The 115,343-nt window shown below is 66.2% G+C and carries 96 protein-coding genes, 4 pseudogenes and 2 riboswitches (1 of these 102 running past the window's edge); of the genes and pseudogenes, 42 read left to right on the top strand and 58 right to left on the bottom strand.

Annotation, left to right across the window (positions count from 1 at the left end):
• On the top strand, positions 1 to 1,928 hold the 3' portion of the coding sequence (locus WS96_RS01735) for a xanthine dehydrogenase family protein molybdopterin-binding subunit (protein ID WP_059830179.1). Its footprint begins 565 nt before the window's first position; the window shows 1,928 of its 2,493 coding nt (coding positions 566-2,493); the start codon falls outside the window, past its left edge; the stop codon is at positions 1,926 to 1,928.
• A 314-nt stretch (positions 1,929 to 2,242) separates the two neighbouring features.
• Here WS96_RS01735 and WS96_RS01730 read toward each other — a convergent pair whose 3' ends face one another.
• From WS96_RS01730 to WS96_RS01660, 15 genes are all read right to left on the bottom strand, one after another.
• On the bottom strand, positions 2,243 to 3,217 hold the full coding sequence (locus WS96_RS01730) for a type II secretion system F family protein (RefSeq protein ID WP_059830177.1): 975 nt from the start codon (positions 3,215 to 3,217) through the stop codon (positions 2,243 to 2,245).
• A gap of 36 nt (positions 3,218 to 3,253) precedes the next feature.
• Positions 3,254 to 4,231 (bottom strand): type II secretion system F family protein, encoded by a 978-nt coding sequence (locus tag WS96_RS01725; protein WP_034209053.1) that lies wholly within the window; start codon positions 4,229 to 4,231, stop codon positions 3,254 to 3,256.
• A 33-nt stretch (positions 4,232 to 4,264) separates the two neighbouring features.
• A complete protein-coding gene (locus WS96_RS01720; RefSeq protein WP_059830175.1) occupies positions 4,265 to 5,632 on the bottom strand; it encodes a CpaF family protein in 1,368 nt (455 codons plus the stop codon).
• Positions 5,633 to 5,650: 18 nt separating this feature from the next.
• On the bottom strand, positions 5,651 to 6,859 hold the full coding sequence (locus WS96_RS01715) for an AAA family ATPase (RefSeq protein WP_059830174.1): 1,209 nt from the start codon (positions 6,857 to 6,859) through the stop codon (positions 5,651 to 5,653).
• 22 nt (positions 6,860 to 6,881) lie between these two features.
• Entirely contained in the window at positions 6,882 to 7,325 is a 444-nt protein-coding gene (locus WS96_RS01710; RefSeq protein WP_059781675.1) for a TadE/TadG family type IV pilus assembly protein, read from the bottom strand.
• The gene (locus WS96_RS01705) at positions 7,322 to 7,855 is read right to left on the bottom strand and encodes a TadE/TadG family type IV pilus assembly protein (protein WP_034209049.1); all 534 of its coding nucleotides are present in this window, start codon (positions 7,853 to 7,855) and stop codon (positions 7,322 to 7,324) included. Before WS96_RS01705 ends, WS96_RS01710 begins: the two co-directional genes overlap by 4 nt.
• A 13-nt stretch (positions 7,856 to 7,868) precedes the next feature.
• Positions 7,869 to 9,140: a pilus assembly protein TadG-related protein gene (locus WS96_RS01700; protein WP_059830172.1), complete on the bottom strand. Its 1,272-nt coding sequence runs from the start codon at positions 9,138 to 9,140 to the stop codon at positions 7,869 to 7,871.
• Between the two features lie 25 nt (positions 9,141 to 9,165).
• Complete coding sequence (locus WS96_RS01695; RefSeq protein ID WP_059830170.1) at positions 9,166 to 9,462, bottom strand: hypothetical protein; 297 nt, start codon at positions 9,460 to 9,462, stop codon at positions 9,166 to 9,168.
• A gap of 20 nt (positions 9,463 to 9,482) precedes the next feature.
• Positions 9,483 to 11,417, bottom strand: a complete 1,935-nt coding sequence (locus WS96_RS01690; RefSeq protein WP_059830168.1) for a type II and III secretion system protein family protein — start codon at positions 11,415 to 11,417, stop codon at positions 9,483 to 9,485.
• A 103-nt stretch (positions 11,418 to 11,520) separates the two neighbouring features.
• Positions 11,521 to 12,360, bottom strand: a complete 840-nt coding sequence (gene cpaB, locus WS96_RS01685; protein WP_059827443.1) for a Flp pilus assembly protein CpaB — start codon at positions 12,358 to 12,360, stop codon at positions 11,521 to 11,523.
• 35 nt (positions 12,361 to 12,395) lie between these two features.
• The gene (locus WS96_RS01680) at positions 12,396 to 13,796 is read right to left on the bottom strand and encodes a hypothetical protein (protein WP_059830167.1); all 1,401 of its coding nucleotides are present in this window, start codon (positions 13,794 to 13,796) and stop codon (positions 12,396 to 12,398) included.
• A 43-nt stretch (positions 13,797 to 13,839) separates the two neighbouring features.
• Positions 13,840 to 14,379: an A24 family peptidase gene (locus WS96_RS01675; RefSeq protein ID WP_059830166.1), complete on the bottom strand. Its 540-nt coding sequence runs from the start codon at positions 14,377 to 14,379 to the stop codon at positions 13,840 to 13,842.
• Positions 14,380 to 14,407: 28 nt separating this feature from the next.
• The gene (locus WS96_RS01670) at positions 14,408 to 14,626 is read right to left on the bottom strand and encodes a Flp family type IVb pilin (protein ID WP_059827449.1); all 219 of its coding nucleotides are present in this window, start codon (positions 14,624 to 14,626) and stop codon (positions 14,408 to 14,410) included.
• Between the two features lie 82 nt (positions 14,627 to 14,708).
• The gene (locus WS96_RS01665; RefSeq protein WP_059830164.1) at positions 14,709 to 14,900 is read right to left on the bottom strand and encodes a Flp family type IVb pilin; all 192 of its coding nucleotides are present in this window, start codon (positions 14,898 to 14,900) and stop codon (positions 14,709 to 14,711) included.
• A gap of 141 nt (positions 14,901 to 15,041) precedes the next feature.
• Positions 15,042 to 15,233 (bottom strand): Flp family type IVb pilin, encoded by a 192-nt coding sequence (locus WS96_RS01660; protein WP_059781685.1) that lies wholly within the window; start codon positions 15,231 to 15,233, stop codon positions 15,042 to 15,044.
• 1,052 nt (positions 15,234 to 16,285) lie between these two features.
• Between WS96_RS01660 and WS96_RS01655 the strand changes: the two genes are divergently transcribed.
• The 6 genes from WS96_RS01655 (at position 16,286) to WS96_RS01630 (ending at position 21,768) form a co-directional block, all read left to right on the top strand.
• A complete protein-coding gene (locus WS96_RS01655; RefSeq protein WP_059830162.1) occupies positions 16,286 to 17,524 on the top strand; it encodes a glycosyltransferase family 87 protein in 1,239 nt (412 codons plus the stop codon).
• Complete coding sequence (locus WS96_RS01650) at positions 17,521 to 18,900, top strand: glycosyltransferase family 87 protein (RefSeq protein ID WP_059830160.1); 1,380 nt, start codon at positions 17,521 to 17,523, stop codon at positions 18,898 to 18,900. The genes WS96_RS01655 and WS96_RS01650 overlap by 4 nt, the downstream gene beginning before the upstream one ends.
• A 24-nt stretch (positions 18,901 to 18,924) precedes the next feature.
• A complete protein-coding gene (locus tag WS96_RS01645; RefSeq protein ID WP_059500033.1) occupies positions 18,925 to 19,968 on the top strand; it encodes a glycosyltransferase family 2 protein in 1,044 nt (347 codons plus the stop codon).
• A gap of 12 nt (positions 19,969 to 19,980) precedes the next feature.
• The gene (locus WS96_RS01640) at positions 19,981 to 20,364 is read left to right on the top strand and encodes a GtrA family protein (RefSeq protein ID WP_059830158.1); all 384 of its coding nucleotides are present in this window, start codon (positions 19,981 to 19,983) and stop codon (positions 20,362 to 20,364) included.
• Positions 20,365 to 20,658: 294 nt separating this feature from the next.
• Entirely contained in the window at positions 20,659 to 21,162 is a 504-nt protein-coding gene (locus tag WS96_RS01635) for an inclusion body family protein (protein ID WP_034209036.1), read from the top strand.
• Between the two features lie 69 nt (positions 21,163 to 21,231).
• On the top strand, positions 21,232 to 21,768 hold the full coding sequence (locus tag WS96_RS01630) for an AidA/PixA family protein (protein ID WP_059830156.1): 537 nt from the start codon (positions 21,232 to 21,234) through the stop codon (positions 21,766 to 21,768).
• A gap of 118 nt (positions 21,769 to 21,886) precedes the next feature.
• On the opposite strand, the gene WS96_RS01625 is transcribed toward WS96_RS01630, so the two are convergent.
• Entirely contained in the window at positions 21,887 to 22,828 is a 942-nt protein-coding gene (locus WS96_RS01625) for an ABC transporter substrate-binding protein (protein WP_059830155.1), read from the bottom strand.
• A 99-nt stretch (positions 22,829 to 22,927) separates the two neighbouring features.
• The gene (locus WS96_RS01620) at positions 22,928 to 24,049 is read right to left on the bottom strand and encodes a TauD/TfdA family dioxygenase (RefSeq protein WP_059830153.1); all 1,122 of its coding nucleotides are present in this window, start codon (positions 24,047 to 24,049) and stop codon (positions 22,928 to 22,930) included.
• Between the two features lie 413 nt (positions 24,050 to 24,462).
• Between WS96_RS01620 and WS96_RS01615 the strand changes: the two genes are divergently transcribed.
• Positions 24,463 to 25,905: an MFS transporter gene (locus tag WS96_RS01615; protein ID WP_059830151.1), complete on the top strand. Its 1,443-nt coding sequence runs from the start codon at positions 24,463 to 24,465 to the stop codon at positions 25,903 to 25,905.
• A 53-nt stretch (positions 25,906 to 25,958) separates the two neighbouring features.
• A complete protein-coding gene (locus WS96_RS01610) occupies positions 25,959 to 27,227 on the top strand; it encodes an ATP-grasp domain-containing protein (protein WP_059830149.1) in 1,269 nt (422 codons plus the stop codon).
• Between the two features lie 33 nt (positions 27,228 to 27,260).
• On the opposite strand, the gene WS96_RS01605 is transcribed toward WS96_RS01610, so the two are convergent.
• Positions 27,261 to 28,136, bottom strand: coding sequence for a LysR substrate-binding domain-containing protein (locus WS96_RS01605; RefSeq protein WP_059830147.1), 876 nt, complete (start codon positions 28,134 to 28,136; stop codon positions 27,261 to 27,263).
• 150 nt (positions 28,137 to 28,286) lie between these two features.
• Between WS96_RS01605 and WS96_RS01600 the strand changes: the two genes are divergently transcribed.
• From WS96_RS01600 to WS96_RS34295, 3 genes and pseudogenes are all read left to right on the top strand, one after another.
• A complete protein-coding gene (locus tag WS96_RS01600; protein WP_059830145.1) occupies positions 28,287 to 29,231 on the top strand; it encodes a hypothetical protein in 945 nt (314 codons plus the stop codon).
• A 37-nt stretch (positions 29,232 to 29,268) separates the two neighbouring features.
• Positions 29,269 to 30,513 (top strand): ATP-grasp domain-containing protein, encoded by a 1,245-nt coding sequence (locus tag WS96_RS01595; RefSeq protein ID WP_059830143.1) that lies wholly within the window; start codon positions 29,269 to 29,271, stop codon positions 30,511 to 30,513.
• Between the two features lie 106 nt (positions 30,514 to 30,619).
• Positions 30,620 to 30,727 (top strand): annotated as a pseudogene (locus tag WS96_RS34295) (LysR family transcriptional regulator); the annotation flags it as partial.
• A gap of 4 nt (positions 30,728 to 30,731) precedes the next feature.
• On the opposite strand, the gene WS96_RS01590 reads toward WS96_RS34295, so the two are convergent.
• Positions 30,732 to 31,346: an NIPSNAP family protein gene (locus WS96_RS01590; RefSeq protein ID WP_059830141.1), complete on the bottom strand. Its 615-nt coding sequence runs from the start codon at positions 31,344 to 31,346 to the stop codon at positions 30,732 to 30,734.
• A gap of 96 nt (positions 31,347 to 31,442) precedes the next feature.
• Here WS96_RS01590 and WS96_RS01585 point away from each other — a divergent pair, with 96 nt between their 5' ends.
• Both WS96_RS01585 and WS96_RS01580 read left to right on the top strand, forming a co-directional pair.
• A complete protein-coding gene (locus WS96_RS01585) occupies positions 31,443 to 32,348 on the top strand; it encodes a LysR family transcriptional regulator (RefSeq protein WP_059830139.1) in 906 nt (301 codons plus the stop codon).
• Between the two features lie 174 nt (positions 32,349 to 32,522).
• Positions 32,523 to 34,430 carry a DUF3857 domain-containing protein gene (locus WS96_RS01580; protein WP_082720149.1) on the top strand — a complete coding sequence of 636 codons (1,908 nt, stop codon included), beginning with the start codon at positions 32,523 to 32,525 and terminating at the stop codon, positions 34,428 to 34,430.
• 81 nt (positions 34,431 to 34,511) lie between these two features.
• Here the strand turns inward: WS96_RS01580 and WS96_RS01575 are convergent, their stop codons facing one another.
• The gene (locus WS96_RS01575; RefSeq protein ID WP_059830135.1) at positions 34,512 to 35,432 is read right to left on the bottom strand and encodes a LysR family transcriptional regulator; all 921 of its coding nucleotides are present in this window, start codon (positions 35,430 to 35,432) and stop codon (positions 34,512 to 34,514) included.
• 81 nt (positions 35,433 to 35,513) lie between these two features.
• On the opposite strand from WS96_RS01575, the gene WS96_RS01570 reads away from it, so the two are divergent.
• The 5 genes from WS96_RS01570 to aroE are packed head-to-tail and all read left to right on the top strand — an operon-like array spanning position 35,514 to position 39,367.
• A complete protein-coding gene (locus WS96_RS01570) occupies positions 35,514 to 36,464 on the top strand; it encodes a ketopantoate reductase family protein (RefSeq protein WP_059830131.1) in 951 nt (316 codons plus the stop codon).
• Positions 36,461 to 36,853, top strand: coding sequence for a VOC family protein (locus WS96_RS01565; RefSeq protein WP_059830129.1), 393 nt, complete (start codon positions 36,461 to 36,463; stop codon positions 36,851 to 36,853). The genes WS96_RS01570 and WS96_RS01565 overlap by 4 nt, the downstream gene beginning before the upstream one ends.
• 2 nt (positions 36,854 to 36,855) lie before the next feature.
• On the top strand, positions 36,856 to 37,314 hold the full coding sequence (locus tag WS96_RS01560) for a MaoC family dehydratase (protein WP_059830128.1): 459 nt from the start codon (positions 36,856 to 36,858) through the stop codon (positions 37,312 to 37,314).
• Positions 37,314 to 38,537: a CaiB/BaiF CoA transferase family protein gene (locus WS96_RS01555; RefSeq protein WP_059830193.1), complete on the top strand. Its 1,224-nt coding sequence runs from the start codon at positions 37,314 to 37,316 to the stop codon at positions 38,535 to 38,537. Before WS96_RS01560 ends, WS96_RS01555 begins: the two co-directional genes overlap by 1 nt.
• Positions 38,534 to 39,367, top strand: coding sequence for a shikimate dehydrogenase (aroE, locus tag WS96_RS01550; protein WP_059830126.1), 834 nt, complete (start codon positions 38,534 to 38,536; stop codon positions 39,365 to 39,367). Before WS96_RS01555 ends, aroE begins: the two co-directional genes overlap by 4 nt.
• Before the next feature lie 354 nt (positions 39,368 to 39,721).
• Here the strand turns inward: aroE and WS96_RS01545 are convergent, their stop codons facing one another.
• Together WS96_RS01545 and WS96_RS01540 are read right to left on the bottom strand one after the other, a co-directional pair.
• Positions 39,722 to 40,660 (bottom strand): PLP-dependent cysteine synthase family protein, encoded by a 939-nt coding sequence (locus tag WS96_RS01545; protein WP_059830124.1) that lies wholly within the window; start codon positions 40,658 to 40,660, stop codon positions 39,722 to 39,724.
• Between the two features lie 241 nt (positions 40,661 to 40,901).
• Positions 40,902 to 41,768, bottom strand: coding sequence for an NmrA family NAD(P)-binding protein (locus WS96_RS01540; protein ID WP_059830122.1), 867 nt, complete (start codon positions 41,766 to 41,768; stop codon positions 40,902 to 40,904).
• A 210-nt stretch (positions 41,769 to 41,978) separates the two neighbouring features.
• Between WS96_RS01540 and WS96_RS01535 the strand changes: the two genes are divergently transcribed.
• Complete coding sequence (locus tag WS96_RS01535) at positions 41,979 to 42,911, top strand: LysR family transcriptional regulator (protein ID WP_059781721.1); 933 nt, start codon at positions 41,979 to 41,981, stop codon at positions 42,909 to 42,911.
• 133 nt (positions 42,912 to 43,044) lie between these two features.
• On the opposite strand, the gene WS96_RS01530 is transcribed toward WS96_RS01535, so the two are convergent.
• Positions 43,045 to 44,007 carry a helix-turn-helix domain-containing protein gene (locus WS96_RS01530; protein ID WP_059830120.1) on the bottom strand — a complete coding sequence of 321 codons (963 nt, stop codon included), beginning with the start codon at positions 44,005 to 44,007 and terminating at the stop codon, positions 43,045 to 43,047.
• Positions 44,008 to 44,048: 41 nt separating this feature from the next.
• Here WS96_RS01530 and WS96_RS01525 point away from each other — a divergent pair.
• The 5 genes and pseudogenes from WS96_RS01525 to WS96_RS33470 all read left to right on the top strand — a co-directional run.
• Positions 44,049 to 44,279, top strand: a pseudogene (locus WS96_RS01525) (NADP oxidoreductase coenzyme); the annotation flags it as partial.
• Between the two features lie 517 nt (positions 44,280 to 44,796).
• Entirely contained in the window at positions 44,797 to 45,051 is a 255-nt protein-coding gene (locus WS96_RS33960; protein WP_059830118.1) for a RusA family crossover junction endodeoxyribonuclease, read from the top strand.
• Positions 45,048 to 45,695, top strand: coding sequence for a hypothetical protein (locus WS96_RS01515; protein WP_059830116.1), 648 nt, complete (start codon positions 45,048 to 45,050; stop codon positions 45,693 to 45,695). Before WS96_RS33960 ends, WS96_RS01515 begins: the two co-directional genes overlap by 4 nt.
• Before the next feature lie 113 nt (positions 45,696 to 45,808).
• The gene (locus tag WS96_RS01510) at positions 45,809 to 46,756 is read left to right on the top strand and encodes a hypothetical protein (RefSeq protein ID WP_059830114.1); all 948 of its coding nucleotides are present in this window, start codon (positions 45,809 to 45,811) and stop codon (positions 46,754 to 46,756) included.
• Positions 46,757 to 46,894: 138 nt separating this feature from the next.
• Complete coding sequence (locus WS96_RS33470) at positions 46,895 to 47,473, top strand: hypothetical protein (RefSeq protein ID WP_156443543.1); 579 nt, start codon at positions 46,895 to 46,897, stop codon at positions 47,471 to 47,473.
• A 179-nt stretch (positions 47,474 to 47,652) separates the two neighbouring features.
• Here WS96_RS33470 and WS96_RS01505 read toward each other — a convergent pair whose 3' ends face one another.
• The 7 genes from WS96_RS01505 to WS96_RS01475 form a co-directional block, all read right to left on the bottom strand.
• Complete coding sequence (locus tag WS96_RS01505; RefSeq protein ID WP_059830112.1) at positions 47,653 to 48,390, bottom strand: transporter substrate-binding domain-containing protein; 738 nt, start codon at positions 48,388 to 48,390, stop codon at positions 47,653 to 47,655.
• Positions 48,391 to 48,596: 206 nt separating this feature from the next.
• The gene (locus tag WS96_RS01500) at positions 48,597 to 49,508 is read right to left on the bottom strand and encodes an ABC transporter ATP-binding protein (protein ID WP_034209015.1); all 912 of its coding nucleotides are present in this window, start codon (positions 49,506 to 49,508) and stop codon (positions 48,597 to 48,599) included.
• Positions 49,509 to 49,553: 45 nt separating this feature from the next.
• Positions 49,554 to 50,528: an ABC transporter permease gene (locus tag WS96_RS01495; RefSeq protein ID WP_059830110.1), complete on the bottom strand. Its 975-nt coding sequence runs from the start codon at positions 50,526 to 50,528 to the stop codon at positions 49,554 to 49,556.
• Positions 50,529 to 50,592: 64 nt separating this feature from the next.
• The gene (gene atzF, locus WS96_RS01490) at positions 50,593 to 52,470 is read right to left on the bottom strand and encodes an allophanate hydrolase (RefSeq protein WP_059830108.1); all 1,878 of its coding nucleotides are present in this window, start codon (positions 52,468 to 52,470) and stop codon (positions 50,593 to 50,595) included.
• Entirely contained in the window at positions 52,467 to 56,078 is a 3,612-nt protein-coding gene (gene uca / locus WS96_RS01485) for an urea carboxylase (RefSeq protein WP_059830107.1), read from the bottom strand. Before uca ends, atzF begins: the two co-directional genes overlap by 4 nt.
• A gap of 199 nt (positions 56,079 to 56,277) precedes the next feature.
• On the bottom strand, positions 56,278 to 56,934 hold the full coding sequence (locus WS96_RS01480) for an urea amidolyase associated protein UAAP2 (protein WP_059830105.1): 657 nt from the start codon (positions 56,932 to 56,934) through the stop codon (positions 56,278 to 56,280).
• Between the two features lie 11 nt (positions 56,935 to 56,945).
• On the bottom strand, positions 56,946 to 57,701 hold the full coding sequence (locus WS96_RS01475; protein WP_059830103.1) for an urea amidolyase associated protein UAAP1: 756 nt from the start codon (positions 57,699 to 57,701) through the stop codon (positions 56,946 to 56,948).
• 57 nt (positions 57,702 to 57,758) lie between these two features.
• Positions 57,759 to 57,890: riboswitch (guanidine-I (ykkC/yxkD leader) on the bottom strand.
• 432 nt (positions 57,891 to 58,322) lie between these two features.
• Positions 58,323 to 58,444: riboswitch (guanidine-I (ykkC/yxkD leader) on the top strand.
• A gap of 139 nt (positions 58,445 to 58,583) precedes the next feature.
• On the opposite strand from WS96_RS01475, the gene WS96_RS01470 reads away from it, so the two are divergent.
• Together WS96_RS01470 and WS96_RS34290 are read left to right on the top strand one after the other, a co-directional pair.
• Positions 58,584 to 59,606: an ABC transporter substrate-binding protein gene (locus WS96_RS01470; RefSeq protein WP_059830101.1), complete on the top strand. Its 1,023-nt coding sequence runs from the start codon at positions 58,584 to 58,586 to the stop codon at positions 59,604 to 59,606.
• 47 nt (positions 59,607 to 59,653) lie between these two features.
• A pseudogene (locus tag WS96_RS34290) lies at positions 59,654 to 59,863 on the top strand (alpha/beta hydrolase); the annotation flags it as partial.
• A gap of 261 nt (positions 59,864 to 60,124) precedes the next feature.
• On the opposite strand, the gene WS96_RS01465 reads toward WS96_RS34290, so the two are convergent.
• From WS96_RS01465 to WS96_RS01435, 10 genes are all read right to left on the bottom strand, one after another.
• Positions 60,125 to 60,526, bottom strand: a complete 402-nt coding sequence (locus WS96_RS01465; RefSeq protein ID WP_059830099.1) for a hypothetical protein — start codon at positions 60,524 to 60,526, stop codon at positions 60,125 to 60,127.
• Positions 60,527 to 60,859: 333 nt separating this feature from the next.
• Complete coding sequence (locus WS96_RS01460; RefSeq protein WP_257127910.1) at positions 60,860 to 61,816, bottom strand: class I SAM-dependent methyltransferase; 957 nt, start codon at positions 61,814 to 61,816, stop codon at positions 60,860 to 60,862.
• A gap of 1,032 nt (positions 61,817 to 62,848) precedes the next feature.
• The gene (locus tag WS96_RS01455; protein WP_059830095.1) at positions 62,849 to 63,718 is read right to left on the bottom strand and encodes a S66 peptidase family protein; all 870 of its coding nucleotides are present in this window, start codon (positions 63,716 to 63,718) and stop codon (positions 62,849 to 62,851) included.
• 765 nt (positions 63,719 to 64,483) lie between these two features.
• Positions 64,484 to 64,792 carry a hypothetical protein gene (locus tag WS96_RS01450; RefSeq protein ID WP_059830094.1) on the bottom strand — a complete coding sequence of 103 codons (309 nt, stop codon included), beginning with the start codon at positions 64,790 to 64,792 and terminating at the stop codon, positions 64,484 to 64,486.
• Between the two features lie 205 nt (positions 64,793 to 64,997).
• Complete coding sequence (locus tag WS96_RS31625) at positions 64,998 to 65,291, bottom strand: toxin-antitoxin system YwqK family antitoxin (protein ID WP_082720150.1); 294 nt, start codon at positions 65,289 to 65,291, stop codon at positions 64,998 to 65,000.
• Between the two features lie 401 nt (positions 65,292 to 65,692).
• Positions 65,693 to 66,043, bottom strand: a complete 351-nt coding sequence (locus tag WS96_RS31620; RefSeq protein WP_082720146.1) for a hypothetical protein — start codon at positions 66,041 to 66,043, stop codon at positions 65,693 to 65,695.
• A gap of 105 nt (positions 66,044 to 66,148) precedes the next feature.
• Positions 66,149 to 66,511, bottom strand: coding sequence for a hypothetical protein (locus WS96_RS33465; RefSeq protein ID WP_156443542.1), 363 nt, complete (start codon positions 66,509 to 66,511; stop codon positions 66,149 to 66,151).
• Between the two features lie 166 nt (positions 66,512 to 66,677).
• Complete coding sequence (locus WS96_RS01445) at positions 66,678 to 67,028, bottom strand: VOC family protein (RefSeq protein WP_059830092.1); 351 nt, start codon at positions 67,026 to 67,028, stop codon at positions 66,678 to 66,680.
• A gap of 321 nt (positions 67,029 to 67,349) precedes the next feature.
• On the bottom strand, positions 67,350 to 67,961 hold the full coding sequence (locus tag WS96_RS01440; RefSeq protein ID WP_059830090.1) for an ATP phosphoribosyltransferase regulatory subunit: 612 nt from the start codon (positions 67,959 to 67,961) through the stop codon (positions 67,350 to 67,352).
• A 546-nt stretch (positions 67,962 to 68,507) separates the two neighbouring features.
• A complete protein-coding gene (locus WS96_RS01435) occupies positions 68,508 to 69,629 on the bottom strand; it encodes a sensor histidine kinase (RefSeq protein WP_059830088.1) in 1,122 nt (373 codons plus the stop codon).
• Positions 69,630 to 70,042: 413 nt separating this feature from the next.
• Between WS96_RS01435 and WS96_RS01430 the strand changes: the two genes are divergently transcribed.
• Positions 70,043 to 71,149 (top strand): extracellular catalytic domain type 1 short-chain-length polyhydroxyalkanoate depolymerase, encoded by a 1,107-nt coding sequence (locus tag WS96_RS01430; protein ID WP_059830191.1) that lies wholly within the window; start codon positions 70,043 to 70,045, stop codon positions 71,147 to 71,149.
• A 48-nt stretch (positions 71,150 to 71,197) separates the two neighbouring features.
• On the opposite strand, the gene WS96_RS01425 is transcribed toward WS96_RS01430, so the two are convergent.
• From WS96_RS01425 to WS96_RS01400, 6 genes are all read right to left on the bottom strand, one after another.
• Entirely contained in the window at positions 71,198 to 72,967 is a 1,770-nt protein-coding gene (locus tag WS96_RS01425; RefSeq protein WP_059830087.1) for a histidine kinase, read from the bottom strand.
• An 84-nt stretch (positions 72,968 to 73,051) separates the two neighbouring features.
• Positions 73,052 to 74,464 carry an HD domain-containing phosphohydrolase gene (locus tag WS96_RS01420; protein WP_059830085.1) on the bottom strand — a complete coding sequence of 471 codons (1,413 nt, stop codon included), beginning with the start codon at positions 74,462 to 74,464 and terminating at the stop codon, positions 73,052 to 73,054.
• A gap of 121 nt (positions 74,465 to 74,585) precedes the next feature.
• Positions 74,586 to 75,035 (bottom strand): GNAT family N-acetyltransferase, encoded by a 450-nt coding sequence (locus WS96_RS01415; protein ID WP_059830084.1) that lies wholly within the window; start codon positions 75,033 to 75,035, stop codon positions 74,586 to 74,588.
• Between the two features lie 395 nt (positions 75,036 to 75,430).
• On the bottom strand, positions 75,431 to 75,835 hold the full coding sequence (locus tag WS96_RS01410) for a hypothetical protein (protein WP_034208998.1): 405 nt from the start codon (positions 75,833 to 75,835) through the stop codon (positions 75,431 to 75,433).
• A gap of 172 nt (positions 75,836 to 76,007) precedes the next feature.
• A complete protein-coding gene (locus tag WS96_RS01405; RefSeq protein ID WP_082720145.1) occupies positions 76,008 to 77,246 on the bottom strand; it encodes a dicarboxylate/amino acid:cation symporter in 1,239 nt (412 codons plus the stop codon).
• Positions 77,230 to 77,892 carry a GntR family transcriptional regulator gene (locus tag WS96_RS01400; RefSeq protein WP_059830080.1) on the bottom strand — a complete coding sequence of 221 codons (663 nt, stop codon included), beginning with the start codon at positions 77,890 to 77,892 and terminating at the stop codon, positions 77,230 to 77,232. Before WS96_RS01400 ends, WS96_RS01405 begins: the two co-directional genes overlap by 17 nt.
• A 148-nt stretch (positions 77,893 to 78,040) precedes the next feature.
• Between WS96_RS01400 and WS96_RS01395 the strand changes: the two genes are divergently transcribed.
• The 3 genes from WS96_RS01395 to WS96_RS01385 all read left to right on the top strand — a co-directional run bounded on the left by WS96_RS01395 (position 78,041) and on the right by WS96_RS01385 (position 80,673).
• Entirely contained in the window at positions 78,041 to 78,505 is a 465-nt protein-coding gene (locus WS96_RS01395; RefSeq protein ID WP_059830190.1) for a GNAT family N-acetyltransferase, read from the top strand.
• A 616-nt stretch (positions 78,506 to 79,121) separates the two neighbouring features.
• The gene (locus WS96_RS01390) at positions 79,122 to 79,412 is read left to right on the top strand and encodes a hypothetical protein (RefSeq protein WP_059830078.1); all 291 of its coding nucleotides are present in this window, start codon (positions 79,122 to 79,124) and stop codon (positions 79,410 to 79,412) included.
• A 94-nt stretch (positions 79,413 to 79,506) separates the two neighbouring features.
• Positions 79,507 to 80,673 carry a porin gene (locus WS96_RS01385; RefSeq protein WP_059830188.1) on the top strand — a complete coding sequence of 389 codons (1,167 nt, stop codon included), beginning with the start codon at positions 79,507 to 79,509 and terminating at the stop codon, positions 80,671 to 80,673.
• 175 nt (positions 80,674 to 80,848) lie between these two features.
• Here WS96_RS01385 and gcvA read toward each other — a convergent pair whose 3' ends face one another.
• Complete coding sequence (gene gcvA, locus WS96_RS01380; RefSeq protein ID WP_059830076.1) at positions 80,849 to 81,802, bottom strand: transcriptional regulator GcvA; 954 nt, start codon at positions 81,800 to 81,802, stop codon at positions 80,849 to 80,851.
• A gap of 139 nt (positions 81,803 to 81,941) precedes the next feature.
• On the opposite strand from gcvA, the gene WS96_RS01375 reads away from it, so the two are divergent.
• The 5 genes from WS96_RS01375 (at position 81,942) to WS96_RS01355 (ending at position 87,649) form a co-directional block, all read left to right on the top strand.
• Positions 81,942 to 83,153: an MFS transporter gene (locus tag WS96_RS01375; protein WP_059830186.1), complete on the top strand. Its 1,212-nt coding sequence runs from the start codon at positions 81,942 to 81,944 to the stop codon at positions 83,151 to 83,153.
• A 5-nt stretch (positions 83,154 to 83,158) separates the two neighbouring features.
• Complete coding sequence (locus tag WS96_RS01370; protein WP_059830184.1) at positions 83,159 to 84,055, top strand: oxidoreductase; 897 nt, start codon at positions 83,159 to 83,161, stop codon at positions 84,053 to 84,055.
• A 216-nt stretch (positions 84,056 to 84,271) separates the two neighbouring features.
• Complete coding sequence (locus WS96_RS01365; RefSeq protein WP_059830074.1) at positions 84,272 to 85,006, top strand: ABC transporter substrate-binding protein; 735 nt, start codon at positions 84,272 to 84,274, stop codon at positions 85,004 to 85,006.
• A 380-nt stretch (positions 85,007 to 85,386) separates the two neighbouring features.
• A complete protein-coding gene (locus WS96_RS01360; protein WP_059780688.1) occupies positions 85,387 to 86,694 on the top strand; it encodes a dicarboxylate/amino acid:cation symporter in 1,308 nt (435 codons plus the stop codon).
• 13 nt (positions 86,695 to 86,707) lie between these two features.
• Positions 86,708 to 87,649: an amino acid ABC transporter substrate-binding protein gene (locus WS96_RS01355; RefSeq protein WP_059780687.1), complete on the top strand. Its 942-nt coding sequence runs from the start codon at positions 86,708 to 86,710 to the stop codon at positions 87,647 to 87,649.
• A gap of 88 nt (positions 87,650 to 87,737) precedes the next feature.
• On the opposite strand, the gene uvrA is transcribed toward WS96_RS01355, so the two are convergent.
• Together uvrA and WS96_RS01345 are read right to left on the bottom strand one after the other, a co-directional pair.
• Positions 87,738 to 93,632, bottom strand: a complete 5,895-nt coding sequence (gene uvrA / locus WS96_RS01350; RefSeq protein WP_059830072.1) for an excinuclease ABC subunit UvrA — start codon at positions 93,630 to 93,632, stop codon at positions 87,738 to 87,740.
• 252 nt (positions 93,633 to 93,884) lie between these two features.
• Entirely contained in the window at positions 93,885 to 94,100 is a 216-nt protein-coding gene (locus tag WS96_RS01345; RefSeq protein ID WP_059830070.1) for a DUF3820 family protein, read from the bottom strand.
• Positions 94,101 to 94,311: 211 nt separating this feature from the next.
• On the opposite strand from WS96_RS01345, the gene WS96_RS01340 reads away from it, so the two are divergent.
• On the top strand, positions 94,312 to 94,500 hold the full coding sequence (locus WS96_RS01340) for a hypothetical protein (RefSeq protein ID WP_059830182.1): 189 nt from the start codon (positions 94,312 to 94,314) through the stop codon (positions 94,498 to 94,500).
• A gap of 195 nt (positions 94,501 to 94,695) precedes the next feature.
• Here WS96_RS01340 and WS96_RS01335 read toward each other — a convergent pair whose 3' ends face one another.
• A complete protein-coding gene (locus WS96_RS01335) occupies positions 94,696 to 95,358 on the bottom strand; it encodes an OmpA family protein (RefSeq protein WP_059830068.1) in 663 nt (220 codons plus the stop codon).
• 115 nt (positions 95,359 to 95,473) lie between these two features.
• The gene (locus WS96_RS01330; RefSeq protein WP_059830066.1) at positions 95,474 to 100,030 is read right to left on the bottom strand and encodes a YadA-like family protein; all 4,557 of its coding nucleotides are present in this window, start codon (positions 100,028 to 100,030) and stop codon (positions 95,474 to 95,476) included.
• A gap of 1,134 nt (positions 100,031 to 101,164) precedes the next feature.
• Here WS96_RS01330 and WS96_RS01325 point away from each other — a divergent pair.
• The 3 genes from WS96_RS01325 to WS96_RS01315 all read left to right on the top strand — a co-directional run bounded on the left by WS96_RS01325 (position 101,165) and on the right by WS96_RS01315 (position 104,674).
• Positions 101,165 to 101,431, top strand: coding sequence for a hypothetical protein (locus tag WS96_RS01325; protein WP_059830063.1), 267 nt, complete (start codon positions 101,165 to 101,167; stop codon positions 101,429 to 101,431).
• Positions 101,432 to 101,505: 74 nt separating this feature from the next.
• Positions 101,506 to 102,339, top strand: a complete 834-nt coding sequence (locus WS96_RS01320; protein ID WP_034208986.1) for a response regulator transcription factor — start codon at positions 101,506 to 101,508, stop codon at positions 102,337 to 102,339.
• Complete coding sequence (locus tag WS96_RS01315) at positions 102,332 to 104,674, top strand: sensor histidine kinase (RefSeq protein ID WP_059830062.1); 2,343 nt, start codon at positions 102,332 to 102,334, stop codon at positions 104,672 to 104,674. The genes WS96_RS01320 and WS96_RS01315 overlap by 8 nt, the downstream gene beginning before the upstream one ends.
• A 57-nt stretch (positions 104,675 to 104,731) precedes the next feature.
• Here WS96_RS01315 and yjfF read toward each other — a convergent pair whose 3' ends face one another.
• From yjfF to WS96_RS01295, 4 genes are read right to left on the bottom strand one after another with little or no spacing between them, the layout of a single operon-like run.
• Positions 104,732 to 105,814, bottom strand: a complete 1,083-nt coding sequence (gene yjfF / locus WS96_RS01310; RefSeq protein ID WP_059830060.1) for a galactofuranose ABC transporter, permease protein YjfF — start codon at positions 105,812 to 105,814, stop codon at positions 104,732 to 104,734.
• The gene (locus WS96_RS01305) at positions 105,811 to 106,854 is read right to left on the bottom strand and encodes an ABC transporter permease (protein WP_059830058.1); all 1,044 of its coding nucleotides are present in this window, start codon (positions 106,852 to 106,854) and stop codon (positions 105,811 to 105,813) included. Before WS96_RS01305 ends, yjfF begins: the two co-directional genes overlap by 4 nt.
• A complete protein-coding gene (locus WS96_RS01300) occupies positions 106,851 to 108,365 on the bottom strand; it encodes a sugar ABC transporter ATP-binding protein (protein WP_059830056.1) in 1,515 nt (504 codons plus the stop codon). The genes WS96_RS01305 and WS96_RS01300 overlap by 4 nt, the downstream gene beginning before the upstream one ends.
• A 60-nt stretch (positions 108,366 to 108,425) precedes the next feature.
• A complete protein-coding gene (locus tag WS96_RS01295) occupies positions 108,426 to 109,388 on the bottom strand; it encodes an ABC transporter substrate-binding protein (RefSeq protein WP_059830054.1) in 963 nt (320 codons plus the stop codon).
• A gap of 375 nt (positions 109,389 to 109,763) precedes the next feature.
• Here WS96_RS01295 and WS96_RS01290 point away from each other — a divergent pair, with 375 nt between their 5' ends.
• Both WS96_RS01290 and proP read left to right on the top strand, forming a co-directional pair.
• Positions 109,764 to 110,792 (top strand): DNA topoisomerase IB, encoded by a 1,029-nt coding sequence (locus WS96_RS01290; protein WP_059830051.1) that lies wholly within the window; start codon positions 109,764 to 109,766, stop codon positions 110,790 to 110,792.
• 286 nt (positions 110,793 to 111,078) lie between these two features.
• On the top strand, positions 111,079 to 112,548 hold the full coding sequence (gene proP / locus WS96_RS01285) for a glycine betaine/L-proline transporter ProP (protein WP_059830050.1): 1,470 nt from the start codon (positions 111,079 to 111,081) through the stop codon (positions 112,546 to 112,548).
• Positions 112,549 to 112,601: 53 nt separating this feature from the next.
• Here the strand turns inward: proP and WS96_RS01280 are convergent, their stop codons facing one another.
• The 3 genes and pseudogenes from WS96_RS01280 to WS96_RS01270 all read right to left on the bottom strand — a co-directional run.
• Positions 112,602 to 113,426 (bottom strand): alpha/beta fold hydrolase, encoded by an 825-nt coding sequence (locus WS96_RS01280; RefSeq protein WP_059830048.1) that lies wholly within the window; start codon positions 113,424 to 113,426, stop codon positions 112,602 to 112,604.
• 150 nt (positions 113,427 to 113,576) lie between these two features.
• Positions 113,577 to 114,569 carry a LysR substrate-binding domain-containing protein gene (locus WS96_RS01275; protein ID WP_059830046.1) on the bottom strand — a complete coding sequence of 331 codons (993 nt, stop codon included), beginning with the start codon at positions 114,567 to 114,569 and terminating at the stop codon, positions 113,577 to 113,579.
• A 618-nt stretch (positions 114,570 to 115,187) separates the two neighbouring features.
• Positions 115,188 to 115,343, bottom strand: a pseudogene (locus tag WS96_RS01270) (ferritin-like domain-containing protein); the annotation flags it as partial.

The following is a 115,343-nucleotide window of genomic DNA, read 5'->3' as shown; positions in this document are numbered from 1 at the left end:
GCGAGCTCGCGCCGGCCGCGATGGCGATGCCGGTCCCGCAGCGGGTGCCGTTGAAGTCGCCGGATCAGTTCCGCCTCATCGGCAAGCCGACACCGCGCGTCGACGCGCGCGCGATGCTCGACGGCACGCTCAAGTACGGGATGGACTGGCGCCTGCCGGACACGATGGTGGCCGTGGTCGCGCGCCCGCCGCGCTTCGGCGGCAAGGTCGCGAGCTACGACGCGGCGGCGGCCCGGGCCGTCAAGGGCGTGGTCGAGGTCGTCGAGATCCCGACCGATCGCGGCGGCACCGGCGTGGCCGTGATCGCGAACGGCTACTGGCCGGCCAAGCTCGGCCGCGATGCGCTGAAGGTTACGTGGAAGGACGCCGGCTCGACCGTCACGTCCGCCGACCAGATGCAGGCGTACAAGCAGCTCGCCGGCACGGCGGGGACCGTGGTGCGCACGGCCGACGCCGGCAGCGCGCCGCCGGCGGCGACGCGGATCCAGAAGGACTACGAATTTCCGTATCTGGCGCACGCGGCGATGGAACCGCTCAGTTGCACGGTCGACGTCGGGCCGGCGAGCTGCGCGTGCGGGATCAAGATCTGGGGCGGCTCGTCGCTGCAGACCGCCGACCGCGCGGCCGTCGCGAAGGCGCTCGGCGTCGCGCCGGAGAAAGTCCAGATCTTTACGCTGACGACGGGCGGCGACTACGGCCGGCGCTCGACGCCCACGTCGGACTACGTGGTCGAGGCCGCGCGCGTGTCGTCCGCGTATCTCGCGGCCGGCCATCTCGGCCCGGTCAAGACGATCTGGACGCGCGAGGACGATCTGCGCGGCGGCTATTACCGCCCGATGGTGCTGCATCGCGTCGACATCGGCGTCGACGGCAGCGGCGCCGTGCGCGACTGGCAGCACGTCGTCGTCGGCCAGTCGGTGCTGAAGGGCTCGCCGCTCGAGCGCACGGCGATGCTCAGGCGCGGCACCGATCCCAGCCTGACCGACGGCGTCGCGAACAGCCCGTACGGCTTCCCGATGCAGGTATCGGTCCATCAGACCGACGTCGACGTGCCGGTCCAGTCGTGGCGCTCGGGCGGCCATACGCATACGGCGTTCGTGATGGAAACGCTGGTCGACGAGCTCGCGCACGCGGCGCGCCAGGACCCGGTCGCGTACCGGATGGCGCGGCTGACCGGCCCCGAGCACGCGCCGCATCGCCAGGCGCTCGCGCTGGCCGTCGACAAGTCCGGCTACGGCACGCGCACGCTGCCGGCCGGGCACGCGTGGGGCGTCGCGATGCACGAAACGGCCGGCTCGGTCGTCGCGTACGTGACGGAGGTGTCGATCGAGGCGCAGCAGCCGCGCGTGCATCGCGTGACGGCAGGCGTGTATGCGGGCCGCATCGTCAACCCGACCGGTGCGGAAGCGCAGATCCAGGGCGGCGCGCTGTTCGGTCTCGCGACGACGAAGCCGGGCTTCGCGATCGACGTCGACCATGGCGCGGTGCGCAACGCCGGTTTCGCCGACTATCCGCCCGTGCGCATGCAGGAAGCGCCGCCGGTGGACGTCTTCTTCGTGCCGTCGGACGCCCAGCCGACCGGGTTGAGCGACGCCGGCGTGCCGCCGATCGCGCCGGCGGTGGCCAACGGTGCGTTCGTGCTGACCGGCGAACGGATGCGTGCGTTGCCGTTCGCGCCGATGCTGGTCGCATCGGCCGCGCCCGCGATGCCGGCGGCGCCCGCAGCGGCGGCCGACGAGGATCCGTACGGCGACCTGCCGGCCGGCGGTTGCCGGATTCCGCACAAGGTCAAGCGGGCCGCGTTGAAGCCCAGGAGCGACCAAAGTCACGCAGGCGTCGGCCAGGCACCCGCCGTGCCGAAATTCCTGCGGCCGAAACGGCGCGCCGGGATTCCGTGCATCGAGGATCTGAAGAAAGGCACGGTGTGACGTAGACGATCCGGCGCGCGATCGATACCGGCAGTCGTTTTCGGTGATGCGCCGCGCGCCGGCCGTCCCGATACGGGGCGCCGCCGCTTCAAGCGGTTAGCAGTAGGGGGCAGCCGCGAAGGCGGTGGACTACGGCTTGTTCCATGGCCGACCATGGGTCCAGGATGCCTCGACGCCGCTATGGTCGACCTGTCTCGCGGCGCCGCCTGGGGAGGAAGCCTCCATGAAGCCTGTTGCCGTGCCGGCCGCCGGATCGCCCGGGGCCGGCACGCACGATCGCGATCGATGCAGGTAAAGCCGCCGCGCCCCGCCGCTCACTGCGCGATGCCGACGAACGTCGGCAGCAGCACGCGATAGACGTGAATCATCGCCGGGCCGAGCAGCACCATCATCAGCGCGGGGAAGATGCAGAAAATCAGCGGGAACAGCAGCTTCAGCGCGATCTTCGCCGCGCGTTCCTCCGCGCGCATCCGGCGCCGCGTGCGCAGCATGTCCGACAGCACGCGCAGCGATTCGCCGATGCTCGTGCCGAACCGGTCGGCCTGGATCAGCATCGCGCAGAACGATTCGATGTCCTCCACGCCGGTGCGCAGCGCGAGATTGCGCAGCGCCGTCTCCTTCGTGAAGCCGGAGCGCATCTCGAGCAGCAGCAGGTCGAGCTCGCTCGCGACCACCTCGCTGCGAAACCGCAGTTCCTCGCTCACCTTCATCAGTGCCGCGTCGAGCCCGAGCCCCGCCTCGACGCACACCGTCAGCAGGTCGAGCGCATCCGGGAAATCCTCGAAGATCTTCTGCTGGCGCACCTTGACCCGTTGCGACAGCACGACGTTCGGGATGTAGTAGCCGATGCCGGCGAGCGCCACGAGGATCACCGACAGCAGCGCACGCTCGTCGCCGAGCGGCGTCGTGATCAGCGCCAGCAGCGCCGCGCACGGCAGGCCGAGCGCGAGCATCGTCTTCGCGGTGAAATACAGCGCGGCCGCGCTCTGGTTGCGCCAGCCGGCGTTCATCAGCCGGATGCGCAGCGGCGAATTCTCCCAGCCCTCCTTCGGCACCGACAGCTTCGAGATCGGGGTGGACAGCTCGACCAGCTTCGCGACCCAGCGCGACGCCATGTCGTCGCCCTGGCCCGGGCCGGCGACGGCGCCCGCCCCGGCCCCGCCGGCCTGCTGGATCCGCCGCTGGATGCCGCGCGGCGCGAACAGCAGCATCGCGACGAGCACGCCGCCGGCCACGACGATGAACAAGCCGCCCAGCATCACGGCCTGGACCACGCTCAGGTTTTGCATGACAGCCTCGCAACGGTTCGTTATTCGGCTCGCGCGTCAGACGCGAATACGGACGATACGGCGGATCCAGAACAGGCCGAACAGCATCGACACCAGCATCGTGCCGACCATCCGGATCCCGGCCGGATCCTCCCAGAGCACCGACAGGAACTCGCGGTTCAGCAGCGCCATCACCGCCGCGGTGCCGAACGGCAGGAGCCCGAGAATCCACGCCGACAGCCGCCCTTCCGCCGACAGCACGCGCACCTTGTCGAACAGCTTGAAGCGCTCGCGGATCAGCCCGGCGATGCTGTCGAGCAGCTCGGCCAGGTTGCCGCCCGTCTCGCGCTGGATCAGCACCGCGATCACGAAGTAGCGCAGGTCCTGCACCGGTACGCGCGTCGCGAGATTCATCAGCGCGTCGTGCAGCGACACGCCGTAGTTGACCTCGTCGAACGTGACGCGGAATTCGCCGCCCATCGGCTCGGAAAACTCGTCGCCGACCATCCCGAGCGTGCTCGTGAACGAATGCCCGGAGCGCAGCGCGCGCGCGATCATGTCGCAGATCTCCGGCAACTGCCGCTCGAGCTTGCGCAACCGGCGCGCGCGGCAGCGCAGCACGTACATCATCGGCATCCACCCGGCGAACAGCGCGATCGGCACCGCGGCGAGTTGCGGCAACCGCGCGAAGCTCGCCACGAACCACGCGAGCGCCGCGAACGTCGCACCGAGCGTGATCAGCTTCGGCAGCGTCCAGTCGAGGCCCGACTGCTGGATCACGAGATCGAGCGCGTGCACGCGCGGCACGCGCAGCAGCAGCCGGTCGAACGGTTTCGACTCGTCGAGCATCCGCTTCTTCAGGATCGACAGCCGCTCCTGCTGGACGTTGCCGCCGGCCGACATCGCGCGGATGCGCGATTCGATCCGGCGCGCGGCGGCGCCGTGCCGCGCGTTCCACCATTGATAGACGCCTTCGATCGACAGCACGACCGCGACGAAGGTGAGAATCACAAAACCGTAAAAGATCGCATTCATGAGGCCTCCCCGGCAGCGCACGGCGCCCTGGCGTCAGTCCGTCTCGTAACGCACGGACGGGTCGTACAGCGAATCCGGCAAGTCGATGCCGAACGCCTGCAGCCGCTCGACGAACTTCGGCCGCACGCCGGTCGCGCAGAAGTGGCCGCGCACCGACCCGTCGCGGTCCACGCCCGTGCGCTTGAACGTGAAGATCTCCTGCATGTTGATGATGTCGCCTTCCATCCCGGTCAGTTCCTGGATGCTGACGATCTTGCGCTTGCCGTCCGTGAGCCGCGCCGCCTGCACGACCACCGAGATCGCCGATGCGATCTGCTGGCGCATCGTCTTCGGCGGCAGCGTCAGGCCGGACACGCTGACCATGTTCTCGAGCCGCGTCAGCGCATCGCGCGGCGTGTTCGCGTGGATCGTCGCGAGCGAGCCTTCGTGGCCGGTGTTCATCGCGTTGAGCATGTCGAGCGCTTCGGCGCCGCGCACTTCGCCGAGGATGATCCGGTCCGGGCGCATCCGCAGCGCGTTGCGCACCAGCGTGCGCTGCGTGATCTCGCCCTTGCCTTCGATGTTCGGCGGCCGTGTTTCGAGCCGCAGCACGTGCGGCTGCTGCAGTTGCAGCTCGGCGGCGTCCTCGATCGTCACGATCCGCTCGTTGCGCGGAATGAAGCCGGACAGGATGTTGAGCAGCGTCGTCTTGCCGCTGCCGGTGCCGCCCGACACCAGCACGTTCACCTTCGCGCGCGCCAGCGCGTCGAGCAGCTCGGCCATCGGCGGCGTCAGGCTGTGGAAGCGCACCAGGTCGTCCATCTTCAGCGGGTTGACCGCGAAGCGCCGGATCGACATCAGCGGCCCGTCGATCGCGGACGGCGGAATGATCGCGTTCACGCGCGAGCCGTCCGGCAGCCGCGCGTCGACCATCGGGCTCGATTCGTCGATACGGCGGCCGACGCGCGACACGATCTTCTCGATCACCTTCATCAGGTGCGCGTCGTCGTAGAACGTCACGTCGGTCAGTTCGAGCTGCCCGCAGCGCTCGACGTAGACTTGCCGGCAGGTGTTCACGAGGATGTCGGAAATGCCGGGGTCGCGCAGCAGCGCTTCGAGCGGGCCGAAGCCGAACATCTCGTCGTACACGTCGATCGCGAGCTGCCGCCGCTCGATGTCGTTCGCGGGCAGCCGTTCCTCGTCGAGGATGCGCGCGATCAGCGCGCCGATTTCCATGCGGACCTGGTCCTGATGCAGTCGCGACAGGCGCTCGAGCTCCACGCGCTCGAGCACGGCCAGGTGAATTTCGCGGCGCAGCTTCTGGTATGCGTCGCGCACCGACGAATGGACCGGGCCGGCCGGCTCGCCGCCCGCCGCCATCGGCTGGGCCCGGTGCAAGGACATCTGTTCGCGCAATGACATGACGGTTCCCCGAAAGAATTACATCGACTTGAGCTTCGGCGTGGCCTTGCGGCCGAACAGCCGGGACATCAACGGTTCGGTGCGCATCGCGCTGCGTCCCGCGCGCACTTCGCCGTCGACGAGTTGCTTCGCATAGCCCTGCAACGCGCGCACGACCGCCGAGCCGCGCGCGAGCCGCGACACCGGGTGGCCCTGGTTGATCGCTTCGAGCACGGTGTCGGCGTCGTCGGGAATCGTGCAGGCCGCATGCAGGCCGAGCACTTCCTCGAGCGCGGTGCGGGTCCGCTCGCTCGCGCGCGTCGCGCGGTTCACGATCAGCCGCAACTGGTCGGTCGAATAGCCGAGCGACACGAGGATCTCCAGCAGCCGGCGGCCGGCGCGCACGTGCGGCATCGCGGGCTGCAGCACGATCTGGATCTGGTCGCTGCGATCGAGCGCGACCATCGACAGCGGGTCGATGCCGACGCCGACGTCGAAGATCACGAAGTCGTAGCGCGGCGCGGCGACGCCGAGAATCCATTCGAGCGCGTCCTCGCGCACCTCGGCGGCCTTGACCGGGTCGCCGGCGCCGGCCAGCACGTGAAAATTTTCCGTCACGTGCGCGACGCTCGCGTCGAGAAACGCGCTGTCGAGCCGCTCGATCTGCGCGCACAGCTGCGGCAGCGACGACGGCGGGGTTTCGTCGCTGACGAGGAACGCCGCGTCGGCGAACTGCTGGTTCACGTCGATCAGCAGCACGCGGCGCTTGAAGCCCTCGGCGATCTCGAACGCGACGTTGCCGGCCGCGAAGCTCGTGCCGGCCCCGCCCTTGCACGACATGAACGACACGATCCGCGTGTCGTCGGTATCGCGCCGCGTGCTTTGCGCGGCCGCCCGTTCGAGCGCGTTGCCGAGCGCCTGCACATCGAGCGGCCACTGCAGCACGTCGCGCGCGCCGGCGCGCATCGCGTCGAGCAGCACGTGCGGCGATGCGTCGGCCGTCACGAGGATGCAGGTCAGGCTCGCGTGCGCGCGGCAGATGCGCTCGATCGCCGACAGCTCGAACGGCTCGAGCGACGTGCCGTCGATCAGCAAGACGTCGAACGCGTCGAGCCCGTCGGTGCGATGTTCGATCTGCGACGGGCGGCCGGTGGCGCGCGTCGTGCGATAGCGTCCGCTATCGGCCACGAGCCGCGCGATCTGCGAAAGCCGCGCGGTATCGTCGGAAGCGACGAGGATATTGATCATGTCGTGTGCCTCGTGTGTTCGATCAGTTGCAGGCGGAGCCGCCCGTCGCGGAGTTCAGGCTTTCGCGCGGCAGCGTCGTCGTGAACGGCGGCATCGTGACCGTGATGTTCACGAACGGAATCATGGTCTTGACGGTGACGTTCGTGACGCTCACCGTCACGAACGAGCACGTGTTGATGTCGCAACTCGAAGGCGTGTAGTTGACCGACACGTTCGCGTTCGACAGCAGCGGCAGCAGCGATCGCACGCGCTTCACGACGCCCGCGGCGTTCACGTCGCAGACCACCGCCGTGCGTGCGCCGAGGCGCACGGCTTCGCTCGCGGTGTTCCAGTAGAACAGCACGCGGCCGAATTCGAAGATGCCGATCAGCAGCACGATCAGCACCATCGCGATGAGGGCGAATTCGACGATCGCCGCGCCGCGCTGCGCGCGCCGGCGCGACCGCGGAAATTGGCGCGCGTTCATGACACCTGCCTCATCACGGTGACGATGTTGCCGAAGGTGATCGACGGCAGCGCCGGATACGCGGGAATCGGCTGGTACTTGTAGCCGCTGATCTTCACCTCGACGACGTTGATCGCGCCCGTGGCCGTCCCGCTTGCCGTGTTGTTGTCCGCATCGTAGGTCGGCAGGTTCGCGAACTGCGCCGGGTCGGACGCATCGCTGCAGCCGGTCGTGCGCTGGGCGTCGCAGATCGTGACCATCGACGTCGTGAGCCCCGGCACCAGCTCGGTGCCCGACGTGCCGCACGTCGTGCTGCCGTACACGACCAGACACTGCGCCTGCGACACCGGATACGCGCTGTCGGTCGGCAACCAGACCGACAGGTAGCGCGCCGCATCGCGGGTCGCCTTGGTCAGCGTCTCGTACTGGTAGATCGCCCGGCCGAACTCGGCCACGCCGGTCGCCAGCAGGATCATCGGCATCAGCACGAGCGCGAACTCGACGGCGACGGCGCCCCGGGTGCGCGAACGACGAATCGGCAGCTTCTTCATGACCGTCTCTCCGCTATTGAACGAGCATCGGCACCTGGGTGCCCGACGCGCTGCCGCTGCCCGGCAAGCCGTGCGTCGCGCACGGGTTGTTGCCGGAGACCGACGAGCCGAGGTATTCGAGGTGCGCGACGACCGTGCCGCTGCCGGCGCTGAACGGAAGCGGATCGAGCATCAGCACGCAATCCCATTGCGTGACGTGGACCTTGCCGCTGTTGCCCTTCAGCGTCGAACAGTCGCCTTCCGGCGCGAGCGCGAGGCGCCGGTCGCTGCCGTACGTCGTGTAGTTGCTCGCCGTCGCCGTGCCGTTGGTCGCAATGCCGCTGCCCGACGGCGGTGCGCCGTCGCCCTGGTACGACTTGAAGCTCGCGCGGTCGGCCACGAACTGCGTGTACGCGTCACCCTTGATGCCCGCCGTTCCCGGCGGCCCGTAGTTCGGCCCGACATACGCGTAGCCGGTGAAGTCCGGCTGGCCGCTCGAGCCGTTCGCGCCGTTCGTATAGATGCCGAAGCGCGTATTCCACGCACGCTGCGACGCCGACTTCAGGCCGGTGGTGCTCAGGTCCGGCGGGCTCGTGATGTTGCAGGTATTGCCCGACAGCTCGCTCGCGAGCGTCGTCTCGCTCGTCGTCCCGTCGAGCGCCGCCCAGCCGAAATTGCCGGGCCCGTAGGTCGATGACGACCCGGACGGCGACGAGATCCAGTCGCCGACCTTGTAGGCCGGATCGGACGGGCCACGGCACACGAACACGGGAATCGCACAGGTCGTCTGCCCGCCGCCGACGGTCGCGATCGCGCTCGCCGACACTTCCGCCGCATTCGCGAGCTTCGTGCCCGGCAGCACGTTCAGCACTTCGATGAACCAGTGGGCGATGTTGCTCAGCGTCGCGGTGCACTGCACATACTTGATGTTCGACGGCGTCGTGACCGCGTTCTTGGCCTGGAACGGATTGCTCAGCGAATCGCTGAACGTGACGTTCGCGTTCGTCGACATCTGCACCGACTTCTTCTGGAAAAACACGAAATTCAGGTGGCCGGCCGCGATGCCGTCGGCTTCGGCCACCGACAGGCTGATCGCCGAAGTCAGGTCGCGCGCGGCGGACAGCGCACAGGCATCGGCGCTGTTCTGCAGTTCGCTGCGCGTGACGTACAGCTTGCCGAGATCCAGCGCGAGCCCGACGAATCCGATCATCACCGCCAGCGAAAGGCCGACGATGATCGCGACGGCGCCGCGCTGGCGGTGCAGGTTGCGACGCGCGACTTTCGGATAGCGGGCTGCGCTGTTCATGGCGTTCTCCCTGAGCGTGCCGTCGTTACTGGGTGGACTTGCCGATGCCGATCACGAACGCATTGGCGGGCGGCAGGGTCTGCTTGAACGACTTGTCGTAGTTGTCGAGCGCGGCCGCGGCGGCGGCGCCGTCGATCCCCGACGCCGACGCCGGATGTTCGCCGGCATGCGGATCGATGATCTGGGCCTGCATCACGGTGCGGACCGAGTCGCCAAAGCGGCTGTCCCACACCGGGGTCGACGACATGCAGCCGGCAAGCGCGAACGCGAGCGGGACGGCAAGCGCCGCACGGCGCACGCATACGAGGTAGGCGGATTTCATGAGCTTCCCCTTGGATGGCTTCAACGATCGGTGGACTGGGGTTCCGCGGCGGCGCGCGCGATCTGCGCGTTGGGCGCCGCCGCGATGCGGTGCTTCGGTCGCGCCGCCGGCTGGGCCGACGGTTCGGGGGCCGCTGCCGCGAGGCGCGCGGCGGCGGCTTCGATGCGCGCGACACGCGCCGCGGTGGCCGGGTCGGACTGCGGCGCGGCGGCCGCGACCGGCGCCGGCGCCTTCGGCGGCTCGGCCGGTACCGGCGGCTGCACGTCGGCGTCTTGCGGCGTGCGCGGCGCGGGCAGCGCGGCCGGTGCGACCGGTGCTTCCGATTGCGGCGCCGGAGCGGGCGCCGGCGCCTGGGCCGGGGTCTGCGGGGCGGCGGCCGCGCCGTTCGCGGGTTGCTTCGGCTGGGCGCCTGCCTTGCGCACGCCGCCGCGGCCTTCCATGTTGCCGGTCGCATACACGTCGGCTTCGTTCGGCTTCGAGAAGCTGTCGGTCGGCAGCGCGACGTCCGCGGTCTGCAGCGGCTTCACCAGGTGCGGCGTGATCAGGAAGATCAGCTCGGTGCGATCCTGCTGGAACGACGTGCTGCGGAACAGCGCGCCGAGCACCGGCACTTCGCCGACGCCCGGGATCGCCTTCAGCGCGCCGGTCGCGTTGTCCTTGATCAGCCCGCCGATCGCGAACGATTCGCCGTCGCTCATCTGCACCGTCGTCGACGCGCGCCGCGTCGTGATCAGCGGCAGGATCGACGTGCCGCCGATGTTGGACGCGCTCAGCGTGACGCCCGTCTGCGACAGCTCCGACACTTCCGGTGCGACCTTCAGGCTGATCCGGCCGTTGGCCAGCACCGTCGGCGTGAACTTCAGCGCCACGCCGAATTCCTCTTCCTGCAGCGTGATCGACGAGACGCCGTTGCTGCCGCTCTGCGGGATCGGAATGAAGATCCTGCCGCCCGCGAGGAACGTCGCTTCCTGGCCGCTGATCGTCACGAGGTTCGGCTCCGCGAGGATCTTGACGAGGTTGTCGGTGTTCTGCGCGTCGGCCGCGATGCTGAACGGCTTGTTGTTCGCCTTGTTGAACACGGCGCCGCTCGCGACGCCCGCGAGCAGGTTGCTGACCAGCGCGCCGCTCCACGAACCGAACCCGCCCTGGATGTTGAACGCGCTGCCCATCTGGTTGATCAGCGTCTTCGACACCTCGGCCACCTTCACCTCGAGCATGACCTGCTGCGGCGACGTGACGTTCAGCATGTTGAGCACGCCGCCGCCCTGCTTGCCGCCGCCCGCCGCATCGCCCGCGCTGTCGCCGTACGCGTGGGCGATCTGCACGGCCTGCTGCGCGGCCTGCGAGCTCGACACCGTGCCGGCGAGCACGATCGTGCCGGCCGCGGTCGACACATGAATGTCGCGCTCGTTCGGCATCAGTTGCAGCAGCGACGCCTGCAGGCCGCCGGCGTCCGCGCCGACCGCGACGTCGATCACGCGGCATGCGCCGCTCCTGCCCTGCACGATCATGTTGGTCGTGCCGACCGCGAGCCCGAGGATGTACAGCGTCTGCGGCGACACCATCGTCGCCTGCGCGACGGCCGGATTGCCGATCGTCCGGTTGCGGACCGGCTCGGGCATCGGCACCAGCAGCGACTTGCCGAGCGGCACGGCGACGCTGGTCGATTCGCGCACGGCGCCGACGCAGTTCGGCCCGCGCAGCGGCCCCGCCGACGCGGCGGGCGCGGCGGCCGGCATCGGCGCCATGCTGATCGTCATCTGCATCGGCCCCTTGCCGACCGCGGCCGGCGCGCTGGCGCCGCCCTTCGTCAGCACCGCCGATTCGACGCCTTCCTGTGCGAGTGCGCCATACACGGTCAGCCATCCCGAACAAAGGATCGCGGCCATCGTCGTACCCCGTGCGACGCGTGTGCGTAGCGGGCCGGTACCTGTGCGTTGCGGTTTGATCTTCATTTCGTCTGATCCCCCGAGAGACCGGCGCCGTGCCGGTTATCGACTTCCAAGGCCGCCGCGCGTTGCCGGCGGCCGATCTGCTGGTCTGTCTATATGGATGACTTCAGAAACATTCGACGCTGCCTTTCACGCCGGTCAGCACGCCGACGCAATCGCGCCGCGCTTCCGGCGCCGCATGCGACGCGACGTGCACGCGGACCGGCCGCGCGCGAACGGGCGCCGGCTGCGCTTCGGGTGCGGGCGCCTTGCCGAGCAGCGTCAGCTTGGTCGCGCCGTCCGTGTTCAGCGTCTTCTGGTCGACCTGATTGCGCAACACGAGCGACAGCGTGCCGACGCTGCGTGCGACGTCGAGCCGTTCGGCCTGCTCGGGCGTGACTTCCAGCGTCACCGCGTTGACCACCTTCGGCGCCGTGTCGTCGCGACTCACCTGCTGCGCGACGGCGAGCACGAGAATGTGCTCGAGCACGATCTTGGAGATGCTCTGCCCGTCGGTCTTGCCCTGCTGTTCCTGCGTGTTGACGATCACGTCGACGTAGTTGCCCGGCAGCGCGAAGCCGGCGACGCCGACCACGTCGTTCACGCGCACCGTGATCGCGCGGCTGCCGTCGGCGATCACCGCGGACAGCCCGCCCTTCGTGCCGACCGGCGCGAGCTTCGACTCGATCACCGGCTCGCCGCGCGCGAGGCTGGTGCGCACGACGCGCCCTTCGAGCGCCTTCGTATCGGTGAACGCGCCGGTCGGCACGCTGCCCGACGGCCAGCTCACCATGTGGATCTGGTTCGGCCCGAGCGGCTCGCCCAGGTTCAGATCGGTGCTGGCGACCGCAACGGACGTGACCGAGCTCGTGGACGTCTGTACCAGCCAGTGGGACGCGAACACGACCGCGGCAAGGCCCGCGATCATCGCGACGATCAGCATCATGAGCGCTCGACTGTTTTTCATGGCAATGCTCCTCGACGAATCGTGAAAGAAACCGCTCAACCGGTGACGAACGTACGGCCCCCGCGCTCGACGGGCGGCGGATGGCTGCCGTCCCGCTCGGGCGCCGCACCGAAGTAACTCGCCCACGCGTCGTACAGCGCGTCGTGCGTCACCTCGGGCGGATCGCCGCGATAACGCGCGCCGGCGGCCACGAGACGCAGCAGGTCCGCCGGAAAGCACGCGAGAAACGCCTTGCCGGTCGGCAGGTGCAGCCGATGCAGCAGGAAGTCGAACGCATCGCTCGCCGACACGAGCCCGAGCGATGCGCAGGCCGCGTCGTACACCGCGCGGTAGTCGTCGATCGACATCGCGCCGACGTGCAGCTTCGAGCCGAGGCGGCGCATGAACGCGTCGTCGCAGAACTGCTCCGGCGCCAGGTTGCTCGAGAACACCGGCCATACGTCGAACGGCAGCACGAAGCGGTTGCCGGATTCGAGCGTCATGAAATCGACGCCGCGATCGAGCGGACGCAGCCAGCGATTGAGCAGGTCCCGCGGCTCGACGCGCTGGCGGCCGAGATCGTCGACGACGTACATGCCCATGTTCGCCTTCATGTGCGGCGGCGCCTGGTAGAAGCCGGCCGCTTCGTCGCGACGCAGGTCGAGCTCGTCGAGCGTCAGCTCGCCGCCCGACATCACGACCGGCCGCCGGCACAGGCGCCAGCGGCGATCGACCGACTGGCCGCCGCCCGCGGCTTGCGCGTCGACATGCACGAGCGGGTCGTAGACCTGGATCACTTCGCCGGCCGCACAGATCGCGTGCGGCACCGGCACGCGGCCGTGCATCAGCGCGCCGAGCCGCTCGGCGAGAAAGGTCTTGCCGCTGCCGGCCGGGCCGTAGATCAGCAGCGGCCGGCCCGCGTTCAGCGCGGCGGCGGCCGCATCGAGCACCGCCGTGTCGATCACGACGCCTTCGAACGCCGCCCACACGTCGCTCTGCCCGATGTGCAGCTTGCGCACCGAATGCGCGGCCACGCTCGCGAGATACGCGTCGAGCGTCACCGGCGCCGGCCCGCTGTAGCTGCTGCGTTCCCGTTCCTCGAGTGCGAGCACGCGGCCCGCATCGGTCAGGCGGAACGTCACGTCGAGATCGGTCGCGCCGCGATGGGTCAGCTCGACGAGATGCTCGCGCACCAGGAACGCAAAGACGTCGTCGAGCACCGCGAGCGGCAGGCAGTGCCGCTCGACGAGGTCGCCGTACGACGGGCGGCCGAGCACCAGCGTCGACTTCAGCACGAGGCCGGCGACGAACGCCATGCCGAGCCCCGTTTCGGCGAGCGAGCGCGGCGCCGACGGCAATTGCGCGCCCAGCTTCGTATGGGCCTCCCGCGACGGCGGCGGATCGGGCAGGCGTGCCACCTGCGCGTCGCGTCTCGGTTCGGTGTGGTTCGTGTTCATGATCGTTGCGTCCTCGTTGCGTCCTCGTTACGGATCCGCCGCGCTATGCGCACGACGCGAACAGCATGCCCAGCGTGCCGGCCGCGATCGCCACGCCGTACGGCAGCGTGCCGACCGACGCGATCTCGACCGGGCCGTCGTCGGCCTCGGCGTGCGCCGCTTGCGAGCGCCGCACGATCAGCATGCGCACGTTCGCCCACATCCGGCGCGTCCGCCCGCGCAGCAGCGCGTAGGCGACGGCGCCGATCCCGCCGGCCAGGAACGTGGCCAGCACGATGTAAAACGTCATTTCCGCGCCGACCCACGCACCGATCGCGAGCATCAGCTTCACGTCGCCCGCCGCCATCCCGCGCAACAGGTAGAACGGCAGCAGCAGGCCGAAGCCGGTCGCGGCGCCGACGAGCCAGCCGAGCACGCCCGCCGGCACGCCGTGTAACAGACACTGCGCAACCAGCGCGCCGGCCAGGCCGAGCAGAACGAGACGGTTCGGAATGCGCCGGGTCGCGATGTCGGTGCTGGCCGCAGCGATCGCGAGCAGCGTCACGCACAACGGAACCGGGTAAGGCGGTGCAACGGGAAACATGGCGAACCTCGCGGATCGAATCGGTGGATCAGGAAGCCATCGCCAGCGCGGTGGTCACGGCGGTGGTCACGACGGCCGTCACGGCCGCGGCGATCATCTCGTACGCGTCGCCGAGCGAGCCCTTCAGCGTGACGACGCTGCCCAGTACCGCGATGGCGAACATCGACGCGAGCAACGCATATTCGATCGACGTCGCGCCTCGTTCGTCGGCGATCCAGCCACGTGCGGCACGCATGACGGCTTGCATGACGGTCTCCAGTTTCCGGTTGATCGGATCGCCGGGGACGGCTCGAGCGCTGCACCAGCCGAGCCGCCCGCGGCACGCTCCATCAGATGGCTGCGACCGCCGAATCGAGGTCGTCGGCGATCGTGCTGAACACGGTCTTGAGGTCCTTGCCGACCGTCGACAGCGCGGCGATGATGCCGATGGCGATCAGGGCGGCGATCAGGCCGTATTCGATGGCCGTCACGCCGTCTTCGTCGCGTACGAAACGGCTGACTTGCTGAATGAGCTTGGACATGATGATCTCCTTGCGTAGTCACTTTCAAAGCCCTCGCGTGCCGGCAGGATCGAATGATCCGGCATCGATACGTCGAGGCAGGTTGTTGATGCCGTGTGGTGTCGACGAACAATTCGGAGGAGCCGTTCGCCGTACCGTTCGTCAAATGGCTGCCACGATCGAATCCAGATCGTCTGCGACCGTGCTGAAGACGGTTTTCAGATCCGTACCGACCGTCGTCAGCGCGGCGACGATGCCGATCGCGATCAGGGCGGCGATCAGGCCGTATTCGATGGCCGTCACACCGTCCTGATCGTCGACGAACCAGGCGATCTTTTCGATGATTCTCGACATGAGCACTCTCCTTTCGGACTACTATGAAATACCCTTCGTCGGTCAGGACGTCGGGGGCTGGCACCACCGGCACTACTCTGGAAATCGGAAGCCGACGATCAGTCGCGGAAACGGGGCGGACCGCCCCTGTCCGTGCGAACGGGTACCGGCGAGACGGAGCACGAGAGACGCGTGTACGGTTCGACCGGCCGGACGAACCGGGCAGGTCGAGCGACCGGAGCGGCACGACGGCCGTTCGACGCATGGAATTCGATTGAACGAGAGACGAGCTCCCGGCAAAGCAGCAATGTGTCTTTAACGCGGCTTGCGAACCGCGATGCGCTGTGGTCTTTCATTTTTATTCCCCATGTACTGCCATGCCGATTTCTTATTGCCCTGAAGCAACCGGGTCTCTCGGGCCGTTCGACGACGGTTCCCGCGGGTGACCGAACTGGAGCGGCGTGTTCCCCGACGCGCTCCGGCCGGTCTTTTCCGCAGGTGATTCACGAACCGGCTGCGCGGCGTTTCTGCCTGAACCGTCCGGTCGTCACATCGTCGACTGCCGTGCCAACGCTTACGCAAAGAGCGGACCATCCCGGGCGGAATCGAGGCGCGGCAAGGGTTCCAGCGATCCGCACGCCCTCCCGCCAAACGTCCGGCCGCCTAAATGTTTCAACTTTGATATATGCGGTTCGAGCGCATGCGGTCGGCGTGAAACCCCGTCGCCGCGCTGCACAAAGGGCCCAAAAAATTTTCTCGGGATTTTCCCGAACGCGGCGGGCCGTGCGTGCGGATCGGGTCCGGCGGCATGCACGGCCGGCAAAAATCGCGGAATGTTTCAAGCCGGAAACACGAATTCCGGCGGCAGCGTTTTCTCATACCAGAAATGGCGGTTTTCAACCGCATCGCTGAACACATTCAATGTCGGCCGGCCGTGCGCGGTTTGCATCGAGCGATTTTTTCTTCAACAATGAATTCACCGGACAACGCCGTTTCAGAGCGATCGATCCGCAGGGCACGACAACATCAAACGGCCGCGACAGACCACGCGGCCACACGACAGACGGGGCATCATGTACACAGCCAATCGTGGAACGCGCGATCGCGCAATACGCTGTGCTCAATGGCTGACGGCCGACCGGATCATTCCGTACAGCTGCATCATGCTGATGCTCTTCGTGGCGCTGGTGATCGTCTGGGGCGTCGTGACCGACGGCTTCACGTCGAACGCCACCGCGCGCCCCGGCACCGACTTCTCGGTCTTCTGGACCGCATCGCATCTCGTGTTGCAAGGCCATGCCGCATCGGCCTACGACCCTTCGTCGTTCGCGCAGGCCGAGTTCGCGCACTTCGGTGCGTCGCTGCAAAGCCGGCCGCTTCCCTGGCTCTATCCGCCGACGATGCTGCTGTTCGTCGCGCCGGTTGCCCTCGTGCCTTTCCTGCCCGCTTACTTCCTCTTTTTCGCGGGCAGTCTTTTATGCTACGCGTTCGCCGTCTTGCGCTTGTCGGGGCTGCGCGCGCATCTTCCCGTGCCGCGCGCCGCGGCGCTCGTCGTCGCCGCGTATTCGGCGGCGTGCGTGTCCGCGCTGTTCGGCCAGAACAGCATCCTGACCGCCGGCCTCGCCGCGCTCGCGCTGTATCTGCTCGGCAAGCGTCCGGTCGTGGCGGGCGTGCTGATCGGACTGCTCGCGATCAAGCCGCAACTCGCCGTCGTGTTCCCGTTCGTGCTGATCGCGACGCGTGCGTGGCGCACCTTCGCGGCGGCGGCGATCAGCGCGGCGCTGTTCGCCGCGGCCGGCGTCGTGCTGGCCGGCCCCGCCGCGCTGCACGGGGTGAGCCAGGCGATGTCGACGGTACGCGCGCAGCATTTCATGCTCGCGTCGTACTGGCTCGCGTCGCCGACGCCGTTCGCCGCACTGCGGCTCGCGGGCGCATCGGTCGCGGCCGCGCTGGCCGCGCAGGCGGCGGTCGCGCTGCTCGCGATCGCCGCGGCCGCCAGCGTATGGCGTCGCACGCACGACATGCGCCTGCGCGGCGCGGTGCTGGCGGTCGCCACGCTTCTGACGACGCCTTATCTGTGGCATTACGAACTCACCTGGCTCGGCATCGCGCTCTTCTGTCTGATCGCGCACGGTCTCGACGAAGACTGGCTGCCCGGCGACCAGGGCATCCTCGTGATCGCGTGGCTGCTGCCGGTCTTCGAGATGTTCAACCGGTTGATGAAGCTGCCGCAAATCGGGCCGGTCGTGCTGCTCGCGGTGCTGTTGGTCGTCCTGCGTCGCACGGCACTGGCGACACGAGGCAAGCCATGAAAGCGCCCTCGTTCGCCCGCCATGCGCATTCCGCCATCGACGTGCATCCGGAACTGCCGATCGCGGGCCCGCGCCGCCGCCCGCACTGGCTCAATCGCGACCGCGTGCGCTTCTATGCGGCCGCGGTGCTCCTGACGGAGCTGCTGTTCATCGGCATCTACCTGGTCCGCATGATCGTGTCGAACCACGGCGCACCGGCACCGCTGTCGCCGGATTTCTCGCCGATCTGGAGCGCCGCGTGGCTCGCCGCGCACGGGCACGGCGCCGACGCGTGGCACTACGCCACGCTGTTCGCGATCGAGCAGTCGGCGACACCGACGATGACGCTCGCGGGCGGCACGCAACCGTGGCTCTATCCGCCGACGATGCTGCTGCTCGTGCTGCCGCTCGGCTGGTTGCCGTACACGCTGGCGCTCGTACTGTGGCTCGGCGTCACGCTCGCGCTGTTCGCGGCGGCGATCCACGCGACCGTCCAACGCGATGCCGCGTGGCTGTGCACACTGGCGTTCCCGGGCGCGTTCCTCACGGTGATCGTCGGTCAGACGAGCCTATTCACGGCGACGCTCGCCGCCCTCGGCCTGCTCGCGCTGAACCGCCGTCCGGTCGTGGCCGGCATCTGCTTCGGCTTGCTGACGATGAAGCCGCAGCTCGCGGTGCTGTTCCCGCTCGCGCTGCTGTGCGCCGGCCAATGGCGCGCGCTGGCCGCGTGGGCCGCGACGATCGTCGTCGGCGCCCTGCTTGCGACGCTCGCGTTCGGCGTCGGCCCGTGGCTCGCGTTCATGCACGCGATCGCCGACGTCTACACGATCGTCGGCACCGGTCATGCGCAGCTCGCGCGCATGCCGACCGCATTCGCGCTCGCGACGCTGGCCGGCTGGCCCGCGCTCGTCGCGCGCGGCCTGCAGTTGCTGTCGGCCGCGACTGCCGCGATCGCCGTCGTCTACGCGTGGCGCGGCGCCTGTTCGTACGCGCTGCGCGCCGCGACCCTCGCATGCGCATGCCTGCTCGTCAGCCCCTATCTGTACGACTACGACCTGACGTGGTACGGCATCGTGATCGCGTGGTACGCGCGCTATGCATGGACGCACGGCTGGCGGCACTTCGATCGCGAATGGCTGATGCTGCTGTGGCCGATGCCGCTCGCGGGCCTCGCGATCGTGCCGCATCTGTCGTTCCAGTTCATGCCGCTCGTGACGCTCGCGTCGCTCGCGCTGCTCGTCGGCCGGATCGCCCGGGAACGACGCGACGCGCCGTCGATGCCCGATGCGCGCGACAGCTCGACCGAGACCGCATTCGCGCACCCGGTCAGACCGCACCACCGCCCGGCGCACGGCATGCGCCGCACCGGCCGCCCGACGTTCGGCGCCAGCCGGTAAAGCGACATCACAAGGGGAATCATCATGCGGGAATCCATCTACACGCCGCTCGTCTCGCTGGTCGTGCCGTTCTACAACGAAGGCGAAGCCGTCGAGCGCTTCTTCGACGTCGTGATTCCGTTGTTGAGCGCGATCGACGCGATCCGCTTCGAGATCGTCTGCGTGAACGACGGCAGCCGCGACGACACGCTGGAGCGCCTGGTGCGAATCGGCGCCGCCGAGCGGCGCGTGCGCGTCATCGATCTCACCCGCAATTTCGGCAAGGAGGCCGCGCTGACGGCCGGCCTCGACGAAGCCGCCGGCGACGCGGTGATCCCGCTCGACGCCGACCTGCAGGATCCGCCGAGCCTGATTCCGGTGCTGATCGACCACTGGCGCGACGGCGCGGAGGTCGTCGCGGCCAAGCGTAGCAACCGCGCGTGCGATTCGTTCGCGAAGCGCACGGCCGCCGCGATCTACTACCGCGTTCACAACCTGCTGTCGGACGTGAAGCTGCCGGAGAACGTCGGCGATTTCCGGTTGATGGACCGCAAGGTCGTGAACGCGCTGCGCAACCTTCCCGAGCGGCATCGCTTCATGAAAGGGCTGTTCGCGTGGGTCGGCTACAAGACCGTGATAGTCGAGTACCAGCGCGATCCGCGCAGCGCCGGGCACTCGAAGTTTTCCGGCTGGAAGCTGTGGAATTTCGCGCTGGAAGGCATCACCAGCTTCAGCACCGTGCCGCTGCGCAGTTGGACCTACATCGGCGTCGGCATCGCGGCGCTCGCGTTCCTGTACGGCACCTTCATCATCCTGCGCACGCTGCTGTTCGGCAATCCGGTGCTGGGCTACGCATCGCTGATCTCGGTCACGCTGTTCATCGGCGGCATCGAGCTGATCGGAATCGGCGTCGTCGGCGAATACGTCGGGCGAATCTACGACGAATCGAAGCAACGGCCCGTCTACCTGATCCGCCGCCGCTACCAGGCGCACGGCAAGGTGATCGAACTGCCGGTCGCGCGCGACGCCCGCCGCCAGCCGCCCCGCCGGCGCACGCAGCCGGCCAGGGCGCGCATCGGCGCACGCTGACGCGCAAGCGCCATGATCGGCCTGCTCCAGGCCGAGCGCACGCGGCTCGTGCGCTTCGGCGTGTCCGGTCTCTGCTCGACCGCGATCCACACGCTGGTCGCGACGGCGCTGTTCGCGCTGCTCGATGCGACGCCGGTGAGCGCGAATGCGGTCGCGTTCCTCTGCGCGACCGCGTTCTCGTATCTGGCGAATACGCTGTGGAGCTTCTCGTCGACGGTGCACGCCCGCAACGCGCTGCGCTTTCTCGCGGTTACGCTCGCCGGCTTCGTCGAAACGATGCTGCTCGCGCGCGCCGCCGAGGCGCTGGGTGCGTCGCGCGCGATGGGCGTCGTCGCGATCGCGCTGCTGATCCCGCCGACGACGTTCGTGCTGCACCGGCTCTGGACGTACCGGTAAGCGCCCTTTTCCCGTTCCTGCCAATAATCGGACAATCAATTAACAGATTCAATGTCGCTATATTTATGTAACGCATCGATTCGATTGATTCCGATTTCAAAATTAACCCGATAAATCATTTTATCGACCTGTTTACTTTTACAGCTTCCATGTTCAATCAAACGGGATAACCTGCATTCGCCGTCGCTTCTGCATGCGTCGAAACCGGCGAAAACCCTTGCAGCACAACGCGATGGCGGCCGCACGAAGCAATTCTCGCAACGATAAGTTCCATTACTTTAAACGGGAGCTTCTATGTCACGCGTTACCGATGTGCTCGTTTCGTTCGATACCGAAACCATTCTCCAGAAATATCCGAATCCCAGCCGGGATCCGAAAAACCCGACGCTGATCGACTGGAAGCACGTGTACATGGTCACCAACCAGGACAACGTGGTTTCCGGGCAGGCGGGCGGCGAGCTCGACCTGAAAGCGCAGGTGGGCGACCTGATCCGCTGGCGCGAAACGAGCCTGTCGCTCGGTTTCGAAAAACAGGTCATTTTCTACGGCTTCATCGCGAATCAAGGCAAGGACCTGATCTCGCCGCCGACGCCGCGCAAGGCCACCGCGTCGATCCCGATTCCGAATCCGAGCTCGCCGTCGACGCCGACCTGCCAGAAGGTCGACAACTATTACTGGTCGTCGGAAACGCTGTCGGAAGGCCGCGTGACCTACCACTTCTACTTCCAGATCATCGATCGCAACTGTCAGTCGCTGGGCTGCTATCAGTGGGATCCGTTCATTTCGATCCACAACTGATCGTCGATCGCGGCAAGCGGGTGGCCGCACGGCCGCCCGTGTCATTCCCTTGTTGCGGAGGAAGCGCTCATGTCTGGTCTTCGTTGCGATGTTCTCGCGATCGTCGACGCCGTCACGCTGCTGTCGGCCCACCCCGATGCGAGCCGGAACGCCGATACGCCAACCGTCATCGACGGCCGGCACATCTACGTGATAAGCCCCGGCGACAGTCGGCTCGGTCACAACGACAGCAAGTTCTTCGCCGGCCTGCAACCGGGCGACCAGCTTCATCTGCGCGAAACCGCGCTCGCGCTGCGTGCGGAGGTGACCGTGCTGTTCGTCCGGTTCGCGCTGAAGGACGCCGGCATCGTCGCGCCGATCGAAGCGGAAATCCGCGACGCCGCCATGCCGGTGCCGGACGGCGACGACCTGCTGCATCCGTCGTGCCGGCCGATGAAAGACCACTTCTGGCGCAGCGAGGTGCTCGCCGCGGGCGCCACCACGTGCACGGCCGATTTCGCCGTGCTCGATCGCGACGGCGCCGTATCGGGCTATTTCCGCTGGGAAACGGCGATCGAGATCGCCGCCAGCCGGCCCGACACGAAACAGCCCGGCGTCAAGCCATAGCGGATCGCGACGGCTATTTCACGCTGCCGCCGCGTACCGGCTTCAACGCGATCGGGGCGGAGGACGGCGCCGACAACGACTACGACGATGTCGACGTGGGCGGCGTCGCGTGCCGTGCTCAGGTGCGCGGCAACCCCGGCGGATTGGTCTGCGACCGGTCGATCGCCTCGGCGTCCAGCCGCCAGTGATCGAGCGCCTTCCGGTAGCTGCCGTTGGCGATCAGCGCATTGATCGCGAGCGTCAGCGGCTCGGCGAGGCCACTGCCCTTGCGGGTCGTGATCGCGATGTCCGCGGTGCGCGGCCAGCCGCCGCTGACGGTGCCGATCAGCTTCGCATCGCCACGCAGCGACGCCTGGTACGCGAGCATCGAGTTCACGCTGAAGATCGTGTCGACGCGGCCCGACTGCAGCGCGACCCAGCGCTCGGCCGCATCCGCGTAATACTGGATCTCGACGGGTGCGAGGCCGTGCGCGACGTTCTGCCGGTTCCATTCGAGCAGGATCTTTTCCTGGTTCGTGCCCGAATCGGTCACGACACGCAGCCCGGCGACATCCTTCGGCTCGCGGATCGCCGCCAGCTTGCTGCCGGTCTTCACGTAGAAGCCGAGCTGGTCCTTCCGGTAGGTCGAGAAATCGAATTTCTTCTTGCGCTGCTCGGTGACCGTCACGTTCGAGATCACCGCGTCGACCTTGCCGGACTGCAGCGCGAGCGGCCAATCGGCCCACGCGAGCGGCACGATCTTCAGCTTGCGGCCGAGACTGTCCGCGATCAGTTGCGCGAGATCGGGATCGAAGCCGACCACCGTGCGTGCGTCGGTCGCATAGGTGCTGAGCGGCGGCAGATTCGGCGCGATGCCGATCGTCAGCGTGTTCGCTTCGGCAAACCGGAAGCCGGCCGGCAGCGCCTGCTCGACCGCCGGGTTCACGGCGCCGCGCTGCCGGGCCGGCTGCTCGGGACTCAGGTCGAACGACGCCGCCTGCGCGGCGACGGCGCTCCCGGCAATCAGCGCGACGGCCAGCACGCGAGCGATGCGCGCAACGGGAAAAGCGGTTCTTCTCATGTCTTGTGGAATCCTGTATTGATTCGACGATGCCGGAAACGCGTCGCGCGGGCAGCGGGCCGGCAACGTTCGGCGCCGGTCGCTGCCGCGCCGGGTCGCTCACGCAGGCGTCGCTTCGAGTTCGACCGCGGCCGCGCGCGGCGGCGCGGCCTGCACGGCCGGCGACGGCTGCCTCGCCTGCACCGATTCGCCCGCATAGAGCGCTTTCGGGTCGAACACGCGCGCCTGCAGCGGCGTGAACGCGCGGAAATTCCACAGGCTGCGCGCGACGAACACGCGCTGCACCCAGCGGAACGCGCGATCGTTCTCGTCGTACTGCGGATCGAAGCGATCGCGCGAATGCAGCGTGAAGTGGTTGTTGATCAGCACCAGCTTGCCGGGCGACACCTGCACGCCGAACGACACTTCGCGCACCGCGCGATACAGGTTGGCCAGCGCTTCCTGCGCGCGCGCATTGACCGCCAGCACCATGTCCGGATAGAACGCGACCGTCACGCGCGGCGCATCGAGCGGCCCCGACAGCACGGCGCTCAGATCGGTGTTGTCGCGCGGCGTCGGCGTCGCGCCGCGCCACCGGTACGGCACGCGAATGATGTAGTGCTCGCCGTAGAGTTGCGCAATATCGTCCGGCGACAGCAATTGCAGCGCGCGGCGCGCATCGGCGAGCCGCGTGTACGGGCCGCCGCCGGCCTCGCTGCGCACGCCGAGCAGCAGCAGCGCGAATGGCGACGTGTCGCCTTCCGGCATGTGCGCCTGCGCGGCGTTCTCGATATGGAAATCGAGTTCGACCTCGGAGCCGAGGCCCGTATAGTCGCGCGCGGTCGCCTTGTGCGGCGTCAGGTTGTTCACCAGCTCGCGGCCTTCGTGCGCGATCGAGTACGGCTCGCCGGCCAGCGTGCTCAACGCGACCAGCACGTTCTCGCTCAACACGCCGGCCTTGAACGAGCGGCCGGTTTCCTCGAATCGCGGGCTGCCGCTCACGCCGTCGTCGATCGGCAGGTTGTCGATCTCGATCGAGCCGTGTGCGTCCGCGGTCGGCGCCTTCGCCCGATCGAATGCGTCGACGATCCGGTCGGGAAACGCGTTGTAGGCCAGCTTGCGGACCGCGCTGATATAGCCTGCGCCGCCGGCCGGGTCGTAATCCAGCGCGCCGAGCGTCTTGCGGATGTGGGCGGACTCCGCTGCCGTCAAAGCGATGCGTTCATCTGCGAGATAGGTCATAAGTCTCTCGTATAAAGATCTGGTTCGAAGAGCGGCGTGGCATCGCCGCCGCGCTCCGCCGTCCTCGGGGCGAAGCGCTCGACAAGACTAGGAGACCCGCATTGCATTGCGAAATGATATTAATTCGATTGCAAACGAACATTATCGATATAAGTTCAGCAATCCGGCCGGAACCGGTTCACCTCGCTTGCGCCGCCCTTAACACGAATACTTGTTAAAAAATCGCTGCTTATTATTTGTATTCGCTAACGGGTCGATGCTATTTTTCCGTCGGATTCGACGCAGCGGCCGGCGCCCGACGGGCAGCCGGCATCCCTCGTCCGCCTTACGGAAACGTGCCCGATGAATCGATACCGCCAGCCGTCCCACACGCCCTATACGCCCTACACACCCCATACGCGCCGGGAGTCGCGATGAGCGACCGTGCCCCGGCGCTCGACCGCGTCGAGCGCGCGCCGATCGCCGTCGCGGAATCGCCCCGCGCATCGCTGCGCGCCCTCTTCCCGACCGTCGCCGCCGCGAGCCTCGGCTTCGCGATCGTCCAGCTCGACGTGACCGTCGTCAACGTCGCGATCCCGAGCCTCGGCCACGCGTTCGGATCGAGCGTCCACGGGCTGCAGTGGATCGTCGATGCCTATACGCTGTCGTTCGCCGCGCTGCTGCTGACGTCCGGCACGCTGGCCGACCGCTTCGGCAGCCGTCGACTCTTCGCGTACGGCCTTGCGCTGTTCCTGCTCGCATCGCTCGGCTGCGCGCTCGCGCCGTCGCTGGCGGCGCTGGTTGCCGCGCGGATCGCGCAGGGCGTCGGCGCCGCGATGATCCTGCCCACGTCGCTCGCGCTCATCACGCATGCGTGCGCCAGCGATGCCGCCGCGCGCGTGAAAGCCGTCGCATGGTGGAGCGCGACGGGCGGCGCGATCAGCGCGGCCGGACCGACGCTCGGCGGCCTGCTGATCGATTCGCTCGGCTGGCGCGCGATCTTCTTCATCAACCTGCCGATCTGCGCGCTCGGGCTGTGGCTCACGCTGCGCCACGTGCAGGATTCGGCCGCCGCGCGCACGCGGCTGTTCGATCCGGCCGGCCAGATCGTCGCGGTGCTCGTGCTCGGACTGCTGACGGGCGGCATCATCCGGGCCGGCGCGCACGGGATCGGCGATCCGTATGCGGCCGGCGCACTGATCGCGTCGGTCGCGCTCGGCGCGTCGTTCGTCGCGATCGAGCGGCGCGCGAGCGCGCCGATGCTGCCGCTCGCGTTCCTCCGGATCCCGCGCGTGCCGGGCGTGCTCGCGATCGGCGCGGTCACGAATGCGGCGTTCTACGGGCTGATCTTCTCGCTGAGTGTCTATTTCCAGAACGCGCGCGGCTTCACGGCGACCGAATCGGGGCTCGCGCTCGCGCCGCTCACGATCATCATGCTCGCCAACATCGCGAGCGCTCGGCTCGCGGTCCGCTACGGGTTTCGCGCGACCGTCATCGTCGGTCTCGCCGTGTCGCTCGCCGGCTATGTGTGGCTGTGGCGGACGCTCGCCGCGCACGCGCCGTACGCGTTGCTGGCGCCGGGGCTCGCGGCGATGGCGATCGGCGGCGGCATCGCGATTCCCGCGCTGACGTCGACGATGCTCGGCAGTGTCGAGGCCGGCCGCTCGGCCACTGCGTCCGCGATCCTCAATACCGCACGCCAGGTGGGCGCCGCGATCGGCGTCGCGACACTCGGCGCGCTGGTCGCCGGCCAGGGCGCGGCCATCGCGACCGGCGCGGCGCGCGCGTTCGCCGTGGCGGCCGTGCTCGTCGCGGCCTGTGTCGTGCTGGCGGTGCGCTGGCCCGGCGACCCGGCCGATACCGGCACGCGGGCCTGAGCACGCCGGCGCCCCGCCTCCTTCACCCGATCCCCCATCCGAGCGAGGAATCCATGCAGCATCGCTTCATCGATACCGTCCTGATCGTCGACGGCGCGTCGACCGCCGCTTACCTGGCCCCCGCGTTTCGCGCATACGGCATCCGTTGCGCGCATGTGATCAGCGATCCCGATCTGCCGGCAATCTACCGAAACCAGTTCGTGCCGTCCGACTACATCCGGCAGGTCCAGCATCGCGGCGACATCGACGCGACGCTCGCGCAACTGCGCGACCTGCGCATCGGCGCGGTGCTGCACGGCCTCGACGCGGCGCTCGAGCTGGCCGATACGCTGGCCGAGCGGCTCGACGTGCCGTTTCGCAACCCGCTCGCGACCTCCGCCGCGCGACGCGACAAGTTCGCGATGAACGAACGCATTCGTCAGGCCGGGCTGCGCGCGCCCGCGCACTTTCACAGCACGTCGGTCGACGAAGCGCTCGACTGGGCGCGCGCGCACGGCACGTTGCCGCTCGTGGTGAAGCCGGCGCGCAGCGCAGGCGTGGCCGGCGTGAAGATCTGCCGGACGCTCGCGCAGGTCGAGGCCGCCGCGCGCGACGTGCTGGCCACCCGTTCGCTGTACAACCAGCCGAACGACGACATCGTGATCCAGAGTTATTCCGAGGGGCAGGAATACATCGTCGACTCGGTGTCGTTCGAGGGCCGCCATCGCGTGGTCAGCCTGTGGGAGGTGCATCGCGACCGCACGCACGCGCCGCGGCTCGACAAGATGCTGGTGCTGAACCACACCGATCCGCGCTACGCGCCGCTGCTCGACTATGCGGCCGACGTGCTCGACGCGCTGGACGTGCGCTTCGGGCCGACCCATCTGGAGCTGTTCGATACGGCCGACGGCCCGACGATCGTCGAGCTGAACGCGCGGCTGCACGGCAGCCTCGATCCGCGGCTGACGAGCGCGGTCAGCGGCGAGAATCACGTGTCGGCCGCCGTCGAAGCCGTGCTGCATCCGGAGCGGCTGTTCGGCGACGTCGCCGCGCCGACGGATTTCCGCGGGTACTGCGGGCACGTGCTGTTGCTATCGTCGCGCAACGGCGTGCTGCGGCAGGATTTCACGTGGCAGGCGATCCAGGCGCTGCCGTCGTTCGTCGGGCTCAAGCAGTGGGTCAAGGTCGGCGACTCCCTGCGCGTGACCACCGACCTGCAGACGGCGCTCGGCACGGTCGGCCTCTACAGCCCGACCTTCGAGCGGCTACTCGAGGATTGCCGGCGGATTCGCGAAATCGAGGCCGACTTCTTCGCGGACGAAGGCGCGGTCGCGTCGGCCTAGCGTGTGTTCACGCCAGGGCCGCGCATCCTCGTATCAGCGCGCGAGCAGCGCACCGGCCTGCCGGCCGAGCACCGCGCGCAATGCGTCGAGTTCGGGCAGCGCAGGCGCTTCGTCGGGCGTGACGAGGTAGGTCGTCACGCTGCCGAGATCGTCGAACGCATGCGTGCGCAGCTCCTTGCGCGCCACGTGCTCGGCCGTGATCCGCTTCGGCAGGATCGCGACGCCCATCCCGGCCGCGACGCAGCCGAGGATCGCGCCGAACGTGCCGAACGACGACACCGATTCGATCGCGACGCCGCGCGCCTTCAGCCAGTGCTCCGCGACCGCGCGATACGGGCAGCCGTCGTGAAACGCGAGCAAGCGCACCGTGTTGTCGGCCAACAGTTGCCGGCGCGTGACGGTCGCTGCGCTCACCAGCACCATGTCTTCCGCGAACGCGGGCTCGTAACGCAGCCCGGGCCGCACGACCGCGCGCGCGGTGAGCGCCGCGTCGATCCGGCCGCGCAACAGCGCGTCGGCCAGGTCCGGCTCGCTGCCGATCTGCACCGCGAGGCCGAGCGCCGGATCGCGTTCCTTCAGCGCGGCGGCCAGCGCCGGCAGCCGCGTGGCGGCCGTGCTTTCCATCGACCCCAGCCGCAAGCCGCGGGCTACCGGCGTTTCGCGCACCACCTGCGTCGCTTCGTCGACGAGACGCAGGATGCGGTCGCAATACGGAATCAGCCGGCGCCCGGCATCGTTCAGCACCAGCCGCTTGCCGTGTCGATCGAACAGCGGCGCGTCGAGCGACTCTTCGAACTGGCGCAGCCGCGCCGTGACGTTCGATTGCGTGCAGCCGAGCCGTTCGGCCGCGCGCAACGCGCTGCCTTCCTGCACGACGGCCCGGAAAGTTTCGAGGAGAGGGATGTTCATATCACTTTCTCTTGTTACCGATTTAGTTTATATCATTTTACTTCGCTCATCATCCGGATTAGCCTAGGCTGTCCCGTTCCAAGGAATCCGCATGCCGTCCGCCGCCCGCTTCGGCTTCACTCCGGCTCGCCGCCGGCCCGAGGTTCGCCCGTGCGCGCACTGATCGCCGCGCTGGTGCGGCGCGGCCCCACCGTGCTCGCGTGCGGCGTCGGCCTCGGGCTGCTGGTGCCGCCGCTGGCCGATCTCGCGCGGCCGCTGATGCCCGCGACCGTGTTCCTGTTCGTGCTCGGCACGCTGCTGCGCGTCGAGCCGAGCGCCGTGCGCGCGGTGGCGCGGCGTCCCGCCGTGTCGCTGCTGCTGCCCGCCATGACGATGATCGCGTGCCCGGTCGCGCTCGGCATCGCCGCGCGGCTCGCCGGCCTGCCGTACGACTGGGTCGTGGCGCTGGTGATCGCGTACTGCGCGCCGCCGTCGAGCGGCACGTCGACGATCGCGCGCATGCTGTCGCTCGACGCCAGCGTCGCGCTCGTCGCGACCCTCGCGTCGATGGTGTTCGTGCCGCTGACCGCCCCGTTGCTGACGGCCTGGTTCAGCCACGATGCGGCGGTGTCGATCTCGCCGTCGAGCCTCGCGCTGCGGCTCGCGCTGCTGATCGGCAGCGCCGAAGGCGTCGCGTTGCTCGTGCGGCGCTTTGCCGGCGCGCGGCTCGCGCGCCACGCGACGCCGATCGACGCGATCGTCGTCGCCGCGCTGCTGATCTTCGCGCTCGGCACGATGGCCGGCATGCAGCAGTCGATCATCGACGCCCCGCACCGCGCACTGACCGCGATCGCCCTCGCATTCGCCGTCAACGCGGGTTTCCAGATCGTCGCGTACGGGCTCACGCCCGGCGACGTCCGCACGCGCCTGAACGTCGCGCTGATCGTCGCCAATCGCAACGTCGGGCTGATGTGGGCCGCGCTCGGGCTGGCCGCGACGCCGACTATGGCGCTCGTGTTCGCGTGCGCGCAGTTGCCGATCTATACGCTGCCGCGCGTCGTCCAGCATCTGCTGCCGCGCCTCGAAGCGCAGCGGCTGCGCCGGCGCCCCCGCTAGCCGGCTTCCCTCTTCCGCCCTCGATCAAGGATTCGTCATGAAGCGACTCATCGTGATCGGCGCACGCGCCACCGGCAGCAGCGTCGCGCTGGTGCGCGCCGCCCTCGCACGCCAGGCGGCCGTGACTGTCGTCACCGCGCCCGGCCATCGTCTCGACGGCGTGTTTCCCGACGGCGTCGAGACGGTCAATCTCGCGCCCGACGCCAACCAGCTCGCCGGCTGGCTGCGCGCGCGCTTCGCGGACGAACTCGACACGCTGCGCGTGACGACCGCGCACGACACCTATGCACGCACCGCCGCATGGGTCGCCGATGCGCTCGGGCTGCCCGGCCCCGATGCACGCCACGTCGCGCACGCGGTATCGAAGTCGAACCAGAAGGCATTGCTCGCCGCGCACGGGATCCCGGCCGCGCAGTTCGTCGCGGGCACGCTGGCCGCGCCGGCGGCGCTCGCGGCCGCGGCTGCCCCATTGCGCTTTCCGGTCGTCGTCAAACCGTCGGAAGGCTCCGCGAGCGACGGCGTGCGCCGCTGCGAGGACGTGGCCGCCGTGCGCGCGCAGCTCGACGCGCTCGCCGCCATGCACGCCGATGACGCTTCGCTTGCGACCGAACGCGTCGTCATCGAGGAATTCCTGGAGGGCAGCGAATACTGCGTCGAGTATTTCGACGGCCGCTACGTCGGCGCGCTGCGCAAGCTGAAACGGCACGGCGCCGGTTTTCTCGAGCGCGGGTATACATCCGAACTCGATCTCGACGCCGACACGCTGCGCGCGCTGATCGACGTCGGCACGCGTGCGACGGCCGCCGCCGGGCTCACGTGGGGGCCCGTGCATCTCGACTGCATCGTGCACGACGGCGTGCCGCACGTGATCGAACTGAATCCGCGCATCGCGGGCAGCTTCATCTGCGACATCGTGCGCGACGGCTACGGCTTCAACGTGGTCGAAGCGTTGCTCGACAAGCTCGATGGACGGACGGTGACGATTCCCGAGCTGTTCGAGCCGCACGCGTATGCGCGCGCCGAATTCCTGCTCGACAGCGATCCCCGTGCGTGGCGGTTCGCGCAGGCCGGCGAGATCGACGACGGGGCGGTCAGGATCAGCTATGGGCCGCAAGTGCTGCCCGATCGCGAACGGCGCGCGTTTCTTTATGTGCGCGTTGCGTTGCCGGCTGCGCAGGGTTCGCCGGACGACGCGGGTTCGGCGGCCGAGCGCCGAGCCGTCGTGCAGCCGACGCGGGCGGCGACTGCGGCTCCTGACCTGAACCTTCAGCCGGAGAAATAGCGTGACGCGCGCGCCGGACCTTCCACACTGACTGCGTTGCAGCCCGTACGCAGGCGTGTCGCACTTCAAGCGCGGTCACGCTCATGGGTCGCTGGCGGCAGCGTAACGCGGCGTCGCCATCGTGCCCGGCTTCACGTCGACGGCGCAACGCCCGGGGGTCGCTTACGTGCCGCTGGCGACACCGCATGCTCCGGCGTTGGTCTGCGCCGGCAGCGCATTCAATGCAGCGGCGACCACGCCTCCGGCAAGCCGATCGTCGACGTCGCGCTTTCGATCTGCTCCGGACCGCCGGTCGGAGGCCAAAGACCCGCCGCATAGTGCCGCTTTCTCAACGCCATGCGTTCTTCCAGACTCGAGAATCCCCAAATGTGCGTGATGCGCGGCGGTCCATCTAGCGCGTACAGGTTGCAAACGAGATGCGACGTATAGGCGTGGGCCGGACCTATCGCACGCTCCCACGCGGAAATGGTCGGCGCAATACCGCCGGCTTTCAGCCAGTAGCGGCGAATCTCGTAGAAGCCGCCGAATGCCGCCGGTTCGACGTCGGGCAGAAAAGGAAACAGCGCATAGCTTTCCATCGCCAATCGAACGGACGCGCTTTCAATTCCGAAAGGTTGCTCGGCGCGCAATGCCCGATTGCGTTCATGCTGCAATTCATCCATCGTCTCGAAGCCACGCAGCACGACAATCCGCGACAGCTCGCCGATTTCCGTGCGCCATGCGCCCAGCAGGCGCCCTCGCGCGTCGGCATCCGACACCCAGCGATGCGCACGGTCGGACACCCCGTCCTGGTCCGTAAGCGGACACGCCAACGTCGTGAGTTCATACGGCATTTCAGTTCTCCTTTCGTTCGGATATCGCAATCTATTTCCAAACCGGTGGCCGATAAACGCGCGTCGCCTTGAAACAGAATCCAGTAACATTGCGCAATGGATCTCCTCAAGGCGATGACCGTATTCGTCCGTATCGTGGAAACGGGTAGCCTGACCGCAGCGGCGCAAGCGTCCAACCTGTCGCCGACCATGGTCGGCAACTACCTTCAGGCTTTGGAAAATCGGCTGGGTGCGGTCCTCGTGCACCGCACGACCCGTAAGCAGAAAATCAGCGCGTTCGGCCACGCTTACTACGAGCGATGCGTCGAAGTCCTCGGCCTGGTCGACGACACGGAACAGCTTGCGCTCGCTCACCTCCAGCAGCCGCGGGGGCGTTTGCGCGTGACCGCGCCCGTCGTGTTTACGAACGAGTGCCTGGTTCCCGCGCTCGCGGACTATTACCGGCGCTACCCCGAGGTCCAGCTCAATATCGTCGCAACCGACTCGCTCGCCGATCTGTTCGACGACGGTTTCGAGGCAGCCATTCGCATCGGCGCGCTCGCCAACCCGGATGCGGTGGCGCGGCCGCTGGCGCCCTATCGGTTGGTGCTGTGCGCGTCGCCCGCTTACGTTCGCGAACACGGTGCGCCGACTACGCCGCAGGCGCTTGCCGGGCATCAATGCCTGACGTATGCGTATCCGCCCCGATCGGAATGGCACGCGGCGCAACCTCGATGGATGCTGGAGGGTCCGGACGGGCCGGTCGGCATCGCCGTGGACGGCAGGCTGAAAATCGACAGTGCGGACGCGTTGCGCCGGGCGGCATTGAGAGGGCTGGGTATCGCGATGCTTCCGTCCATGTTGATACGCGACGACCTTCGCGACGCGCGCCTCGTCGAGATCATGCCGGACTTCGCCGCGCCGGAACGGTCGATGAATCTGCTTTATCTGCAGGAGCGGCGGAAATCGCCGAAGCTTCGTAGCTTTACTGAATTCGTGGTCGAACGGTTCGGCGCCGAATAGGCGAATCGTTTACGAGAGACCCGGCGATCAGCTGACAAAAACCTGTCGACGCAAGCAGGACTGGCAAATCGATGCCGAATACGCGCCGCGATCCGTAGCGGCATCCTCGTCGTCGTGGTAGTTTCTTGCGTCCTCCTCGCCGGAGGAAAACAACAATTCGAGGGGGCTATCCACATGCTGATTACGCGAGACCGTCGATCCATTTCAATCGGCCGCATGATTCGGGCACACGTCGCCGTGGCGGCAATCGTCACGCATGCAACAGTCGCGTATTCCGCCGATTCCTCCCCCGCCTTCACCGTCCTGTCCGACGACAATGTCTACACCGTGAATCGCGACGGCTCGTCGACCCACGATCAAGCAAGATCGATCCGCATCGAGACGGACCAGGGCGTCAGATCGTATGGTCAGGTTTCCTATCGATATAGCCGCGAGTTGCAGAAATTCGAAGTGCTCGAGGCCTACACCACCACGCGCGACGGCGTGCGGATAGACGTTCCGGCCAATGCAATCTTCACGCGTCAAAGTGCGTCGAGCGTCCATGCCCCCAGCTTCGACGACAACCTCGTCAAGACGATCGTCTTTCCCGGCGTCGAGCCCGGCGCGACCGTGACCATGCGCACGCGCGAGACGCAGGTCACGCCACTGTTTCCCGGGCATTTCTCCGCCGACGACACGTTTCCGAACAACAAGCCGATCCAGAGCGCCAGCATCACGATCAACGCGCCCGCGTCGATCGCGCTGCATGCGGATGTCGTCGACATGCAGGGTGGACGGGAGGCAGCCGACGTCGACGGCCGGCAAATCTGGCGCTGGACGATCAAGGATGCGCGTGTGCAGCCACTCGAAGCGAATGCGCCGAGTATCAACGACCGCAGCCCGCGGCTCGCGGTCACGACGTTTCCGGACTACGCGGCGCTCGGACAGGCATACGCCGCCCGTGCGCAGGCGCAGGCGACCGTTACGCCCGACGTGCAGGCGCTGGCCGATCTCGTCACGAACGGAATCGTCGACCGGCGCGATCAAGCAGATGCCCTCTATCGATGGGTGAGCCGAAACATCCGCTACGTTGCCGTGTTCCTCGGTTTCGGCGGTGTCGTTCCGCACACCGCACAGGACGTCCTGCAGGCACGCTACGGCGACTGCAAGGACCATACGACGCTGCTGCAGGCGCTGCTGGCAGCGAAAGGCATTTCGAGCGGCACGGTACTCGTGAATGCGGACAGTCGCTATTGGCTGCCTTCGGTCGCGAGCCCGCTGGCCGTATTCAATCACGCGATCACTTACGTTCCCGAATTCGACGTCTACCTCGACTCGACCGCCGGTACGGCCCGGTTCGGCACGCTGCCTTTCAACGAGCAAGGAAAGCAGGCGTTGCTGACGGGCATCGGCAATGCAGAGTCTCGCTTGATCGTCCTTCCCGTTGCACACGCCGACGCCGACACGGTGACGGTCACCACGCGCACCACGCTCGACCCGTCCGGTACCGTTCGCGGCAACAGCAAAGTCGACAACCGCGGCGAATACGACTGGATCGCCCGCTCCGTGTTCGCCCGGTTGCCGGCAGGTTCCGAACCGGTGTTCGCGCAGGCATTCCTTACCGCGAGCGGATCGGAGGGCACCGGCCGTTACCGTCACGGCGACATCGGCGATCTCCGAACCGCGTTTACGTTTTCCAGCGTATTCGAACTACCGGACTACACCCCGCTCCCCGGCCCCGGCGCGATGCGTGTCCCCAGAGGACTGAGCGGCTTCGACACGGTCGCCAGTGCCTTTGACTGGACAGGACCGACCAAACGCAACACCCCGCTCCTGTTCAAAGCCGGGCGTTTCAGCGAAATCACGAAACTGGAGTTGCCGACCTCGATGAAGGTGCTGAGCCTTCCGAAGCCCGTCACGGTGACTTCGTCGTTCGGCACTTATACGTCTTCCTATGCAATGGAAGGCAGCACCGTCAGCGTGACCCGGACGCTCGAGCTGAATTCGCCGCGGCCGTATCTGCAGCCGGACGAGTACCCCGAATTCCGACGCATGGCGAGGTCGATCAAGCACGACCTCGCCGCGCAGATCGTCTATCGATGATCGGCTCGCGGGCGCGGTCGAATCGGAAGCGCCCGAAAGCCGCGCCGCCTCCGGCGTCCATCGCGAACGCCGAAGCCACAGTCAATGCGAAGCACCGAACAATCGAATCACGACGCCGCGCAGCCACCGGTTGCCGGCTTCGTGGTGATAGCGCGCGTGCCAATGCTGCCGCACCGCGAACCCGTCGACCGGGATCGGGCATGCATGCACCGCCAGATCGTTGGCCTGGGCCAGCGTCTCGCCGATATGACGCGGTAGCGTCGTGATCAGGTCGGTCGTCTGGACGATCGCGCCCAAGCCCAGAAAGCCCGGCAATTCCAGCACCACGTCCCGCTCGATGCGCGCCTGCCGCAGCGCCTGTTCGAGGAGCTGCGCGCCGGTTCCGGCCGTAATCGCGACATGCCCTTCCGAACGATATTGCTTTACCCCGAGCCGGCCGCGAATCCTCGGGTGATGTCGATTCACCAGACAAATCCAGTCCTGGTCATACAGCTTCTGCTGATAAATGCCGCCGCCGAGCCACGGCACGTAGCCGATCGCGAGATCGGCTTCGCCCGATTCGAGCGCCCGCTCCGTATTGCCGTCGATCCGCGCGGCTTCCAGCCGGACGCCGGGCGCCTGCGCGCGAACATGGGCCAGCAGCCGCGGCAGCAGCGTGACGTGACTCGCATCGGTCATGCAGATGCGAAAGCGTCGCTGAGCGGTCGCGGGATCGAAGGCGATTTCCCACGCGGTGAAGCGCCGCAGCGATTCGAGGATTTCCCGGCATGGCCCGATCAGCGCGTCGGCTTGCGGCGTCGGCGCCATGCCGCCGGGCGTGCGAATGAAGAGCGGATCGTGCAGGTGCTCCCGCAAGTGCCCGAGCCAGATGCTGACGGTCGGCTGGCTCTGGCCGAGCTGCTCGGCGACGCGCGTGACGCTGCGCACGTCGTACAGGAGATCGAATAGCTGAAGCAGTTTCAGGTCCGGCAGATCGGCTGGCATCGGCGCGTTATTGTCCATGGCAATGACGCCATTGTATCCATTGCATTGTCGACATGAGCGCCGGCTTCTATCGTGAGGCCATACGTCAAGGAGACAGCATTGAAAATCGCGATTCTGGGAGCCGGCGCACTGGGTTGCGCGATCGGCGCCACCCTCACCGAAGGCGGTCACGAGACCTGGTTGATCGACCGCTCGCCCGCGCACGTCGACGCGATGCGGCGCGACGGCCTGCGGGTCGACGACGCCGGCGGCTCCCGGCACGTCCGCGTTCACGCGACGACGCAGGCTGCCGAAGTCGGCGCGGCCGACCTGGTGGTGGTGCTGGTCAAGTCGTTCCACACCGACGCGGCCATCCGCGGCGCCCGGTCGCTCGTCGGGCCCGATACCGTCGTGCTGTCGCTGCAGAACGGCCTCGGACACGAGGACATCCTGAGCGACGCCGTCGGCCGCGAGCGCGTACTCGCGGGCAAGACCTACGTCGGTGGCGTGCTTCGCGGGCCGGGCCATATCGAATCCGGCGTCATCGGCAAGGCCACTTACATCGGCGAGCTCGACGGCCGCATCACGCCGCGCGTACGGGCGATCGCCGACGCATTCGATACCGCCGGCCTCGCGACGACGATCAGCGACAACATCGTCGGCACGATGTGGGACAAGCTGCTCGTCAACGTCGCGACCGGCGCGCTGACCGGCGTCACCGGCCTCACCTACGGCCAGCTTTACGACGAGCCGCTGCTGAAGGCGACGTCGCTCGCGGCTGTCGCCGAGGCGATCGCGGCGGCGGAGGCGGCCGGCGTCAAGCTGTCGATGACCGATCCCGAACAGGCGTGGACGCTCGCCGCCGAGGGGCTGCCCGCGGCCTTCAAGACCTCGATGTTGCAAAGCCTGGAGAAAGGCTCGATCACCGAGATCGACTTCATCAACGGTTCGGTCGTGCGCGCCGGGCAGCGCTACGGCGTGCCGACCCCGGTCAACGCCACGCTCGTCGCCTGCATCAAGGGGCTGGAGCGCGCGATGGCCGATCGCCGGCGCGAGGAGGCTGCCGCATGAATGCCACGAAAGCCTATCTCGAACACGTTGCGATCTGGGTGAAGGACATCCGCTGGCACATCCGCTTCTTCGAAGACGTGCTCGGCATGACGCTGCGCGAAGTGGACGGCACGCTCGACGCGCCGCGACAGTACTGGACGCTCGGCGGCCTGCAGTTCATCCACGCGCCGGAACACGACGGCCCCGAAGGCAGGCTCGCGCATCTCGGCGTGATGTGCGAAGACCTGGAGGCCGCGCTGGTCGCGGCGCGGCGGTTCGACGTGACGGAGATGCAGCAGGGACGCAACTGGCTTCGCCTGCCCGACGGGCTCGCCGTCGAACTGATTCAGGCCCGGCCGGCGTCCTGCGTCGCGCAGGCACTGGCGATCGACCCGCGCGCGGAGGCATGACCATGACGATCGTCGAGAAATACTGGGACGACGCCCGCGAGGGCGACACATGCACGAGCCCGAGCTACGTCGTGACCAAGGAACGCATTCTCGCGTATGCCGACCTCACCGGCGACCACACGCCCGTTCACGTGGACGAGGAATACGCGAACGCCAGCCATTTCGGCTGCCTCGTCGCGCACGGGCTGTTCGGCCTGTCCGTCGCCGACGGCCTGAAGACCCAGAGCGACTATCGCTTCCTGCCGGGCATGTCGCTCGGCTGGACCTGGGATTTCCTGCTGCCGATCAAGGTCGGCGACGTGCTGCACGTGACGTTCCGCGTCGGTTCGATGCGGGCGAGCAAGAGCCGCCCGGACTGGGGCATCGTCGTGCTGCCGTCGGAACTGATCAATCAGGACGGGCAGGTCGTTCAACGCGGCGAACATCGTCTGATGGTGCCGCGCCGTCCGGAGGCACGATGATGCAGGCTCGTCCCCTCGAAGGCATGCGCGTCGTCGACTACAGCCACTTCCTCGCTGGCCCGTATGTCGGGCGCTGTCTCGCCGCGCTCGGCGCCGAAGTCATCAAGGTCGAGCGTCCCGGCGCCGGCGACGCCGGGCGCCAGCACGCGACCGTGCTCGACGACCAGCAAAGCGGTTACTTCCTGCAGCTCAACATGGGCAAGCGCGGCGTGAGCGTGAACATGAAGGATGCGCGCGGCAAGGCGTTCATGCAGCGGCTGTGCGACTCCGCCGACGTCTTCATCGAGAACTACCGGCCGGCCGCGCTGGACAAGCTCGGGCTCGGCTATGCCGAACTGTCGGCGCGCAATCCGGGCCTCGTCTATTGCTCGATTTCGGCGTACGGGCACACCGGCCCCGACGCGCACCGCGCGGGCTTCGGACTGATCGCCGAAGCGAAGAGCGGGATCATGCAGATGGTCGGCACGCCCGGCGAGCGGCCGCCGCTGCTGCGCATTTCGCTCGGCGACATGTACACCGGCATTCATGCGGTCGCGGCGATCAACGCCGCGCTGCTCGGGCGCGTAAAGAGCGGCCGCGGGCAACACGTCGACATGGCGCTGTACGACACGCTGGTGTCGATGCACGAATACGCGGTGCAGTGCTACACGCTGCAGGGCGTGCTGCCCGAGCAGACCGGGCACGACATGCCGACCTCGACACTCTACGGCGTGTTCCGTGCCGCGGACGGCGATCTCGTGATCGCCGCGCAGGTCGACGACGCGTGGAAGCGCTTCGCACAACTGATCGCGGCGCACGGCGGCCCGGCGGGTTTCGGCGCCGATCCGCGGTTTCACGACAGCACCGGCCGCAACGCACACCGCGCGGAGATCCTGTCGGTGGTCGAGCCGTGGGTGGCCGCGCGTTCCGTCGCGTCGGTACTGGACCTGCTGGACGGCATCGACGTTCCGTGCGCGAAGGTGCAGCGCATCGACGAGGTGTTGAACGATCCGCAGATCCAGGCCAGGGGCATGGTCGTCGAGCAACAGCATCCGCGCTACGGGACGCTGCGTCTGCCCAACCTGCCGTTCCGGTTTTCCGATTGCGATACGACGATTCGCGACGTCGCGCCCGATCTCGGGCAGCACAACGCGGAAGTCGCGCGTTCCCTCGGGTTCGATTCGGCCGAAATCGACGCGATGCAGGCCGATGGCGTCCTCTATTCGAAAGCGAGCCAACGATGACTGATCGATACGCGGTGATCGGCAATCCGATCGGACACACGAAATCCCCGCTGATTCACGGCCTCTTCGCGCAAGCGACGCGGCAGGACCTCCGCTATACGGCGATCGAAGGCCCGCTCGAGCCGGCAGGCGCTTTTGCTGCAACGGTGCGTGCGTTTTTCGATGGCGGCGGCAAGGGCATCAACGTCACCGCGCCGTTCAAGCTCGACGCGTTCGCGATGTCGGACGAACGCAGCGAGCGTGCGCGGCTCGCGGGCGCGGCCAACGCACTCAAGTTCGACGGCGGCCGCATCCTGGCGGACAACTTCGACGGCATCGGGCTGGTTCGCGATATCGAAGCGAACCTCAATCTGCCGATGGCCGGCAAGCGCGTGCTGGTGCTCGGTGCGGGCGGCGCGGCGCGCGGCGCGCTGTTGCCGTTCCTCGAAGCCGGCCCGGCGGAACTCGTGATCGCGAATCGCGACGTCGACAAGGCGCGTGCACTGGCCGCGCAGGTGGCCGGGCGCGGTCCGCTCGTGGCCGGCAGCTACGCGGACCTCGCGCGGATGGGACGTTTCGACCTCGTCGTCAATGCGACGTCGGCCAGCCTGACCGGCGATCTGCCGCCCGTCCCGCCGAGCGTGTTCAGTCCGACGGGAACCGCCTACGAACTCGCCTATGGCAAACGGCTCACGCCGTTCCTCCGGCTCGCGAAAAACGCCGGCGTGCACGGGATCGCGGACGGCGTCGGCATGCTGGTCGAGCAGGCGGCCGAGGCGTTCGCATGGTGGCGCGGCGTGCGCCCTGCGACCAGTTCGGTGATCGACCGGCTGGCCGTGCCGTTCGACTGAACACGCGATGGGGTGTCGGCATGCAGCCGATCCCGATGCGCGACGGCATCGAACGCGGCAGGGGCGGCAGGCGCGATCGGGTAGATTCGGCGCGTCCATACGAGCGTGAAACCCGTCGGGCGATTGTCGGCCACGATCCCGTCGCCCCACGATGCTCGAGGCAATGTCGGTACCGCATCGTCGCGTCCGGTGCCGCGCAGCGGATCTCGGACAGGCACGGCAATCGCGAACCCAAGCGCCGCGCCGATCGGCCAATCCGGCGCGAACGAAACGCGCTCGGCTATCGGGAAAGCGGGAGGCGCCGCGTCTGTCCTTCATGCGGATCTCGCCGACCCAAGCCCCCAAACCGAACCATCAGCCCATCGTTTGCGCGAACGATTTCAGATACTTCATGCCCGTGTCGCACATGATCGTCACGATCGTGGCGTCCGGGCCGAGCCGTTCGGCGAGTCGCAATGCGCCGGTTACGTTGGCGCCGGTCGACGTGCCGCAGAACAACCCCTCCTCGGCGGCCAGCCGGAACGCCATGGCTCTCGCGTCCTCCGTCGAGACGCGCTCGAGTTCGTCCGCGATGCCGTCGCGCCAAAGCGGCACGACATAGCCCGCGCCGATTCCGTCGATCTTGTGCGCCCCGGTCGGCCCACCCGACAGCACCGCCGATTCGGCCGGCTCGACACCGGCGATCCGGATGCGTGCGTCATGCTCGCGCAAGCGCCGCGAAATCCCGCGCAGCGACGCAGCCGTACCGACGCTCTGGACGAAACCGTCGAGACGGCCGCCGGTCTGCTCCCAGATCTCGTCGGCCATCTTCGTATAGGCGCCGAGCTGATCGGTGTTTTCCATCTGCGCGGTGAGGTATGCGCCCGTCTCGCCGGCAATCCGATGCGCTTCGCGAATCATGTCCTTCGTCAGCTTCTCGGTTTGCTTGCCGTTGTCGCTCGGGACGAGCGTCAGCTTCGCGCCGAGCAGGCGCATGTGATCGAGCTTCTCCTTCGCGAACGCATCCGATGAAACCAGATGCAGCGGATGCCGCTTGACGGCGCACACCAGCGCGAGCGACACGCCCGTGCTGCCGCCGGTGTACTCGACCACCGCGCCGCCGGGCGGCAGACGCCCGTCGCGCTCGGGCGCTTCGATCATCGCCAGCGCGATCCGGTCTTTCATGCTGCCGGTCGGATTCTGGCTTTCGAGCTTGACGAACAGACGCGCGCCGTTCTTCGGGACAACGTATCGTAACGGGACGAGCGGCGTGTTGCCGATCGTGTCGAGGATGCTGCCGGGAGTCGATTTCATGTTGATCTCTGAAGTGAACGAGCCGGTACGAGCAGGCGGATGGCGGTCGAACAGATCCGGGAATGCCGGAAATGCTTCGCAGTCTAGACGCGCGACGAGGCCTTGCGCCATAGTCATAAATGACATTAATGGCGGCATTTACGACATCCATTCGGCATGGAAACCGCTTTCCGCCTGATCGGAAATCCGATGCATGGGCGGGCGCGGCGCAAGCGCGCCACGCGTCGCCCGCCGCATTCGTTCAGACCGTACGCGACACCAGCTCGCCCAGCACCGTATCCAGCGCGACATGGCCGCGCAAGATATCGTCAGGATTACTTTCGAAGTCGATCCAGCCTTCGTTGAAGCCGTCCAGCATGCGCATGCGCGGGAGCGGATGTTTCATGCCCTGCGCGCGAAACAGCGCTTCCCACGTTCGCCTGTCGACGGCTTCCGCGCGCACGTCCCGGCCCAACACGCGAGCGAAGGCCAGCGCGAGATCGTGGGGGCTCACCCGGCGCGGGCCTTCGAGCTCGACGACACGCACCCCGCTCCACGTCTGCTGCAGCAGTTCCGCCGCAACACGGCCCACGTCCGCGGTGGCGACCATCGGCACGGGCTTGTCGAGCGGCTGCAGGTAACTGGCGACGGCACCCTCGTCGCGCGCGAACGCGACATCCCACGCGGCGTTCTCCATGAACCAGCCGGGCCGCAGAAACGTCACCGGCATCGGCATCTCGCGCAGCGCCTGCTCCATCAGCGCGAGTTGCGTGAGCAGATTGGTCTCGTGGGCCTGCGCGCCGATCGTCGACAGGCAGACGACCTTTTCCGGACGCGCCGTCAGAAGCGCGGCCGATACGGCTTCGATCACCTTCCGCGCCTCGGGAAACCCGGGCGCCGGATCGAACACCGGCGGCAGCAGGATGAAAACGCCCGACGCGCCGGCGAACGCGGTGGCAAGCGACGCAGGGTCTTCCATGACCGCGGTCGCCATCTCGCACCCGCGCTCCGCCCATGCCCTTGCCCGCGTCGTGTCGCGTACGACCGCGCGTACCGGCCGCCCCGCGGCCAGCAGTTCGCGGGCCAGTGCGCCGCCGACCTGGCCGGTGATTCCTGTGATGGCATACATTGCTCGTTCTCCATGTGTGAATACGTGGATCGCATTCTGGACAAACGCCGAACGAAACAAAACGACATGGATGGCATCAGATCAGTGACAACGTGTCATCAATTGGGCATGATCGACCCGGGCGCCCGGCGGCACCGCATCGCGCAGCGTTCGCGCGTCGGCCGTCCGTGGGCCGCTCGCCACCCGCTCCCCGTATTCACTCGAACGACGATGAGATCCAGTAGCGAAAAACTGTCCGGCAGCATCAGCGTGTTCGCCGCCGTGGTCGATGCCGGGACGTTCGCGGCTGCCGCCGACGTGATCGGCATGACGCCGCCGGGCGTCAGCCGAGCGATTGCCCGGCTGGAAAGAAGGCTGAACATCCGGCTGTTCAACCGAACGACGCGATCCGTGTCGCTCACCGAAGAGGGCCGCCGCTTTTACGAGCAGGTCATGCCCCATCTCGCCGGGCTGGAGGAAGCCGCCGCGGCGGCCGCAGGCGGCGCCTCCGCCGTGCGCGGAAAGCTGCGAATCAATCTGGATCCGGTCGTCTACCGGGCCATTCTCGGGCCACGGCTCGATGCGTTCATGGACGCGCATCCCGAGCTCGAAATCGAGCTCATCGCGCGAGACAGCCTCGGCGACCTCGTCATGGACGGCTTCGACCTCGCGGTGCGATTCGGCGAACCGCGCGCATCCAGCCTGATCGCGAGAAAGCTGCTCGACACCGGCGTCGTGACAGTCGCGGCGCCCTCGTACATCGCGCGCCGGGGACGGCCGGCAAAACCCCAGGACCTCGAGAACGGACTCCACCGCTGCCTGGAATTTCGCAACCCCGAGACAGGCAAGCCGTTCGCGTGGGAATTCCATCGCAAGCGCAAACGCATCGTGGTCGACACCCGCGGACGCCTCACGGTCAACGATCCGGGCGCGCTGCTCAATGCGTGCCTCGCCGGTTCCGGAATCGCGCAGATGCTGTTGCTCGGCGCCGAGCCGCTGATCGCCGACGGCCGGTTGATCGATCTCTTTCCCGAATGGGCCGACGAGCGGTATCCGTTGTACGCGTACTACCCATCCCGGCATCACGTGCCGGCAAAGACGCGCGCGTTCCTGGATTTCATGATCGAACTGACGGGCGTTCACGCGGACGTCGGCACGCGCTAGTGCGGTTCCGGCGGAGCCCCACGGACCCTTGCCTCGGCATGCGCGGCGTACGACGGCGTCGCCGTCGACGCGGCGACGGCGTTCGAGCCCGCTCGCTCGCGTTGGCGAAGCAATGCCGGCCGTACCGAGGACGCTACCGATTGTCGGCGCGCAATTCCCGCACCCCACGGCCGAGCCGGCGCCGCAGCAAGGCCCGCAACGTCGCCGCATCCGCATAGCCGACCTCGCTTGCGATCGTCTCCAGGTCGTAACCCATCGACACGAGGTTCTGCGCCCGTTCGATCCGGAGATCCTGGAAGAACGCCAGCGGCGACTTCCCGAGTACCGCCTCGGTACGACGCTGCAACGTGCGCGGTCCGACGGCCAATGCCGCTGCGGCTGCCTGAAGCGAGAAACCCAGGGAAAGATTCTCGCGAGCCCAGCGCTCGAATCGCGCGACCAACGGATCGGCGTGCGCAAGGTAATCCGGAATGATGTATTCGGCTTGCGACGCGCGCTTGTCGATCAACATGAAGCGCGCCACGAGCGTGGCCAGTTCGGGACTGGCCTGACGCAGCAACCACAGCGCCAGGTCCAGATGGCCCATGGCCGATCCTGCCGTGATCAGGCGATCCGCGGCGACGACCATGCGCGACTCGTTCAGATCGACCGCCGGATAACGTTGACGGAAAAAAGGCGACAGCGACCACGTAGTCGTCGCCTCGCGATGATCCAGAAGCCCGGCTTCGGCCAGCACGAACGTACCGATGCAGGCGGCGGCCACGCCGATGCCGCCAGCATGCCATGCACGAAGGTGCGCCATCGCATCGCGCACGTCGCGACGCTCCAGCGCCTTGGCCAGGCGCTCCGGCTCCCGGATACCGGGCGCAGGCACGACCACCCAGTCCGGGTGGCGCACGCTGCTTGCCGATTCCACCGCCATCGACAATCCATGCGCGGTGCGAATGCGTTTGCGCACGCCCGCCACCGTCACGTCGAAGGGTGGCGCGGCAAAGCCTTGAGCAGCAGCCAGTTCGTTGGCCATCGCGAAGGTATCCAGCAGCACCGTGAGCCCGGTATCGAACAGACCGTCGAGGGCCAGGATAGTCAATCTCATGTCGTAGACGTCGCTGTGGATATCGTTTACGACTATAGCCCAACCATCTGGTCGCCTCCGTTCTCGGCCAGGACCCGGCCGTCCACGGTGGCAGGAGAGTCGTGTTTCTGGCGAGCGACGACGAGGCCGCGGCGGAGGTCGGTGCGCTTGCGGAACAACTCGGCTTCGCGCCGATCCGGCTCGGCCGGCTTTCGGAAGGCGGATGGCTGGTGCACGCGCGCGGAAAAAGCTGGGGACACCTGATCTTCAAGGACCTGATCAGCTTTGGCTGACGACGCGCGATTCACGCGCATTTCGCCGAATCGAATGGATCGTTGTCGGGCGCCGCCGACGCCCGACCGGCGACGTGCGCGAATGACCGAACGCGTCCGGCTACAGTCGGACGCGTTCGGCTGTTGCCGACCCAATTCAGCCAGTCGTCCGGTCGAACTCTCAATGACTGCAATGGGAGTGGGACCGGTCTACCCAACCGGGTTTTGTCGGCCAAATCCGACGTTGTTGCGGACTTGTGCGAGCCACGTGAGTTCGAACTCACTGCGCTTTTACGCTATTGGGGGTACTATCGACATTTCGCTGCGATGGAATAGGATCGTCCCGCTGTAGACTTTCTTTCAATTTTCCCATGCTTTGCCTATGCCTCATATCGTCGATTTCGTATTGCCCCGGCGACCTGTTTCGCATCAAGCGCGGAACGCGGATCATAAGAATGCTTGGATTGATTACGTCTATGGACGTGCAAGGCAAGCATGGCCGGTTACGCCACTAGTAGGTGTACCATTGAAGTTCACCATGGTTTACCTCAGCGATGAACCGAACCCAGGCGATATCAATAACTTTGTGAAGCCCGTACAGGACGCGTTGTGCGGCTGCGTGTACGGCGATGACTCTATGGTTAAGGACGTTTCGGCTCATATGCGCTATCTAGGCGAACCGAATGGTTTTGTGGGGTTGCCGCAAAAACTAGTGGAGGCGCTGGTCAATGGCGATGTTTGCGTCTATGTGGCAATTCACGATTCAATCGAACTAGCCGAGGTGTTTAAATGAGCGTCACTGACTCGCTACGTGCCGAGAAGCTTGTAGCGAAGCGGTACGAAGATCAGGGTTACACCGTGACCTTCGAGCCGTCGCAATCCGATATCCCTTTTCCGCTCCAAGGCTATAGGCCAGACATACTCGCGACCAAAGGCAGCGAGCGTCTTCTGGTGGAGGTCAAACGGGCCGGGACTCGTTTCGACACGAGCCGGTATGTGAGCATCGGCGAGGAGGCCGCACGGCACGGTTGGAAATTCATGCTCGTGACCGTCACCCCGGAGCAGCTAAACCCTCCCACGGAGGCTCCTGCAGCGCTCCCAGAAGTGGAGGCGATTCGGGAGAGGCTGCAAGAGATAGACCATGTCCACAACGCTATTAGGAACCCAGCTTTAGTATTGCCGGCACTCTGGGTCGCGTACGTCTCCGCTCTGAAGAGCGTTTGTCTAAAGGAAAACATACGCCTCGGCGAGGTTACGGACTTGAGCCTTATCAACAAAGCATACAGTGAAGGCGTTCTCTCTATTGACGAATACGAGAGTGCGCGAACGTTGCTAAAGCTGCGTAATGAGGCTGTTCACTCCGTCACATCAGTGATGTCCGACGCTCAATATGCGCTGCTGCGGGAAATGCTAAGCGGCCTCTTGGCTAAGCTGTAAAAAGGCCCGCCAAAGCGAGCCTCGTGGAGCGGGTTTTCACCCTATAGAACTTCAAGTCGTGTTCAATCCGTATAGGACTGCCGCAGCTTACGTTAATCAGTGAAGAGGTCAATATGGGTTGGAACGATCATCTGGACGACAACGAGCTTGGAAACCTTCCGCCTGAAGCACACGCCAATGAGTTCGATGTCGATGGTCCATTCGACGCGAATGACGACTGGCTTGAAACCGCGCCGCGCGATGAGCAACTCACTGCCATGCGCGAGTGGTTCTACGCGCGGTTTTGCGATCCGGCCCACAACACGCCCTACAACACTCGGGAAGGGGGTTATCAGTTCATCCACGGCGGGCCGCATTCACCGGACGAGGAACTGCATAGCCGCTTTGGCAAGATCGTGTCGGACGATGTAATCAATGAGGCTGTGGCAGATATCGAAACCGAAGGCGGTGACGAATGGGCACCGATTCTCCGCGAACCGGATGACGATGACTGGACGTGGGATCTGCCGGACATCCCCCACGCCGGAACTCCGATCTTCAAGCTGAAGGAGCGGTTGCAACAGGGTGCGGACGTTATGACATTGCGCGGAGACCCGCATGCTCAAAAGCTCGCGATCCAGCTGGTCTACGTCCAAACGATCGGCGCACTCGAAGCATTTCTGTATGAGACTGCGCTTTATTGGGTCGAAGAGGACGACGAACGTGTGAAGAACTGCATCACGAGTCTGCCGGCTTTCAAGGACCAGAAGATACCGCTTCGCGAGATCTTCACGCAATACGACGGCCTAAAGGCTAAGGTAAAGGAGTATCTGTATCACCTCGTATGGCATCGCTGGAGCGATGTTGCGCCGCTCTACGATAAGGGGCTAGGCGTTAAGCTCCCGAGCACTAGGGCGTTCCAGGACGCGCTTCAAAAGCGCCACGATATCGTCCATCGCAGCGGCGTCAACCACGAAGGAAAGCCTGTTTCGGTGGATCACGGAGAAGTCGTGATGCTGTCAGCAAAGGTCGCGGAATTCTGTCAAGTGGTTGCCGACGCGTTCCCGCCAGAGGATTTTTGAAAAAATCCGCTCCGGTTGAATTCGTCTTGTGCAGCCCCGGCCAACTTGTGCCCGACGACCAAGCGCGACAATCGTCTCCGACGGATGTCTCATCCGGGGGAATAGATCGACCGATACTGCGCTTGATATTTTCACACAATGAAAATGAACAGATTATTTCATGTTGATGTGTCTCACCTGCTGCACCCGGGCATGACAATTACGCTGGGTCGCGGACAAATCTCTGAGTTCGGCAAGAAGTGCCTTCGGCAATTCAAACGCATTGGTCTAAATACCATCCCCAAGCTGGAAAACGTGCCGCCAACTGTCAGATTACTCGATGAGTTCGGCTACCGGGAGTTATATCTTGAAATATTCAGGACTGGCCATCCTGAAATCGTTGACCTTGAAACCATATCCCGTCTGAACGCATTCTTCGCCGTTCGATCAATAGACGATGCTGAGAGGTATATCGAACGCAGCAAGTTTATTTCGAATCTTCCTATCTATGAGGTGCACACGAATGGCGATGTGTTCGAGGCCGACTCGACATGGCTGGATCAACAATTTCCTAGGGATTTTACAAAATCTGGATACTACTACGAAAAATACTGGAAAGGTCTTGAGATAAGTAACGATCCTTATCTAGCCAGAACTGAAAAACGCGGCTCCTTAATTGAGGTACTCATTGCATCTGATGTCACAATCGGAGATTTGGTGTCGCGTGATAAGAAGTGAGAACCAAGCGATAACTGCATCAAAGTTCGGCCTAGTGTAAATGACGCATGTTCGGAGCTACGTACAAGATTAGTACCGGCAACGGCCGAGCGCGCATCCGTCAGGTTCTTGAGTATTGCAGTCGTTCCGACGACAGATTTCTGCGCTCGCCGAACGGCCGTTCGTGGCCGCGTGCCGACCTATCCTGTCTGCAACACGGCCGGATCGATTTCGCGCGCGGTCAGCCCGAATTTCGCCATGCGGGCGCGATGGTCCGGCGAGCCGAGATATGAACGAAGTCGTCGGTTAACCGCCGCCAGAAGATCCCGGTTTTCCCGGTTGAACGAAAACGCGCCCAGCGGAGGCGTCCGCTGGTTGCCGTTTACCTCCGGCTCGTGCGCGACGTCCTCGATCATCGAGCGGCCTATCCGGCTCGCAACGATCCGGTTTCCCAAGGCCGTGCTCGCATAGGCGTCGATCACGCCGGAGAGAACGGCCGCGATCGCATCGGCTTGCTGCTCGAAGACGACGATCTGCCGCCGACTCACGCCCGACGCGATCGCGGAATCATGCTGCACCTGCCCTGCAATGATGCCGAGACGCGCATCGGGACGTTCGGCGATCGACGCATAGCTGCGCAGCGCCTTCGGGTTGCCGGGCCGGACCAGAAAGCCGTCGTCGATCCCCCACACCGGCACGCTGAACGCGACGGTATCGGCGCGCTTCGGCGTCACGAAAAGCGGCACGTTCATGTCCCAGCGACCCGCTTCGACGCCCGGCAGCAATTCGCCGAACGTCGTCGGGCAATACTCGATCCGGGTGACGCCTATCTGCCGGAGGATCGTCCCCGCGAGCTCGAGATCGGCGCCGGTGGCGGTGCCGTCCGCTTCGGTCCAGCCGAACGGCGGTTCTTCGATGTACGCAATGGTCAACTTCATCGCTTTGCCTCGCAAGCCGAAGAATCGATCGGGAATTCATCAGCTTACCGTGGGAAGTCGAGGTCCACTAAGGTCGACAAAATTATTCCGGGTGTATGCAGGTTGATGACATTTTCTTGACGCAACCGCCGATGAAGTCATCGATCCGGACATCGACCGCCTGATGCGACAGGTGTGCCGGCGTGGCGGAACGAATTGACTCCACGCTATTCGACGTTATCCGCGACATCCGTCATCCGGATCATGTGCGGCTTGATGCCGTCGTCTTCCGCCGTCGCGGCTTCCTTCGGATGGATCAGCGCCTCGAGCCGCGCCTTCGTCGCGATGAACTCGGGCGTATTGACCTGCGAATAATCGCGCGGCCGCGGCACCGGCACCTCGATCAGCTCCTGTACCCCGCCCGGATTCGCCTTCAGCACCAGGATCCGGTCGGCCAGAAAGATCGCCTCGTCGAGGTCGTGCGTGATGAACAGGATCGTCACGTCGATGTTGCGCCAGATGTCGAGCAGGTGCGTCTGCATCCTTGCGCGCGTCTGCGCGTCCAGCGCGCCGAACGGCTCGTCCATCAGCAGGATGCGCGGACGATTCGCGAGCGCGCGGGCAATCGCCACGCGCTGCTTCATGCCGCCCGACAACTGGTGCGGATACACGTCGGCAAAACGCGTCAGCCCGACGAGATCGAGCCACTGCAATGCCTCGCGCTCGGCCTCGCCGCTGCCGCTGCCGTTCATGCGCAGGCCGAACATCACGTTCTTCTTCACCGTGAGCCACGGAAACAGCGTATAGCCCTGGAATACCATCCCGCGATCGGCGCCCGGCCCGTCCACCGGCTTGCCGTCGAGCAGCACCTCGCCGCTCGTCTGCGCGTCGAGCCCGGCGAGGATCCGGATCAACGTCGACTTGCCGCAGCCGGACGGGCCGATCACGCACACGAACTCGCGCCGGTGCGTGCGGAAGCTGATGTCGTCGAGCGCGACGCACTCGCCCTGCGGCGTCGCGAAACGCTTGCCGACGTGCCGCACGTCGAGGATCACGTCGCGGGCCTTCAGGCGTGCGAAGCGCTCGCGCACCGCGTCGGATTGAATCAGGTAATCGGGAACGGCTTGCGGGTTCTGCATGATGCCCTCTGCGGAAATCGGTCGATGGTTACGTGCGGGCGGCGCTCACGCTTTCAGCGTGCGGTCCCACGGAAAGAGCCGGCGGCCGAGCAGCCCGAGCACGATGTCGGTGCCGAGGCCGATGATCCCGATCATCAGGATTGCCGCATAGACGTTGTCGAAATGCTGGTAGCGCGCCTGCTGGCTGATGTACCAGGTGATGCCCGAACTCGTGCCGACCAGCTCGGCGACGATCAGGTAAGTCCACGCCCAGCCGAGCAGGATTCGCTGATCGCGATACAGGTCCGGCAGCACGCCCGGAATCACCACGTGCGTGAGCAGTTTCAGCTTCTTCGTGCCGAGCGTCATCGCGGCCTCGAACAGCCCGTATTCGAGCTTGCGCGTGGTGTTCGCGACGATCAGCACCTGCTGGAACAGCGTGCCGATCACGATGATCGCGATCTTCGGCGCGTCGTAGATGCCGAGAATCGCGACCATCAGCGCGCCGAACGCGGGCGCCGGCAGGTAGCGGAAGAACTCCAGGAACGGCTCCTGCAGCCGCGCGAGCGCGCTGAACGTGCCGCAGACGATGCCGAGCGGCACGCCGATCGCCGACGAAATCGCGAAGCCCCAGAAGATGATGCGGATGCTGTGCCACAGGCTTTCGTGCAGCCACACGCCGTCGCGCGATGCGGGCGGCGTCGTGAACGCCGTGTAGAACGCGCGCAACACCTGGTGCGGCGCCGGCAAGTAGACCGGATTCGCGCGCACGCCCTCCGGTACCGCCGCGTGCGTCGCACGCGCATGCGCGAGCTCGTCGTCGAACACGTCGCGATCGATCTGCATGCCGGTCTGGAAATAGTCGACGCTTCCCGGGTTCGTGATGCGCATTTGCGGATGCCAGACGAACGGTACGTAGCTGATCAGGCACCAGACGGCGAACGGCAGCAGGAACGACGCCAGCCCGAGCGTCCATTTGCCGCGCGTCGTCAGCTCGCGGCGTACGGCGAGCCATCCGGTCGTGTTGCGGGTCGTTGTCATCGGAATCTCCGTATCGTTTCGGGTGCCGGTCGCGCGGATACCGCGGCATCGCGCGACCGTGCGTTCATTGCAGTGCGCCGCCGGCGGCTTGCGCGCGATAAGCCCGCCAGCCGCCGAAGCGCGTGATGTCCTGCGCATCGTCGAGCGCCACGCTTTCGCACAGGAAGCCCTGCACGCGCGAACCGTCGGCCAGTGTCAGCGTGCCGATGCCGAGCGGCGCCGCGATACCGGCGACGAAGCTGCCGTACGCTTCGACCGGCATCTCCCAGACCTCGACCGCGATCGGCGCGCCGCCTTCCGGCACGCGCACGAGGCCCGGTTTGGCGACGCCGCCGCTTGCGTCGGCGGACAGCGCATAGAGGCGGTAGGCCGGCGCGGTCGTGGTCGCGGCGACGAAGCGCGCGCCACGCTGCGTGAGCTGCCCGTTCAACGGCTCGCCGCGCAGATGCGCGCCGACGACGGCTACCCGCACGACACCCGCGGCTTCGGCACGCGCCGACGTTGCGGCCGCAGGCGGCCGACCGTCGTCGTCGTCGACGGCGGCCGCGCCGTCGCCCCACGCATGCGCGAGATCGAGCAGCCGCGCATCGTCGTGCGCACGGCCGACGAACGTGATCCCGAACGGCAAGCCCGCATGCGGCCCGGTTGCACACGTGCCCGCCGGCACCGCGATCGCCGACAGGTCGAGCAGGTTCACGAAGTTCGTGTAGTAGCCGAAGCGCGAATTGATCGCGATCGGATCGGCTTCGAGCGCATCGACGGTCGCGGTCGTGGCCGAGGTCGGCATCACGATCGCGTCGAGGCCGTCCCACGCGCGGGCCGCGTCGACGCGCAGTGCGGCAAGCCGGTCGAATGCGGCGAACGCATCGGCGGCGCTGAAGCGCGACGCACCGCCGACGATCTCGCGAATCACCGGATGCAGCGCATCGGGTTCCCGCGCGGCGAATGCGCCGATCGCGGCCAGCCGCTCGGCGACCCACGGGCCGTCGTACAGCAGCCGCGCAGCGGCCAGGAACGGGCCGAAGTCGATCTCGACGACCCGCGAGCCGGTCGCGCGCAGCCGCTCCAGCGCCGCGCCCCACGCCGCACGGTACGAGTCGTCGCCGAAGAATTCGAGCTGGTCGGCTCGCGGCGTACCGAAACGCAATTGCGCAAACGGGCGTGCCGGCCGCGCGCGCAAACCGTCCGCACCCAACAGCGGCTGCCACGCGCGCCCGTACGGATCGCCTTCCGTCACGCCGTGCGCGACGGCGAACACGGTGCGCGCGTCGTCCGCCGAACGCGCGAACACCGACACGCAATCGAGCGACCGGCAGGCCGGCACCACGCCGAGCGTGCTCAGCACGCCGCGTGTCGGCTTGAGCCCGACGAGCCCGTGAAACGCGGCCGGCACGCGCCCGGAGCCGGCCGTGTCGGTGCCGAGCGAAAACGTCGCGACGCCGAGCGCGACCGCCACGGCCGACCCCGAACTCGAGCCGCCCGACGCATAGCGCGGATCGAGCGCGTTGCGGCACGCGCCATAAGGCGAGCGCTGCCCGGAGAGCCCGGTCGCGAACTGGTCGAGATTGGTCTTGCCGACGGGAATCGCGCCGGCCGCGATCAGTCGCTCGACGACGGGCGCGCTGCGCGCCGGCGTGTACGCGTAAGCGGGGCAGCCTGCCGTCGTCGGTATGCCGGCGAGATCGATGTTGTCCTTGATCGCGAACGATACGCCGTAAAGCGGCAACGACGCGACGTCGCGCCCAGCGAGCGCGTCGGCATACGGCATCATCTCGTCGCGCGTCAGCGGCCGGATCCACGCATGGTGCGGGTCGCCCGCGTCGAAATGCGCGGCGATCGCGTCGACGAGCGCAGGCGGCGTCAGGCCGCCTGCCGCGTAGCGCGCGCGCAGCGCGGCAATCGAGTGCAGCCCCGGCAGGATCGAGCGTTGCGTCGTGCTCATGCGACCTCCTCGGCGGCGCCCGCCTTCATCACCATCAACCGCTGGCCGGCCACCACCGCCGTGCCCGGCGCGCAATCGATCGTCTCGATCGTGCCGTCTTCCGTTGCCGTCACCGCCACCTCCATCTTCATCGACTCGACGATCGCGACGACCTGCCCTTCGGTCACGCGCTCGCCGGTTTCCACCAGCACCTTCCACACGCTGCCCGATACGTCCGCGGCGATCGCTCGCTGCGTATCGTCGAGCGTGCCCGCTACCCGGTCCGCCTGCGCGTCGCCCTGCTCCGCGTCGCCGACGTATTCCGCGTGGCCGGCCGCGCGCCAGCGCTCGCGCTCCGCATCGAACGCGGCCTGCTGCGTCGCCTTGAACGCGGCGATCGAATCCGCTTCATCGCGCAGGAAGCGGTTGTATTCGCGCAGATCGAACACGGATTCCTCGATCTTCAGCGTCGCGCGGCCCGCGATGAAATCCGCGCGCAACGCACTCAGCTCGGCCTCGCTGACTTCGTAGAACCGGATCTCGTCGAAGAAACGCAGCAGCCACGGCTTGCCGGCCTCGAATTCGCGCGTGGTGCGATGGCGATTCCACATCTGCACGGTTCGGCCAACGAATTGATAGCCACCCGGCCCTTCCATCCCGTACACGCACAGATACGCGCCGCCGATGCCGACCGCGTTCTCCGGCGTCCAGGTGCGCGCGGGGTTGTACTTCGTCGTCACGAGCCGGTGCCGCGGATCGATCGGCGTCGCGACGGGCGCACCGAGATAGACGTCGCCGAGCCCCATCACCAGATAGCGCGCGTCGAACACGATGCGCTTCACGTCGTCGATGCTCGGCAGGCCGTTGATGCGCCGGATGAACTCGATATTGCTCGGACACCACGGCGCATCGGGCCGCACCGACTGCATGTAGCGCTCGATCGCGACGCGCGTCGACGGGTCGTCCCACGACAGCGGCAGATGGACGATGCGGTTTGGCACGCGCATGTCGGCCACGTCGGGCAGCTCGCGCTCGGCGGCCTGCAGATGCGCGAGCAGGGTGGCCAGCGGCAGCGTCCGCGCGTCGAACTGCACCTGGAGCGAGCGGATGCCCGGCGTCAGGTCGAGCATGCCGGGCAGCCGGTGCGCGTCGAGCCAGCACATCAGGGCGTGCACGCGAAAGCGCAGGTTCAGGTCGAGCACGAGCGGCCCGTATTCGACCAGCACGTTGCGATCGCCCGAGCGCCGGTAGACGACGCCGATGCCGCCGCCCGCGGACGGGTCGCGATGCAGCACGCAATCGCCGGATGCGGCAACGGCAACGTCGCTCGCCGACTGCACGACCGCGGCGGCCGATTTCCCGTCCGGCATCCCGGTCGACACGCCCGCGCGCACGAACCGCACGGTGTCGCCTGGCCGCAACTGCCCGAGCTTCCACAGCTCGTCGCGCACGACCGTGACCGGACACACGAAGCCGCCGAGGCTCGGCCCGTCCGGGCCGAGAATCACCGGCATGTCCCCGGTGAAATCGACGGCGCCGATCGCGTACGCGTTGTCGTGGATGTTCGACGGATGCAGCCCCGCCTCGCCGCCGTCCGCTCGCGCCCATTGCGGCTTCGGGCCGATCAGCCGCACGCCCGTGCGGCTGGAGTTGTAATGGACGGTCCACTGCGTGCCGTACAGCATCGCGATATCGTCCGGCGTGAAGAAATCCGGCGCGCCATGCGGACCGTCGAGCACGCCGAGCGTCCACGCATGCGTCAGCACGGGCACATCGGCCGCGGCCAGCGTCGCGCCGGCGTCGCCGCGCCCGGCGTCCGCGTGCAGATGCAGCACGTCGCCCTTGCGCAGCGCACGGCCGGCATGGCCGCCGAACTGGCCGAGCGTAAAGGTCGCCTTGCTGCCGAGATAGTCGGGCACCTGCAGCCCGCCCTTGACCGCGAGACACGCGCGCACGCCCGCGCCCGTCACGCCGCCCAGTTTCAATACCGCGCCCGCTCGTGCGCGCACGACCTGCCAGAACCGCACGGGTTCGCCGTCGAGCGTGGCCGCGAGCGGCGCGCCGCCGAGCACGAACAGCGTCGCGGTATTGAAGCGCAGCGTCGCGCCGACCATCGTGAATTCCAGCCCGGCCGCGTCGCGCGCGTTGCCGAGCAGCGCGTTCGCGAGGTCGAACGCGCGATCGTCCATCGGGCCCGATGGCGGCACGCCGACGCTCCAGTAACCGACGCGCCCGGGCGCCTGCTGCACGGTGGTCTGCACGCCGCCGTCGAGCACGTCGATCGTGTGCGGCGCGAACGCGAAACGCGACAGGAAGGCGGTCGTCGGCGCACCGCGCGCGAACGTGTCCGACCCGACGACCGCACGCAGGTAGTCGAGGTTGGTCTCGATTCCGTACAGCTCGGTATGGTCGAGCGCGGCACGCAGCGCGGCCAGCGCATCGCGCCGCGTGTCGCCGCGCACGATCAGCTTCGCGAGCAGCGGATCGTAATGTGCGCTGATCTCCGTGCCGGCCTCGATCCAGCCGTCGACCCGCACGTTTTCGGGAAACGCGACGTGCGTGAGCAGCCCGGCGCTCGGCTGGAATTGCTTGTGCGGATCCTCCGCATAGAGCCGCACCTGGATGCTCGCGCCGCGCGGTGCGACGGCAAGCGTGTCGAGCGGCGGCAGGTCGCCTTCGGCCTGCAGGATCATCCATTCCACGAGATCGACGCCCGTCACTGCCTCGGTCACGCAATGCTCGACCTGCAGCCGCGTGTTCACCTCGAGGAAATAGAACCGCCGCGCGGTCGCGTCGAACACGAATTCGACCGTGCCGGCCGACGCGTAGCCCACCGCGCGCGCGAGCCGCACCGCACTTGCGTGCAGCGCGTCGCGCTCGGCGTCGGTCAGCTCGGGCGCGGGCGTTTCCTCGATCACCTTCTGGTTGCGCCGCTGCACGGAGCAATCGCGTTCGCCGAGCGCGATCGCGCCGCCGCGGCCGTCGCCGAAGATCTGCACTTCGATGTGCCGCGCGCGTTCGACGAACTTCTCGAGATAGACGCCCGCATGCGCGAAGTTCGCGGTGCCGAGCCGCACGACGGATTCGAAAGCCGCCGCGAGTTGCGCGGCATCGCGGCACAGCGACATGCCGATGCCGCCGCCGCCCGCGGTGCTCTTCAGCATCACCGGATAGCCGATCGCGTCGGCTTCGGCGAGCGCCGTTGCCACGTCGTCGAGCAGCCCGGTGCCGGGCAGCAGCGCGACGCCGTGCGCGGCGGCGAGTTCGCGCGCGGTGTGCTTGAGGCCGAACGCGCGCATGTGATCGCCGCGCGGCCCGATGAACCGCAGGCCCGCCGCTTCGCATGCGTCGGCAAAGCCGGCGTGCTCGGACAGGAAGCCGTAGCCGGGGTGCACGGCCTGCGCGCCGGTCTCGCGCGCGGCGGCGAGGATGGCCGCGACGTTCAGATAGCTATCGGCCGCCGGTGCGGGGCCGACGCGCACGGCTTCGTCGGCGAGCGCCACGTGGCGCGCGTCGCGATCGGCATCCGAATAGATCGCGACCGACGCGATGCCGAGCCGCTTGAGCGTGCGGATCACGCGGCACGCAATTTCGCCGCGATTGGCGACGAGGACTTTGGCAAATCTCATGTTGCCTCCCTCAGGGCCGCGCCAAGGGGCGTAGCGGGGAATTCGCGGAGCATCGCTCCGCGCCCGCGCAGCCGGCCGGCTTTGCAAAGCCGGCCGTGGATGGCACCGGCCCCTTCTGCGCGCAGCGAACGTGTCGATCCGGCGAAGCGCTGCGGCGCGTGCTCCGGTCCCATGCAAAGCCGGTGAGCGTGACGATCATTCATTCGGCCTCCCAAATCATGAGGCGCACGGGCGTCGGGTTGTAGCCGTTGCATGGGTTGTTGAGTTGCGGGCAGTTCGAGATCAGCACCGTGACGTCCATCTCCGCACGCATCTCGACGTACTTGCCGGGCGCGGAGATGCCGTCCTCGAACGTGAGACCGCCGAGCGACGTGACGGGCACGTTCATGAAGAAATTCACGTTGCCGACCAGGTCGCGCTTGGTGAGCCGCGCGCCGGCACCGCACGTGCAGTGCGCGATCGCGTTGAGGAAGCTGTCGCGGCAGTTGTGCATGTAACGCTTGTCGAGCGCATAGCGCACCGTGTTGCTCTCGGCCGCGCACGCGCCGCCGAGCGTGTCGTGGCGGCCGCACGTGTCGGCGACGATCGTCGCCATCGGGTTGCCGCGGTTCGACACGAGCACGCTTCCCGCGCTCAGGTACAGGTTGCGCTGCGCGCGGATCGTGTCCTGCGCGCTATAGCGCTCTTCCGTATCGTCGGTGCGGTAGAACAGCGTGTCGACGGCCTGGTTGCCTTCCAGGTCGAGAATGCGTAAGGTCTGCCCGCGCTTCAGGTCGTGCAGCCACGGGTCGCCCGCATTCAGCGTGATGTCGTGGACCGCATCGCGCGGGTCGAGACGGCTTTCGATGATCGGCATGGTCTCGCTCCTCATGCGAACAGACGGTCGGTGTTGGCGAACCCGCGCGTATTCTCCACGCATGCGCGCCGGCACGGGTCGTCTTCGGGCGCCGCGCCATCGGCCGGATACGCGCGATACGCGATCAACTTCACGGCTTTCGGCGCGTAGTCCGGACGCGGATCGAGCGGATGCGGCGCGGTAGAAAACGCCGCGAGCGTATTCATCTCGAAGCGCAGGTCGAACGCGCTGCCGGCCGGCGAATGTCCGGCGACGAATTCGAGCGTGCCGTCGTCGCGCGTGGCCAGCTTGCTGAAGAAATTGACGTTCGCGGCGAGATCGCGCGCCGACAGGCCGTATTTCGCGAGCTCGAGCACGAGGCTGTCGCGGCCGTTGCGGATCATCGCGTTGCGGTCGGCCTGGTACGACGTCGTGCCGTACTTGTGCGCGAACAGCCGCGCATCGCCGACGCCGCCGAGCGGGTCGTGCCAGCCGAGCGTGTCGGCCGTGATCGACGCGATCACGCGCCCCATGTCCGTATACAGCGCATGGCCGCGCGTGAGATGCGCGGTGTGCTGCGCCTTCAGCGTGTCGGCCATGTTGTAGCGTTCGAGCAGGTCTTCCTGGCGATGAAAGACGGCGGACAGGTTCGCGCCGCCGTCGACATCGACGATGCGCAGCGCGAGACCGCGACGCAGGATGCCGGACCAGTGGGTTCCGGCGGGAATCAGCGTTTCCCACGCGATGTGTGGCGGTGGGGCAAGGACGGCTTGGGGGCTCGGCGACATGGCGGCTCCGGGGTCGGTTGGACAAAAGGCGTGAGAGGGCGACCGAACGACATCGCGACCTCCCGGGCTTTTATCCCTCCGTGGAGCCTCGCCGTTTCCTCGCATCGAGGCGAAGGCAAGACCGGATTGCTCTCGGACCAGGCATCGCGCGGCGCACGCCGCACGACCGGAACCCTAGCGATCCTGAAGATGATGCAAATTGCTTCGCACCTCTCGAGCATCGAACAAGCGAGTTGCGTGCCAGCCGCCGTCCAATGACCGTACGACGCGGCCCGGCGGCGCGATGCCGCGCGAGATGCGAACGGCGGACGCATTCGCTTGCCCTCGCGGCGGGCGCGCGGCGCACCATGCGCACGCAACCGCGCACCGGCGCAGTGCGCATCGCAGGCTCGCGCACCGCGCGATCCGCGATGGCATGGGCATTGCTGAATCCGTGCACCTTCACTTCGTCGCCGATCCTTCATGAACAAGCTCGACCTGCTCCGGCGCGTACTGCACGCGCTGTTCGCCGCCCGCTTCATCGAACTTCAGCGCCCCCTGCGCCGCCGTTGAATCGCATGGCCGCGCGACGTTGGCACGCTTCTCGCTCGGCATGACGCCGAGAGGTGCGGCGGCGTCGCATCTTAGGGGTGCTAGGGTTCCGGTTCGTCGAACGTCTGGTCCGAGAGCAGCCCGGCACGCGTTCATCCTGTCGCGAGACCGGATGCGCACGTGCTACACGGCGGGACAAAAGCCCGGGAGATTGGCGATGGCAACGGCCGTCGCGCCTCTCCGTGGCCGCTTCGTTCGTTCCGCATCCGCAGGAACCGGTCACGCGGCCGGACCGTGCGCACGCGCACAGTCCTATCGACGATCCCGATCCCGGTCTCCTGGAGAACAACGATGACCCGTCCCGCCCCGGCGTTCCGCCGCCTGCCGTCCTTCTGTTTCATCCGCCACGCATTGGGCGCGGCCGCCGCGGCGGCCGCGCTATGGGCGGCGCCTGCCGCGCAGGCGGCCGCGCCGCTGAAGATCGGCTACAGCGACTGGCCCGGCTGGGTCGCATTCCAGGTCGCGCTCGACAAGGGCTGGTTCAAGGAAGCCGGCGTCGACGTCGATTTCGAATGGTTCGATTATTCGGCGTCGCTCGACGCGTTCTCCGCAGGCAAGCTCGACGCGGTCGCGGCGACCAACGGCGATGCGCTCGTGACGGGCGCATCCGGCGCGAAGAACGTGATGATCCTGCTGACCGACTATTCGGCCGGCAACGACATGATCGTCGCGAAGCCGCCGCTGCGCACCGTCGAGGCGCTGAAGGGCAAGAAGGTCGGCGTCGAGCTCGGCCTGGTCGACCACCTGTTGCTCGAAACCGCGCTGCGCAAGCACGGGCTCAAGGACAGCGACGTCACGCTCGTGAATGCGAAAACCAACGAACTGCCGCAGGTGCTCGGTTCGTCGGCAGACATCGCGGCGGTGGCCGCATGGCAGCCGAACGCCGGCGAGGCGTTGAAGCGCGCGCCGGGTTCGCGCGCGATCTTCACGTCGGCGGATGCGCCGGGGTTGATCTACGATGCGATCACCGTCGCGCCGGCGAGTCTCGCCGCGCGCCGGGCCGATTGGGCGAAGGTGGTCAAGGTCTGGTATCGCTGCGTCGCGTACATCAACGATCCGAAGACGCAGGCCGACGCAGTCAAGATCATGTCGGCACGCGTCGGGCTCGCACCGGCACAATACCTTCCGCTGCTGCAGGGCACGCACCTGCTCGACGAGGCGGCCGCGAAGCGTGTGTTCCGCAAGGGCGACGGGCTCGATTCGATCTACGGCTCGACGCGCAATGCGAATGCGTTCAATGTGCGTAATGCCGTTTACAAGCAGTCGCAGGACGTCGATGCGTATATCGATCCGCGGTTCACGGACGCACGTTGACGGTAACACGCTCGCCTGCGCGGGTACGCGCCGCGCAGGGGGACAACTCCGGTGCACCCGCGTGGAAGAACAAGCCGTCGTGGTATCAGATTTCGAGCGAGGACCGGATGATCGCGCCTGCGAACCAGGAGCGCATGTCGGGTCGGCTGGGTGCACGTAAAGTCATCACGCTTGCGGCCAGTCATGCGTCGTTGGCATCGAAAGCGGTGGAGGTGGCCGATCTAATCGACGAAGCAGCAAGCGCTACGGCCGCATAAGCGCATCATCGCGACATAAAGGCATAGCCGACATCTGGCGCATCACATTGACGTGAACAGATGTCGGCGGCGAGCCGCTTGGATTTCCTGCACAGTGCTGAGCGTGAATGTTCGCTCTTTGAAGATGCAATTGTGAGTGCCTCTTCCTGGCCGAAGTCGAGCGCATCGCCGAGTGCCAGAACGCTTCGAATGTGGATGCTGCGTCATGCGTCAACCGACCGCCAAGTCAACAGAACGAGTGCCATCTACACTGACGCGTATTCAACGACGCTCCGTAATCGGACCCTCAGCGTCAACTGTCCCAACGGCGCCGATGGCGCCGCCAACGGAAATCGGTCCACGTGCTTCCAGATCCCCGTGCACGGTCAGCGGGCCATGCACGGTGAGTGGACCGTGAAACGTATTTTCTCCCTGACGTCTGCGTATGGCATGACCGTCGGGAGGAATCCGTTCAATCGAGGCCGCGGTGACCGGGCCGCTGGCGGAGATGTCGCCGGCCACCGTCAGCGAGCCGTCGACAGTAACCGGCCCGAGGACGACGAGCGATCCGTCGACGCTGAGCGGCCCCGTGACAACCGGCTCGGCATGCCCCGACGTGACGAAGACAGAGCACGCCAGCAGAACCGCGCCCGCCATCGCGCTCCCTGCCCGCCTCGATGCCATGCTCTTTCCTGGGGCCAGATTGAAGCATTTCACATGTCCTCCTGCCCGGTGTCTACTTACGCGAGCGCCAGCGGTCCACTGACTCGCGACGGGCGGCTGCCGCTGAAGCACGCCCGGGCGCTATTGATCCAGTCTAGTCACGGAGTTGGCGAGCACAAGCGGCATCGGCGCGATAGCGCGACGCGCGCGATCTGCGACTGAACGTCTGCAGTGCACCGGGAAGCGACCGGTCGAGCGTTTGCCGGCGCACGCCGACGAATGACGGATATGGCCGAGCGAGCATCTACAGGCGACTGGCTCGGTGCTACCCTGAGCCGTCCTTCAAGCTCGCCTCTAGGCAGCAGTGGCCTGAACAAGACGCAGGCCCCATCCAGTTTGCAACGTGCCGTCTTCGCTTTGCATGCGCTCGAACGCCGAGAACAGTTCACTTTTGAACTGCGCGCGCGCCGCTTCCGACATTCGGTCGGCATCGTAGGTATCCAGCATGTCCAACCACAGCTGCTCGGGTGTAGGCGTCCAGTCGATTTCGATGTCTTCAAAAGCCACATCAACAAAATTGGACTTGAGTAGTTCTTGCCAGCCCGCTTCACTGCGTGTGCGCGCGTCACCGAGTCGCAACTCCGTGAGCTGAGCCGTCGCGATTGGCTTGAAGATGTCCAAAAAGACTTCGCCGACCTCGCCAGTCAAAAAACTCCGCCCGACGATAGCGGAAAAGCTGCCGCCGTTACGCAATACCCGGCGAATCTCTCGAACAACTTGTTCGATATCGTCCATCAACATGAGAGCCATGTGCGACAGCACGTAGTCTACCGAGCCGCTATCGAGCGACGTTTCTTGTGCACGCTCGTTGAGCAATCGTATTTCGTGCGGCAATATTTCTCGAGCCGCGCTTAACTCGCCATCGCTCATATCTATGCCAATCAGCTTCGTTGCTGAATGTCCCCTGTCGTTCAGAATTTGAAGCAATGGCCCATCACCACATGCCAGATCGAGCACAGTCCGCGACATCGCTTCATTCGGTACACGATCCGCCAGTGCGTGATAGGAAGAGGGGTATGCTGCCTGCGCAGATCGTGCAGGTCGATTACCATAAGCTCGACGCGTTGCTCCTGCCCGGCGGCGGTGAAAATCTTTCAAATATATTTCTGCATACGAGGTCATTCTTGCGCCATTTGATTGTTCGCTAGTTGGGAGTACTCGTGACTCTGGAGCCTGAACTCCAGGCGGATTGTCGACGAACCAGACCACGATGTCGAACGTCTCAGAATGGCCGACTGTCGACGTAGACATTCGGTTGTCGCCAGCGCAGGGCGGGGCTTCCCCGCCTCCTCCCCAAAAACTCGGCCGATCGCGGATCTAGCGACTATCCAGCTTCTCTAGTCCTCGTGAATCGTACGTGTAGCGCAAACGGGCGATGCCGTAGCCTCTGCGGAAAACGTCGGTTCTCGGAAATTTCTCGCAGTATTTCGTCTATCTCGTCGTCAACGGCCAGGCCTTGCTCCAACCAACCGATCGAGAGGTCACACCAATATGGAGTTGCCCATCGTAGTCCAGCGACAGCGACGTCGCGCGCAGAATCGATGTTCGAAGCGAACGCCGACAAGGGATGTTCAAGTGGCTTGACTATTGAGGGTGAATTCATCTCGGATTTTGTTCAACTTGGCGGGGGGGACGTCGCATGCAAGGTAAGTCTGATCGATTGTCGTCAATATAGGTGCCCACGTCGGCCGACCGCTTCCATCGCCTACCAACTTCGGCCACTCAGATGTCCGCTCGGCAGAGGCATCAGTCTAGCAACGAGCCTGCCCTCCCGTCGCACTGAACATACCTCATTGACCTCCAAGGCTTTTTGCAGCTTCACCCGGTGCTCGTTCATGTCAAAGGCATCGCCCGCCTGTTCTGTATGGGCACGTAACGTCAGCGAGTCGAGCATGAGGAGTTCGTCAACAGATGGCAGCATGTCGGGAGATCCGTGCGATAAAGGGACATTCCAGGAGCGCCCTTCGAATCAAATTTGTCGCCAATTCATGTCGGTTCGTCGAATGCCTGCTTCTGGCCGAACGCGGCCGGCCGCCGCCCTGTGACGCACGACCGGCGCCGATCGCTCCACTTCGGCCCTCCGCCCCGGCGGAAACTCAACGGCGATTCCGAAGTGTACGGCGGCCGTTCGCTCGATTAGGTTGATCGGTGGCTGTTCGGCGACCCTGTCGAGAACTTGTGGCACGCGGTTATCGAATCGCTGGCAGAAAACTCGGGCTCTCAGATTGGCCTGCAGACCGCTCGCAAACATCGGTTATGCATTGCGACAGAACCGATTCGACGCTACGCGACGAACCGGATCGCGCTGTTCTCGATGGCAGCCTGGTTGCCGTATTGCCAAGTGATGTTGCGGTGTTCATGTCCGATCGGCAGACCCGAGTAGATCGGCAAGCCGAAGCCGCCCAGCACGTCGACAAGCATCTGCTCGAGCGTGAAATCCGCGCCGTCCGGGATCGAGCAGCGCGTGAATTGCCCGAGCACGAACGCGCGGGCCCCGTCGAACGCGCCGCTCAGACGCAGTTGCGTCAGGCTGCGGTCGAGCCGGTAGCCGAACTCCGTCACGTCTTCCAGCAGTACGATCGCGTCGCGTGAGCGAAGCGACCAGCGTGTACCCGCGACGCTCGCGAGCACCGTCACGTTGCCGCCGCACAGACGTCCCCGCACCGCACCACGGGCGCCGGACAAATGCCGCAGGCTCAGCGGTGAGCGTTTGCCACCGGTCAGCACGGCGCGCATGTCGGCACGCGTCGCGTCGTCGACCTTGGTCGCCAGGCTGTGGAATGTCGGACCATGCAACAAGCGCACGCCGGGCCGGTCGGCGAGCGCGCAGAAAAGCGACGTCGCGTCGGAAAAACCGATGATCGTCTTCGGCGTCGCAATCTCGTCGGGCAGGTGCTCGAGCAGATGCGCGCAGCCGAATCCTCCCCGCGCGAGCCAGACGATGTCGATCGACGGGTCCATCAGCATGCGCCGCAGATCGTCCGCGCGCTCCTCGGCGGTACCGGCGAAATAGCGGTACCGGCTACCGAGATGCGCGCCCGTCGTGACCTTGAAGCCCCAGCTCTCGACCAGCGCGATGCCACGCTCGATGGCTTGCGGATCGGGCACACCCGCGGGCGCGACTACGCCCACTGTCTTGCGTCTTGATTCCATTGAACGGATACCGTAAGGATAAAGAACCCGCTGACTATACCCGACACCGCCCGCGCGCCGCGCACCCCTGCAAGGCGGCATCGAACGCGTTGGGAGGCCCGTCTCCGGCGTCCGCGAATGGGTTTCGCTGCCAGCGCCCCTTTAGAATTTCCGTCGATGCGAAATCGCCGACCGAACGATTGAATGGCCGTTTGCACAGTGCAACTGCCATGGGGGCGGTCGCTCAACGCATCGGCCGAAGGTCCGTTGCTGGCCGACGTTGGACATTTCGATATGGATTGTGGCGCGGCGTAGTCGGCGTTGATCAAAAGTATGCTGGGTCGAAGAATTCGGGACCGGCTTCATCAGGCGGGGAACCCAGTCGATCACGAAAGCATTGGCCGTGGCAAAACCAAACCTGCGATTTTCGAGGTCCCTCAGCAGTTGTAACGCAGACCTCGCACGGATCAGTTTCGGTCTTCTCTATCGACTGCCCGCAAAAGCAGCATGGTCCCCAAACGATAGCCATAAGCGCTGAGAATCTCCGTAAATTAGCATCGACGCTCCCAACGGAGAGTCGCAACCAAGTCAACGACAGGTCGATCGTCAACGATCGAGGCAACCCCGTCGACTGTCCGTTCATGGCCAGCTGCAGCCAGACGCGTTCGGCTATAGCCCCGAAGCGGTCGGTCGGTCCTGCACGAAGCGGTCATTTAGTTCATCGGCGCAGGTAACGCATGTGAGACTTCTGATCTACGCTGGCGCGTCGTGCGCTAAAAAATCTCACTATCGCAAATGGCTTCCGTTAGGATTGACTGCTTCATCGTCTTTCCTGGAAGGATAGTATTTCTTCTTCTGCTCAAGCCCATAGAAGAGCGTGCCGTGAATACCGCTCGCCTCCTTCTTTTTCACCGGACGAGTCCATATCTCGGCGAAAGCAGCATTCAACGACGCCTCATCCAATCGGCCATAAACCTCGTCGATGAATGCAATGTCAGTCTCGTTCGGAAATATCAAGTCAAACTGCTCGTCTGTTGCTGCAAAAATGTCATAAACACAATTTTCTGCGCCGTCAATGATCTGAACATTTTTCATTGCTGAAGCTCGCCTCCAAGCTGCATCTGGCCCATCAGATGCAGCACGATTATGCGCGATCACGATAGGGCATGGACTTGAGCGACCGTCTCTGGCCGGCAGCAGCCGCTTGACCGGATGTCCGCGCCCACCGCAAGGGCCATCAGGGGCCGTTAGTAGCCACTCCTTCCCCGTTTTCGAGAGCAACCAATGTTGCGATCGCCCGTCACTTTATCTCGCGTCGCCCTTCAGCATCCCAATACGTCCAGTTCTCTGCTTCGGTTCCGTGATCGTAGTCCCCAAGGGCGGCTAGTTGTCCGTTTGGATGGAAATCCTTCCAGACTCCGTGCTCAACGCCGTGTTCGTACGTTCCTTCAGACGCGAGAGTGCCATCCTCTCTGTATTCGACGAAGAGGCCGTGCCGAATCCATCGCCGCCCATCAGCGGCTAGGTATCTGCTATAGCGGTATCTAAGTGCACCGCTTGGATACAAAACTTCCGCGATGTTCAATTCCGCCATTGCGCCCTCCGCTTTGCGCCTCTTCGTCAGCCAGCACATTATTCAAGACTGCGCCGTAATCGCGACATCATTATGTTGCCCATGTGAGACGAGCATTGCGAGAGCGACTTTGCCAGCTCCTGTTCATAAGGAATGCCAAGACTCTCGACCCCGTGAACAATGCTCCAAAGCACTCCCGCCCCATCACTATCGGGGAATCGTTCAAAAAGACCGAATAGAACACTCAACGATTTTTCCGACACCCCGACGCTCCAGAGATCTTCCAAAAGACGCTCGAGCGGTAACCAGTCCCCGCCAGCCGGACTAAATTGGGCGATTTGAGAAAGAACCTCTTGCTCTGACCGAAACGGGCGAGGCTGACTGTCGACGCACATGATAGGTGGTAGATATCCCGCAAGCGGTCACTCAAAGTTCAATGCGATCTCTGCGGTGGCCTTGTACCAGCATAGGAAATTTTCGAACTCGCCGACGCATTCCCACCCTGGCGACGCGAAATCATGAACGATCTGCACTCGTTCGCCCTTGCCCGCCTCCCAACAGGCTATGTCGTCGCTACTCGTATCCCGGAAGAAAGGAACCAACTGCCGATCCGGATATCGCGTAGCCAGCCCTTCGAGCCGAACGTGGAGCCATTTTCCCTCCAGTAGCTGCCACGGATCCAAATTGAGGATATTCAGTTCAACAGCCCGGACAAAGTGGCGCGGATAAGCAAACCATGATGGTCGCTCGGTTTCATTAAGTAAATCGGGCATCACGGATTCGCTCGCAGTAGTCGTTGGGAAAAACGTCGGTCGCTGTGGTGATTGTTGCCGATACAAGACGCGAGGGCTACCGACCGCTCCTGGCCGCCAATTGCCTTACGATCTTTCTGCGACACCCGTCGCATCGACGGTGATGCAGAAATGTAGTCGATCCGTTGTTTCTGGATGCATTTTCGTCCAGTCCAATGCGGCAGCGCAGATTGTCCGACGACAGAAGTCGGCCGCATCGCGCACCGAAAGACCTTCTAGACTCGTTGTTCCCTGCGGTGCATTGCCGTGACCGACCCGCCCATCCGCAGACCGAATCCATCCTTCCCAACCGAGGATGGGAATCTGGTTGATCGCACACCAATCGACTGCGGCAATAGCCGCGTCGAATGGAAGGACGATCTCCCTATGTGAAATTGAGTGCCGCGCGATCTCGGGCGGCAACATTTTCAACATTTGCGACTGCGGCATGTGACATATCCGACAAGGTCCGAAACGCAGGATTGTCAGCAGTCTTGCGTCGAATGTCGAGCGACTTCTTCCGGCGGAAGCGACATTCGTCGTGGCTCCTGCACCGGCCCCTCGTCGCCGCCAAGCGGTCGTTCGCAGGACATGCGATGAACTGCACAGCCATTGGTTAGTTACGGCACATGCAAAGCTCGAACTCGTGTCCGTCTGGGCTGCTCAATACGATGCTTTTCATGGACTCGATCTTCAATCCGTCCATCACGACGGAGGCCCCGTTTTCTGTTGCCCGGTTCACGAATTCGTGAAGTGCATTTTCTTCGAACTCGAAGACAGGGACGGAGCTGCTACCTTTTATCTCATCGCCAAAATCGTTTAACAAAAGGCCCAGTCTGTTTGTGCCGATCATGAATTCAGTCCACTTGCCGGACCGCTTAAGCGGTTCATATCCGAGAAGTCGCTCCCAGAAAGAAGTGGACGTTTCCATATCACTCACCTTCAAATACACGGTCCGAAGTTTCATGACGTATCCCCGAAATGGATGCCAACTGAATGTATCAGACGTCAAAAAAAATTGGCCCACAGCAGCGTCGGCCAGACTCATGCAGTGAGTGAAGCTCGAGCGTCATGCAACAGGCATGACCGTCCATAAGCTGACGTACGATTGTTATGTCGGAACGTCGGTTTGTGGCCAGCTGCAGCCAGACGCGTTCCGCTGTAGCCCCACAAGGGACAGTCGAGATTGCGGAAAGCGGACGTTCGTGCCATCGCTTGACTCCGTGTAGCCGGCGATATGGAGCTTGCGACTGTTCCTAGCCGCAAGCCGCGTCGGCATTGGACTTCGCTACACAAGCCCTTGAGCGGTCATCGCCAACAATAGTCGTTCAGCGCCGATGCCGAAACCGGCTCCCTCCTGATATGCACCGCCACCAACCACTTGCTGTTGTGCTCCGAGTTCGGTACAGCGCATTTCGAAGCCCCGACCATTCAGATAGTAGCTGAGGCCTCTGCGGGCCGAATCGTCGATTTCATAGCGAAGGCCGAGTGAATCGAAAAAGCCGATCGCTACTTCCTGGCTGCGTTTGACTGCGGCTTCCGGGTTGGGGCAGAGATACTCGAATCCCAGTTGGGAGAATTCGCGGTAGCGACCGGCTTGAGGTCGTTCATAGCGGTAGCATCGAGCGATATAAAACAACATCCGCTCCCGTCGTCGGCCCAGCAGCTCGCTGCATCGCTCCTGGAACAGGGCCGTGGCCTCAGGAATCAGGCAGCAAGCGCGTCCCTTCTTATCGGGAAAGGCCCACATCTGGCCGATGATCTCGCTACCCCCGGCTTTTTGAATGAATGTATCTTGCGACCACAACGCCGGGACAATCGCCTCCTCCGCTCCAACCTTAATGAAGATAGCTCCGGAATTGAGTTTCCAGAGCGCGAATTTGTGCGGCTTCCTTGCCAACGATGAAGCGTGTTCCGCGAATCATGCTCATGAGAGTCCTCCTCGAGGTAAAAAATAAAAAAGGCGCCGTAGGCGCCTTGGTCGTTTGTACAGGATGGGAGAACTGCAATCCCGGAAATCCTGCTATGGACGTAACGAATCACGGCGCATCGAGTGACGACCGTGATGATGATGGGATGGGTTCGGGACGTTACGGAGTTCCATGCCGGCCATATTGGCACATTAATTTTGATTTGTGAACCGATCCACGAATCGACCTTTTCACTCGTTGCTCCCGCGACATTGTCATCAATCCAGTCGCCGTAGTCGAAGGGCAGTTCCTGGCAGGACAACAGCCTATCGCCATCCCCGATCGCAAGCCAGCTGACAAACCTCGAACGATCGCATGCGGGCCACTGCGAACTCATCGGCTAAAGCAACTTTTCGCGATCACTCGAGCCCACCAGCAGCAAACTGCCGCACCCTCCGCCCCAAGCGATGCAGCACCACCCTCCCACGAGCCTCCGAGCGGACCCGCCCGAAACCAATACATCCCCGGCCCCCGCCTCACACGCCTCTCGGCAACCGCACCGCGAACACGGTTTCCGTCCGATCGGACCGCGCATCGATCCGGCCGCGATGCGCCTTGGCAATTTCGTTGGCGATGAACAAGCCGAGTCCCAGGCCGGCATCGTCGCCTGTCCTGTCCGAACCATCCGCTCCGCGCTGGAGCGGATCGAAGATGCGGTCCAGCGTGAGCCGATCGATGGCCGGGCCGTTATTGCCGACCTCGATGAGCACTTCCGCGCCGCCCGCCTCGGCCATCACCCGCACCGGTGTCCCGGTCGCGCCGTACTTGACGGCATTGCTCACCAGATTACTCAACAGTTGCTGCATTCGCTGATCGTCCCATTCACCTCGAAGATCGCCGCTCATATCGAGCGTAATTTCGCGATCGGGATGACCTGCCCGCAACTCGTCCACCACGTTGACGAGCACGTGCGCGAGATCGATCTTGCGGGGGACGACGTTGATGCCCAGTCCGAGCTGGGTTCGATTGAAATCGCAGAGATCGTCGAGAAGACCGTGCATGCGTGCACCGCTTCTGATCAGGCGCGCGGCTGCCTCCGATACCTCCTCACCTGCATTGAGCGCGGCGAGATACGACGCCGTGACCTGGATCGTCTGCAGCGGCGTGCGCATGTCGTGGCCCAGCATGCCGAGGAGCAAGTTGCGAGCCTGCTCGACCTCTTCGGTAAAAAAGGCGACGGATTCCGCCAGCGCCTGATCGATCGCCTCGTTGAAGCGAATCATGTCGTCCAGATGGGGCATGCTCGGCCGACACTCGTCGATCCACAGGCGCAGCACGCTTGCGCGCAGCGCCCGATACTCGGCTGCCAGCTGGTTGATGTTGAAGCCCCGCCGGGCACGCAGGGTGGCATGAGTCTCGGCGGCCGTCTCTCCGGCATTCACCGGCTCGGGCGCGTGCCCCAGCGATTTCTGGCGTTGCGCTTCCCTCGTTTGCGGCGTCGCGATGTCCTTGGCGACGGCGGTCAGAATCTCTCGCGCGTGATCGCGGAGCCCGATCGAATTCATGTTCCTCGCGGCCGGTAACAGGGTAGCGGCGAACGCTTCCCACTGCACCAGGATCGGTTCCATGTTCCGTACGATGAAATCAGCAAGCCGCATGGCGCTCCTCACAACGGAATGAACGATGGACACTTCGGTCGAACCGCACGATATTACGTGAATATCGGTGTCAGCCGGCGATTCGATCGCCGTGGTCGTTTCCGCCCGCGCGTGCGGAGAGCGTCGAAGCAGCTTCGATCGACCGCGCGCCCGCCGGCCACTGTCGAGCGCCGGTACTCGGCACCTTTGGACGATATGCTACTGAATGGGGATCGCGACAGGGCCGAAGCGACCTTCGATTCGCACGCACGTCACGCCGGGCGGCTAGCATGGCCGAGACAGTCGGTGCGGCGCCGTTCGATTGCCGCGGCACCGGCAGTACGAACCTTGCGCCGCGCTCGCTCTACCTTCATCCCGACGCCGGATTCGGCCGCATTTTCCTGCCACGGCCGGCCGCCGGCACGAAACTGCACATGCCCAGGAAAAAATCCAGCCTCTGGTTGCGGCCTCTCGACCTGTTTGCCATCGCGACCGGCGCGCGCCCGAAGAAGCCGGTCGGCAGGTCGCGGCCGGCCGTCAAGAAGGCGACCAAAAAGGCCGCCCCGCGGACCGCCAAGCCCGCCGCCACCGTCCGTACCGCCAGACGGACCGGCGCCGCGCGCGCCCCGTCGGCCCGGCCGCCCGGCACCTGGCTCCGCTCGTTTCATTCCGTCGGCCCGAGCGCCGGCCGGCTCGTGAACCATCTTGCGTACGCGCTGTATCTCCCCGTCGCCCCGGCGGCAACCGCGGGCATGCCGGCCATCGTCATGCTGCACGGCTGCAAGCAGACTGCCGAATCGTTCGCAGCGGGCACGCGCATGTGCCGTCTCGCGGAGCGCTCCGGGTTCGCCGTGCTGTTTCCCGAGCAGGCCAAGACGGCCCATGCGCATCGCTGCTGGCACTGGCATGGCGACGCGACCCAGTCCGAAGCCGCAGCCGTCGCGTCGCTGGTCGACGCCATCGTGCGGCGCCACGGCTTCGACCGCGACCGGATCTACGTGGCCGGCATGTCCGCGGGCGCCGGGCTCGCCGCGGCGCTGGCGATACGGCATCCCGACCGCTTCGCGGCGGTCGGCCTGCACTCGGGCCCGGCCATCGCGCCGCCGTCGTCGACGATGGCCGCGATGAGCCTGATGCGTCGCGGCATCCGCGACGATCCGATCCAAGTGCTCGACGCGTGCGTCGACGTCGCGTCCTATCCCGGCATGCCGGCGCTCGTCGTGCACGGCGCGCTCGACACGGTCGTGACCGACCGCAATGCGACGCAGCTCGGCATCGCGTTCGCGCGACTGAACCGGCTCGTCGACGAACACGGCGCGATCCGCGTCGGCGAGCAACGCCGCTACGCGCAGGACGAGGCGGACTACATCGATTATCTGAAGCGTGGCCGGCTGGTCGTCAGGGTGTGTGTCGTTCGCGGGCTGCGGCATGCATGGAGCGGCGGAGATCCGGACGAGCCGTTCCATTCCGCCACGGGGCCGGACGCGACCGCGATGTTCTGGCATTTCTTTCGCCGTCAGCGCCGCAAGCGATCGGCATGACACACGGCGCCCGCGACCGCGGCCGCTCGCCGTCATGTCGTCGTGTCGTCACGCCCGTTGCTCCAGCGCGACCGCGTTCGCGCGGTCGGCCGCACGTCGAACCGGCAACCGTATCCGGAAGGTCGTGCCGCGCCCCGGTTCGCTGGTCACGTCGATGGTGCCGCGATGACGCTCGACGATGCCGTGCGATACCGACAGTCCAAGCCCCGTGCCCTGCCCGACCGGCTTCGTGGTGAAGAACGGATCGAAGATCCGCCGCGCGACGTCGGGCGTCATGCCGGCGCCGGTATCGCTGATCGCGATCGACACGTGATCGCCGTCGCTCGACGTGCGGATCGTGATCACGCCGCGCTCCGGAATCGCCTGCGCCGCGTTGACCAGCAGGTTCATGAAAACCTGATTCAGCTGCGACGGCAGGCATTCGACATGCGGGACATCGCCGTAATCGCGCACGATGTCGGCCTTGTACTTCAGTTCGTTGTGGACGACGTTGAGCGTGCTCTCGAGGCCTGCATGGAGATCGACCACGCTCCATTCGTCGCTGGCCGGGCGCGAGAAATCGCGCAGGTCCTGCACGATGCGCCGCACGCGTAGCGCGCCGTCGATCGATTCGTCGATCAACATCGCGATCTCGTCCCGGACATAGTCGAGATCCGCCGCGCGGCGCACGGCCGTCAACGCGTCGCGGGTGGCGGGGTCGAGCTGCGGCAGCACGGCTTCATGTGCGGCGATCACGTCGAGCAGGCTGCGCACCCACGTCTTCAACGTATTGAGGTTCGCGCTGACGAAGCCGATCGGATTGTTGATCTCGTGCGCTACGCCGGCCGCGAGCTGGCCGATCGACGCGAGCTTTTCCGACTGCAGCAACTGGTCGTGCGTTTCCTCGAGCGCATGCAGCAAACGCCGCTGTTCGTCCTTCTCCTGTTCGAGCAGCGCGTGCGCGGCCTTGCGTTCGTCGATCTCGGCCGCCATGTTCTCGCGCGTGCGTTGCAGCATCCGTGTCGTTTGCTCATAGCTATGCAGCGCGCGTTCGAGTTCACTGGTTCTCAACCGCACGAGCCGTTCGAGCGTGTCGGTCATCCCGCGCAGGAAAGTTGTGCGCGCATCGAAACGGCACACCAGCAGCGTGACGACCAACGTCGCCATCGTAAACAACGCGACCGTCGTCGCAAGCCACGGCGCGTCGCCCCCGTTCGCGGCGCCGCACCGCGCATCCGGCGCGAAATGCGCGGCCGCCATCGCCGTGTAGTGCATGCCGGTAATCGCGATGCCCATGACGACGGCCGCGCCGATGCGTTGCGCGGTCGCGTGGCGCGCCTGCTGCATGCGCAACGCCTGCGCGATCCACAGTGCGGCCGTCGACGCGATCACCGCGATGCCGATCGACGCGGCGAACAGCGCGGCATCGTAGCGAATGCCGGGCTGCATGTGCATCGCGGCCATCCCCGTGTAATGCATGCCGGCGATCCCGCCGCCCATCAGCACGCCGCCCGCGCACAGCCGCCACCAGGCGAGCCGTGCGCGCGTGACGACGTTCAGCGCGAAATACGATACGAGCACCGCGATCGCCAGCGACGCGCCGGTTTCCTGCCATGCATAGCCGAGCGGCACCGGCAACGAGAACGCGAGCATGCCGACGAAATGCATCGACCAGATTCCGGTGCCCATCGCCGCCGCGCCGCCGCCCAGCCATGCGCGCTTGAGCTTCGGATCGTCGAGCAGCGAGATGAACGCGGCGAGGTCGAGCGTCGTATAGGACGCAAGCGTCGCGATCGCAAGCGACAGCAGGACGAGCGGAACGTTGTAGATGCCATGCATGATCGGACGCCCCGAACGGGTTGAATGCATCGCCGCGGCGCGGGCGGTCGCGCGCCCCGCGGCGATCGGGCCGGCGTTTCGACGTCAGGCCGGCGGCGCGCCTGCGTGGGGTGCGTGCGGCTGCCCGGCCGGACGGGCCAGCACGAGAATGTCGAACGGCGTGCCCTCGCGCGTCTCGAAGCGGCGCACGAGCTCGATCTGGTGCGCGGACATCACGCTGCCTTTGGTCATCAACAACACGCCGCGATGCGTGCGCAGATCGTCGGCGAGCTGCATCCCCTCGCGCAGTTGAGCCGACCGGATTTCCGCGACGGACGCCGCGATGCCGAGACTCGCCGGATCCCGCATCAACTCGATGAAGCGCGCGACCAGTTGCGGGTCGTAACGCACGCTCGCCTGCGAGCGCAACACGTCGATCGCCTGTTCGATCGAATGCGGCGCACCGATTTCGCCGTTGCGCAGCCCTTCGAAATCGCGCGCGATCGCGACGATCCGCGAGCCGACCGGGATCGCGTCGCCGACCAGGCCGTCCGGTGTGCCACGGCCGTTGAAGCGCTCGTACTGGTGCAACACGATCGACGCGACCTTGTGCAGCTGCGCGACCGGCGTGAGCACCATCTGCGCACGCAACGGATGCTCCTGAAACATGCGGTGCTCGTCCGTCGTCATCCGCGCGAGCGGCTTGTGCAGCAATTCGTCCGGCAGCGACAGCTTGCCGATGCCGTGCAACAGCCCTGCGAAATAGACGTCCTGCGCGTGCAGCTCGCTCATCCCGGCCGCCAGCGCGAGCCGTCGCGCGATTTCGCCGACCCGCATCGCATGCCCGCTCGCGGCCCCGCAGCGCAGCTCGATCATGCTCGCGCACACCTGGACCATCGCCGTGAAACTGCTTTTCAGGTCGCTTTGCGCCGCCTCGAGAAACATCACCGTCTGGCCAAGCTCTTCGGTGCGCGCGCGCACCTGCGTTTCGAGGTCCGTATTGAAACGGCGCAGCGCTTCGTTCTGCGCCTCCGTCAGCGCCGCCAGCCGGGCCGCTTCGCGACGCAGACGGCGCTGCTCCAGCGCCTGCTCGATGGTCAACAGCAGGTCGTGATCGTCCCACGGCTTGTTCAGATAGCGATACACGCCGCCTTCGTTGACGGCCTGCATGACCGACGCGATCTCCGCATAGCCGGTCAGCAAAATGCGCATTGTGTCCGGGTACAGCCCGCGCGCGCGCGCCAGGAATTCCGCGCCGCTCATGTGCGGCATCCGCATGTCGGACACGATCAGGTCGATTTCGGTCGACGCCAGGATCTCGAGCGCGGCCTCGCCGCTGTCGGCGGTCACGATGTCGTAGCCGGTGGGCCGAAACACACGCCTGAGCGCCGACAGCACGTTCGGTTCGTCGTCGACCAGCAGGATCGACGGGGCACGGTCTGCGTCGCCGGATGCCGCCGCGCGGTCGGACGTTTCGAGCGGCACGGCATTCGCGTCGTTTGTTGCAGATGTCGTCATAATCGGCCTCGGATCAATGATTTACGCCCTCTCTGCAACATCGGCCGGCTCCGCATTTTCCACATTGGTGGAAACGCTAATGTGCGCGTGTCGGTTTCAACCGGCCTGCATCGCACGCACGCTATGTCGTCGACGCGCCGGGTTCGCGCCGGTAGTAGATGTCCCACTCCGCTTCGTCGGTTCGCACGAAGCCGTGCCGTTCGTAGAAGCGGTTCGCGTCGCTGCCGCGCAATGCGCCGACGCGAACGGGCATCCGGTGTGCGTCGGCTTCGGCAAGAAGCTCGCGCAACACGGCGGCGCCGATGCCCTTCCCCTGATGCGCGGGCACGATGTACAGGTGGTCGAGCAACCAGTGATCCGCCATCGGGCGGAGCGTGTAGAAGCCCGCACGCGAATGGTCGACTTCGATGAAACGGCAGAGCGCCGGGTCGAACGACACAAGAAACCGGTCGCGCGCACGCTGCGGATCGAAACGGCCGATGCGTTCGAGGCTGTCGCGCATCGCGGCGATGCGGATCGCGACGAGGGTTTCGGCGTCGGCGTGCGTGACGGGGACGAAGGTTGGGGTCATGGTAATCAGGCTGGGGGAAGGCATGGGAAGGCGAGCGCCCGGCTTGGCGGTGCGGCGCCACCCGGGCATCGAGGACGATGCGATCTCCTCCGGGCAGCTCGATGCGTCGCGCTCGCGTGCCGACTCGCGGCGTCTTCGCTCGAAGGAGATCTCAGCGCCGCGCGCCCTCCTGATCGGAGGGCGCGCAGCAAGCGAACCGATTCAATCGGCTCAATGAATAAAAAGCGCTGACCGATGAACTGGCCAGCAAATCGGTCCTGGCGATCCGAGGTTGAGTGTGCCAGGACCGCATGCATCAGACGACGTACGCGTGCAGACAGATGGACATGTCGAACGATCGGTCACGCCGATCGTGGCGTTCCGGCTCGAGCCCGCGCACAAACTGTGATCGCAGTTCAGGCCGGGCTAACCGAAGCGATCATGTCTGCACCGACGTCCGTCAACCTGAACGCATCGACTGCCTTCGGCACGTCCCATGTTGCGATCATCGCGTCGGTCGGCAGATAGTCGGGATCGGCCGACGCGACCCCGGCCCACACGCCCTGAGACACCCGTCTGCCATGGAGATAAAAGTGCAGCTCCCGGCCGGCGCGCTCGCACGTACACTTGATTCTCTCCACCGATCGGCCCAATCCTCGAATCCGTGCGACCTGGTTGCGATCCAGCTCGAACGTGGCGCTCATCACCCCGTCGCAATCGACAATGCCGATCATGTTGCTGTCATCGGTGAATGTCCACGACGGATGCGGCGTGCCTAAACGCAGCATGAAAAAATCTGCGGATTCCGAACCAACCATCATGTTTCTCCTGCAATGATACGTTGCTCTACCCACTACCACTCGATCGATACGCTCGTTCATCCAACCCGGTCCTCGCCGCGCCCGGATGCCCGAGCGGCCGCACGCCGGCGCCTCGCACCGGGCGCGCGCAACGCCGAAACGCGCGGCCCCCGGCGGTTTCGACGCACCTACGCTACGCGCTTGCCTGACGCGTCACGGTCTCCGCGGCCATACTGTCCGAACCGGAAAGCCTCACCGCAACAGCCGCTGCCGCCGTGCTTCCGTAGACGTTGAGGGCGGTTCTCCCCATGTCGAAAAAGGCGTCGACGCCCAACAGCAGCAGCACCGCATCGGCCGGCAAGCCGATCGACGTGAGGACGATGGTGATGGCCACGATCGCCCCGGACGGCACATTGGCCGCTCCGTCGATGGTGACGATCGTCAGGATCAGAATCGTGATCACCAGCGGCCAGGACCAGGCAAGGTGATAGGCGTCGGCCAGGTAGCCGACCGCGAGGGCCGTATAGAGCACCGCGCCGTCGCGATTGAAAATATAGGCCAGAGGCAAGATCGTGGACGCCACGCCGTACGGCACGCCCAGTTCCACCAGCTTCTTCAGGTGCAGCGGATAGGTGATTTCGGACGAACGCGTCGTGAAACCGAGGATCAGCGGTTCCCTCACCTTCCTGAGCACGACAAGCGGCGACTGACCGGCGACGCGAATGACGATGGTGAGCACCACCGCCAGCACCGCCATGCCGAGATAGGCCACGCCCAGCAGCTCGACGAGCGAATGCGCGCCCGCGAAGCCCTTGGCCGACAACAACTGCGCGATCGCGGCGAAGATCGCGAGCGGCGACCATGCGATCACCCACTGGATCATCTTGAACAGCCCCGACAGCAGCGCCTCGAAAACGGCGATCGCGGGCTCGGCACGCTCCGGGGCAGCCGACAATGCCGCGCCGAAAATGACGCCGAACACGAGCACCGGGAGAGAATTCCCTGCGGAAAGCGCGGCGACGATGTTGGCGGGGATCAAATCGACGAGAAATTTCGTCCAGTCGATGCTGGACGCGAGCGCCGCGGGCATCGATCCAGAGTGCGTCATGCTCGCCCCGAGACCCGGTCGAAACACGAAGTTGAGCAGCAGCCCGAACGATGCGGCCAGGCCCGTCATGCAGACGAAGAAGCCGATGCTGAACAGTGCGACCTTGCCAAGCCGCTCGCGAAGCCTGCCCGCACGAAAGACCCCGACCGTGACCGACAGGAAGATCAACGGCATGACGACCATCTTGATCGCGTGGCCGAACATCGTGCTCAGAAAACCCAGCTTCGCGGCAAAGCCCGGCGCAAACACGCCGCAGGCGGCGCCCAGCACGAGGCCGCCAAGCATTTGCATCGGAAGAGAAAGCCCTTTATTTTTCGTGTTCATGCCGCGCCTTTAGCAGTTTTATCCGTGCCGGCGTACCGTCAACGATGTGATTCCACATATGCTGACGCGCAAGCTCGCCGTCGTTCGCTTCGATTGCGTGAAAGATGTGCAAGTGCTCGATCGTGCCGCGCCGGACGGTTTCGGCGTCGCCGCGCGGGAGTTCGTTCAGGGCCAAGGTCTGAGCCCGCAATAGACCATACGCCGATGAGATTCGCACGTTCCGTGCGGCAGCAAACAACTCTTGATGAAACACCCAACCGATACGCTGTTCGAGCATGATGTCCGAAACGTCCTGGTCGACCAGCTTCCGCATTTTTTCCGCCGCCTCGCGAAGGCCTGCCGTGACGCCCGATCTCGCTGCAAGAAACGCTGCGGTACTCTCCAGGGCCAGCCGCATTTCAAAAATTTCGCGCAGATCGCTGGTCGTCGGCGACGCGACATAAGTGCCGCTCTTTTCGATCACGACGACCAGCCCTTCGGATTCGAGCAAATGCAATGCGCTGCGCACCGGCATTTGGCCGAAACCCAGTTCGTCCGACAGGCCTCGGTGGGATACTTTCTGCCCAGGCGCAAGACGGCCGTCGAAGATCCTCGATCGAATCTCGTCGTAGGCCAGTTCTGCATCTGTCGAGACTTTCGACGTCATCTGTGATCGCAGTTAGCGTATGATTCAAAAAAGAAACTGATAGGAAATTACCCTTACTGGGCGTGCCCGGCAACTGCTAATTTTGCGAGTGGGTATGCCGAAAGAGAATTGGAAGAAAATCTGCGTCACGAAGAGAGCCGATAATTATATGACTTCACAAGATGTGCGCTTTACCATCTGTGCCGTCCGTGCAGAAGAAACCTATCCCCTGAGGGCCGCAGTCTTGATGGCCGGAGATGAAGAGGGCAGCGCGCTGGACGGAGATAACGCCCCAGCGACCCTGCATTTTGCCGTTCGTGACAACGACGATATCGTTGCCGTGGCATCGGTGTGTAAAGAAGCGCAATCCGGCGTTTCGAACGCTGACGCGTGGCGCCTGCGCGGCATGGCCGTCCATCCGTCGGTACGCGGCCTGGGATTCGGACGCCTGCTCGTCAATCTGTCCATTCGCCACGTTCGCGAACAGCGCGGCACCCTGCTCTGGTGTACCGCGCGCGAATCGGCATACCCGTTCTACGAAATGCTCGGCTTTGAACGCGATCCGATACCGATTTCAATGCATGGCCGCGACGACATGAAATTCTATCTAATGCAACGCGAAATCGCGGGCTGATTTCGTCTGCGATCGAAGTTCGATCGCCGCCACCGGCGATCGATACCGGGCGCTGGCTGCTGGCCCGGAAATACCGGTTCGCCCAGCGTTCTCATTAGCCCGTTCGCCCGCGCGAAGATCGAGTTCGCGTGCGACGACGGCTGTCGCAACGCCCACCCCCTTCAGCGCACAGCCGCACGGTAGCGTCATTCGCTCGTCTCGCGAGTTTCCGGCCAATACGGACAGGTACTCGACGATCGCCTTTTCCGCTTCGATTATTGCAATCCGGGAGAAAATGGAACGGTTACCAAGGACTAACCTTGGCGACCGATTTTCGGCGGCGGCTCTCCGCTGGTCGAACGACCGAATTTGACTGATATTGTGCAGTCGCCACCACGCACTGCCGACCGGTACTTTCCTTTCCTAGGTCGTTGCTCTTCGTAGCAGCTCTTGCAGCCCGCTATCGCCCCTCACCCGCATTCGCTTGCCGTCGCCGACATCATCAGCGTGATGGCGCGCACCTCGATAACACTTCATTCTCGGCCGACCCTTATAAGGGAAACTCCGTAAGGCGCCAGGTCATCAAACGAGATTAACTTATATCAAACAAATTTTGACGGGAATTTATGTTCCTGATATGGTTTTTCCACTTGCAAAGCGCGACCACGTCTCATTGACGCTCCGCGAAACGATTGGCGCACGTCGCCAGTGGCTGAACCGGACGCTCGGTCCGTCCGCAAGGATCGCCGATATTTCCAGCTCGTCTTTCGTCGCAGGTGGAGCAACCTCCGGTTTCGCCGCCGCCGGCCTGGCGCGCAAGTATGGCGCGAGCATGGCGTTCGACGGTCGAGCAGTTCTGCGGTTCTCCACGCATATTTTTAAGGATCACGAAATGATCGAACTCGATATGCCGCTTTGGCGAACATGACGCCGGCCGTCACGACCGAGACGACGCGCAAGCCGTGAATACGACAAAAGCCGTTTCAATCCATCCCGAAACCACCCCTGACCGTGAAATGCAGATGAAAAACAAGAAAATCAACATCAGCGTCATCGCCGTTGCCGCCTTCGCAGCATCTTCGGCAGCCATGGCCCAGTCGTCGATCACGCTGTATGGCATGCTCGATGCCGGTATCGGCTATACGTCGAACATCAATGGCCACAGCCGGTTCGGTCTCGACGGCGGCGCCTCGGGTTCGAACAAGTGGGGCCTCAGGGGGCAAGAGGACCTTGGGGGCGGCCTCCAGGCGGTATTCAAGATCGAGAATGGTTTCAACATCGCCACAGGCGGCATAGGCGGCCAAGGGCCCATCGGTTCCACGCGTTCGCTGTTCAACCGCCAGGCCTACGTGGGTCTCGCATCCGATCAGTATGGCGCGCTGCGCATGGGGCGCCAGCTCGATGCCGTGACGGAAATGGTTCAGGTCCTGACGGGCGACGCCATTTCCGCGTCGACGTTCTCGACGCCGGGCGACGTCGACAACAACGACAACACGACGAACCAGAACAATGCGGTGAAGTACATCTCGCCGATCATCCACGGCTTCCAGGCTGAAGGTGCGTACTCGTTCGGCGGCGTTGCCGGTTCAATGGGCTCGGGTCAATCGTGGTCGGCGGCCGCGACCTACGCTCAAGGTGGCCTGACGGTCGCCGGCGGCTACTTTCACGCGGCCAACCAGGGCGAGAACGGTTGGTTGAACGCAACCGCTCAACCGAGTTTCGGTGGCGCGCTCGGCTATCCGAGTTCGGGCTACAACGGCGGCAATGCGTTCAAGAGCGCGGGCATCGCACAAATCGCCGCCCAATACCAGGTCGGTCCGTACACGGCGGGCTTGCGCTATTCGAACGCTCAGTACCAGGGCAACGACGGCCAGCCGTCGATCCACTTCAACGTGCTGGGTGCGCTCCTGCAGTACCGGGTCACGCCGGCGCTGTCGCTGGCGACGGGTTACACGTATGTATACGGTTCCGCGGCCACGCCCACGCAAGCGGCCGAAGGTCGCACGATGGCCTCGATCAACCAGGTGTCGCTGGGTGCGACGTACTCGCTGTCGAAGAGTACCGCGCTGTACGCGATGGGCGCCTACGTCCATGCCAAGGGCGCGCAGGCTTCGGCTGCCGACTTTGGCAACACCTCGTCGGGCGGCAACCAGGTTCAGGTCAACATCGGCATGTTCCACGGCTTCTGATCGCCGATCCGCCAGTCCGGGGTAGTGGCCGCACTACTCCGGCGAAGCACGCTTTCATTGGGGAAATCGACGTTCGGTTTCCTGCCCGTGATCAGGAAACCTAAGAACCCATGAGACTTCGTTTGCTCGCGGCGCCGCATCACCGCCCGCTCTGATCCGCAAGCCTAGGGCCTGTTCACGCTAACAACGGGCTTGCGCTGGCCCCCTCCTGATTCGCCATGCCTTCCATCCATGCGTCGAACGCGGACACGGCCGCATCGTCGGCGCGATCGGCGTTCGTCACCAGCATGTAGTCGTCGGCGCGCCATACAGGCGATGCGATGGGACACACGAGGCGCCCCTCGGCAAGATCGCGCGCGATCAGCGGCAGCGACGCCAGCGCCACGCCGAGCCCTTCGACGGCCGCGCCAAGCTGAAGATTCACGTGATCGAATTCGACATGGCGCGCGGCTCGCAGATCGGAAGCCCCCGCTTCCTTCAACCAGTGCGACCAGGCGGAGCGCGTCGTGGCCGAATGCAGCAGCGTGTGATGGCGCAGGTCGGTCGCGCTCTGGATGGGATGCTGGCGCAACAACGCGGGATTGCAGGCCGGTATGCGCAGGTCGGGCATCAACGGGCGCGACACGACGCCCGCGCCGTGCTCCGGCCCGGAGCGGACACCGATATCGAAAGCGTCCGCGACATAGCGCAGCTTGCGCGATGTCGTCGACACCCTGACGTCGATGTCGGGATACCGCGAATGGAAATCGGCGAGCCGCGGCAACAGCCAGCAAAGCGCAAAGCTCATCGGCACATTCACCCGCACTACGCCCGATATCCGGTGCGCGAACGGGTTGTGGCGCAGCCGCACCACCGCGGTGCCCAGGCGCTCGAACGCGTGACTGACGTCGTTCAGCAACGCGGCCCCTTCGTCGGTCAGCACGACGCCACGCGGGCGCCGATCGAACAACGGCAGGCCGAACCAGTCCTCCAGCAACCTGATCTGTTTTCCGACGGCCCAATGGGTAACGTGCAGTTCCACCGCGGCACCCGCGAAGCTGCCGTGCCGGGCAACCGCGTCGAAAGCGCGCAGCGCATTGAGCGGGGGCAACTCGTCCCGGTGCTTCGCGGCGCCTCGGTTTTCGTTCATGACGTGACTTTTTCTCTCTGTCGACGGGATTTTAGCTCAATTGAAACGGCCGGCATCCCGGTCATAGAATTTACCCGTCGCGCTTGAAAAACAGACCACGAGCGGCCTTTCATCCACCGCTCGTCCGGAGAGAATGACGATGCGCTTGCCGGTTTTTTCCCCTCCCGTCGTACGGGAGACGTCACCATCGCGGCCGCGCGTGCTGTGGCTATCCTGCATTGCCCATGCCATGCACGACGGCTATACGGACATGATTTACGCGTTGCTACCCGTGTGGCAGTCGGAATTCGGGCTCGACTTTGCGGCGCTGGCTATCCTGCGCGGCGTCTATGCCGGCACGATGGCGACGCTGCAGTTGTCCGCCGGGCGTCTCGCACAACGTCTGGGCAGCCGCGCGACGCTCGCAGTCGGTACGCTGCTCGCCGCGCTCGGCTATGCGATCGCGGGCCTGTCGGGCGGCCTGCTCGGCCTCGGCGTCGCACTGGCGATTTCGGGCGGCGGCTCCAGCACGCAGCATCCGATCGCATCGGGCGCCGTCTCCCGCATCTACGGGCGCAACGCGAGAGGCCCACTGAGCATCTACAACTTTTCCGGCGATCTGGGGAAATCGGCACTGCCGGCCGTCATTTCGCTGCTCGTCACGATGATGTCGTGGCGTCACGCGCTCTGGATCGTCGCCGGACTGGGCTGCGTCGTGGCCGCCGTCATCGCGCTCTGGTTTCCCGCCGTGCCGCGCGGCGCCGCAACGGCGCCGGCAAAAGAGCCCGCGTCTGCGCGACGCGGCGGCACGGGAAGAAGCGGATTCGCCGCGCTGTTTTCCATCGGCGTGCTCGATACGGCCGTACGCATGGGACTGCTTACCTTTCTGCCTTTCCTGCTCCAGGCAAAGGGCGTCTCGCCTCACCTGCTGGGAACGGCCCTTGCACTCGTTTTCATCGGAGGGGCGGCCGGCAAATTCATGTGCGGCTGGCTCGGTGCGCGCATGGGTATGGTGAGGACGGTGCTGCTCACGGAGGGCGGTACGGCTGTGTGCATCGTCGCGACGATGTATCTTCCGTTGACGCTGACCATGGTGCTGCTGCCGATCCTGGGCATGATGCTCAACGGCACGTCGTCGGTGCTGTACGGAACCGTCCCCGAAATGTCTGCGCCCGAGCGCACCGAGCGCGCATTCGCGATTTTCTATACTGGGACGATCGCGTCGGGCGCGATATCTCCGGTTCTCTACGGTTTCCTGGGCGACAGGATCGGCGTGCACGGCGCCACCTATGCGACCGCGTTGACCGCGCTGGCGATTTTCCCGCTCGCCCTCGCACTGCGCCCCTATCTGGCAGATCACTCGACAGGATGAACACCATGACGAAGTCTGACTACCCGAGCGTCGCCCTCGTCGGTCCGGGCGCAATCGGCACGACCGTCGCCGCGGCCCTTCATGAAGCCGGCCGCACGCCGGTGATCTGCGGCCGCTCGGCGCACGCGCACCTGACGTTGCGCTTCGACGGCGGCGAGATCGTCGTGCCCGGGCCCGTACTGACCGATCCGCAAGCGGTCGAGAAAAGGGTCGACGTCGTGTTCGTCGCGGTCAAGTCGACGCAGGTGGCGAGCGCGGCGCCCTGGCTCGCCGCGCTATGCGACGCGCATACCGTCGTCTGCGCGCTGCAAAACGGCGTCGAGCAAAAAGCCGCGCTCACACCGCATGCGGCCGGCGCCGAGGTCGTGCCGTCGGTCGTCTGGTTTCCGGCACAGCGCGAATCGGGCGCGTCGGTGTGGCTGCGGGGCAAGCCTCGACTCACCCTGCCCGATACGCCGGCGAGCAACGTGGTGGTCTCGGCTTTGCGCGGCACGCGATGCTCGCCCGAGGTCGCGGCGGATTTCATCTCGCTCGCGTGGCGAAAGCTTTTGCAGAACGCAGTGGCGGGACTCATGGTGTTGACCGGTCGCCGCGCCGGCATGTTCTCGCGAAGCGACATCACCGAACTGTCGCTCGCGTACTTGCGGGAATGTCTCGAGGTCGCGCGTGCGGAGGGCGCGAAGCTGGGCGATGAGGTACCGCAGGAGATCGTCGACGGCTTCCATGGTTTTCCGCCCGATTTGGGTACGTCGATTCTTGCCGACCGGCAGGGCAACCACCCGCTCGAATGGGACTGCCGAAATGGCGTCGTGCAGCGATACGGACGAACGCATGGAATTCCGACGCCGATCAGCGATCTGGTCGTGCCGCTGCTCGCGGCCGCCAGCGACGGGCCGGGCTGATCGCGAGGAGCGCTCTATCCGGCCTGATCGGCTTGAATTCGATCGAACGGGCAATGAGCCGGGGACGAGCGCCCCCGTGTCACGCGGCCGGCCCGACGTTTCGACGCACGCAAGCCCGCGACACGCCCCACCCGGCGTCCGGTGATAAGCTCGACATCGGCGCGCTGTCGCGCAGCCCGTCACCCTATCGACCCTACGCCTCCCGCGAGTCCGCTCATGCCCATCGCTCCTGCTGTCGTCTCCGCCTTCACCCCCACCGGCAAGCTCCGCGCATCGATCAACCTCGGCAACCCGATCCTCGCGAACCGCGACCCGGCAACGGGGGAACCGTTCGGCGTATCGATCGACCTCGCCCGTGCATTCGCCGAGCGCCTGTCGGCCGACCTGGAACTCGTGGTGTTCGACGGCGCCGCCAAATCGGTGCAGGCGCTGACCGACGACCGCGCCGATTTCGGCTTCTTCGCGGTCGATCCGCTGCGCGGCGAAACCGTCGCGTTCACCGCGCCGTACGTGCTGATCGAAGGCTTCTATCTCGTGCCGAGCGCGTCGCCGATCCGCACCAACGCGGACGTCGATCAACCGCACAACCGCGTGGCCGTCGGCAAGGGCAGCGCGTACGACCTGTTCCTCACCCGCGAATTGAAAGCCGCGCAGATCGTGCGCGCCCCAACGTCGCAAGCCGTCGTGCCGACGTTCGTCGAGCAGCAACTGGAAGTGGCGGCCGGCGTGAAGCAGCAGCTCGAGGCCGACGCCGCGAAAACGCCCGGCCTGCGCCTGCTCGACGAGCGCTTCATGGTGATCCGGCAGGCGATGGGCGTGCCGAAGAGTCGCGGCGACGCGGCCGCCGCGGCACTGGCCGCGTTCGTCGAGGAGATGAAGGCGTCGGGCTTCGTCGCGGATTCATTGCGCCGGCACGGCATCACGGGCGCGTCGGTCGCGCCGGCCGCCTGATGGGCTACGTTGCGCTGCATCGCGCCGAACGCGCCCATTCGTTGACCACCGGGATCGTCCGGCTCGCCGCGCAGGCGTGCGATTTCAACACGAGCCTGCTGGATCCGCGGGCGCATGCCTAGGGCGTGGGCGAACGGCGCGGCGCCGCCCCGGCGGCCCACCGCCATCCGGCAGCCGGACCGTCTGCTGCGCCGCATCAATCCGTATCCGGTTGCGCCCGCTGCCGCAGGCACGAAGCGCCACCGGCGCAATCGCCGTCGCCCACCCGGACATATCCGACGCTAGCGCAAACCCGGACCCGGTTGCACTGTTCATCGCGATTCTGGTCCTGTATCGTCCTCCCATCCCCGATTGCGAAACCGCTGCATGGGAGGCTCACGATGCGAAAAAAGAATGCTGCAGCCGTCTGGATCCTGATCGCGATGGCGGTAGGCATCGTGATCGGCTACATGATCTTCACGAGCTTTCCGGACAGGAAAGCCGCTGCCGAAATCGCCGGCTACATCTCGCTCGTGTCCGACGTGTTCCTGCGGCTGATCAAGATGGTGATCGGGCCGCTCGTCTTCTCCACGCTGGTCGTCGGCATCGCGCACATGGGCGACGCGGCGTCGGTCGGACGCGTGTTCGCGAAATCGATCGGCTGGTTCGTCACCGCGTCGCTGGTCTCGCTGCTGCTCGGGTTGCTGATGGCGAACCTGCTGCGGCCCGGCGAGAACCTCGGCTTGCCGCTGCCGGACATCGGCGCATCCGCGAACCTCGCGACGTCCAAGTTCACGCTGAAGGATTTCGTCGGCCACATGGTGCCGAGATCGATCGCCGAGGCAATGGCGAACAACGAAATCCTGCAGATCGTCGTGTTCTCGATGTTCTTCGGCGTCGCGCTCGCCGCACTCGGCGAGCGCGGCAAGATCCTGATCGCCGCGATCGACCAGTTGTCGCACGTGATGCTCAAGATCACCGGCTACGTGATGAAGCTCGCGCCGCTCGCGGTGATGGCCGCGATGGCCGCCACCGTCGCGGTCAACGGGTTGTCGGTACTGCTGAAGTTCGCGGTGTTCATGGGCGACTTCTACATCAGCCTGTTCCTGCTCTGGGCATTGCTCGTCTGTGCGGGGTTCCTGTTCCTCGGCCGTCGCGTGTTCAAGCTGCTCGTGCTGATCAAGGAAGCGTTCATGCTGTCGTTCGCGACCGCCAGCTCCGAGGCCGCGTATCCGAAGATCCTCGATGCGCTCGACCGTTTCGGCGTACGCCGCAAGATCTCGAGCTTCGTGATGCCGATGGGCTATTCGTTCAACCTCGACGGGTCGATGATGTACTGCACGTTCGCGTCGCTGTTCATCGCGCAGGCGTACAACCAGCACCTGTCGCTCGGCACGCAAATCACGATGCTGCTGGTCCTGATGCTCACGTCGAAGGGGATGGCCGGCGTGCCGCGCGCATCGCTCGTCGTGATCGCGGCCACGCTGCACCAGTTCGGGCTTCCGGAGGCCGGGCTGCTGTTGATTCTCGGCGTCGACACGTTCCTCGACATGGGCCGCTCGGCCACCAATGCGGTGGGCAATTCGATCGCCAGCGCGGTGGTCGCGAAATGGGAAGGCCAGCTGCTGTCGGAAGCGGAAGCCGACGCCAACGCGGCGCGCATCGAAGCGGAACAGGAAGCGACGATCGCACATCCGACGGAAGTCTGACGGAGGCCCGGCGATGAAGATGCAGCGATTCTGGCGTGCGCTCGCGCTCGCGGGCCTGCTCGCCACGGGCGCGACCGCGCGCGCGGAAGATGCGCCGTCGACGCCGCCGCGCGTCGAGCCGGTCGCGCCGGCTCAACTGACGGGCACGCTCGCGAAGGTGCGCGGCAGCGGCACGATCGCGCTCGGCTATCGCGACGCGTCGATCCCGTTCTCGTACCTGAACGCGCGCAACCAGCCGATCGGCTATTCGATCGAGCTGTGCAAGGCGCTCGTGTCGTCGATCGAGGATGCGGTCAACCGGAACCTGACGATCCGCTGGGTGCCGGTCACGTCCGACAACCGTATCGACGCGGTGGTCAGCGGGAAAGTCGATCTGGAATGCGGCTCCACGACCAGCAACCTCGAGCGCCAGAAACGCGTGGCGTTCTCGCCGATCATCTTCGTGGCCGGCACGAAGGTGATGGTGAAACGCGGCGCGCCGGTCCGCTCGTTCCGCGATCTCGCGGGGAAGAAGGTCGCGGTGACGGCCGGCACGACCAACGAGAAGGCGCTGCGCGACCTGAACGAGCGGTTCAGGCTCGGGATCCAGCTACAGGTGGTGCCGGACCATGCGCAGGGCTTCGCGCTCGTCGCGAACGGCAGCGCCGACGCGTTCGCGACGGACGACGTGCTGCTGTACGGGCTGATTGCCGAGAACGCGAACAAGGGCGGCCAGTACGACGTGGTGGGCGACTTCCTGTCCTACGACCCGTACGGAATCATGTTCCGCAAGGACGATCCGCAGCTCGCCCAGCTCGTGAAGAGCACGTTCCAGGAGCTGGCCGCCGACGGCGAGATCGCGCGCCAGTACAAGCGCTGGTTCCTGCGTCCGCTTCCGTCGGGCCTGAGCCTCAACCTGCCGATGAGCCCGCAACTGGAAACCATCATCGAGACGATCGGCGTCAACGGGAGTTGAGCGGCGTCGACATGAGCGACGCATGACGAAACAAGCACGGCCCCGATGCGTCGCCAGGCACCGGGGCCGCTCGCCGGATGCAGCGCGCTCAGCCGACCCGCGCCGCGCCCTGCCGCGCCGCTTCGGCGCCTTCGGCAGCCGTTCGCGCCAGCACCGGCTTCAGCGCCTGCCCGGTATGGCTTGCCTTCACCTGCACGAGCGCTTCCGGCGACGCCGCCGCGACGATCGTGCCGCCCCCCACCCCGCCTTCCGGCCCGAGATCGATGATCCAGTCGGCTTCCGCGATCACGTCGAGGTCATGCTCGATCACGACGACGCTATGCCCCGCATCCACCAACCGGTGCAGCACGCGAATCAGCTTCGCGACGTCCGCCATGTGCAGGCCGACCGTCGGTTCGTCGAGCACGTACAGCGTGTGCGGCACCTTCTGGCCGCGTCGCGTGACGTCGTCGCGCACCTTCGTCAGCTCGGTGACGAGCTTGATGCGCTGCGCTTCGCCGCCGGACAGCGTCGGAGACGGCTGGCCGAGGGTCAGATAGCCGAGCCCGACATCCTTCATCAACTGCAGCGGATGCGCGATGTTCGAGATCGGCGCGAAAAATTCCACCGCCTCGTCGATCTCCATCGTCAGCACGTCGCCGATGTTCCGGCCGCGCCACGTGACGGCGAGCGTTTCCGGATTGAAACGCTGCCCGTGGCACACGTCGCACGGCACCTTCACGTCGGGCAGGAAGCTCATGCCGATCGTGCGCACGCCTTGCCCTTCGCACGCGGGGCAGCGCCCGTCGCCGGTATTGAACGAGAAACGCGACGCCGTATAGCCGCGTGCGCGCGCTTCGAGCGTATCGGCGAACAGCTTGCGAATCGTGTCCCACACGCCGATGTAGGTGGCCGGGCACGAACGCGGCGTCTTGCCGATCGGCGTCTGATCGACTTCGAGCACGCGATCGATCTGCTCCCAGCCGCTCAGCGACTCGCAGCCCTGCCACGCATGCGTGACGTTCAGCGATGGCCGCGGCGCGCTGCGCGCGAGCACGCTCGAGCGGCGCTCGGCGGCCGGCGCGTCCTGCTGTGCCGCCTTGCGCGCGCGGCGCGTGGCCGGCGACGACAGCACCGAGCGGCCGACCGCATCGAGCAGGTTCGTCATCAGCACGTCGCGCGCGAGCGTCGACTTGCCCGACCCGCTGACGCCCGTCACCGCGACGAGCCGCGCGAGCGGAATGCCGACGGTGACGTCGCGCAGGTTGTGCAACCTGGCGCCATGCACGGTCAGCCACGCTTCCGGCACCGCCGCCCCGCCCTTCTTGCCCGGCAGGCACACGCTGCGGCGCGGCTGCAGCGGGTGCAGCATCGGCTGCGCGAGCAGGCGGCCCGTCACCGAATCGGCCTGCGCGGCGAGATCGGCGACCGCGCCTTGCGCGACCAGCGTGCCGCCGCGCTTGCCGGCGCCCGGACCGACGTCGATGATGTGATCCGCGCGGCGGATCGTGTCCTCGTCATGCTCGACGACGACCAGCGTATTGCCCTTGTCGCCGAGCTTGCGCAGTGCGTCCAGCAGGATCTGGTTGTCGCGCGGATGCAAGCCGATCGTCGGCTCGTCGAGCACGTAGCAGACGCCCTGCAGGTTGCTGCCGAGCTGCGCGGCCAGCCGGATACGCTGCGCTTCGCCGCCCGACAGGCTCGGCGCCGCGCGGTCGAGGCTCAGGTAGCCGAGCCCGACTTCCTCGAGAAACGCGAGGCGGCTGCCGATCTCGCTGACGATGTCGCGCGCGATCTGCGCGTCGCGCCCGGCGAGTTCCAGCGCGTCGATCCAGCGGCGCGTGTCCGACACCGTCCATTGCGCGACCTCGACGATCGGATGCGCATCGAACGTGACCGCGCGCGCGGTCGGGTTCAGCCGCGTACCGCCGCAATCCGGGCACGGCTCGTTGCCGACGCCCTCCGGCTCCTGCTCGTCCGACGGCAGCGTCTGTTCGCGGCCGCGGCCATCCTCGGCGAGCACCGTGTCGTCGTACGCGGCGCGCTGTTCGCGCGTGAGCGTGACGCCGGTGCCGACGCAGGTCGTGCACCAGCCGTGCTTGCTGTTGTACGAGAACATCCGCGGGTCGAGCTCCGGATAGCTCGTGCCGCACACCGGGCACGCGCGCTTGACCGACAGCACCTTGACCGCGCCGACCCCGGCGGTCGAATGATCGTTGCGCATCGCATCGTGCAGCCCGTCGAGCGGCGCGAGCAGGTGCATCACGCCCTTGCCGAGCTCGAGCGTCTCGTCGAGCCTGCGCCGCAACTCCGCTTCGTTGTCCGGCGACACGACGATATCGGCAACCGGCAACTCGATCGTGTGCTCGCGGAAGCGGTCGAGCTTCGGCCACGGGTCGACCGTGACGAACTCGCCGTCGACGCGCAGATGCGTGCTGCCGCGCGCCTTCGCCCACTTCGCGAGATCCGTGTACACGCCCTTGCGGTTGACGACGAGCGGCGCGAGCAACCCGACGTGTTCGCCGCGATGATCGCGCAGCAGTTGCGCGGCGATCGATTCGACGGATTGCGACGTGACCGGCGTGCCGTCGTGGATGCAGTGCTGCAGGCCGAGCTTCACATACAGCAGCCGCAGGAAATGCCACACTTCGGACGTGGTCGCGACCGTGCTCTTGCGCCCGCCGCGCGACAGCCGCTGCTCGATCGCGACGGTCGGCGGAATGCCGTACACCGCGTCGACCTCGGGGCGGCCGGCCGGCTGCACGATCGAGCGCGCATACGCGTTCAGCGATTCGAGATAGCGGCGCTGGCCTTCGTGGAACAGGATGTCGAACGCGAGCGTCGACTTGCCGGACCCCGACACGCCGGTGATCACGTTGAACTTGCCGTGCGGGATGTCGACGTCGAGCGACTTCAGGTTGTGCTCGCGCGCGTTGACGATCCGCACGACGTCCTCGCCCTCGACCGCACGGCGCGCGCGGGCGGCGTTCAGCACGGCCTGCAGCGGCACGCCTTCGTCGGCAACCGCCGCTTCGCCGTCCATCGCGCGGTCGTACTGCAGCAGCGCCACGCCCGTATGCGATTCCGCGCACGCCTTCACGTCGTCGGGCGTGCCCGCGCACAGCACGCGGCCGCCGCCGTCGCCGCCTTCCGGGCCGAGATCGATCAGCCAGTCGGCCGCGCGGATCACGTCGAGATTGTGCTCGATCACGATCAGCGAATGGCCGGCCGCGAGCAGCTTGCCGAACGCCTGCATCAGCTTCGCGATGTCGTCGAAGTGCAGCCCGGTGGTCGGCTCGTCGAACATGAACAGCTTCGCGCGCGCGATGCGCGCCTCTTCCGTCGCGACCCGGCGCCCGTTGGCCGCGGCCGCCGACTCGGCGAGGAAGCCGGCGAGCTTCAGGCGCTGCGCCTCGCCGCCCGACAGCGTCGGCACCGGCTGGCCGAGCTTCACGTATTCGAGGCCGACGTCGACGATCGGCTGCAGCACGCGCAGCACCTCGGCATCGGTCGCGAAGAACGCCGCGGCTTCGCTGACGGTCAGGTCGAGTACATCGGCGACGTTCAGCGCGCGGCCGTCGCGCTCGATGCGCACTTCGAGAATCTCGGCGCGGTAACGGCTGCCGTCGCAGTCCGGGCAGCGCAGGTAGACGTCGCTCAGGAACTGCATCTCGATGTGTTCGAAGCCCGAGCCGCCGCAGGTCGGGCAACGGCCGTCGCCCGAGTTGAAGCTGAACGTGCCGGCGCCGTAGCCGCGCTGCAGCGCGAGCGGCGCTTTCGCGAACAGCTTGCGGATTTCGTCGAACGCACCGACGTAGCTCGCCGGGTTCGAGCGCGTGGTCTTGCCGATCGGCGACTGGTCGACGAACACGACGTCGCCGACCTGATCGGCGCCCGTGAGGCGGCGGAACGCGCCCGGCGACTCGGTCGCCTTGCCGTGGTGCCGCGCCATCGCCGGGTACAGCACGTCCTGCAGCAGCGTGGATTTGCCGGAGCCGGATACGCCCGTCACACACACGAGCCGCTGCAGCGGAATCTCGACCGTGACGTCGCGCAGGTTGTGCTCGGTCGCGCCTTCGAGCACGATGCGCGGCGTACTCGCATCGACCGGACGGCGCGCCCAGTTCGACGCATGCGCGACCTGCTTGCGGCCGCCGAGATACTCGCCCGTCAGCGTGTGCGCGGAACGAATGTCGCCCGGCGTGCCGTCGTACACGATCGTGCCGCCGCGGGCGCCCGGGCCGGGGCCCATGTCGATCAGTCGATCGGCGGCGAGCATCACCGACGGATCGTGCTCGACCACGACCAGCGTGTTGCCTGCGTCGCGCAGCCGCTGCATCGCCTCGACGATCCGCGTGAGATCGCGCGGATGCAACCCGATGCTCGGCTCGTCGAGCACGAACAGGGTTTTCGTGAGCGACGTGCCGAGCGCCGTCGTCAGGTTGATCCGCTGCACCTCGCCGCCCGACAGCGTGCGGCTCTGCCGGTCGAGCGTCAGGTAGCCGAGCCCGACGTCGCACAGGTATTTCAGCCGCGTGCGCACTTCGGCGAGCAGCAGCTTCAATGCATCGTCGAGCAGCGCGCTCGGCAGGACGATTTCGTCGAAGAAGCGCCGGATGCGTTCGATCGGCAGCAGCATCAGGTCGTGCACGGTCAGGCCCGGCAGCGCTTCGAGCTGCGCGCGGCTCCAGTCGACGCCGCGCGGCATGAAGCGATCGGCCGGCGCGAGCACGCCATCGGCATTCTCTTTCGAGCCGAGCCGCCATTGCAGCGATTCCGTCTTCAGGCGCGCGCCGCCGCACACGTCGCACGGCGTGTAGCTGCGGTATTTCGACAGCAGCACGCGGATGTGCATCTTGTACGCCTTCGATTCGAGGTAGCCGAAGAAGCGCTTCACGCCGTACCACTGGCTCTGCCACTTGCCGTTCCAGTCCGGCGAGCCGTCGACGACCCAGTCGCGCTCGGCATCCGTCAGCTCGGACCACGGCACGTCGCGCCGGATGCCGGCCTTCGCCGCGTAGCGCATCAGGTCGTCCTGGCACTCTTTCCACGCGGGCGTCTGCATCGGCTTGATCGCGCCGCCGCGCAGCGTCTTGCGCGCATCGGGGATCACGAGGCCGAGATCGACGCCGATCACGCGGCCGAAGCCGCGACAGGTTTCGCACGCGCCGTACGCCGAGTTGAACGAGAACAGCGCCGCTTGCGGCTCCGCGTAGCGCAGGTCGCTGTCGGGATCGTGCAACCCGGTGGAGAAGCGCCACACCTGCGGCTCGGCGACCGCGTTGCCCGCCTCCGGCGCCAGCACGTACACGTTCACGCGGCCCGCGCCGCGCTTGAGCGACGCTTCGATCGCCTCGACCACCCGTACCTTGTCGGCCTGCTGCACGCGGAAACGGTCGGCCACCACGTCGAGCACCTTGCGCGGCCCGGTGGGCGACGCGATTTCGCGCTGCGCCTGCACGCGCGTGTAGCCGCTCGCCGACAGCCATTGCGCGATTTCCTCGTCGGACACCGCTTCCGGCAATTCGACCGGGAACGTGACGACGACGCGCGGATCGTCCGCCTGCGTCCGCGCGACGAGTTCCGCGTAGATCGTCTCCGGCGTATCGTGCCGCACCTGCCGCGCGGTCTTGCGGTCGAACAGCTCGGCCGCGCGCGCGTACAGCAGCTTCAGGTGGTCGTTCAGCTCGGTCATCGTGCCGACGGTCGATCGCGAGCTGCGAACCGGATTGGTCTGGTCGATCGCGATCGCGGGCGGCACGCCGTCGACGCGCTCGACCTGCGGGCGATCCATCCGGTCGAGGAACTGCCGCGCGTACGCGCTGAAGGTTTCGACGTAGCGCCGCTGGCCCTCCGCGTACAGCGTGTCGAACACGAGACTCGATTTGCCGGAGCCCGACGGGCCGGTCACGACCGTCATTTCGCCGGTGCGCAGGTCGAGATCGAGATTCTTGAGGTTGTGCTGACGTGCTCCGCGAATGCGGATCAGATTGCTGGATGACAATTTGCCTGCCCGTCTGAATGAGTTAGCCAGAGTTCACGGTGCCGGAACGCTGCGGCGGATGCCCGCAGGCGCGGCGCGAGCCGCGACGAGGGATGCCTGCGCGCGGCCCGGTTCGACGGATACTATACTGTATATTCATACAGCCTTCCATGAACGGACCATGACCGGGCGTTTGTCGCCGGGGCGCGAAAGTACACGACCGCGCCGCCTCGCCATCGCCGAATCGGGCGACCGACCGGGCGCGACGCCGTGCTACGCGGGTTTGCGCAGCGGCTCCAGCAGGTGCCGCAAGCCGTTATGGTCGAGCTCGTGCATGAGCGCGAGCTGCCGGCCGAGTTCGCCGCGCGGGAACCCTTCGCGAGCCAGCCAGTTGAGGTAAGGTCCGGGCAGGTCGGCAATGAGTCGGCCCTTGTATTTTCCGAAGGGCATGGTGACGGCGACAAGACGCTCGAGATCGGGGGCATGCATGCGCGTATTGTGCCCGGCTTTGCGCTCTTCCGCGCGCGACTACCCCGCCGCGCGCCCATCGGTCGAGGCCGGCGCACCGCCGCGAATCCGGCCCTTCGCGGCAGCCGAATCGACGAACCGACCCCGGATGACGGCCGGGACTCGCGTCGACCGCCGACTTCCCTCCTGCCTGCTAGACTGGAATTTCCCCCTGCACACCCTGGAGGGAATCATGATGTCCACCTACGTCGTGAAGACCGGCGAGCAATTCCTGTGCACCGCCGAGGACGGCGATATCGGGATGGCGCCGGCCATCGAGGACGCCGCATCGTTTGGTTCGTACGACGAAGCGGAGAAAGCCGCGAGCGCGCATGCCGACCCGGGATACGAGATCGTGGCCGTCTGCATGATCAGGCACTGAACGCCGATCCGCGGCCCGGTGCGGATGACGGTCCGCGGGCCGCAACTCGCCGTGCGGCGGCGGCGTCCATGCGACCGCCGCACGCGCACGCCGCGACGGGTCTGTCCCGCCGCCTTCGTCCGCGCCGGGCATCCTTGCCGCAAGCGAGCCGTCCGGCTTCGACGGCCGCGCTTGCGGCGCCCCGGTTGCGGCGTCCTACTTCTGCAGCGAGATTTCCACGCGACGATTGCGCGCGCGCCCTTCGGCGGTATCGTTCGATGCCGCCGGATTCGCTTCCCCGTGACCGGCGGCGGCAAACGAATCCGCCTTCAGCCCGCGTTCGCGCAAGTATGCGGCGACCGCATCCGCCCGGCGCTTCGACAGCGCCTGATTGTGCGCATCGGAACCGGTCGCGTCGGTATAGCCGTCCACTTCCACGCGGGAGAAATGCCGGTCGGCCTGCCGGTTCAGCAGCGTGTCGAGCGCGGCGGTGGCCGCGGGCGTCAGCACGGCCGAGTCGGTCGCGAAATACGCATCGCCGGTCAGGCTCACCTTCTCGACCGGCGCGGGCGCCGGCGCAACGGCCGCGGCGGCCGGCGCGGGCGCCGCGCCGCACTGGAACACGATCGAATGCGGATCGGCGCCGTCGCGGTACGGCGTGGTGGTGTCGACGAGGCGTACGGGCTCGTTGCCGCACATGCGTGTCGCGACCTTCATGCAGGTCTTCGCGGTCGACAGGATGCCGTGGCAGTCGACCTGGAACGTGCGGATGCCGTTGCGCGACTGCAGTTCGTACGCGTTGTACGTCGGCCCCGACGCACTCGAACAGGCCGCGAGGGAAACGACGGACGCCAGCAGTGCAAGATGGATGTTTTTCACTTGATTACTCCGAGAATGCGATGGGCGCAGCGTGCGGCGCGGCCGCACGCGCATGCGTTTGCGTTCGGCGCGGCCCGCCCCGGCAACGCGTGCCGGAACGAACCGCTGCGCGCGATCACTTCCACTGATACAGCATGCCCGCGCCGACGACGCGCTGGCTGCCGGCGAAACCGCCGTTCACCGTCGCCTTCAGGTTCTCCGTGATGCGCGCCTGCATGCCGACCGCCATGGCCTTCTGGCCCTGGAACGTCGCCGTGCCGACCCCCATCGCGAAGTTCGAATCGCGGTCCATGTGCGGGATCGACGCCATCGCGGCGGTCGCGGCGATCCCCTCGCGGGCCATCGAATCCGTCTGCTGGATCTGCTGCTGCATCTGCGTGAGCTGGTTGTTGACCGTGTTCAGCGACTGCGTGAACTGGTTCGATACCGCATTCAGCTGGTTCACGTTCACCGCGTCGGTGCCTTGCGTGCCGGCCGCGACGTTCACGACCTGACGCGCCGAATCCGCCGAGCCGACCGCGACCACGTTCGAGCGCCCGCCGTCGTTGCTGCCCGTGCCGAGCGCGGTCGAGTTGTTGCCCGATGCCGTCGAACCCACGCCGATCGCCGTGGAGCCGTTGCCCGACGCGAGTGCACTATTGCCGACCGCCGTGCTGTTCGAGCCCGATGCCACCGCCCCCGACCCGCCCGCCGACGAATTCGGCCCGGTCGAGCCCGGCGGCACGTTCGCGCCGGTCGGGTTCGTCGTGTACTGCCCGCCGAGGTTGGTCGTGCGCTGGTCGATCAGCGTCGTCAACTGGTTCGCGACCGAATCGAGCTGCGACACGTTCACCGCGTCGGTGCCGTTCTTGCCGGCGGCCAACCCGGTGATCTGGCGATTGCCGATGTTCACTTCGCCGGCTGACGACTGCGGGCTGCTCAGCCCGTACGCGACATAGTTCGTCAGCGCGCCGACCGTGGTCAGCGAACCGGCGCCGAGCGCCACGCTGTTCGCGAACGTCGCCGATGCGCCCGAGCCGAGTGCCAGCGCATCGGTCGCCGTGCTGCGTGCGCCCGAGCCGAGCGCGACGCTGCCCACGCTGACCGCCACCGCATTCGCACCCTGCGCGACCGACTGCGCGCCCGTCGCCGTTGCGCCGCTGCCCAGCGCGATCGCGTCGGCCTGCGCGGAACTCGCCGCCTGGCCGATGGCGACCCCGCCCGGCGCGGTCTGATCGACGATCGCGCCGTTGCCGATGCCCACGCCGTTGTCGCCGTTGACGACCGTCGTCGGTCCCACCGCGACCGATTCCGCGCCGACCGCGAGCGAATCCGCCGCGGTCGAGTTCGCGTGGAAGTACTTCTGGCCCGTGACCGCGAACGACTGCAGCGCGCCGGTCAATTGCCGCACCGTCACCGCATCCTGCTGGCCGGTGCCGTCCGCGACGTTGGTGATCTGGCGGTACGTCTTGTTCGTCGCATCGCCGACCGATACCGCGCCGAGCAGCGTCTGGTCGGTCGTGTTGAACGGGATCGACGCGGTGCCGTTGCGGATGATGCCCGAGGACGGCACCACGGCGCGGTCGGCCACCGAACCCGAGCCGAGCGCGATGCTGCCGTCCACCTTCGAGATCGCGTTCGGGCCGATCGCGACGCTGTCGACGCCCACCGCCTGGCTGTCCGGCGCGGTCGAATTCGCATGGAAGTACTTGATGCCGTGCGCGTTGATGTTGTCGATCGCGGAGCCGACGTTGTTGTTGATCGTCGTCGAACCGTCGCTGTTGTACGTCACGTACGACGGCGCCGAGATCGCGCCGGTGGTCGGATCGTAGGTGGCGCCGCCGCCGATCGCGCCGGCCGTGCTGTTGCCCAGGTTCGTGTTGTTGTTCGCGATCGAGCTCAAGCCCGTCGACAGCGAGCTGATCCCGGTCGACGTGGCGGTCGACAGCGAGGTCAGGTTGCTGTTCGTCGAGCTCAGGCCGGTGGACAGCGAACCGACGATCGTCGAAGTCGACGTGGACAGCGACGTGATCGAGCTGTTGGTCGAACTCAAGCCGGTGGACAGCGAACCGACGACCGTCGAGGTCGACGTGGACAGCGACGTCAGGTTGCTGTTCGTCGAGCTCAGGCCGGTGGACAGCGAGCCGACGACGGTCGACGTCGATGTGGACAGCGACGTCAGGTTGCTGTTGGTCGAACTCAGGCCGGTGGACAGCGAGCCGACGACGGTCGATGTCGACGTGGACAGCGACGTCAGGTTGCTGTTGGTCGAACTCAGGCCGGTGGACAGCGAGCTGATGCCCGTCGACGTCGACGTGGACAACGACGTGACCATGCTGTTGGTCGAACTCAAGCCGGTGGACAGCGAACCGACGACCGTCGAGGTCGACGTGGACAACGAGGTGACCGCGCTGTTGGTCGAACTCAGGCCGGTGGACAGCGAACCGATGCCCGTGGACGTCGACGTGGACAACGACGCGATCGAACTATTGGCCGACGACAGGCCCGTCGACGTGGACGTCGACAGCGACGTCACCGTGCTGTCGGTCGTGCTCAGCCCCGTGGACAGCGAACCGATACCCGTCGAGGTCGACGTGGACAACGACGCGATCGAACTATTGGCCGACGACAGACCCGTCGACGTGGACGTCGACAGCGACGTCACCGTGCTGTCGGTCGAACTGAGACCGGTGGACAGCGAGCTGATACCCGTCGACGTCGACGTCGACAACGACGTGACCGCGCTGTTGGTCGAACTCAGGCCGGTGGACAGCGAGCCGATGCCCGTCGACGTCGACGTGGACAGCGACGTGACCGCGCTGTTGGTCGAACTGAGGCCGGTGGACAGCGAACTGATACCCGTCGACGTCGAAGTCGACAGCGACGTGACCGCGCTATTGGTCGAACTGAGGCCCGTCGACAACGACGAAACCCCGGTCGACAGCGACGTGATGCTCGACGCCGTCGACGTCGATAGCGAATCGAGTGCCGTGTTCGTCGCGGCGAGTTGCGAGCCGTTGATCGCATCCGTGCTCGACGAATCGATGCGCCCGGCCGCGACGTTGGTGATCTGGCGCTCGCTGCCCGCCTTGCCGACGCTGACGACGCTGGTCGGGTTGATGCCGTTGAAGTTGTACGTGACGCCGCCGATGACCGCGCTGGCCGTCGGATTCGGCGCGGCCGTCGTCGATCCCGAGCCGAGCGCGACATCGTTTGCGTTGTTGGCCACGGCCGACGCGCCGAACGCGACCGCTCCCGCCGCCGCCGCGGTCGACGTATTGCCCAGCGCCAGCGAACCCGTGCCTTGCGCGTTGTTGGTATTGCCGATCGCCACCGCGCCGTTGCCGTTCGCGGTGTTGTTCGAACCCATCGTGACCGCGCCGGTGCCGATCGCGCTGCTCGGATCGCCGATCGCGACCGCGCCGTCGCCGCTCACCGTCTGGCCGAAGCCGAGCGCGACGGCGCCCGTGCCGCCGAGCACCTTCGACGCGTTGCCGCCGGCAATCGAACCCGCGCCGGCAGTTGCCGCGACCGAGTTGGAATCGCCGATCGCGACGGTCGAGCCGGCAGCCGCGACGCTGTTGATGCCGACCGCCGTCGCATTCGTCGCCGACGCCGTCGCCCCGGGCCCCAGCGCGCTGGAGGAAACGCCGGTCGCCAGCGCCAGATTGCCGAGCGCGGTCGCGAACTGCTGCGTCGCGGTCGCCTGCACGCCCGTCGCGATCGAACTGAGACCCGACGCATTGGCGTTCAGGCCGAATGCCACCGCATTGTCCGCGCCGGCACGCGTGTTCGAGCCCATCGCGATCGAGCTCGTGCCGATCGACTGCGTGCCCGAGCCGGGCACGCCCGCGGTGCCGCCCCAGCCGATCGCGATCGACGAGGTGCCCGTCGCGCCGCTGTTGACGCCCATCGCGACGCCGGAATTACCGGAAGCCAGCGCCCCGCTGCCGACGGCCACGCCTGCCGCGCCCGAACTGGTCGACTGGTTGCCGAGCGCGACGGACCCGGTGTCCGTGGCGTGCGACGCATAGCCGAGCGAGACGCTCTGCGCGCCAGCCGCACTGGCACCGAGCCCCATCGCCGCCGCGTACTGGCCGGATGCCAGCGCGTTGTTGCCCAACCCGACGGCGGACACGCCGGTCGCCGCGGCGCCGCTGCCCATCGCGACCGAACCGCTTTGGGTCGCGCTCGACAAATTCCCGATCGCGACCGCATACGGGCCCGAGCCGATCGCCTGCACGCCCATCGCCACGCTGTTGACACCGTTCGCTTGCGAGTTGATGCCGACGGCCGTCGAACCATCCGCCATCGCATGCGCACCCGGGCCGAGCGCCGTGGCCGACAAACCCTGCGCCGTCGACAGGTTGCCCAGCGCGGTGGAATTCTGTTGCGCGGCGGTCGAACCGAGGCCGATCGAGATCGCCGTCACGCCGCCCGACGCGGTACCGCCATCCGGTGCGTACTGCGCATGGGCGCCCACATGGAACAACGCCAGATATGCGGACGCCATCAGCATGGCCAGCCGCCGCGGCGAAGGCAGGCCCGCACGCGTCGAGCCGCTCGCGCTCGCGGCATGCGCCGCCGTGCGCCGCGACGACGCCACACGCTTGCCGCGTGCCCGGTCAAGCTCCGAAGCCGCAACCCAGGCCCCCAATGCTTCGTTCCAGATCGACTTGAACGACTTGTTCATCTTGTGTTCCCTCGGTTCTCATGTGCTGGATGACGCAACGGCGAACGCGACGTCAGTCGAAGCGCGGACCCTCTCCGCTTTCGCCTGACTCGCGACGCCCCGCTTCTCACTTCGCATTACTAATCAAAACTACGAACAGCGTTGCGCAAAACGCTCGACCCACATCGCGACGGCACGACCGACCGTCGCGCGTGCCCGTTCGGCACGATGCGCGACGGCGATCGCCGGTTATCGATTCACGGAAGTCGACATCGCCTGCCCGGCGGCGACAGGGCGCACGACGCGTCGCGAATCCGCACGCGCGCACCCCGTCGCACCCGCCGAAGGGCGACTTCGAGTCTCATTCGGAAAAGCGTCGCTCGGACGCTGGATGAACGGACGCCGACCCGCATCGCGGGCGGCCCGTCGTCTTTCATTCAGGCGGCGAAAGGCGCCATCCTGTCCCCGGGTCTGCGGCATGCGCCGCCGGATCGCTGACGCTGACAGCCGGCGCCGGATCGATCGACCCGACACCCCGACCTGCCATGCTTGTCGTATTCATATTTTTCGTATCCGCCTGATTCGATAGTGCACCGTGCGTGGCCTCCGGCTCGATCGAACGCCCGGCGGCCCACGCGCAGTCACTCACCCCTTTTCCGTCCGGCGGCATCGGTTTTTTCCGGATTTCCGGAAAAAACCGACCGCCCACCGAACGACCCCGGCACCGAATTAATCGATCGAATTTACTTGACGATTTCTTCTCGCCCGATGCCTCACACCCAGCCCCATCCCGTCATTTCACGGCTCATCTTGTATATCTAAAAATTCCGCGAATTATGACGACTTCATTACCCTCGTGCCTGTTATTCCTTCGTTACCGTCTTCTCATTATCCGGGAATACCATCATTCAATGTGACATTGAATATTGGTAGCCCGCAAAGCGACGGCGACGGTCATTTTCACGACAGCCGGAAGCATTCAGAGAACCGATTCCAGCCGCGTCGTGGCTAGTGTGCCGACATTCACCCAAACAAACCTTTTCCGGAGCGGACAAATACTTTTCCGTAGCGGATGTCATTTACATTCATACACATTCGTATGAAATTCGATTTTTCCGGAAATGGAAATTCTCGTTCGCATTACGCCTAGTCCAGTTGACCGACAAGGAATCGGGGAATTCGATTTACGCCATTGCCATCGGATTTCGACACCTCGATCGTCAATTCATCATACGGGCCATTTTCAATCTGGAAATCATCGAACCGGAAATAAAGACCGTAATTTTCGAAATCGATTCGGCACATTTTTCCGGCTCATTGTTCGGGAGAGCCGACGACACCGCCGCGCACCTGCGATGCCCGTGCGACAAGCCCACACGCACCGCACGGAATCCCACCTTCGACGCTGTTGTCGACATATAATTTTTTGCAACAATCGTACAGATTGCGATGCCTCCGACCTGACAGGCCACTCCCCTCCCAACGCGTTCGCAACCATGTCATCCCGCTTGTCCAGTTCGGCGTCGCCACGCACCACGCCGGATCTCGCCGGCGCCCATATCCTCATCGTCGACGACCGCCCGAACGACCTGCGGCTCCTGACCGAAATCCTGCGCACCGCGCAGTGCCGGATCAGCGTCGCGTTCGACGGGCTGCAGGCCTATCACCGTGCGCAGGCCATCGCGCCCGATCTGATCCTGATGGACGTCCGCATGCCGCGCATGGACGGTTTCGCCGCGAGCCGGCTGCTGGCGTCCACCCCGTCGACGCAATCCATTCCGGTGATCATCCTGACGGCCGCCGGCGATCTCGAGGACCGCATCGCGGGGCTCGAAACGGGGGCGATCGACTACATCGTCAAGCCGTTCGAACCGGCGGAAGTCATCGCACGAATCCGCAATCACCTGAAGCGCGTGCGACGCAGCCAGCCGTTCGCGCACCTGCCCGACTTGCCCGACAACCGCGACGCGGCGCTCGTGCGCGCGGCAAGCGACGTGTTGCTGCGCGACCTGCGCCATCCGCCGGCCCTCGAGGAGCTCGCGAAGCAGGTCGGCACGCACGAAAAACGGCTGTCGCGCGCGTTCCGCGACCATCTCGGCCAGACCGTATTCGAGTATCTGCGCGACACGCGGCTGCGCGCCGCGATGCATTTCCTGTCGGAAACGTCGATGGGGATCGGCGACATCGCCGAGGAAATCGGCTTTTCCACCCCCGGCAATTTCGCGACGGCGTTCCGCGAACGCTTCGGCGTCACGCCGTCCGACTGGCGGCGCCAGCGCCACGCGGTCGACGCGCCGGCCGCACCGGGGGGGCGCCACGGCGATGCATAGGCACTGCGCGGCATGGGCGGCGGCATGTCGCACGTTGCTTCTGCTTCTGGCGGCGCTGGCCGTCACGTGCGCGACGGTCCGTGCCGCAACGGCGCCGAATCCCGCGCAACTCGAAGCCGTATCGGTTTTCGAAGACGCCGGCACGACGCTGTCCGTCGACGCGGTCGCCGCCCGGCTCGCCGAGCCGTCGCGTCGTGCAGCCGCCACGGCCCGCACTGCATTCAACGTGACGTTTTCGCGCTCGGCCTGGTGGGTCCAGGCGACGCTGATCAACCGCGACGGCGACACGCGCCCGCTGGTGCTGGCGATTCGCGACGCGCGCGTCGACCGGGCCGACTTCTACGTCGACCGGCACGGTCAATGGACGCTCGAGCGCAGCTTCCCGACCGACCGCGGCGACGCGCGCGACGCGCCGTCGCGCTACCCGACCCTCGACGTCACGCTGCGCGCGGGCGAACAACTCCCGGTACTGATCCGCATCACGTCGCGCAAGGAGATGCGCCTTGCGCCGGTCGCGTTCACCCGCGACGCGTGGATCGCGCAGGAGTTGCACGCGTCGATGTGGAACTTCGGGTTCTTCGGCGGGCTGCTGGCACTCGTGTGGTGCGCGCTGCTGATCGGCTTTTTCTCGCGCAGCGGCGTGTTCCACGTGCTGGCCGCACTGGCCCTGAACACCGCGCTGTTCGAAGCGGCGTATCGCGGCTATCTCGCGATACTCCTGTCGTCCGGCGCGCGCGAGTGGTCGACGCGCGGCGAAACGATCTTCGCGTACCTGTCGGTCGCATGCTTCATCGTCTTCATCCTGATGGTCGCGCATCGCGAGAAGGCGAAGATGCCGATGCGCGCGGTGTACGTGGTGTTTCTCGCGCTCGAATGCGTGGGGATAGCCGGTGCGGCGTTCGGCGATCTCGCGACTTTCGCGTGGTTCTGCCTGTGGCTGAACACCGTGCTCGCGATGGTGAACATCAGCCTGGCGCTGATGCTCGTGATCCGGCGCACGCCGACGGCCCGCGTGATGCTGATCGCGGTCGCGTTCGCGACGTTCAACATGCTGATCCGCATGCTCGACGGCCGCGATGCATTGCCGCCCGTGCTGTCGTGGATCCGGTCCGACGTCTATCCGAACCCAGTCATCGCGATCATCGGGCTCGCGACGCATCTGCTGGTGCTGGCCGCGTGGATTCACCACGTGGGCCGTCAGCGCACCGAGGCACGCAAGCGGCTCGAACACTGGCAGCTCACCGAGCAGGATCGGCTGCGCGACGAGGTCGCGCGGCGCACGGTCGCGCTCAACGACGCGTTGCAGCAGTCGAAAACGCACATGCAGCAGAAGATCGAGACGCTCGGCTACGTCAGCCACGATCTGCGCGCGCCGCTGTCGACGATCAACGGCTATGCGAAGCTGCTGCTGCAAGGGGCGACGCGCAGCCAGGCGCGGCTGATCCGGTCGATCGACCGCAGCATCCGCTACCAGCTCGCGCTGATCGACGAATTGCTCGCGTTCACGAAGGCCGAACTCCAGCCGCTCGGCGTCGCGCCCGACCGCACCGACCTGCCCGGGCTGCTGGACGACATCGGCCACTACGCGCTCGCGCTGTGCGCGCAGCAGGACAACCGGTTCGTCTACCGGCCCGTCACGCCGCTGCCGCGCACGGTGCTGATCGACGGCATCCGGCTGCAACAGGTGCTGCTGAACCTGCTGTCCAACGCATCGAAATTCACGCGCGACGGCACGGTCACGCTGTCGGTTCACGCGTCGCGCGAAGGCGATGCATGGCGCCTGCTGTTCGAGGTCGCCGATACGGGCATCGGCATCGACATCACCGCGACCGCCGACATCTTCCGCGCGTACCAGCAGGTGCAGGCGGTCAACGGCGGCACCGGGCTCGGCCTGTTCATCGCGCAGCGCATCGTCGCCGCGATGGGCGGCGAGCTGGCCGTCGCAAGCCAGCCGGGGAGCGGCACGACGTTCTCGTTCGCGGTCGCCGCGCCAGCCCTCGGCCATGCGCTCGCGCCGGTGTCGGGGCTCGTCGGGCGGTTTCATCCCGCCGACGAAGCGGAACCGGCCGGCGCGGCGACCGCGATGCGCAGCCCGCCCGCCGATGCGCTCGCCGAGCTGATCGTGCTCGCCGGCGAAGGCCGGCTGACCGATATCGAGGAATGGCTCGGCCAGTATGCGGGCGAGCCGGACCATGCGTCGTTCGTGCAGGAAATGCGCGAGCACCTCGATGCGCTGGACCTGCACGCGATCGAGAAACTGGCCGACTCGCTGAAACGCACGCGCGTCGCCGATACGCCGTTCGACACCGAGGCGGACGCGGCCGGCCCGGCCTGACGGCGCCGCGCCGCGCGCATCGTTCCACCGCGGTTCGCCCGCGCGGCCGAACGGCCGCTATGACCGCCGCATCGTCGATACCAGCGCGATGTCCTCTTCGGGCGGCGCCGGCCGCGCGGGCGCATGCGTCGGCCGCTGCGCGCCGAGCCCCGTGCCGCCGGTGCGGCGCCGCGCCGCGTGCCGCTCGATGACCCGCTGCAGCACGCAGAACACGCACAGCAGCGCGCCGATCACGATCCGCGTCCACCACGAGCTCAGCGTGCCGTCGAACGTGATCAGCACCTGGATCGTGCCGAGGATGCCGACCCCGAACACCGAGCCGATCACATAGCCCACGCCGCCCGTCAGCAGCGTGCCGCCGATCACGGTCGCGGCGATCGCGTCGAGCTCCATTCCCTGCGCCTGCAGCCCGTAGCCCGACAGCACGTACAGCGTGAACACCACGCCGCCGAGCGCCGAACAGAAGCCGCTCAGCGCGTAGACGCCGATCTTCGTGCGCGCGACCGGCAAGCCCATCAGCAACGCCGAGCGTTCGTTGCCGCCGACCGCATAGACGTTGCGGCCGAAGCGCGTGAAATGCGCGACGTAGATCGCGACGGCCAGCGTCGCGAGCGCGATCAGCGCACCGGCGCTCAGCATGCCGCCGCCGACCGGCACGCTGATGCCCGCAATCGCATGGAACGCCGGCTCGTTGATCGTGATCGACTGCGTCGTGATCAGGAAGCACGCGCCGCGCGCGAGAAACATCCCGGCGAGCGTGACGATGAACGGCTGCAACCGGAAATAGTGGATCAGCGCGCCCATCGCCGCGCCGTACAGCGCGCCGAACGCGAGCGCGAGCGGCACGATCGCCCACACGGGCCAGTGCAGCCGTTCGGCGCCGACCGCGCAGAAGATCGTTGTCAGCGCAACGACCGAGCCGACCGACAGGTCGATGCCGCCCGACACGATCACGAACGTCATCCCGATCGCGACGATCAGCAGGAACGCATTGTCGACGAGCAGCCCGGTCAGCACCTGCATCGAGAAAAAGCCCGTGTACATCACGGACCCGAAGCCGAACAGCGCGACGAACAGCACGATCGTCACGACGATCGGCAGCGTGCGCGGATCGGCGAGCCGGCCAAGGAAACGGTTCATCGCGGCGTCGCTCCGGTGGTGGTGGCGCGCGATCGCGCGGAAGGCAGCAGCCGCGACGCATGCCGGACGAGCAGCGCACGCGCCGCGTCCGACTGGATCAGCGTCACGACGATCACGACGACCGCCTTGACGACGAGCGTCGCCTCCGGCGGCACGCCGATCGAATAGGTCGTGTAGGTGAGCGTCTGGATGATCAGCGCGCCGAGCACCGAGCCGGCGAGACTGAAGCGGCCGCCGAGCAGCGACGTGCCGCCGAGCGTGACCGCGAGAATCGCGTCGAGTTCGAGCAGCAGCCCCGCGTTGTTGCCGTCGGCGCTGCGCACGTTCGAGCTCGCGAGGATGCCCGCGAGCGCCGACATCACGCCCGAGCACAGATACACGCCGAACACGACCGCGCCCGAGCGCAGCCCGACGAGCCGCGTCGCGACCGGGTTCACGCCGATCGCGCGAATGAACAGCCCGAGCGCCGTGCGGTTCACCAGCAGCGCGGTCGCGCCGATCGTCGCGAGCGCGATCCATACCGCGCACGGCACGGTCGCGAGATAGCCGCCGCCGAGCGCGAGGTAGCCCGGTGCGCCGATCGGGATGATCTGGCCGCCCGTCAGCAGTTGCGCGACACCGCGCCCGGCCACCATCAGGATCAGCGTCGCGATGATCGGCTGCATCCCGACGAACGCGACGAGCAGCCCGTTCCACGCGCCGGCCAGCAGCCCGACGCCGAGCGCGGCGGCCAGCGCCGCGCCGACCCGCGACGGGTCCGCCTCGAGCACGGTCGCGGCCGCCGCGCCGGCGATCGCGACGATCGCGCCGACCGAGATGTCGATCCCGCGCGTCGCGATCACGAGCGTCATCCCGAGCGACACGATCACGAGCGGCGCCGCGCGATTGAGAATGTCGATCGGCGCGCCGAACAGGTGGCCGTCGAGCAGCGCGATCGACAGGAAGCCGGGACGATGCGCGACGTCCAGCGCGAACAGCAGCGCGAGCGTCAGCACCGGCCACGCGAGCGAATGACGAAACAGCGTGCGCAACCACGTCATGACTGGCCTCCCGCGATCAACCGGTAAACCTGCTCCTCGGACGCATCGGCGCCGGACAGCTCCGCGACCTTGCGCCGGTCGCGCAGCACCGCGATCCGGTGGCTCACGCGCACGACCTCGCCGATCTCCGACGAGATGAACAGGATCGCGAGCCCCTGCGCGCACAGCGCGAGCACGCGCTCCATGATGTCGAACTTCGCGGCGACGTCGATGCCGCGCGTCGGCTCGTCGAGAATCAGCAGCTTCGGGTCCGTCGCGAGCCAGCGCGCGAGCAGCACCTTCTGCTGGTTGCCGCCCGACAGCAGCCCGATCGGCTGCTCCGCGTCGCGCGCCTTGATGCCGAGCCGGGCGATATACGTGTCGGCGATCTCGCGCTGGCGCGCGCGCCCGATCAGCCGCCACCAGCCGCGCCGCGCCTGCAGCGCGAGGACGATGTTCTCGCGAATCGACAGCGCGGCAACGATGCCCTCCTTCTTGCGGTCTTCCGGGCAGTACGCGATGCCGTTGCGCACCGCATCGTGCGGCGACGCGAGCCGCTTGCGCGCGCCGTCGATCTCGATCGCGCCGGTATCCGGGCGCGCCGCGGCGAACGCCAGTTGCGCGGTTTCTGTGCGGCCCGAGCCGAGCAGGCCGGCCAGCCCGACGATCTCGCCGGGGCGCACGTCGAGATCGAGCGCGCTCATCATCCCGCGCCGGCCGACCTGCTGCATCGACAGGAACGGCTCGGCGGCCGCGGCGGTACGCTCGACCGCCGCGGCGCCGGCCTGCAGCGTGTCGGACATGCGCTCGCGGCCGGTCATCTTCGCGACCAGCGCGTCGACCGGCAGGTCGCGCGCGAGGTACTCGCCTTCGCGCTCGCCGTTGCGCATCACGGTGATCCGGTCGGACACCGCATAGGTCTGCTCGAGAAAATGCGTGACGAACAGGATCGCGATGCCCGACGCCTTCAGCCGGCGCAACACGTCGAACAGCCGCGCGACCTCGCCGTCGTCGAGGCTCGAGGTCGGCTCGTCGAGAATCAGCACGCGCGCGTCGACCGACACCGCACGCGCGATCGCGACCATCTGCTGCACCGCGATCGGATACGCGTCGAGCGAGCGCGTGACGTCGAGCGACAGGTCGAGTTCGGCGAGCGCCGCCCGCGCGCGCGCATGGATCGCGTTCCAGTCGATCGCGCCGCGCCGCATCGGCTGCCGGCCCGCGAAGATGTTCTCCGCGACCGACAGGTTCGCGCACAGGTTCACTTCCTGATACAGCGTCTGAATGCCGGCCGCCTCGGCCTCGCGCGGCGCGGCAAAGCGCACGGGCCGGCCGCCGACGCGTATCTCGCCCGCATCGTGCGCATGCACGCCGGTGAGCACGTTGATCAGCGTCGACTTGCCCGCGCCGTTCTGGCCCATCAGCGCGTGGATCTCGCCCGGAAACAGCCGGAAGTCCACGCGCTGCAGCGCGCTGACGCCCGGAAACGACTTGTCGATGCCGATCATCTCGACCACCGGCGCACTCTCCATGCATCCTCCGTCGAAGCGTCGCCGGGCGGCGGCCGTCAGGCCGCCGCCCGTGCGCACAGGTCAGTACTTGCGGGTCGGCAGCACCTGCGCCGCGACGTTCATCGGGAACACCGTCTCGTTGGTCACGATGCGCTTGGGCAGCGACTTGCCGGCGACGACGTCCTTCACCGCGCTCATCAGTTGCGGGCCGAGCAGCGGGCTGCATTCGACGTCGACGTTGATCTTGCCCGCGATCATCGCCTGGAAGCCGCCCTTGGTCGCGTCGAACGACACGACGCTGACGTCCTTGCCGGGCTTGATCCCGGCCTCTTCCATCGCCTGGATCGCGCCTAGCGCCATGTCGTCGTTGTGCGCGTAGACGACGTTGATCTGCTTGCCGTAGGTTTTCGCGAACGCTTCCATCACCTGCTTGCCGCCGGCGAGCGTGAAGTCGCCGCTCTGCGACGCGATCACCTTGAATTTCGGATTGTTCTTGATCACTTCGAGCAGGCCCGCGCGGCGGTCGTTGGCCGGCGCGGAGCCGACCGTGCCCTGCAGCTCGACGATGTTGATCGGGCCCGCGTCGTTCTTGTAACGCTCTTCCATCCAGTGGCCGGCGCGCCGCCCTTCCTCGAGGAAGTCGGAGCCGATCATCGTCACGTACAGCGACGGGTCCTTCACGTCGACCGCGCGGTCGGTCAGGATCACCGGGATATGCGCGGCCTTCGCTTCGGTCAGCACCGGCTCCCAGCCCGATTCGACGACCGGCGAGAACGCGATCACGTCGACCTTCTGCGCGATGAACGAGCGGATCGCGCGAATCTGGTTCTCCTGCTTCTGCTGCGCGTCGGAAAACTTCAGGTTGATGCCGGCGTCCTTCGCCGCGCCCTTCACCGATACGGTGTTCGCGGTGCGCCATGCGCTTTCGGCGCCGACCTGCGAGAACCCGAGCGTGATCGGCTTTTGCTGCGCGTGCGCGCCGGTGGCCAACACCGCCGTCGCCGCGACGATCGCGGTGGCCGCCAGCTTCCTGATGAATGTCATGGTCCGTCTCCGATGATGTCGTTGTGTGCCGCGGCGCTGTTGTGTTTCTGCGTGGCGCTGGCGCGGATCGGGCGGCGCCGGCCGGCGTGTCCGGTCGGCGCGGTATACAAGCCCCGCATCAGTCTAGGAACAAGTCCGATAACCTTCCAATGAAATATTGGATTGAGGCGATACCGGAATCGGCATACGTATAAACACCTAACCCCGGATCGGCCGCGCGCGTGCGGCGCACGGTTCTTGCTCCGTCGCGCTGGCGGTTCGCACCCCATGCCGGGCGCCCGCCCTTCACGCGAACCGAAAGGAGACGAGCATGATCGCCGCCCATGAGCGCAGGTCGCCGCGCACCGACGTGGCCGCCGGCCAGCGTCTCGCGACATGAAGCAGCCCGCTTCGGGCGCCGTCGCGGCGCTGCGCCATGTCGACGACCGCCGCCCGGGCTACACGCGCCGGCGGCTTCGCAACGGCTTCGCGTATTACCGGCCGGACGGTGTGCGGGTTCGCGATGCCGACGAAATCGCCCGCATCGACGCGCTCGCGATTCCGCCCGCGTACACCGATGTCTGGATTTGCATGGACCCGCTCGGCCATCTGCAGGCAACGGGCCGCGACGCGCGCGGCCGCAAGCAGTATCGCTATCACCCGCAGTGGCGCGCGACCCGCGACGCGAACAAGTACGCGAGGATGGCCGCGTTCGCGCGGGCGCTGCCGCGCATCCGCGCGCGCGTCGCGCGCGATCTCGCGTTGCCGGGCATGCCGCGCGACAAGGTCGTGGCGACGATCGTCCGCTTGCTCGACACGACGCTCGCGCGGATCGGCAACGCGGAATATGCGCGCGAAAACGGCTCGTACGGGCTGACGACGCTGCGCAAGCGCCATTTGAAGATCCAGCCCGGCCAAGTGCGGCTGCGCTTCGCCGGCAAGAGCGGGATCGAGCACGACGTGACGGTCGACGACGCGCGGGTCGCGCGCATCGTGCGGCGCTGCGCGGAGCTGCCCGGTCACGAGTTGTTCCAGTATGTGGACGACGACGGCGCACGCCATCCGGTCGGGTCGTCCGACGTGAACGACTATCTGCGCGAGGCCGGCGGCGCCGATTTCACCGCGAAGGATTACCGGACCTGGGCCGGCAGCGTGCACGCGCTCGCATTGCTGCGGCGCGTGGAGCACCGCGGCGTCACGCATGCCCGCAAGCAGATCGTCGAGACCGTGCGCGCGGTGGCCGACCTGCTGCGCAACACGCCGGCCGTGTGCCGGCGCTGCTACATCCACCCGGCCGTGCTCGATGCGTTCGAGGCGGGCACGCTCGCCGCGCTCGCGGTCCGGCGAACGCCGCGCGGCCTGCGGGCGGACGAAGCGGCGTTCGCCGCATTGCTCGTATCCGCGCGCCGGCGAATGGCGAAATGAATGGCGAGACGACCGCCCCCGCCGCGCCTGCGACCGATGGGGCGCCCTCGGCGCCGTGCCTCCGGCGTGTCGTTTACCACCGGTTTCCGGGCGCATGACCGATAGCCGCTCGCGCCCGTTTCTCTAAACTGGTTCGCACAACACACCTGCCCGGTGTCGTCCGCTGCGCGCGTCACGCCACCGGCATCGAGGCATCCCCGAGACATCCGCCTTCGCCGTCCGTCGGTCCGCACGACCCCGCCGCATTCCCGCCGACCGGTTGCCAAGGCAATTCCAGGAGAGTTCATTGAGCCCGTCGCAAGCGCACCCCGCGAAAGCCAGGCCTTCGCGCAAGTCCGTCAAGCTGGACGACATCACGATCGTCGACCCTGCCGTCCTCAAGCGCGCGGTCGGCGCGATGGCGTTCGGCAATGCGATGGAATGGTTCGACTTCGGCGTCTACAGCTATATCGCCGTCACGCTCGGCAAGGTGTTCTTCCCGTCCAGCAGCCCGTCCGCGCAGTTGCTCGCCACCCTCGGCACGTTCGCGGCCGCGTTCCTCGTGCGCCCGCTCGGCGGCATGGTGTTCGGCCCGCTCGGCGACCGCATCGGCCGCCAGCGCGTGCTCGCCGCCACGATGATCATGATGGCCGTCGGCACCTTCGCGATCGGCCTGATCCCCAGCTACGCGTCCATCGGCATCATGGCGCCCGTGCTGCTGCTCGTCGCCCGCCTCGTGCAGGGCTTCTCGACCGGCGGCGAATACGGCGGCGCCGCCACCTTCATCGCCGAGTTCTCGACCGACAAGCGCCGCGGCTTCATGGGCAGCTTCCTCGAATTCGGCACGCTGATCGGCTATACGCTCGGCGCGGCCACAGTCGCGCTGTTGACGGCCACGCTGTCGCAGGACGCGCTGCTGTCGTGGGGCTGGCGCGTGCCGTTCCTGATCGCCGGCCCGCTCGGCCTCGTGGGCCTCTACGTGCGGCTCAGGCTCGAGGAAACCCCGGCATTCAGGAAGGAGGCCGAAGCACGCAAAGCGGACGAACGCGCGCGGCCGAAGCAGCGCTTCGCGACGCTGCTCGTCGAACAGTGGAGGCCGCTGCTGCAATGCGTCGGCCTCGTGCTGATCTTCAACGTGACCGACTACATGGCGCTGTCGTACCTGCCGAGCTACCTGTCGGCGACGCTGCACGTTCGCGAATCGCACGGGCTCTTCATGGTGCTGCTCGTGATGGTGCTGATGATGCCGATGACGCTGTACGCGGGGCACCTGTCGGACAAGGTCGGCCGCAAGCCGGTGATGATGGCCGGCTGCGTGGGCCTGCTCGCGCTATCGGTGCCGGCGCTGATGCTGATCCGCACCGGCGGCATGCTGCCGATCTTCGGCGGGATGCTGATCTACGGCATCCTGCTGTCGACGTTCACGGGCGTGATGCCGTCGGCGCTGCCTGCCCTCTTTCCGACGCGCATCCGCTACGGCGCGCTCGCGATCGGCTTCAACGTGTCGGTGTCGCTGTTCGGCGGCACGACGCCGCTCGTCGCCGCATGGCTGGTCGATCGCACCGGCGACCTGATGATGCCCGCGTACTACCTGATGGGCGCGTCGTTCATCGGCATCGTGTCGGTGCTCGCGCTGCGCGAGACCGCGCGCCGGCCGCTGCCCGGCTCCGGGCCGTGCGTGGCGAGCCGCGCGGAAGCGCTGAGCCTCGTGCGCGGCGGTGCCGACGAAGCGCGGGTGCGCGACCGGAAGTTCACGCCGGTCGGCGAGCGCGCATGACGCGAGTCGATGCGGCGCCGCGCGGCCTGCGCGCGTCGCCGTTCGCGTGACCGTCAGTTCGACGGCAGTTGCTGCGCGTCGAACCAGTCGAGCAGCGTGCGCGTGACGAACGCGGGATTCTCCAGGTTCGAGATATGGCCGGCGTCGGGCACCAGCGCATGCGCGCAGCCGATCACGCTCGCCATCTTCACGGTTTCCGACGGCGGGCGAGCCATGTCGCCCGCGCCGCACATCAGCAGCGTGCGTGCGGCATCGAGTTCGGCGAGCGCCGGCAGCGTGTCGGGCCGGCCGAAGATCAGCCGGCCAAGCGGCGCGATCGATTGCCGCAGCCGGTCGGCGGGCAGGTTCGCGAGCGCATGGCGAAACGCCGTCGGCACCGGGCCGTCGAGATCGACGTCCGGGCGGAAGAACAGCGGCACGATCGCGTCGAGCAGCGGCGGCGCGATGCGGCCCGCGGCCTCGATCGCATCGAGCATCCCGAAATAGCGCGTGCGCGTCGCATCGGGCTCGGCCTCGAGCGACGCGTCCATGATCACGAGCGAGCGCACGCGCCGCGGCTCGCGCAACGCGAGCCGTGCGCCCCACATGCCGCCGACGCTGAGCCCGACGATCGCGCACTGTTCGATGTCCAGCGCGTCGAGCAGCGCACTCGCGTGCGCGGCGAGATCGTCGAGCGTGTGCGTGCCGTCCGGCAGCGCGCCCGATTCGCCGTGCCCCCACAGGTCCGGCACGATCACGCGATACTTGCGCGACAGCGCGTCGATCTGCGGCGCCCACATCGTCGCGTCCCACAGATAGCTGTGCCCGAGCAGCACCGGAAAACCGGCGCCGTGATCGTGGTAATGCAGGGTACTGCGCTGGATGCTGTGTGCGGGCATGCTGTCTCCGGAATGTCAGGACCCGGCGGTGGCCCGGAAACGGGCGCCGCCGGCGGCGGCGTTCTGCGACGAACGCGAAGCGGCGCATCATCGCACAGGTGCAGGTACCGCGCATGACGGCGCGCACGGCGCTGCCGCGCGCCGCGTTCGTCATCCGACGCGATACATCGGCACCACGTTGCTGCCGGCGGTGTCCTGGTCCGTCGCGAGCGGATGACACGCTTGTTCGAGCAACCAGTTGGTCAGCACCGCGATGTCGAATTCGTTGCACGCATCGGGGTTCTGCACGAGCACGTAGCTGCCCGATGCAACGGTGCAGTGCGGGAACAGCTCGACGAGCCGCCCCTGCTTCAACAGCCCGTCGACCAGCGGCCGCCTTCCAATCGCGATGCCGTGCCCGTCGACCGCGGCCTGGACCAGTTGGTCGTACTGACTGAAGTGCAGCGCGCCGGCCGGCCGCAGCCGCGGCACGCCGAGCTCCTTCAGCAAATGGCTCCATCCGTGCCACGGCCATTCGCCGCGCGGGTCGTCGAGATGCAGCAGCACGTGCTTGTCGAGGTCGGCCGGCTTCATCGACGCGGCGTCGCCCGCCGCCGTCATCAGGCTCGGGCTGCACACCGCCACGACACGCTCGCGAAACAGCACCTCCGTATCGTCGGTCGACGTATACGGGCCCGCATAGCGCACCGCCAGGTGCAAACGTTTGCGTTTAAGATCTTCAATTTCGCTCGTTGCCGACACGCGCACGTCGATGTCCGGATAGCTGGCGCGGAACGAACCGAGGCGCGGGATCAGCCACAGCGCGGCGAACGAGACGGTGGTCGACAACGAGATGGCGCGCTGGCCGACACTCGACGACAGCTTGCCGACCACCGACTCCAGGTCGGACAACGCGAACGAGATCGCGTCGTACAGCTCGCGCCCCTTGTCGGTCAGCGTCAGCGAACGAATGTGCCGATGGAAAAGCTCGATCCGGAGCTGCTCTTCGAGCGCCTTGACCTGCCGACTCACGGCCGATTGCGTGACGTTCAGTTCCTGCCCCGCACGCGTGAAGCTCAAATGGCGCGCCGCGCATTCGAAGCCTCTCAGGAAATCCAGCGAAGGCAGACTTCTCAATCGCTTTGCCAATCTCACATTAGCCATACCGCCGCCTCAAAGTTGCACCCATCGACAGGCAAGTTGCCGTTCGTCTCCCTGACTCGTCTCTCCTATTTGGATTCGGAAACGATTTTATATTGAAGCATGGATGCATATCATTCTTATTTTCAATCGTGACACTTGTATTTATCTATCGATTTTCATCGCACCAGTACGCTTACACGAACATTATCCGGTTGTGATTTTGTAAATTAATATGCGAACGAATCGAGGGCTCGACAGGTTCGATAAATTCCCGTAGAAACAACCGGTTTCCGGCCAAATCCGACGTTATCGCAGCGCTTTATCTGCATGGACGGAGGCGAAACCCGATGCCTACAATTCAATTTCAATTTACCGACTTTTCCATTTTATTTTCCGGATTGCGAAAAACAAACTGTCTGCAACAGACACGGAAAATCCCGTTAAATCCGGAATTCGGTGTTTATTAAAAAATACTAAACGCATGAAATTCAAGCTTTCCATACGGTTTCATAAACCGATGAAGCGATTATTTCCGGAAATGAATAATTCGCCGGCCGGCAGCGCCGGTCGGCGTACGGCGCATTCGCCGGTCGGCCGGCATCCGGCCGGCACCGCGCGACAGCCGGATGTATCGATCCGCTACGGGCCGTCCGCCGCGCCATTGACCCGCGCCGTCACTTCGCGACGGTAGCGGTTCAGCTCCTGCGCGGTCGCGAACGTGCGCTCGAACAGGATCGACAGGTTGTGCAGGATCCGCTCGACGACCTTCTTCTCCCACTCGCCGTCGAAACGGAT

Source organism: Burkholderia sp. MSMB1835 (assembly GCF_001526365.1).
Classification (GTDB): Bacteria; Pseudomonadota; Gammaproteobacteria; order Burkholderiales; family Burkholderiaceae; genus Burkholderia.
The sequence above is the reverse complement of the archived record's forward strand: the minus strand, read 5'-3'. Positions and strand labels throughout refer to the sequence as shown.

Coding starts and splice junctions, on each gene's coding strand:
- WS96_RS01610 (WP_059830149.1), top strand. CDS start 25,959: ATGCAGCATCGCTTCATCGATACCGTCCTGATCGTCGACGGCGCGTCG.
- WS96_RS01650 (WP_059830160.1), top strand. CDS start 17,521: ATGAAAGCGCCCTCGTTCGCCCGCCATGCGCATTCCGCCATCGACGTG.
- cpaB (WP_059827443.1), bottom strand. CDS start 12,360: ATGAAAAACAGTCGAGCGCTCATGATGCTGATCGTCGCGATGATCGCG.
- WS96_RS01700 (WP_059830172.1), bottom strand. CDS start 9,140: ATGAACAGCGCAGCCCGCTATCCGAAAGTCGCGCGTCGCAACCTGCAC.
- WS96_RS01515 (WP_059830116.1), top strand. CDS start 45,048: ATGAGCGTCACTGACTCGCTACGTGCCGAGAAGCTTGTAGCGAAGCGG.
- WS96_RS01635 (WP_034209036.1), top strand. CDS start 20,659: ATGTCACGCGTTACCGATGTGCTCGTTTCGTTCGATACCGAAACCATT.
- WS96_RS01385 (WP_059830188.1), top strand. CDS start 79,507: ATGAAAAACAAGAAAATCAACATCAGCGTCATCGCCGTTGCCGCCTTC.
- WS96_RS01655 (WP_059830162.1), top strand. CDS start 16,286: ATGTACACAGCCAATCGTGGAACGCGCGATCGCGCAATACGCTGTGCT.
- WS96_RS01405 (WP_082720145.1), bottom strand. CDS start 77,246: ATGAACACGAAAAATAAAGGGCTTTCTCTTCCGATGCAAATGCTTGGC.
- WS96_RS31620 (WP_082720146.1), bottom strand. CDS start 66,043: ATGCCCGATTTACTTAATGAAACCGAGCGACCATCATGGTTTGCTTAT.
- WS96_RS01425 (WP_059830087.1), bottom strand. CDS start 72,967: ATGCATGGCATCTACAACGTTCCGCTCGTCCTGCTGTCGCTTGCGATC.
- WS96_RS01585 (WP_059830139.1), top strand. CDS start 31,443: ATGGATCTCCTCAAGGCGATGACCGTATTCGTCCGTATCGTGGAAACG.
- WS96_RS01275 (WP_059830046.1), bottom strand. CDS start 114,569: ATGGCTAATGTGAGATTGGCAAAGCGATTGAGAAGTCTGCCTTCGCTG.
- WS96_RS01465 (WP_059830099.1), bottom strand. CDS start 60,526: ATGGCATCGAGGCGGGCAGGGAGCGCGATGGCGGGCGCGGTTCTGCTG.
- WS96_RS01620 (WP_059830153.1), bottom strand. CDS start 24,049: ATGACCTATCTCGCAGATGAACGCATCGCTTTGACGGCAGCGGAGTCC.
- WS96_RS01410 (WP_034208998.1), bottom strand. CDS start 75,835: ATGATGGTTGGTTCGGAATCCGCAGATTTTTTCATGCTGCGTTTAGGC.
- WS96_RS31625 (WP_082720150.1), bottom strand. CDS start 65,291: ATGGCGGAATTGAACATCGCGGAAGTTTTGTATCCAAGCGGTGCACTT.
- WS96_RS01475 (WP_059830103.1), bottom strand. CDS start 57,701: ATGTCGCCGAGCCCCCAAGCCGTCCTTGCCCCACCGCCACACATCGCG.
- WS96_RS01300 (WP_059830056.1), bottom strand. CDS start 108,365: ATGGAGAGTGCGCCGGTGGTCGAGATGATCGGCATCGACAAGTCGTTT.
- aroE (WP_059830126.1), top strand. CDS start 38,534: ATGACTGATCGATACGCGGTGATCGGCAATCCGATCGGACACACGAAA.
- WS96_RS01705 (WP_034209049.1), bottom strand. CDS start 7,855: ATGAAGAAGCTGCCGATTCGTCGTTCGCGCACCCGGGGCGCCGTCGCC.
- WS96_RS01580 (WP_082720149.1), top strand. CDS start 32,523: ATGCTGATTACGCGAGACCGTCGATCCATTTCAATCGGCCGCATGATT.
- WS96_RS01455 (WP_059830095.1), bottom strand. CDS start 63,718: ATGGAATCAAGACGCAAGACAGTGGGCGTAGTCGCGCCCGCGGGTGTG.
- WS96_RS01395 (WP_059830190.1), top strand. CDS start 78,041: ATGACTTCACAAGATGTGCGCTTTACCATCTGTGCCGTCCGTGCAGAA.
- WS96_RS01675 (WP_059830166.1), bottom strand. CDS start 14,379: ATGTTTCCCGTTGCACCGCCTTACCCGGTTCCGTTGTGCGTGACGCTG.
- WS96_RS01690 (WP_059830168.1), bottom strand. CDS start 11,417: ATGAAGATCAAACCGCAACGCACAGGTACCGGCCCGCTACGCACACGC.
- WS96_RS33960 (WP_059830118.1), top strand. CDS start 44,797: ATGGTTTACCTCAGCGATGAACCGAACCCAGGCGATATCAATAACTTT.
- WS96_RS01340 (WP_059830182.1), top strand. CDS start 94,312: ATGATGTCCACCTACGTCGTGAAGACCGGCGAGCAATTCCTGTGCACC.
- WS96_RS01665 (WP_059830164.1), bottom strand. CDS start 14,900: ATGTCCAAGCTCATTCAGCAAGTCAGCCGTTTCGTACGCGACGAAGAC.
- WS96_RS01320 (WP_034208986.1), top strand. CDS start 101,506: ATGTCATCCCGCTTGTCCAGTTCGGCGTCGCCACGCACCACGCCGGAT.
- WS96_RS01590 (WP_059830141.1), bottom strand. CDS start 31,346: ATGCCGTATGAACTCACGACGTTGGCGTGTCCGCTTACGGACCAGGAC.
- WS96_RS01670 (WP_059827449.1), bottom strand. CDS start 14,626: ATGCAAGCCGTCATGCGTGCCGCACGTGGCTGGATCGCCGACGAACGA.
- uca (WP_059830107.1), bottom strand. CDS start 56,078: ATGAGATTTGCCAAAGTCCTCGTCGCCAATCGCGGCGAAATTGCGTGC.
- WS96_RS01630 (WP_059830156.1), top strand. CDS start 21,232: ATGTCTGGTCTTCGTTGCGATGTTCTCGCGATCGTCGACGCCGTCACG.
- WS96_RS01730 (WP_059830177.1), bottom strand. CDS start 3,217: ATGCAAAACCTGAGCGTGGTCCAGGCCGTGATGCTGGGCGGCTTGTTC.
- WS96_RS01480 (WP_059830105.1), bottom strand. CDS start 56,934: ATGCCGATCATCGAAAGCCGTCTCGACCCGCGCGATGCGGTCCACGAC.
- WS96_RS01615 (WP_059830151.1), top strand. CDS start 24,463: ATGAGCGACCGTGCCCCGGCGCTCGACCGCGTCGAGCGCGCGCCGATC.
- WS96_RS01330 (WP_059830066.1), bottom strand. CDS start 100,030: ATGAACAAGTCGTTCAAGTCGATCTGGAACGAAGCATTGGGGGCCTGG.
- WS96_RS01290 (WP_059830051.1), top strand. CDS start 109,764: ATGAAGCAGCCCGCTTCGGGCGCCGTCGCGGCGCTGCGCCATGTCGAC.
- WS96_RS01355 (WP_059780687.1), top strand. CDS start 86,708: ATGAAGATGCAGCGATTCTGGCGTGCGCTCGCGCTCGCGGGCCTGCTC.
- WS96_RS01445 (WP_059830092.1), bottom strand. CDS start 67,028: ATGAAACTTCGGACCGTGTATTTGAAGGTGAGTGATATGGAAACGTCC.
- WS96_RS01420 (WP_059830085.1), bottom strand. CDS start 74,464: ATGACGACATCTGCAACAAACGACGCGAATGCCGTGCCGCTCGAAACG.
- WS96_RS01470 (WP_059830101.1), top strand. CDS start 58,584: ATGACCCGTCCCGCCCCGGCGTTCCGCCGCCTGCCGTCCTTCTGTTTC.
- WS96_RS01640 (WP_059830158.1), top strand. CDS start 19,981: ATGATCGGCCTGCTCCAGGCCGAGCGCACGCGGCTCGTGCGCTTCGGC.
- WS96_RS01495 (WP_059830110.1), bottom strand. CDS start 50,528: ATGACAACGACCCGCAACACGACCGGATGGCTCGCCGTACGCCGCGAG.
- WS96_RS01535 (WP_059781721.1), top strand. CDS start 41,979: ATGAGATCCAGTAGCGAAAAACTGTCCGGCAGCATCAGCGTGTTCGCC.
- WS96_RS01505 (WP_059830112.1), bottom strand. CDS start 48,390: ATGAAGTTGACCATTGCGTACATCGAAGAACCGCCGTTCGGCTGGACC.
- WS96_RS33470 (WP_156443543.1), top strand. CDS start 46,895: ATGAAAATGAACAGATTATTTCATGTTGATGTGTCTCACCTGCTGCAC.
- WS96_RS01305 (WP_059830058.1), bottom strand. CDS start 106,854: ATGACGTGGTTGCGCACGCTGTTTCGTCATTCGCTCGCGTGGCCGGTG.
- WS96_RS01565 (WP_059830129.1), top strand. CDS start 36,461: ATGAATGCCACGAAAGCCTATCTCGAACACGTTGCGATCTGGGTGAAG.
- WS96_RS01625 (WP_059830155.1), bottom strand. CDS start 22,828: ATGAGAAGAACCGCTTTTCCCGTTGCGCGCATCGCTCGCGTGCTGGCC.
- atzF (WP_059830108.1), bottom strand. CDS start 52,470: ATGAGCACGACGCAACGCTCGATCCTGCCGGGGCTGCACTCGATTGCC.
- WS96_RS01360 (WP_059780688.1), top strand. CDS start 85,387: ATGCGAAAAAAGAATGCTGCAGCCGTCTGGATCCTGATCGCGATGGCG.
- yjfF (WP_059830060.1), bottom strand. CDS start 105,814: ATGAACCGTTTCCTTGGCCGGCTCGCCGATCCGCGCACGCTGCCGATC.
- WS96_RS33465 (WP_156443542.1), bottom strand. CDS start 66,511: ATGCCGCAGTCGCAAATGTTGAAAATGTTGCCGCCCGAGATCGCGCGG.
- WS96_RS01725 (WP_034209053.1), bottom strand. CDS start 4,231: ATGAATGCGATCTTTTACGGTTTTGTGATTCTCACCTTCGTCGCGGTC.
- WS96_RS01370 (WP_059830184.1), top strand. CDS start 83,159: ATGACGAAGTCTGACTACCCGAGCGTCGCCCTCGTCGGTCCGGGCGCA.
- WS96_RS01645 (WP_059500033.1), top strand. CDS start 18,925: ATGCGGGAATCCATCTACACGCCGCTCGTCTCGCTGGTCGTGCCGTTC.
- WS96_RS01530 (WP_059830120.1), bottom strand. CDS start 44,007: ATGAGATTGACTATCCTGGCCCTCGACGGTCTGTTCGATACCGGGCTC.
- WS96_RS01555 (WP_059830193.1), top strand. CDS start 37,314: ATGCAGGCTCGTCCCCTCGAAGGCATGCGCGTCGTCGACTACAGCCAC.
- WS96_RS01500 (WP_034209015.1), bottom strand. CDS start 49,508: ATGCAGAACCCGCAAGCCGTTCCCGATTACCTGATTCAATCCGACGCG.
- WS96_RS01390 (WP_059830078.1), top strand. CDS start 79,122: ATGGTTTTTCCACTTGCAAAGCGCGACCACGTCTCATTGACGCTCCGC.
- WS96_RS01415 (WP_059830084.1), bottom strand. CDS start 75,035: ATGACCCCAACCTTCGTCCCCGTCACGCACGCCGACGCCGAAACCCTC.
- WS96_RS01595 (WP_059830143.1), top strand. CDS start 29,269: ATGAAGCGACTCATCGTGATCGGCGCACGCGCCACCGGCAGCAGCGTC.
- WS96_RS01365 (WP_059830074.1), top strand. CDS start 84,272: ATGCCCATCGCTCCTGCTGTCGTCTCCGCCTTCACCCCCACCGGCAAG.
- WS96_RS01710 (WP_059781675.1), bottom strand. CDS start 7,325: ATGAACGCGCGCCAATTTCCGCGGTCGCGCCGGCGCGCGCAGCGCGGC.
- WS96_RS01560 (WP_059830128.1), top strand. CDS start 36,856: ATGACGATCGTCGAGAAATACTGGGACGACGCCCGCGAGGGCGACACA.
- gcvA (WP_059830076.1), bottom strand. CDS start 81,802: ATGAACGAAAACCGAGGCGCCGCGAAGCACCGGGACGAGTTGCCCCCG.
- WS96_RS01435 (WP_059830088.1), bottom strand. CDS start 69,629: ATGCGGCTTGCTGATTTCATCGTACGGAACATGGAACCGATCCTGGTG.
- WS96_RS01540 (WP_059830122.1), bottom strand. CDS start 41,768: ATGTATGCCATCACAGGAATCACCGGCCAGGTCGGCGGCGCACTGGCC.
- WS96_RS01430 (WP_059830191.1), top strand. CDS start 70,043: ATGCCCAGGAAAAAATCCAGCCTCTGGTTGCGGCCTCTCGACCTGTTT.
- WS96_RS01660 (WP_059781685.1), bottom strand. CDS start 15,233: ATGTCGAGAATCATCGAAAAGATCGCCTGGTTCGTCGACGATCAGGAC.
- WS96_RS01680 (WP_059830167.1), bottom strand. CDS start 13,796: ATGAACACGAACCACACCGAACCGAGACGCGACGCGCAGGTGGCACGC.
- WS96_RS01605 (WP_059830147.1), bottom strand. CDS start 28,136: ATGAACATCCCTCTCCTCGAAACTTTCCGGGCCGTCGTGCAGGAAGGC.
- WS96_RS01315 (WP_059830062.1), top strand. CDS start 102,332: ATGCATAGGCACTGCGCGGCATGGGCGGCGGCATGTCGCACGTTGCTT.
- WS96_RS01295 (WP_059830054.1), bottom strand. CDS start 109,388: ATGACATTCATCAGGAAGCTGGCGGCCACCGCGATCGTCGCGGCGACG.
- WS96_RS01545 (WP_059830124.1), bottom strand. CDS start 40,660: ATGAAATCGACTCCCGGCAGCATCCTCGACACGATCGGCAACACGCCG.
- WS96_RS01720 (WP_059830175.1), bottom strand. CDS start 5,632: ATGTCATTGCGCGAACAGATGTCCTTGCACCGGGCCCAGCCGATGGCG.
- WS96_RS01695 (WP_059830170.1), bottom strand. CDS start 9,462: ATGAAATCCGCCTACCTCGTATGCGTGCGCCGTGCGGCGCTTGCCGTC.
- WS96_RS01345 (WP_059830070.1), bottom strand. CDS start 94,100: ATGCATGCCCCCGATCTCGAGCGTCTTGTCGCCGTCACCATGCCCTTC.
- WS96_RS01400 (WP_059830080.1), bottom strand. CDS start 77,892: ATGACGTCGAAAGTCTCGACAGATGCAGAACTGGCCTACGACGAGATT.
- WS96_RS01575 (WP_059830135.1), bottom strand. CDS start 35,432: ATGGACAATAACGCGCCGATGCCAGCCGATCTGCCGGACCTGAAACTG.
- WS96_RS01280 (WP_059830048.1), bottom strand. CDS start 113,426: ATGCCCGCACACAGCATCCAGCGCAGTACCCTGCATTACCACGATCAC.
- WS96_RS01715 (WP_059830174.1), bottom strand. CDS start 6,859: ATGATCAATATCCTCGTCGCTTCCGACGATACCGCGCGGCTTTCGCAG.
- WS96_RS01375 (WP_059830186.1), top strand. CDS start 81,942: ATGCGCTTGCCGGTTTTTTCCCCTCCCGTCGTACGGGAGACGTCACCA.
- WS96_RS01450 (WP_059830094.1), bottom strand. CDS start 64,792: ATGAAAAATGTTCAGATCATTGACGGCGCAGAAAATTGTGTTTATGAC.
- WS96_RS01460 (WP_257127910.1), bottom strand. CDS start 61,816: ATGTCTACGTCGACAGTCGGCCATTCTGAGACGTTCGACATCGTGGTC.
- WS96_RS01510 (WP_059830114.1), top strand. CDS start 45,809: ATGGGTTGGAACGATCATCTGGACGACAACGAGCTTGGAAACCTTCCG.